Below are 86,425 nucleotides of genomic sequence, written 5' to 3'. Positions count from 1 at the left end.
GAGAAGTCGCTGATGGTTTCAAGGAAAATCTACCTATCATTTTTGATGAATATCTTCCTAAATGGAATTATAGAGCTATTCCTCAAAATAACTGAAATGCATAAGTTATTTATTTTTCATTCCTTAGTGTCATCCGTCTCTGGGAGCAGTCCACTGAGATCTTTCAGCAATATCAAGGACTCTTACCGCTAGCAGTTTTGACCAAAACGATCAATCCAGAAGCAACATTGCGAGACATTGCCAAACTCATTGACAAGATTGAGGATCAAAAAGTAAAAAGTGATGTCGCTGCGGCTACGTCAATTATTTCTGGGTTAGCATTAAACAAGGAAATCATTCAAAGAGTACTTAGGAGTGAAATCATGAAAGAATCTGTAATTTATCAGGAAATATTATTAGAGGGTTTAGCCGAAGGCAAAGCTCAAGGCAAAGCTCAGGGTTTAACTCAGGGTGAGGCTAAAGCAACTAATCGGATTGCTTTGAATATGCTGCGTTCCAATATTTCTATAGATATAATTTCCCAAGTCACGGGACTAACCCTAAAACAGATCGAAAAACTCCAAAAAACTGCTGCAAAGCGATCGCAATCAACAAAAGCTCCTCGTCGCAAGCGCACGTTAAAACCCTAATTGCTGATACTGTAAATCCGCCATGCCCTTAAAAGCGTCAGTTCAAGGCTTAGAAAAAATCCATGAGGCGAGACTTAGAAGGCGCTGGAAGCGACAGGATACGCGCTGGTGTCAGACTGCCATCGTCTCTGTTTCTGGACTCAAGCGCTTTCTGGCGGGTGAAGATATCGGTGATGACTCGTTTATCAGGATTTGCCAAGCTGTCGGGATTGAAAACTGGCGAGATATTGCAGAGAGTAGCGAAGTATCTAACCTGACTCAAAAGACTTCTCGGAAACGCGATCGCCTAAACACTTCAACTAAATCAAAAAACAAAATCGATCGCATAGATCGCACTGCCTTACTTTGTCTTTCAAAACAGCGATTACCTCCCCAAACCAATGAATTTCTAGGGCGCAAAAGTGACCTAGAAAAGTTGTTGCGTTTTATGTCCCTTGACTACCGATCGCCAATTATCACCATTAGTGGTATGGGCGGAGTTGGTAAAACTGCTCTTGTCTTGCAAGCCGCTTATCTATGTTTAGAATATCGGTATTTACGGGAAAATAGAGGTGATTTAAAGTTACTGAGTACCCCAGATTTAGAAGTTTTACCACCGCAATTTGAGGCGATTATTTTTGTCTCCGCAAAAGAGAGTAATCTATTGCCTACAGGAATTACAGCAAAGCTCAAACGTCAGGTTAGTTTACTCGATATCTTCCAAGCGATCGCCACGACTCTTGATGCTCCAGCAATTACCCAAGCAATTAATCCTGATGAACAATTTCAAAAAGTAAGAGAATCTCTGAATAATCAATCCACACTTTTAATCATTGATAATCTAGAGACTATCGAAGATAAAGACAAAATTATTAGCTTTCTCAATGATTTACCGAATACGACTAAAGCAATCATCACTAGTCGCGAACAGCAAGTTATTTATGCACCACTGCGTTTAGAAGCTTTATTGGAAACAGATAGCTTACAGTTAATTTCACAACAAGCCCATGAGAAAGGAGTCAATCTCAGTAACGAAGAAATATTCCAGCTATATCAACGTTTTGGTGGCGTTCCCGTAGCCCTAATTTATGCGATCGGGCAACTGGCTAATGGATTCCCTTTTGCTAGGCTAATTGATCCTTCTATCCAATTGTTTGCAGATATTGGGAGGTTCTGTTTTGAAACTTCAGTTCAATCGATTTCCCAAAGACCAGCCTATCAGTTGTTATTGGCGATCGCCCTATTTCACCAAAGCCCCAGACGTGAGGCTTTAATTGCTGTAGCAGGTTTAGATGCAAATGATGTAATTGCCAGTGAAAGTATAACCAAATTGCAGAGACTATCTTTGATTTTTCAAGAGGGAGAGCGCTATGGAATGTCATCCCTTACCCGTGAATATGCTTTACAAGAATTAGCAAAGCAAAGTGAAAGAGAATTAGAAATACGCGATCGCTGGATTAATTGGCATTTAGAATTCTCGAAAAAATATGGCGGCAAGGATTGGGGAGATTGGCACTCACACTATGACTATCTAGAAGCAGAATGGGAAAATCTTGCCTCTGTTCTTGATTGGTGCGCGATTCGCGATCGCTATGCTGATGGACGCGATATTGGTGTTAGTCTTGCTTATTACCTCTATTTGTATGGTCACTGGGATCGTGGCATGGCAATTTTAGGCTGGGTAGTCGAATCAGGAGAACGGCGCGAAGACTGGCTCACGGTTGTCCAGCTAAGGGCGATGAGTGGTTGGATTATGCTCATGATGGGGCAGCTTGACTATGCTGAACACCATTTGTCCTATGGATGGAAACTCAGTAATGACTATGGCACGATGTTTACTCGCTGTGAAATTGCCGATAATCTCGCAATTCTACATATTCGCAAAGGAGATTACACAACGGCTCGTCAATGGAGTGAAACTTGCGATCAACTCACATTAGAACTTGAAGACCCAGATCGTACACGCTTTCAGATTTATGGACTATGCACTAAAGCCGATATTTTCTATCAAGAGCAAAATCATGTTAAAGCAAAGGAACTCTATCAAGCTGCCCTAGATTTAGCCTTAGAAATCCAGTGGCAACGCTACACCAACTACACAAGAGGATGGCTCGCCGATATTGCGATCATCGAAGGCGATTTCACAAAAGCTGAAAAATTATTAATGACTGGATTTATTGCCGCTGAACGTAATCATGATCGTCAAAGAATTGCCTTTTTTGAGCGTTGCTATGCTCGACTCGAATTTGCGAAAGGAAATCTTGAGCGATCGCAGGAATGTGGTATGAAAGCAAAAGAAAGTTTCTATCGATTAGGAATGAAATTAGAAATGGCTCAAATGGAAGACTTTTTGATAAATCTGCCCTACCCAAATCCATAAGTATCTAAACCAAAATCTGTACCGCCCGCAAAGCGGGTGGTACAGATTTTGGTTTTATTTTTTGTGTGCAAAAACGCTATATTGATCATGTTTAACCATCTTCGTGCGCTAAGCTCATGTCAGAACCTATTTGGTCTTATGTCACCCCCGGTATACCTGACGAATTATTCGATCGCTTACCAGGAATACCGATGAGCAAATGCGAGACGAGGCTATTAATTATCGGTCAGTTGCGTCTCAAAGCAGCCTCGATACTTTGGGATATTGGAGCAGGTACTGGGACAATCCCCATTGAGACTGGGTTGCTCTGTCCTAAAGGGAAAATTGTCGCGATCGAACGCGATGAAGATGTGGCGGGATTGATTGCCAAAAATTGCCAAAAATTTGGCGTAAATAATGTTGAGATTAAAATTGGCAGTGCTCCAGAATGCCTTACAAGTCTGTCAACAGATCCTGATCGCATTTGCATTGAAGGTGGGAGATCGGTATCAGAAATTTTGGAATATTGTTGGGAGCGTTTGCAAATGGGAGGCAGGGCGATCGCAACTACAAATAGTCTGGAAGGTTTATATGCAATTTCTGAAAGCTTTGCCAAACTCCAATCGCGAAATGTGGAAGTTGTGCAATCATCAGTAAACCGTTTAGAGACTCGTGGCAACCGTCAAGTCTTCGCGGCAGTTAGCCCCATGTTCATTATTAGCGGCGAAAAACTGTAAACCCCTTTAATTCCCCCTTGCAAAGGGGGAAAACTAGAAATTTTGTTCCCTCCCCTTTGCAAGGGGAGGGTGAGGGAGGGGTTAAGAGATTTCGCGAATCTGGGGCTTTCCGTCTTTAAATTCACCAACTAAAATCAGATCGGTAACACCAACAAATAGACCATTCTCGACCACACCAGGAATATTATTCAAGGTTTTCTCAAGTTCGGCAGCATCAGCGATCGCATCAAATGTGACATCTAAAACCATGTTGCCTTGATCGGTAATCACGGGGCCATCTTTCTTCACACCCATCCGCAGGTCAGGTTTGCCACCTAGCTTTTCTACAGCTCTGGTTACAGGGGAAACTGCCATTGGCAATACTTCGATTGGCACGGCAAAGGTCGAGCCGAGCTTATCGACTAATTTCGACTCATCGACAACAACGATAAACAATGCTGCAAGTGAATCGACAACTTTCTCGCGGGTATGCGCTGCACCACCACCTTTAATCAAAGTTTTATTGGGGTCAACCTCATCAGCACCATCGATCGCTACATCAACGCGATCAACGTCATCAAGACTCCGAATCGGGATACCATATTTTTTACCCAAGACTGAAGCTTGGAAAGAAGTGGGGATGCCGACAATATCGGTTAGTTCACCTGCGGCAATACGTCGTCCTAGCTCCTCGATCGCAAAGGCAGTAGTTGAGCCAGTACCTAAGCCAACCACCATGCCCGACTTCACCCGTTGCGCCGCTGCAATGCCAACTTCTTGTTTTAACTTTTTAATATCTTCAGCAGAAATACTCATGGGAAATACTTATTTATAAACTTAAAAGTAGTAATTTTAATCCTATCGCAACCTGTGAGCAGCAACTGAGAATCCACTTAAACAAAATGTGCTGTATGATACATTTGTATAGCGTGATGATCCAAAAACTGTTACGCTGTATGGCTGATTACACTGCTGTCATTATTTAAGTTACAAGTAAAGTGGGCGGGCTTAAAGATTAACTTTTTATCTAATTTCACAGAGATTGAATTCTTTTGTTATTTAAAATATCGCAATTTTATGAAAAGGCTGACCTATATTAGTAAGTTCGCGCGATCGCTTACCAAAAAGGAAATTGATAGCATTGGAAATATTTCGCAAACCAACAACTCTAGAGAAGGTATTACAGGAGTTTTGCTTTGCTGTAATGGCATATTTTTTCAGATTTTAGAAGGGGAAGAAGATAGAATTGACAGCCTTTACAAAAGAATTTTAGAAGATGATCGTCACAATCAAATTTTGTGTCTAAAATCAGAGCTAAACGTTGCACAGCGAAGATTTCCAGATTGGTCAATGGAAGTAATCGTCCTTGATGAAAATAACGATATTTTGTTGCAGCCGATCAAGATTTTGTTGCAAACTTTAGCAGACTCACAAACTATCCTCGCAAGCTATACCCAGTCAGGAGTTCTACAGGCTATAGCGAACGGAATTAATCCACTGACGCTAGTTCCCCGCTATACGGAAAAGATAATTTTCTTTGCCGATATTATTAGTTTTACGAGCATCACCGAAAAACTAGAAGTAGCAGCGGTTGTTGATTTGCTCAATCAATTTTTTACAATTTGTACAAGAGCCATCGCATCTAGAGGTGGTGAAGTCACTAAATTTATTGGTGATTGTGTGATGGCATATTTTGACGGTGATCGAGCTGATGAATCGCTACAAGCGAGTTTAGACATTCTTGCAGAATTAGAAATTCTCCGCAATCAAGCTCCAACGAATAGTCCGCTACGGGTTCTCTATATTGGAATTGGGCTGTCAAAAGGAATAGTGTTAGAGGGGAATATCGGTTCTCAGACTAAAAAAGAATATACTGTCATCGGTGATGCGGTAAACGTTGCCTCAAGGATTGAAGCATTGACTAGACAGTTAAATCGATTTTTGGTATTTTCGGCAGCCGTAAGTCAAGGTTTAAGCGATCGCTGGCGACCTGTAAGACTAGGTGATTTTAAGGCAAAAGGAAAAGATGCGATCGTGGAAGTTTATTCGATTGATGATATTTTAACTTTCCAAAAGTCAGATTTTCAGAAGCTAAAGCTAGAAATTCAGCAACATCTTGAATTAATTAGCAGTCCAACACCAGAGTTGGTGTAGTAAAACCCAAAGCGACATAGCGCCTGCGTAGCAGGCGCTATGTCGCTTTGGGTTTTGGGTTGCATTAAAAAAATATTGGGGTTTACTGAAGTGCAAAGCGCTGGATGCTGTACGATCGCTATTAGCGATGAAGAATATAACTACATGATGTCAAACCTTTTAGATAACCGCTATCGCGTCACTAGCGTCTTAGGCAGTGGCGGCTTTGGGGAAACCTATTTGGCTGAAGACACTAAAATGCCTTCTAACCGTCGGTGCGTGATTAAGCAACTTAAACCTGTTGCTGATAATCCGCAGATGTATGAATTATTACAGCAAAGATTTCACCGTGAGGCAGCAGTCTTAGAAACGTTGGGCGAAGAAAGCCGCTACATTCCCAAACTCTATGCAAACTTCACGGAAAATGGATTATTCTATTTAGTCCAAGAATGGATTGATGGTTTAACACTTACTGAAACGATTGAACGTAACGGTAAATGGAATGAGGATGCTGTTCGACAATTGATGACTAGCATTCTCCAAACCCTTATCTATGTTCACGATCGCGGTATTATTCATCGTGATATTAAGCCTGATAATATTATCTTGCGTGCTGGAGAGCCAGTATTAATTGATTTTGGAGCTGTTAAAGAAACTCTCAATGTCAGCTCGATTCGTAGCTCGTCTCAACAGGCGCATTCGATTGTGATTGGTACACCAGGGTTTATGGCTTCAGAGCAGGCTGCTGGCAGACCATTTTTTGCAAGCGATCTTTACAGTCTTGCTCTGACCGCTATCTTTGCCCTTACTGGTAAGTATCCGCAGGAGCTAGGCACTGATCCGCAAACAGGAGAAGTACTCTGGCAGCCTCAAGTTACGGCAATTAGCGCGTATTTAAAAGCGGTATTTACTATAACTCTCCAATTTGATCCACGCGATCGCTATAGCTCTGCGAGAGAAATGCTCGAAGCATTGCAACCAAATCAAACTAATTCTGGTAAATTAGTTCCTATTCCGCCAGCCATGTCGAATATGCAGACGGTTGCAGTCACGCCTAGAGGCTATACACCGCCTACTATTCCTGATCAATCTGTTTATGTATATCAGCCTCAAAAAGATCCTAAAAAGAAGATCTTTGGTCAATTATTTGTAACAGTAATTGTCGGTGGAGCTGTTGGAGCTGCGATCGCGTTAGGTGTAGTCATCTCTCAAAATGGCGGCATCGTTGCATTCTGGAACAAGTTCTCCCCATTTAATAAAGCTGTCGCTAAAGTTCCATTTTATTTTCTGGCTGATTCTGCTTTTGAAGATATTGTAAAAGCAAATCTCAGAGTGGAAAAATTGAAATCTCTAGGATATAAAGAAGCAGGAGTGTTTTGGATACCTGACTATCCCAATTTAGGAAGCAATAAATTTCAACAGGTATATACCAGCCAATTCAAAGATATTGAAAGTTGTAAGTCTAAGCTAAAGGAGCATCTCAAATTTGTAGAAGATGCGTATTGCGCTCTGGCGAGTCCTAACGAAAAAGATCCAGTACAAAGAATTTCTGGGAGCGATATCCAACAACCTACAGCTTCACCTTCGCCTTTGCCTACAGCAACACCCTCAAAAACACCAACCGCAACTCCATCACCTGCAAGACCATCTCCAGAACAAGCAGTTCGAGACTATTACAGCCTCATCAACGATCGCCAATTTCAAAACGCATGGCAAAATCTCACACCCAAATTTCAACGCGATCGAGCTGGCGGATATAAAACTTTTACTGATTGGTGGCAAACTGTAAGTCAAGTCTCAATCAATGGGGCGCGTATTGTTGAATCTAAAGAGAATTCGGCAATCATCGATATTGACCTTACTTATCGCAAAGATAAAGCTATTTTTCCCGAAACTTTGCGGATGAGTCTAGTTTGGAATGAATCCTCCAAACAATGGCAAATCAATGAAACTCAAAGACAGTAATCTAAAATTTGCCAAACAGGCAAACATAGAGTTTAATTTATAGTAGATAGCTAAACCATTAGATCTATAAATGAAAATCTTTGTTTATCACACGCCTGAGTTAGTGCCTGCTGAAGGAAATCCAGATTGCGCGATCGCTGTTGATATTTTGCGAGCAACTACCACGATCGCCACAGCCCTAGCTGCGGGAGCAGAGGGAGTGCAAGTATTTTCCGATCTTGATGAGTTAATGCGCGTCAGCGAAGCACACCCACCAGAGTTACGGATTCGCGTTGGTGAGCGTGGGGGAAAGACTGTAGAAGGTTGTGATTTAGGAAATTCGCCCTTTGACTTTACTCCCGAAGTAGTGAAGGGCAAGCGAATTTTTATGAGTACTACTAATGGCACGCGATCGCTACAAAAAATCGCCAATGCTAAGAATGTTCTTGCTTGCGCGATGATTAATCTTGGCTCAGTATTGAGGTATCTCCGCGAAACTAAGCCTGAAACTGTGTGGATCGTTGGCTCTGGCTGGGAAGGTAGCTATTCGCTTGAAGATACAACCTGTGCGGGTGCGATCGCCTTCAATCTTGAAGATGAGGCTGATTTTGGTAATGATGAAGCAGTAGCCGCCGCAACCCTATACAAAGCGTGGAAAGGTGAGGTTGAAGACTTATTTTATCAAGCGAGTCACGGCAAACGCTTGCTCAACCTTAATGGCGCGGAAGATATAGCCTACTGTGCCAAGCTTGATGTTGTCGATGTGCTGCCAAAACAATCCAGTGCAGGCTTGCTAGTTGCCGCCTAGCTAGAATATTTAACTTACTCAGATGTTAATGGCTTAAATTTGTGTTATCTCTGAGTAAGTTCCATTATCCAATTTATCCAACCAAAAACAGTAGATAATCGCCGTTCAATAGTTGTTTTGTTAAGCCCAAGTTTTTCCTTTGCCATTATTTCACGAATTAGATGCCGATTTAGTTTTCCTCCTTCATTTAGATAAATTTCTAAAGTGTTATTAAAAATTTTTTTCTCGATAATGCATTTAGCTAAAGCTAGATTCCTATTCCTAGGAGTTTTTGCCATGATAACATGACCTTTTTCTGTCATCGAATAGAATACTCCTTGCTCTTTATCACGACTTTTCTTTAAAAGACCAAGGTATCTAGCTGCGTCAGCATAATATCCAGCTTGCCTGATATTAAAAGCGTAATTAATAGTTATCTCCTCTTTTGATATTGTAGGACTAACGCCATGGACTTGCATAAGTAGGTCTACAACTCTAGTAAAAACATTAGCTTGAGGGAATGGTATTCCAGTTGGGTCAGATGTGATTTTAATCTTTGCAAGTATATCGGTAATATCATCTAACTCAATATCATTTGAGCCTATTTGATACCTTTTTTGTTCTACTAATTCAATTGAATTATAGTTATTATCATTTTTGAATTTATATACATAAAAAGAAAATATGTCATTAGAATAGGAAAGAAAAATTGGAATAACTTTTTTTGTGGTTTTGCTACTCCAAAGTCTATATGGATAATAAAGCTGACGAATTAAAAAATCATCTACATCTTGAAGTTTTGCTTCGATAATTGCAAAAATATCACCTCCTTCAAAACCTGCGTCAATTTCACATTGCGAATTCTCTACGTTAATTTCAAAGTCAGTATTTTGTTGCGAGTTGTTTATAAAATAGCTGAACTTCCCTGTTGACATTCTTCCTAAAACAGTAAACGAAACTTCCTGTCCAAGAAGGTCACTTATAATTCCACTATTATAGGCACAGAGAATAGAAGCAGCTTCTGAATATATATTTGTTGGATTAAGAGTTTCAATATATTCAGGAAAAGCAAATTCTTGGATATTTATAGATGAGTTATTAGGAATCTTTTCATAGCTTTGAAACTGTCCAATAACATAAGTTCCTCGAGAATCAGGCTGAATGGTCAGATGATTTTGAGTGAAAATTTTTGGGAGCTGAATATGATGATCGAATTTCGTCATTAACCTCGCTTCACGCTCTGCATTTATCACTTGTGCGGAGATTTTATATACCCCATTTTTATTAATTTCATCTAGAATATGATGTGTTTTAAATAAAATTTCCCAAGCAATATCATTTTTTGATTTGTCTGAATTATTTGACATCATATTTACTAAAAATTAGTACTTCATTAATTTTCCCCCTTGATGTTCCTACAGCATTAATGCTTCGAGTTGCTGCAACTTCAATTATTGAATAATATTCTTCATTGCTATAAAGCTCCTTAATAAAATCTGTTGCAGAGTTACTAAGCAATACTTTACATCCACGCTTTACTAAGCTATCACATACATTCTGTAGACGGCGTTGTTCGTCCTTGCCAAATCCACTTAGATCGTAACCTGTAAAGGATGACGAATCAGAGATAGGATCATATGGTGGATCGAAATATATAAAATTACCTTTTTTAGCATTAGAAACTGATTCTTGAAAATCTTGGTTTGTAATTTGAATATTATTTTCATTCAAATATTTGCTTATAGCACCAATAACAACTTCATCAGCAACTATTGGGTTTTTATTATCTCCATAAGGCACATTAAATTGACCTTGACTGTTGACGCGAAATAAACCATTAAAACATGTTTTATTTAAATAAATAATCCTAGCCGCTCTTTGCACGTCAGAAAGCTCATTAAAGTCTGATTTTCGATCTAATTCGCGTAATTGGTAATAACGTTCTCTTGAGATATTTTTTTGATATTCCCTAGTTAACTCTAGAAGTTCATTGGGCTTGTCTTTGATTGTCTGATAACAGTTAATTAGCTCTTTGTTAGCATCATTAATAAATGCTTTTTTAGGTTGTAAGTCAAAAAGAAAAGCACCAGCTCCTACAAATGGTTCAAAGTAAGTAGTTGAACTAAAGTTTTTAGGAATATATTTTCTCAAAGTTGGGAGAAGCTGCCTCTTTCCACCCGCCCATTTTAGGAACGGACGCAAAATACGATTTTTGTCTCTATGCCGAGATGTTACTTTTTCAGGCTGATAAATTTCAGTCATCGCAGTTCTTGATGTACTCACAGAAATTCTCGCACAGGTTTAAAAGCAAAGGAGTATTATCTTACAACAAAACCAGCATTAACCTGTGAATATCGTACGTTATTCTTTTGATTGATTGTTGCTGTGCTATTAATCCTTTGGTGGCGAAGGTTGGACTCTTCGTGATTTCTACATCTCAGGTGATTTGTAGCAATATATTCCCTAAGGCGATCGCGTAGAGATTGTCACTCTTGAAAGATTTATTATGAAAGCAAATATGGCAAAGCTTTAAGGATATTTTTCTAGATCAAAAAAATCTGATCAGTTTTTTATGTCAAATAAAATTCTCACAATAAATCCACAAACTTGTCCACTGTCAAGCCTGAATCACGAATGATTGTTCTCAAAGTCCCTTTGGCTATAGTTTTATGATTGGGAACAGTTAACTGAGTTGATGGTTCTTGTCGAACTAATGTAATGTGGCTACCACGTTGACGATTGACAACAAAGCCAACTTTTTCTAATGCTTTTATGCACTCCGCACCCGAAATTACAGGGAGTTTACTCATATCAAAATAGCCTTTAACGTTATTATTCGCAAAATAAAGCAAACATGTTTTTTTGGCAATAAAGTTTACTTATAGCGAAATGACTTCGATATTGTCATTGGGAATAGGCTCACCCCGATCTTGTAAAACTTCGATATGCAAAGCGATCGCTTCTTGGATATTGGCTAGAGCTTCTTCTCTAGTTTCACCTTGACTGACACAACCAGCTAAACTGGGAACTTCCACAATAAAATAGCCATCTTCATCGCGATAGAGAAGAACAGTCCTTTTGAGCAAGTTTGGATATGTTGCGACGGTCATAATTAGTCTCCAAAATTTTCCAAAGAATCTTCAAGTAGATCAGCTATAAGTATATGTGATTATTTTTGATCAGCAAGAATTACTGCAATTTTATTAATCGCAATGCTATACCATTTTTGCATTCTGAGAAGTTCTCCATCAAGAGGTAATGTCGGTGGGAAATCGCAGATGTAATTTAATTCGCGCAAAGCCGAAACGATCGCACTCGGAGCAACCCACCATTGTTGGGCAAGATCTAAGAGATTAAGAATCTTGATATTCTCTAAATCAAGAGATTGAACTTGGGCAAGAAATTGATCAATAGAAGGGAGTGAAGGAATATGGGAACCGAGATAGATATAATCGGGTTTGGCGATCGCAATTAGCCATTGGAGATGCGTGAAAGATGGCGGCATAGACCAAAGCACGATCGCTTGATAATCTCGACCTCGTTGAGGGCGATCGCAATCGACATCACCTTGAAATTTATCAGCAGGGCGATTGCAGCCATATAACAATAATGGACGAGGCAAAGGTCTTGGCGCTTCACTCAGTTTCTGCCATTGAGGAAATTTCGTAATTATTGGAGCAGGGTTGTATTGCAACTGCAATTGCTTAGGCAAATTTTGAGAACTTTTCATCACTGTACCTGTTGCTTCGCGAATACCGACTACTTCTAATTCTACTGAAGTTGTATCTTGCCATTGATTAGCCCGTAACTTATAGGCAATATCCACATAATCTGGCACAGGACAATATTCTCCCCATCGCCATGCGATCGCCTTCAGCTTTTCGCTATTGCCCGTATCGAGTGTAAGTGAAAGATGTTTGACTTTATCTTTACCGCGAGTCTGTTGAGCAAGTACTCGCACATTTTCGCTATAAAAGACTGGATCGGGATTACCAAGACCACAAGGTTGCAGGCGATCGCATTCTTGCAGCAGAGTCATGGAAACATCGCTGAGGTCAATACGCACATCAATATTAATCAAAGGGCTGATGTGACTAGGAAGAATATTTTCGCGATCGGCAAATTCCCGCAGACCTTGCCGCAATTGTTCTAGATTTGCCGCAGGCAGGGTAAAACCACCCGCCGCCTTATGTCCACCACCTTTATTGCGAATACTTTTAATTGGTTCATATTCAAGGGAATGGAAAACATGAAATTCAGGAATCCCCCGTACCGAAAAGCGGACAGTGGCAGTTTGTTCCGCATCATGGGCATCTTCGTAACTACCAATAAATACAGGTGCACCATAACGTTCTACTAGCCGAGAGGCAACAATACCAATCACGCCATGATGCCATCCCTTTCTCTTACTCTTCTCTACTTTCTTTTGGGGAGAGATAGGGATATTTGGGGCAGCAATTGGTGGTAGCTCAGGGATATCCTCAGGTGTTTCGGGATTTACGATTGGTGGGTTTTCAGCGATTGTCTTTGCTGGTTTTCGTTTTGGTTTGATCACCCTCTTTTTTCGTTTCTTGCCTACTGCGGCGACGAGTGCTTGCAGCCTCTCGATTTCAGCTTTCATTACATCGATGACATCAATCTTGTCTACTTGTGTTTCATCAATGAGTGCTTGCAGTTCCGCGATTTTGGCTCTCAATTCGGCAGTGGCATCGATGGGCGCAACAGGCGGTACGAATGGCGATGGTCTAAAATTCCTGTCATTACCAAATTCGTGATGAAACCAGTTGCCTAACTCATGCGCATTTTTGAGGAGGGCGAGGGCTTCGCGTCTGTCATCTTTGACTGTATGAGCGGCATTGTTGCCTCCTTTACGAATGTTATGGAAAAGTTTAGCGACTTCACGAGAAATGACACCTTCTGCTTCAAGTCGTCTTAGCAAATCTATCTGCGCTTCATCTTCTGCTTGATAATGCTCTGTCTGGTCGGCGATATGCTGGGCAAGACGCTCGGCAAATTGTCGAAGTTTGATGATGCAGGTATTGCTGTCGCTATGGCAATACTGTTCAGCGCGGGCAGCAAGATTTACCAATAGTGGATCATGCTCGCGCAAAAAACTAAAATTCGCTGACTGTATTTCCATTTGCTTCTAACTTAAGTTGCATATTTCTAAACTGACAAACTTCTCAATCTATATCGCTTGTTATCTCTCGTTAGAATTGCTTCATTAGCCATGCGGTGACGGTTGATTGATTTTCTTGGCGACTGCGTTCGAGAACTTGTTCTAAGATTTCAAGTTTGAGTCCAGATAGCACTAAAGATTGACGAATATGATGGCTGCTGCCATCTGGGGCGATCGCAAAGGCGTAGATTTTCATAGTTTGAACATTGACAATCCAATATTCTTTGATGCCTAGTTCTTCGTATTGCAGGCGTTTTGTGCCGAGGTCATCGTTGAAGGTGGTGTCAGATATTTCGATGACGAGATCGGGTAAGGGATATTGATCGAGGTCAATGATGCGCGTTCCCCAAGCGATCGCATCGGCATTGTCACCAATGTAATAGGAGACATCGGGCTGGAATTCAGTTTTTCCGCTTTGACGATAGGAACAGCCATCTTTGGCAGTCATGGGAATTTGCTTTGTGGCGGCATAAAAGGAGAGGGCAAATAAAATTAATGCGTGATCGTTGGCATGATCGGAACCTGTGGACATATCCTCAAATCTCATCTGTTGTTTGTAATAGTAGCTTTTGCGTTTGTCGCTATCGGTTGCATCGGCGATCGCTACAAATTCTGACCAAGGTGCGCTAATCCATGTGTTTAGTTGGTTTGAGGCTGGTTTGAGTAATGTGTTCATAATGACTTTACCTAACTTAAACTTTATAATACCAATTCACAAAAGTGTGACTACAATGTTTGTGAATTGAGAACTAAACCCAGTAAGGGGTTTCAAATAAAGAAATGGCTACGACATCTCTCTATTTCCCTTGGAATAGGGATAGAGAGTATCCTGCACTTCCCGATCAACTATTACTAAAACTCGTTCTTGGGTAATATCAAAACCCTCTGATTTGAGCATAGTCATATAGGCGATCGCCTCTTGTTCGATCTCTTTACAAAGATCTTGCCGCTTGCGATTAGTTGCCTCACATTCTTGAGCTAAAGCGATCGCTTGCCCCATTTCTTCACAAGTTAACAGGTCAATAATTACTTGCGGATTGCCGATTCGCCCGATCGCATTAATGCGAGGACCTAGCCCAAACCCGATCGCTTCAGGTTTCAATCCAGTTTGTTTATCCTTGGCAATTCCTGTCTCATTAATCAGCGCAATAATACCAATCACTTTAGATTGAGAAAGCAACCGCAAACCCTTTTTCACTAATCGACGATTAATACCAGTTAACGAGGCAAGATCAGCGATCGTGCCAAGGGTGAATAATTCTAATAAAGGATTTTCTAATTCAGCACGTTTGCCAAAGCGATCGCTTAATTCCAATGCCAACACATAGGCAACCCCAACACCAGCGATCGCTGCGTAGGGTGAATTTGGATCAACTTGATATTTAGGATTGAGGATCGCCGTTGCAGGTGGAATTTTGGTTGGGTCTTCGGGGACTTCGTGGTGATCGGTGACAATTACAGAAATATTTAAGGATTCAGCAAGAGCGATCGCCTCGTAAGCAGCGATGCCATTGTCCACCGTAATAATTAATTTGACATCGCGATCGTAACAATCTTGCACGATACGTTGGTTAATCCCATATCCTTCGGTCATTCGACTAGGAATTTCATATTCCACAATCGCGCCCAATAATCGCAAAGTGCGAATCAACAAAGCAGTGCTGGTCATGCCGTCAACATCATAGTCACCGCAGATCGTAATGCGATCGCCATTTTTAATGGCAATCTCAATACGGTCAATACTCTTAATTAAATCTGGAAATTCTTGTTTTGGGTCTGGTAAATCTTCCAGTTCGGGATCGAGAAAGACCCTAGCAGATTCGGGAGTATTAATACCGCGATTTAGCAAAACTTGCGCGATTATAGGTGAAAGTCCCGTAGAATCAGCGATCTCTTGTGACAAATCTGGCTGTGGTGAGAAAATCTGCCATCGCTGTTGAGGTAAAAGCATGAGAACAATAATATAATTATTAAGAATGTCTTAAAAAATCCGTTGCGAGTCCGAAAAGTAATGAGGACTATTCCAACATTACCTGAATCAACCCTACAACTCTTACTATTTATTGACGATCGCCCCAAGGCAAAAGATTTAGTCAAGGATGTGGAGGAATTCTTGCAACGAGAAAATGATTGCAAATCTGAACTCCAAATAATTAATGTGGCAAGTCAGCCACAACTTGCCGAACTATTTAAAGTGGTCATGTCGCCAGCCTTGCTCAAATTATCGCCTTTGCCAAGGCAGACGATCGCGGGGAAAAATATACTCAAACAGCTAGAAAATAGCTTGGATACTTGGAAACAGCAGGTATTAGACAAAACAAATAACCATCCGCCCGAACTTGCTCAGAATATTGACTATATGAATGAAGTTGCACGTCTTGCTGATGACGTGTTTAGACTGTCACAAGAAAAATCTGAAATTGAGGAGCAAATTCGTTTTAAGGATCGCGTCTTAGGAATGCTAGCCCATGATCTGCGAAATCCCTTAACCGCAATTTTATTAGCGATCGATACGATCGAAAAAAGCGGAGACAAAATTGATCCACAAACGGTGTCTCGCTTACTCAAACATGCTCGCAACAAAGCGCGTGATGCTGACAGCATGATCACCGACATTCTTGAAGCAGGACGAGGTGCTAATGCCCAATTTCGTACGCAACGCCAAAAAATCCAATTTGATCAGCTATGTCATAGCGTAGTGAGTGATTTTTATTTCAGTAAATGTCTTGAGGGGAAGCACCAAAAATTAGTCAAGGACATTCCTAACGATTTGCCGCCTGTGTATGTAGATCAAGAAAAAATGCGTCAAGTTTTAATCAATCTTTTAGGCAACGCTACTAAATACACCCCCGATGGCGGCAAAATCGAGCTTACAGTCATGCATCGAACTGCCCAAAAGATCGAAGTTAGCATTACTGACAACGGTCCTGGGATTCCTGCAGAAATGCGCGATCGCGTATTTGAGGAGCGTTATCGCCTAGAACGCGATGGCGATGCCGATGGCTATGGTATTGGGTTATCACTATGCCGCCGCATTATTACCGCCCACTATGGTCACATCTGGGTTGATGACGCGATCGGCAAAAAAGGCAGTTGCTTCCGATTTACGCTGCCAGTTTATTGATCAAAAAAAGAGGATATTCTGCATCCTCTTTTTTGATTTGAATTTTTTACCAATTTACATTTGCAGACGCAATAATTGCGATCGGGTGTAGCCATCTAAATAAAACAATTGTGATGGCAACTCCGATATAAGCAGGGCGCACAAATTCTTTTAAAACTAATTGCTGACGACCTTGAGCGATCGCTACAAATGGCATTATCGAAGTTCGCTCCTTCACAGCCAAGAAAGCATCTCCATAACGCTTAAACAAACGCTGATCACCATGCCACACAGCGAATAAATGGTAAACAACCAACGCGATCGCCGTTACCAATGTAAAAGATGTTCCTAACCATAGGGCATGAGCTATACCCCATAGACATTGACCAATCATTTGTGGATGACGACAAATACGAATGATCCCCGTTTCAAATAAATGTACCTCTGGCTTTTTGATCGCGGCTACTTCAGTTAAGTTAAACGTAGCTGGATAGAGAAAGAGGAAGGAAATTGCTGAAAGAATTAAGACAAACTCACTTACGCCTGTAACTCCTTGCACATTCCACAACTGCACTCCGTCATAGCGATGGTTGAAGAAATAAATCAGTAATACTACGGCAAGGGGAATGCTAACTAGTGCAAAAATCACCCGATATAACCTTGCGCCAATCCGCTCCTCAGCCCACATCCGTAATTCAGCAAGCCCACTATGGGCGATCGCAAAGGTCAAAATCAGACCCAACATTACAAAATGGGTGAAATAAGTCGAAAAGAAGGAGCTAAGAGAGGTCATATTAAAACTATTAACTTTAGTGAGGGTGGTGCTTTGCACCACTCTCACTAGTTTATCCATATTTAAGTTTAAAGCGTAAAATCAGTAGGTTCAAAATCAAGGTAATGCCATTAGCAAGGTAGATCGGTGCAGCATTAACCAATAAGCCGTAAATTAGCCAGAGTGTTATCCCTCCAATAAAAGTAACCAACATAGGCAAAGAGATATCCTTAGTTGAGTGCGATCGCCAAACCTTAATTACTTGGGGCAAAAAGGCAATAGTTGTTAGAGATGCAGCCGTAAATCCAAGAATATTGGTGAAATCCATGAGTTCAATAAATAGGATAATTTGGGGTGCTCTGCGGAGCAGAGCATCCCAAATTAGAATTAAAACACATGAATCAGCGCATCATCGGCATCACAGGAGGCATTGCCACAGGTAAAACCACTGTCTCTGATTATTTACATCAGACCTATGGACTGCCAATTCTTGACGCTGACTTATATGCTAGACAAGCCTTAACAGGCGATCGCCTTGCAAAACTCCGCGGTCGCTATGGCAAATTAATATTTGATGATCAAGGAAACCTTGATCGCCGCAAGTTGGGCGCGATCGTATTTGAGAGTGAACTTGAGCGTCAATGGCTGGAAGGACTAATCCATCCCTATGTCCAAGAATGCTTAATTGCTGAAGCAAGACATTTAGAGCCATCAACGGTGGTAATGGTAATTCCCTTGCTGTTTGAGGCAAAAATGCAGGATTTAGTAACCGAGACATGGGCGATCGCTTGCGATCCCCAACAACAGTTACAAAGACTAATAAACCGCAATCATCTTTCCGAATCCGAAGCGTTACAGAGAATCTCTAGTCAAATGTCTCAATCTGAAAAAATTGAATTGGCTGACGTAGTAATAGTCAACTCAGACAATACCAAGGAGCTATTCTTTCAAGTTGATAATGCGCTACTTAACTCATCACTCGGTATATTTTTAAACGTGATTTGATATCGCCCATTCACGTACTTGCCGAATCAAAGCATTTTCTTTGAGAGTACTTTTGAGTTCCAAAAAATTCTGGAGATCATTTGTTCTTAGTAAAGGAAAAGCAATGCTGCGATCGCTTAAAACATAGCAATCATCAACAAGGTGATGAATCGTAATTAAATGTCCGTCATATCGCCAAACTTCAGGTACGCCCACTTGGGCATAGATGGCAAATCGATTCAGCGAACTACTCGTAATATCAATTTTGATCGCTAAATCTGGTGGCGGATCGATTTGTAAATCAATCTTATCTTTACCCCAAACAAGCGCCTCATTTTGGATGTAATAGCATTGATCGGGTTCGAGCCCTTTTGCCAAATCTTCGCGATCGCAAGTCATCGAGCCTAAACTGAGAATTTCCATCTCTAGTGTCTCAGTCAGTGCCTCAACAATGCGACCCAAAATCTTTTTATAGTTTTCGTGCAGGTCAGACGGCATCCGAATCTCTAGAAATCCCTTGTCATAGGTGAGTCGCTTACTGGGCTGAGCTTCTAAATCTTGAGCGATCGCACGATATGTCTCCCATCTGATCGATGGCAGCAATATATGACTACTTGCGCGATCGCTAGATTTAGACAGAATTCCAGTCATGTTATTGCAGAGGTCTTTCTGGAGTTGCTGCTGGAGTTGGTGCAGGTAAATTTAAGGGGATTGGTTGCGCATTTGGTGCAGACTGAGTTGCAGGAGCAACCTGTGCTGGAATCGGAGTCGTTCCCGTTGATTTAGTAAGCCAACCACCACTAAGCATTACTGTTAATCCCAAAAAAGCTGCGGTTAAGAACCAAGTGACTCGATTCAGTGCTGTTTCAGCACTTTTCGTACTTGAGAACAATTGAGCTTGACCACTAAATCCACCCAAACCATCACTTTTAGGACTATGTAATAGGATTAAGACCACTAAGCAAATAGCGACAATAGACCAGACTATTTTTAAAGTTTCGTACATTTTTAGATATTTTTCTTTATATGGTTTTCTATAAACAGCTTAACGCATCTACTAATACCAAAGCATAAAATGGCTACGCCATTTTATGCTTTTAAAACCCTTACAGGGTTTGATTTTTAATTCACAGAAGTGTTACCACACTTTTGTGAATTGGTATAAATAGCTAAGCAAAATTAAATTTAAAATCCCAAAATCTGTACCGCCTGCGTAGCAGGCGGTACAGATTTTGACCTTGTTTTTTTAATTATGCTGAGTTGCTTAAAGAAATTAGATGTGTTGCTAAGCAACGCATCTAATTTCTTTAAGCAAATTGCTGACCTAACTCAATTGGGTTATGTACTGTAATCTTTTTCTTTGAAATCGCGATCATCTTTTGCTTTCGCAAATCGCCAAGCAATCGAGTTACCGTTACTCGCGTAGAGCCGATCGCTTCTGCGATCGCCTGATGTGATAGCTTCAAATCAATCGTCACACCATCAGTTGAAGGCGAGCCAAAGTCACGACAAAGAATCAGCAAAAAACTGACTAGCCGCGATCCCATGTCTCGATGGGCAAGAGTCTCAATCATCATCTCAGTTTGTAAAATCCGCGATGACAATCCACGCAATAACACCATTGGCAATTCAGGATCTTCCTTCAAAGCCTTTTCAACTTGATCAATCGGCACAGAAAGCAGCTCAACAGGTGTAAATGCGACTGCGTGATAAAAGCGGTCAGAGCGATTGCCTGTAATCAAAGACAAAACCCCAAACACACTATTTTCGCGTAATAGGGCTACAGTAATTTCTTCACCTGCTTCGTAAACTCTAGAAAGTTTTACAGCGCCTTTAACTAAAAAGTAAAAACGTTCAGCAGGATCACCTGGGAAAAAAATCGTCTTACCGCGTTCAAACGTTTCCGTCATGGGTGGGAACATTCCCCCATTCATTTCGCGAAAGACTTCAACAAGAGCACGGTCAGCCAATCTTATATATCCTCTTTAACCAAAAATAAAACAATATATAAAGCATCATTTATACCAATTCTAAAAATGACAACGTCATTTTTAGAATCCAAAAACCTTGATGGGTTTTACTTTTAATTCATGGAATGGTTGCATTACTTTCATGAATTGGTATTAGAGCTTATTCAGACTAGAAAACAGATAAAGCATCAAAAGTTGCAATCAATTGTGAGCGCTAATCTTCAACAAAGTATTAGCAACTTTAATGAAGCCAGTTTTAGGATTTTTAGCAGCGCTGGTGCCGAAAATCCTAAAATTAGTTCTGATGACAATTGCTAGGAAAGTATGCCACCACACAATCAAGTTTAGTTACACATGTTATTTTTCATCTTATGTAAAGAGTAAAGATACACGTAGTCTCACAGTACATTGCCCTATAAGTAGTCACTTTAGAAAGCAGTGAAAATTCATTTGATTCGCCGAAATAGGTCAAAATTTAGAGAGTTTATTTGGGATATAGATATAAGTATTCTCACTTAAACTTACTACATAATTACAATTTGTATCATACTGTACATTTTCTTGAATTAAGTATGATTGTGAAAATAATTACGAAATAAAAACTGACCTTTTTGGAGTATGAAAAGCGATCTCTACCTAAACATGCTGCTTACCGAAGTATCTTCGTGAACTCGCCAGATTGTTTCCCCCAAGAGGTCGGCAACTGATAGTACCCGCAATTGGGGAAAGTAGTTCTCCTGCCTCACGGGGGTCGAGTTAGTCACGATTACTTCTTCAAACACGCCACTTGATAGTCGATCAATCGCTGGTGGCGAAAAAATAGCATGGGTTGCACAAGCGTAAACCTGTCGTGCCCCCTCTTTTCTCAAGAGCTTAGCCGCTTCATAAATAGTTCCAGCCGTATCAATCATGTCATCGACAAGAACTGCAGTTTTACCCGACACATCCCCAATCACATTCATCACCTCAGCCACATTATGACTTTGGCGACGTTTATCAATGATTGCTAAAGGAGCATCATCAAGTTTTTTGGCAAAAGCACGAGCACGAGCTACTCCCCCTACATCTGGTGAAACCACTACTAGATCAGGCAGCTTCTTTTCATTGAGATAGTCAAATAAAACTGGAGAGCCATAAACATGATCGCAAGGAATATCAAAATATCCCTGAATCTGTGCTGAGTGCAAGTCCATCGCAATTACGCGATCAGCTCCAGACTGCACGATTAAGTTAGCAACTAATTTCGCAGTAATAGACTCACGTCCTGCGGTTTTGCGATCGGCTCGTGCATAGCCATAGTAAGGCATCACTGCGGTGATCTGTCTTGCTGATGCGCGACGGCAGGCATCAATCATAATCAATAATTCGGTTAAATGGTCGTTAACAGGGCGACAGGTGGGTTGGATCAGATAAACATCACAACCCCGAATCGATTCCTGTACTTGCACATAGACTTCCCCGTCAGCGAAATTTTTTCGCACCATAGGCCCTAGTTCGATACCTAAATAACGGGAAATCTCTTGGGCAAGTGGCAAGTTTGCTGAGCCAGCAAACAGCCTAAGTCGGTCTTCACCACTATTTAAAGAAGGTAGTCGATGAAGTCCATGCCTAGTAGTCGTCGTTAAGTGTGTCACTGCAATTTATCAGGAGGTAACATAGCCATCTTTCTATTGTCAGGCTTAATCCGCTATTCGCACTATCTGTTTATGATTAAATTAGATATTTTTTCAGCCACTTTTTATCCAGCAGGAAATAAAAGCCATAAGTTAGAAGCATAGCCTCTAAATTTATGGCTTTTATTTAGGTGGGCGGCGACGTTGTAAAAAATCGGGAATATCTAGTCCTGGCTTACTAAGCTTAATTTCGGGCTGAGATGTACTCGGCATTGAAGAAGTTGACGTTCTTGTTTGTGCGCTAGGAGGTAGAGGTTGAACTTTTTTAGAAATTTGTGGTGGTATCGCTGGATGTGATTTGGGAGCAAAGCCAGTCGCAATTACCGTAATCCGAATCTCTCCATCCATCTTGGGATCGATCACTGCCCCAAAGATAATATTTGCGTTTTGATCAACAACCTCATAAATCGTTTCTGCGGCTGCGTTGACTTCATGCAATGTCATGTCTTCGCCACCTGTGATGTTAAAGACAACTCCACTTGCCCCTTCGACTGAAGTTTCTAGTAAAGGTGAAGAAATAGCAGTCATAGCCGCTTCTCTGGCTCTAGACTTGCCTGAGCCGATGCCAATGCCCATCATTGCTGATCCTGCATCCGCCATAATTGCGCGAATATCTGCAAAGTCAACATTAACCAGTCCAGGAATCATAATAATGTCAGATATACCCTGTACTCCCTGACGCAGGATGTCATCAGCAACCCTAAACGCCTCTTGGACTGGTGTTTGCTCAGAAATCACCGAGAGTAACTTATCGTTGGGGATCACTATCAGGGTGTCAACGCGGCTCTGTAAACCTGCAATTCCTTCTTCAGCTTGCTGTCCACGCCTTCTACCTTCAAAGGTAAAGGGACGGGTGACTATACCAACCGTCAATGCCCCAGCTTCTTTGGCTACCTCAGCTATAATTGGTGCGGCTCCAGTGCCAGTGCCACCACCCATACCTGCGGTAATAAATACTAAGTCGGCTCCTTCGACGGCTGCCGCGATGTCATCACGTGACTCCTCGGCGGCTTTCTGCCCGATCGCAGGATTACCGCCAGCACCTAAACCTCTGGTCAGTTTTTGACCCATCTGAAAGCGTTTAGAGGCGGATGATTGGAGCAATGCTTGAGCGTCGGTATTAAACGACCAGAACTCTACACCAACCACATCGCTTGCAATCATGCGATTTACAGCGTTGCCGCCGCCGCCGCCAACACCAATTACCTTAATTTTTGCAACACTGCCCAACATGATATTATCCGCTTTTGCATCAACGCCTAACTGCTGCTTCATACGATTGTGAGAGTGACTTAGGTGTAGTCTAGAGTTATTTGAAAACTCAGAAAGTTCATCCATTTGCACGTCTACTTCTCCGTTTGCCGAACCATTTGAGTCCAAATTTGACCAGTCATTTTGAGATGTCATTTATCGAGGGATGTCATAAATAGAATCGTTTTACTGATACTCTCTAGATTTTGCTAAGCTTAAACCCCATTCGAGTCAAAAGTTCGAGTAACAGTTTAAACCTACCAGAAAAAAATAATAATAGCCTTAAAACGACAGTTTAGGATTTTGTTTCTGAAGATTTATCTTTTGGTGATACATTCATTTCCAAAATTGGATTATTGGGTTGACTGATATCAATGTAGTTAAAACTTTTTGATTTCAGTCTTTCGGGCAATGTTCTCAGACGATCAAGTGTCTCTAACTGTGTAGTAAAAAGCGATGGCTTGTATGTGCCAAAATATACCAGACCGAGCTCTGTATTCAAAATAAGATTTGATTCATCTCTAGCATCTACTTGCGAAATTTTGACCTGACTTTGGCTAACTTGGCGATAAAGGGTTGACCATTGACTGATTGCTCGATTACTTGGCTCTAGAACTACGAGATTTGGTTTATTAATATTTGACGGATAAGCTTTAGCAGATACCCATATGCCTTCAGCATCGAGAAATCCTTGCTGACCCTTGCGTGTAGACTTAGCGATCGGCAAACGTTCTTGGACTTGAATGGTCAACTTTGACGGAAAAATTGTGCGCGAAACTAAAACCTTGGAAACTGGGGCATTTGCCTCCAATTGGGTCGCGATCAATTGCGGTTGAATTTGAAAAATCGACTGAGGATATTGAATTGCTAGAGATTTTTTGATGGTTTCTTTGGAAAGGAGATTGTTACCCTCAATCTCAATTTGGTTAGCACTACGAAGTTGCCATTCTGGGAGCATAGCTACCCAGAGCATGGCTCCCGTAAGTCCTGTGATGAATGTTAATTGCCAAATACCTTGAAAGATGCGAAGGCGGCGTTGTTTTCGCAGTTGTTTGCGGCGAGCCACATAGTCTGCCTCTCCAGTGGAGATAGGGAATTCAACCGTCATCTTTACTCCTACTAGTTCATAGTGCTAGGAGTCAGATGATGGGCTACTAGCAAATTGCCGTTCCAGCATAGCAATGATTTCTTCTCGTCGGGAAGAAATAGCTAAGGGATCATTAGATTTAGGGCGCAAAAACATTACTTGTTTTGTAAGTTTGTAATTTGATGGTTGTTTTCTGTCCATTAAAGAATGGATAGCTTTAACAAAAAATATACCTGCACTTATTACTAAAAGTACAGACACTGAGATGTAGATAACTGCTGCGATCGCCATATCTGTAATGGTTGATTCAAAAGTGCTGGTATCACAATAGATGAGCAAATCTGGTTTTTCAACTAGAGTTACAAAAATGTATAGATTTGCTTTGCAAACCTTCACAAAGTCAAGATTAGCTGCGGGGCTTTTCCTAATATGCACCGACTGCTGCGCGGGCTGCATATTTTTTGGTTCTATGTTTAATTGTGCTTCGCTACTTAATTAATAAACCCAAAACTATAAGATGTGGTGCAAAGTGCCACTTCTTAAGTTTTGGGTTTGTAGGTACGGAGAACGCGACAAGCTACAGGGCTTTGATATTGCTATTGGTTCGTTATAATCAGGCTTGGTTAAGACTTAGAAACATTTAGTAATACATTTAGTAATAATTAGGAGCTTTGCGCGATATGCAAGAGCAGGGAACGATCAGCATTCATACCGAGAATATCTTTCCCATTATCAAGAAGGCTTTATATTCAGAGCGAGATATCTTCTTGCGGGAATTGATCTCTAATGCCGTAGATGCCATTAGCAAACTTAAGATGGTTTCCTACGCTGGTGAAACAAACCACTCTGCCGATCCTGAAATTGTGGTGACGATTGATAAGGAGAAAAAAACTCTAGCGATCATCGATACTGGCATCGGCATGACAGCTGATGAAGTAAAGAAATACATAAACCAAGTTGCATTTTCTAGTGCCCAAGAATTTGCTACTAAATATGCGAGTAGTGGCACTGGCGATCAACAAATCATCGGGAACTTTGGTTTAGGCTTTTATTCGTCATTTATGGTGGCGAGCAATGTTGAGATCGATACCTTGTCATACAAAGAAGGATCTGAAGCAGTTCATTGGACTTGTGATGGCTCAACGACATTTACACTTGATGGCAGCGATCGCACCAATGTTGGTACGACGATCACCTTGACATTGCAAGAGGATGCTGAAGAATATCTAGAAGAAGCATCGATCAAGCGGATGATTCGCAACTATTGCGACTTCATGCCTGTACCAATCAAGCTTAATGACGAAGTCATTAACAAACAAACTGCATTATGGGACAAATCTCCTAAATCAGTTACTAACGACGAATATTTAGAGTTTTATCGTTATCTCTATCCTTACCAAGATGATCCTCTGTTTTGGATTCATCTGAACACAGATTATCCATTTGTGATTAAGGGGATTCTTTATTTTCCCAAGATGAAGGCGGATATTGACCCAAATCGCGGACAGATCAAACTTTTCTGCAATCACGTTTTTGTCAGCGACAATTGCGATGATGTGATCCCTAAGTTCTTGATGCCTTTACGTGGGGCGATCGACAGCACCGATATTCCTTTAAACGTCTCACGTAGCTTCTTGCAAGGCGATCCCAAGGTTCGGAAGATTCAAGATTTTATTGCTAAGAAAGTAGGCGATCGCCTAACCGCTCTTTACAGCGACTCCCGTGAAGAATTTCTGAAATGCTGGCAAGATATCAGCATATTTATGAAGTTTGGCTCTATGAACAGCGATAAGTTTTATCAGCAAGTCAAGGAAATTTTGGTCTATTCCACCACTAATGAATCTGATGAGGTCAAGAGTGAAAGCGGCAATTACACCACTTTACAAGCCTATCTGGAGCGCAACAAAGCTGAGCATGAAAACCAAGTGTTCTACACTTCTGATCCGATCGCTCAAGGTACTTATGTGGAATTGCATAAAAACCAAGGCTTAGAAGTGCTCACCTTTGATGCGTTTATTGATAGTCACTTCATTAATTTCCTTGAGCGAGAATTTAAAGATATTAAATTCTCCCGTGTTGATGCCGAAATTGACGATCGCCTAGTTGATAAGGGAGCGAACACAGAAATTGTCGATCCCAAAACTAATAAAACCAAGAGCGATCATCTCCAAGATATTTTCCGTGCAGCGCTGAATAAGCCCAAATTGGTAATTCGCACTGAGGCGATTAAAACTGAAGATGTGTCTTCTGCCCCACCTGCAATCATTCTGCTGCCCGAATCAGCGCGACGGATGCAAGAAATGATGGCATTGATGCAGCAAGGTACGGTGAGCTTCCCTGAAGATCATGTGTTACTTGTAAATACGACGCACCCGCTCATGGAGAAGTTGATTGAGCTTGATAGTAGTCAAATTTTGGCTGGTGGCAAATCAGAATCATTGGATCTTGCCAACTTGATTTGTACGCATGTCTATGACTTGGCACTGATGGCACAGAAGAGCTTTGATGCTGATAGCATGAAGGGCTTCTTGCAGCGTTCTAATCAATTGCTAACTAAGTTGACTAGCAAAATTTAAACTATAAATTGCGGCGCGGAACGCCGCAATTTATATAAAAAAGAGGGCGCATTGCGCCCTCTTTTTTTAATTTATGGGATTTAAAACAACAATTGGTTGTAACCCAGCTTCAATAACTTCGCTAACGCCTAAAAACTTTTGATCGCGATCGCACATTCTTACGTACTGTGAAAGGATATTCTCACCTTCGGTAAGAACATTCTCACCTTCGGTAAGAACATTCTCACCTTCGGTAAGAACATCCTTTATTGCAATCACCTGTCCCATACACCAACGTTTTGTCGCATCTTCATCAAGAGACATCATTGGCAAGAAATGCAAACCATGATCGGGAGCAAGAACTTCAAAACTCCGCGATCGCAACAGATCCGCAATTTGCTCAAAAGTCAAACTCGAATTTAAATCAAACCCATTACTATAAGTACGTCTAAGTCCTGACAACGTCGCGCCACATCCCAGCTTTTCCCCTAAATCTCTGGCGATCGACCGAATATATGTACCTGAACCACAGGCGATCGCCACATCTAATTCTGGATATTCCCCCGTATTCCAATTTAAAACCCGAATTTCGGTAATTTCCACAGAGCGGATCGGAATATCAGATTCGACAATCTCGCCCCTACGAGCAAGATCGTAAAGACGTTTACCATTAACTTGAATAGCACTAAAAGCTGGCGGACGTTGAGTAATCTTGCCTTGAAATAAAGGTAATAATTTCTCAATGTCCTCAAGTTTTAAATCTGGGCAAGGGCGATCGCTTAAAATTTCACCAGTAATATCATCAGTATTCGCCACCACCCCAAACTTAATCTTTGCCTCGTAAGCTTTACCTTCTGGTAAAAATCTTAAAAGTCTTGTGGCATAGCCAACTGCGATCGGTAAAACCCCTGTAGCCATTGGATCAAGTGTACCGCCATGACCAATTTTCTTTTGCTTAAGCAGTTTTCGTAATTTACTTATGCAGTCATGAGCCGTAATAAATGGCGGCTTATCGATACTAATAAATCCATTGATCATAAAAATTACAAAAAACATGGCGTTTTTTAATTAAACCTTAGAAAGCGAAGATAGGAAGGCATATCGTTCATACTGTCTATGGTTTATGTACTAAATATTAAAACCAATTTTGGGCTTTCTAGCGCTACAGGTACTGGAAAACCCCAAATTGGTTTCATAATGAAATTGCTGGATTATTACTGATATTGGAACAACTCAATCCAAAATCATGATACTTTGGAAGTTTTATGATCTCCGCAGGAGACTAAATGGAACGTAAGCAAGGAAAATCTGTCATAAAATGTTGATAGTAGATAAAAGAAAAGTTTCTTCTAAAGTTGTATGAGTCTTAAAAAATACTCTAGACTTATGTACCTCGTTCATGCCTATCGTTAGCTTTCAATACTTTATGTTTTTGCCTTCACCATTTGTGATATGGGGTGAGATAAGTTGGCTCGATTAGTATTCGGAGATATTCATGGTCAGTTTGATGGCTTAATGAAGTTAATTGACTTCATTAAGTGTAGTCCTAGTGACAAATTGTTTTTTTTGGGCGACTTGATCGATCGCGGCGAGCGTAGTTCTGACGTTGTGAAATGGGTAATTGACAATGGTCATACTTGCCTAAAGGGAAATCATGAGCAAATGTGTCTTGATGCTTTTAGCAGTAATGAAGCATCATTAATCTGGAAAGGTTGGTTGCTGAATGGTGGTGCTAACACCTTGGCAAGCTATGGAGAAGGACGTTTACCAGAAGCTCATTTAGAGTGGATGAAGCAATTACCGCTTTATATGGATTTAGGTGATGTATGGCTAGTCCATGCAGGCTTAAATCCTAATTTACCGCTTGAATTACAGGGCGCTGCTGAATTTTGTTGGATTCGCGAAGAATTTCATAGTGCTACTGAGCCTTTCTTTGAAGACAAAATTATTATTACTGGACATACAATCACTTTTGTTTTCCCTGGGGTAAAGCCAGGAAATTTAGTATTGGGTAAGGGCTGGCTTGATATTGATACTGGGGGATACCATCCAAAGAGTGGTTGGTTATCGGCATTGGATATCGATTCGGCAACAGTTTATCAGTGCAATACTTTTACCAATGAGTTAAGGGTAAATTCACTCTCAGATATTACAACTGTGATTGAGCCAATGCCGACGCGATCTCAAAGACTAGAAATTGGCAAGACAAATGCCCCCAAACGACGATGGTCTTGGGTATAACAAATGCGCGGCTGCCCTTCGGGCAGCCGCGCATTTGTTATGGAGACAATAAAACTTGATACAAATCAGGGCGGCGATCGCGAAAAAATCCAAATGAGGCACGATTAAGTCGTACTTGATCGAGATCAAAACTGGCTAAAATCACGCCTTCTTCGGTGTCATTCAACTCTGCGACCTTATCGCCGCGATGGTTAGCAATAAAGGAATGACCATAAAAAGTTTGATTTCCCTCTAAGCCGATCCGATTTGCAGCCGCCACAGGGATCACATTACTAACGGCATGACCAATCATGGCGCGTTGCCAAGGATCTTTGGTATTTAGATTTGGCTCCTCTGGCTCTGAGCCGATCGCAGTTGGGTATAGCAAAATCTCTGCACCCATCAATACCATTGCTCTGGCGCATTCAGGAAACCACTGATCCCAACAGATGCCTACGCCAATTTTGCCAAAAGCTGTGTCCCAAACTTTGAAGCCTGTATCGCCACCACGGAAATAAAACTTTTCTTCATAACCAGGCCCGTCGGGAATATGGCTTTTGCGATAGACTCCCAGCAATGAGCCGTCTGCACCAACCATGGCAAGACTGTTGTAATAGACCTGTCCTGATTTCTCAAAAAATGAAACAGGAATTACCACATTTAGTTCTTGAGCCAGCTTTTGAAAATGAGCAATCGTCGGATGATTTTCTACAGGTTGCGCCCAGTCAAAAAAGCGATCGCGCTCCTCTCGACAAAAATAAGGGCTTTCAAATAATTCTGGTGGCAAAATCACCTGTGCACCTTGATGGGCTGCTTTGCTCACTAAGTCGGAGATTTTAGCAACATTAGTAGCTATATCAGCATTTAGGGATGCCTGAATAACAGCGATCGTGACAGTTTTAGAGGATGACATCAGGATATTTAGGATAGAAACGTTAAAATGGAGTTACATAACTGTTGCGCTAGCTTGAGGCGGCGCTACGCGCCCGACTCAAGCTTCTTTGGGGTTGGGTGGCGACAGCTTTATCAATAGCCTAGCGCAGTCACGAAAACATTCATGAAACAACTTGTTATTTTATTGATTCAGTTTTATCGATTATTTATTTCACCATTATTTCCACCGAGGTGTCGGTTTCAACCTACTTGCTCGCAATATGCTTTGACAGCGATTGATCGCTATGGTTTATTCAAAGGAGGGAAGCTAGCTGTTAAACGAGTTTGTAGTTGCCATCCTTGGAATATTGGTGGGTACGATCCTGTGCCAGAACTACTAGTTCATCAAGATGAGCCAACATCATTGCCTTGATGCAGATTGACATAACAATAAATCTTGCACAATCGCCACAACATTATGCAGAGTAATGTCGTTACGTCTTAAATAAGTGCGTAAATCTAAAATTGCATGTTCATATTCCTGAGTAAAGCGATAGGCTGCGATCGGTTGCAACTCTGTATGAGGAATCTTTAGGACTTTCATGATGCCAGTCCGCACATTGCCAATTAGTTCGCGAGAAAGCTCAGAAACAGCTTTTTGTCTTAAGTGGCGGAACCCACGCACACTCGTAGCATACATTGCTGGCAACCGATTGAGTGCGTAGGCAACCACCTCGCCTTTATTAAATTGTTGACTTATTTCGGGTGTCGCTTTCTCGATTATTTGAAACACAAGATGTTCTAGTACATTTACTATTCCTAATTCAGCCCCCAACGTATAGGATTCTAAAGCTCTATATTCCATTTCTAAGGCATCCTTAGCCCGTTTATCACTAGACCATGAACCTTCAGAGGTTTTTAGATGAGAATCCCAAGCTTTTTCCAATTCTAGTCGAAAGGCTTCTTGCTGCTTTTGAACTAGCTGCTTTTGCATAAACCTTTTTGAACTGGAAAGAACTGCTCGGTGCTGATGATTTAAATGATTAACATCTTGTAATCGAGTTTCTTCAATACCTTGAATTACTGTTTGATCCTGTGAATTATTGAATTGGCTAAAGTGCGAACATTGATCAGACAGTTCCCTAACAATGATGGGGACATCTCGCCATCGTAAATATTTGCGCTTAAGTAGTTGGTTGAGTTGGTGTAATACCCCTGCATTATTTAGAAATAAGTGCTTAGGTAAAGGCGTAGTGTCATGCAACAGGTCGCCAAATAAAATAGCTTTAATACCATGATTGACTGTTTGAGAAATTTGTGGATATAGTTCATTTAAAGAATAGTCATATTGATATTTCCAACCAATCATTGACGTGGCAAATAAAGGTGGTAGTCGATTAAGTGCATAGCCTACAGCTTCGGCAACTTTAACTTTTGGTTGTATCTTTGGACGTAGTTCTTCGATTTGAATTCTAACTTCTTTAACAATTATCTCTTCTAAGACATTGATAAATATATGCATAACTTTCTACTTGCTTAGAATTCATACTAATTAGGGTCTTAGCACTGAGTAAACAATAAAGTTTTTAATTTAATTTTCTGGATTAATTGATATGATTATCGCCAAAAGAATCGATTGCCATATTAATGATATTTTTTGGTATTCCCCTCAGCTATAAAATATTATATATTTTGGAAAATTTACTGATTATACTTCATTGTTAAAGTTTAATTTATCAAATAACTATCGATAAACTAACCGTACAAATCGCTTAACTTGTTCAGTAGAATAAGAGATTGAAAAATCAGAAAAGCCACAAAAAAGCAGAAAAATTATAAATATTTTGTATTTAATTAGTTAGAAAATCAAACAGCAAAAAGAGAAAGGCGGTGCATTGCGCCGCCACTCGTTTTTTAGGTTTTATATCCTACGGCTATTACTAATCAAACACAAACCAAACAACGCTTTAAAAGCGTTGCTTGGTTTGTGTTTGAGCGAAAAATGCTTTAACAAAGACTGGCGACAACTATAAAATATAAGGAAGGGAGTCTTCGACTCCCTTCCTTATATTTAACCTAAACGATAGCCGAAGCCTCTGACAGTAACAATATGCTTAGGATCACTAGGATCAACTTCGATTTTTTCGCGTAGCCAACGAATATGTACATCAACAGTTTTGCTATCACCCACAAAGTCCACTCCCCAGACTTTCTCTAGTAGCTGCTCTCGTGACCATACCCGACGCGGATGACTCATAAATAGATCGAGCAACCGAAATTCTTTGGGGGAAAGATTGATTTCTGCTTCATTTATCGTTACACGGCATTCGTCAGGATACATTGTGATATCACCAAACTTATATACCGTTGCATTTGTAGGTACAAAATCTCGACGGCTGCGGCGTAGCAATGCTCGACAACGAGCCACTAGTTCCTTCATCCCAAAGGGTTTACTGAGATAATCATCAGCTCCAACCTCTAAGCCGATAATCCGATCGGATTCATTACCTCTAGCACTAATCATCAATACAGGGACATTATTACCTTCGTGACGCAAAATACGGCAAAAATCTAGTCCATTTATTGATGGCAACATTACATCTAAAATTACTAAATCTAGCCTTGGCGCGGTTTTAGCAATTTGTAGAGCACTATAGCCATCTTCTGCCAGTAAAATACTGTAACCTTCTTCACGCAAAGATAGCGCGATCGCCTCTTGAATAATCGCTTCATCCTCCACTACTAAGACAAAACCGACAGTGTTTTTAGCAGTTGAGGGAGCTTGTTCTGTTAAGAGCATAAAAAAGTTTTATTAGGTTAGTCTAACCGTATCCAATTTTACATTGATTGCTGACGAATTATGAATTAGCGTTAAAAGTTTGTCACCAAAGGTGTAACAAACTGCAAACTAATTATGGCAGCGAGAAATTAGGGATCAAGGATTTTGCTATATTTCTTAGGGTTTGATTAAGCGATCGCGCAATCTGGATATGAGGCTCATCAGATTCAATCGGCAAAATCTGAGTCATGTTTCCCTGACTAAATTGTTGCATGACGAGATTTGCTGCTTCTAACCCTGTGACATAAGCTTTTTCCTGTGACCATGAGCCATGATTGGTAATCACCCAGTCTCCACTCATATATAAATTTGGGAAACTGGTGATTGCTCTAAGCAAATGTTGATAACTTCCAGGGGCAAAATGAGTAACTGCACGAGGCAACCGAATGATGCTGCTGTCAACAACCTTAGCTGTTTCAAACTCTGGTAAACAGGAAGCAAGATATCTCTGGACGATCGCAACAATTTCCTGATTATCAAGGGGCAGAAATTGATTCGCATGATAAAAATCGACTTCTATCACTGAGCCTGTCTCATCAGCATATTCATCATGTAGCGCATTGAGATCAAAAAATGTCCAGCCTGTAGTTACATCAAAACCAAAGCAGGCATTGGATGGACGAGGAATATTGATTTTGCGATCGAACCATAGTCGCACTGCCAACACATCGATCGCACCCAAGTTCATCAAGTTACGAAATTCGCTGCGCTTTTGTAAAGTAGGACTGTTTGACACAATTTTCTGCATTCCTGAAATGCCAACGGAGAAGATTACTGCATCAGCATCAAAGCTTTCATCTCCACAAATTACCGCCGTAATTTTGCCAGAATCATCAACGCGAACATCACTAACACGACGATCAGTGAGAATTTTGCCCCCGAGTTCTTTAATGCGATCGCACCAAGGTTTAAAGATTTTTTCGCCAACTGTACCGCGACACCAGACCACATCAAAATCTGCTTGATGCGCCAAGATGAAGTAATACAGCATTCCCAAAGCCGCCGCCGCCGAACATTGTTCCCCAGGGGCAAAGAGCCCGACTAGCAGCATTGGCTCAAAGGATTCGCGGTATAGCCTTTCTGAAACGCCATATTGGCGAAATAGTTCGCGTGCGGTCATGCCGTCATAACGTTTCCATGCATCATCGGAATTATCAAAATCGACGACTGCATACATCAGCGGTAATGCTGAGATGCGATCGCTTAAGGGCAATCTTTTAAATTGTGTATAGGCAAATGTCCCAAGAGGGGAAGGCAAGCGTGGTAAGTCTTGAAAAATCGGTGACTCAACTTCTAAGCCTGCGGGAGAATATTGCGCTGATCGAGTCCAAGCCGTAAATGGATCTAGATCCAATTCTTTAACTAAGGAAAAAATATTGCAGTAGGGATACCAAAAGCCATGAATACCAGCTTCAACGGATTTGCCCCCTTGTGTTTTCCATCCTGCAACTAGTCCACCTGCTTGCGCTCCTGCTTCTAGCAAGGTTATGTCATAGCCTTGTTTTGTGAGTTGATAAGTTGCACCTAGCCCCGCCCAACCTGCACCAACGACGATTACTTTTGGTTTTTCTGTCATTTTGTTTAATAACGATAATTCTGATTGTTTTCTTTTCAAGTCCCTAGTAGAAATAAACCTCCAAAATATGTCCCGACCGCTCAGCGGGCGGGACATATTTTGGGTTCTATTTCTACTAGGCAACCCTTCTAACACATAAAAAGCCTTGCTAAGCAAGGCTTTTTATTTAAAGTCTTTTACTAATTTTAAACCCGTGGGAGTCTGTCCCGCAGGTATGCATTAATCCATATGCTTCCGCAAGTATCCTAATTTCTTCGGTTTGGCGTGGACTGGGCTTCCAAGGATCGCTATTGTCATAGCCGTAGTAGGTTTCAATGCCATCAATCCCTAAAGCGGCGGCGGCGGGGATCAGGTCTTCAGGCGATCGCCTATATCTCGCTGGATGAGCAAGTACGGCTAAGCCACCAGCCAAATGCATCGCCTTAATCACACTAATTGCTTGATAATCTAGTCCTGCGGTAGTTTTACCTTGCAAATAAGGATGCATCGCCTCATGTTGGGGATCAAATCCGTATCCAAGAATATGCACTTCCGTAAAAATCAAACTGGCATTAACTTCGATCCCTGACCAGAGAGTTGGCAAAGTGTGGGGATCATTGGCTTGACTCTTTGATTGCTCAAGATATTGCTTAGCTATGTAATAGCCTGCGATCGCATGGTGATCGGTGATAGCAAGATCGGATAGACGCAATGAGATCGCCTGTTGGATTAAATCCACAGGCTGCATTTTGCCGTCTGAATAAACCGTATGCAAATGGAAATTTAGCCTATGCGGACAACTCACAGCATCGACGGACGCAAAAATATTTCGGAGCCTGCTGGTTGCACTCGATTCTGATATCAATAATGGAGTTTGAGTTACCATGGCATATCTCTACATAAGCAAATCTTTAACAATTCTTAATTTCTTAATCACAATTTTACCCAGATAAGGGCAGGCATCTTAACTTTTATCAAAATAGATTCTCAAACTTAGCCCACTGGCAAGCAAATCATATTTACCTAAATAATTGCTTAAATCATCGCTAAATACCTTAGAACAATTAAAAACTCAGGAATAAAATCTCTACCGCCCGCGCCTCGGGCGGTAAAGATTTTGAGGTTTTAGATTTAATTGTGCTTAGCTACTTACCAAGCAAAGATAGCAATGCTCAAACAGCCAGTAAATGAAATAAGTCTTAGAAAATACTAGGTTTGTTAATAAGACCTAAATAGCAAACGTATCTATAGAAACTTAGGTTTATTGATCGAACTGAACTTGCTCCATCACATTACAGTCAAGATTTTGTTCAGATGTCTCGTAATAATTAGGTAATAATTGGCGAGTTTCGACTTTCCCTAAATTCGACTCTATTTCGGCAGTGATTGACACGCATTCGCTGCCAGATATATCAATCGCTCGTTCAACGATTTTTCCATCTTTCCCGATTAAGTACTCGATACGTTGATACTGCGACATAATGTATGAATTTTTCTCAACAATAACAATTACTAATATTCTAGCGTCTCTATATCCAAAATTGCACATCATGAAATTTAGAGAAGACCATAAAAAAAGAAGGTGCTTTGCACCTCCTCTGCTTTTAGTTTTTTGGTGAAATCAGCTTTTACTTTCCAGCAATACGTTTTTCAGTATTTTGGATAGCTTTGGTGGCATACACATTTTTGGGGCGAAGGGATAACGCATTTTGAAAGTTAGTTAAGGCAGTCTTGTAATCCTTTTTGTTATATGCGCTATATCCAGCTTTCATGAAGGCATCAAATTTGTTTGCAGTAGGACTTTTGGCGATTAAAGTATTGCTGTTTTGCTGAGCTGTATTCGACTGTCTCGTTTGTGCGGCAAGAGATATGTCACAAAGCAAAACTGAACTTGCAAGTGTAAGAAGGAGTAATTTTTTCATGCTCTAATTTTTAAATTGCAGTAAATATTTATAAAAGTAGTCGTCTCTGGTTGCTCTACGATCATACCCACTTTGATAAGTAGCTAAGCACAATTAAATATAAAACCCCAAAATCTTCACTGTCCGCGCAGCGGGCAGTGAAGATTTTGGTTCTGTTTTTTTAATTGTGATGAGCTGATTAATACTTATTTGTCAAGTTCTAAAGCCTTAGCAACGGATATGCCATCTACCGCAGTGCCAAAATACCAAAGCGAAGCGGCTCCCTCGGCACGGGTGACGGGCTTTTGTGGTTGCAATAATGTCGTAAATCCAAAGCTGCGACGAATGTTAGAAATATCGCGCAGTTGAGCATCAGCAAAGATTGCACTTAGAGCTTTTTCACTAATGCGATCGCTATCTTTAAATCCCCATGATTGACTAATAGTCTCTACTGTGGCAGTGGGCAAAGGTTGTCTGAGATCAAGTGGAATCTTCCACTGTACAAGTTCTTCACGCAATAGGGGATCATTGGGACGAAAGGGATCGCCTGTGCCACCGATTAGTCCTGCATTAGCTAAACCCTGAATAACTGCAAAATCAGGATGGCTTGGGGGAATATCAGGGAAGCTGGCGCTATCGGTTGGTTGAGCAAGTCGAATTTGGCGGCTAGGTTGATTTTTATAAAGTCGATTATTGGTTTCTAATAGCCATCGCGCATATTCGCGACGTGCAACTAATATATTTGGTCTAAACTCTTGCCCTATTTTCGGAGTGATCGTTCCTAATCTGTTTAAGTCCTTAATCCAGGCTTTGAGAGGAGCAGGTGCTGTTTCTAGATCATTAAATTCACCAATTTGAGGCTGAGAATTCGTAAAGTTTATAGAGAAAAGTTCTTTGAGTGATTTTTTCTCTGAGGTTGACTCCTTGGGCAAGGACTGTAGAGCGATCGCTTTCATTTGCGTAGATAAGAGATCGCTATTAACAGAATTAACGGAACTAGTAGGAAAATTAGTTGGTTTGGGTTCAGGGTTTGAAACTGGGCTTGAGCTGATAGGAGTTGTGGCAAGTGGGGTCGGTTGATTTGGCTTTTCTGCGATCGCATCAGAAGAAGATGGACTAGCGGGAGCGATCGCATTTTCCAATGAGCTGCCAATATTTGAACCTTGGCAAGCCGTGAGGAAATAAGTGGTAAGACCGAGCAGCAAAAAATTGAAAGTTTTAGCAATTAACCGAGATTTGAACTTCATCAAAATTCCACACCAATATCATCAGGAAAACTCAAGTCAAGCAACTGCTCAAGGCTATAAGGACATTCATTGGGCAAGATACTTTTCTTGATTGGGGTTTCCGCTAAAATTAGCGCTAATCCTAAGCGATATCCCTTAAGCAGGGCTTTTTCTAAGTAAGATTTTAAGCTAGGGTTATCTGCTAACAGATCTAGAATTTCTTCTCTTTGCAACTGAATTGTGACCTGCCAGTTGCGAGATCGCTTTGTGGGTTGATACTGCCATTTCAAAAGATGTCCAATCAATACACCCAATCGATTCGATAATTCTTGCTGCTTTTGCTTACCCAAAGCCCCTATTTCCTCAACCAAATTCAACAAATCCAAGCTATCTAAATGTCCTAAGGACAGAAGCTTGGACTGCTCCAATGTCCAGCCATAAAAATCTGTCTCGTATAGTCCTGTGTTCATAGCATTTCTTTATTTGTGTTTTTTAGCTGTTAGTTCAGGAAGCATTGCCATCAATCTCAACAAGATTGGTGGTAGGAGGCAACAACGGCACAACCACAGGCAATACACAGGCAATTTCAGGGCGGAAATTAGCATAACGGCTACTTCGCACAGCAATAATTTCTGCCTGAATATCTTGAGTGCTTTCGCCCAGACATAGCAGTAAATGTGTAGTTAGCTCTAAGCTTGCCTCAAAGGTAGGATGAACAACTTCCTTGGCTCCAAGTTGGTATAGCGTATCGATATCAGCATCTTTTTCCGCTCTGACGACAATATCAATTACTGGAGAAATTGATATTGCTCTCTGCACTGCCAATCTAGTGGCGATCGGGTCAGAGATGGCAATTAACATCGATCGCGCATGGTCTATTTCTGCTTTTTCAAGCACAAAAGGGCTGGAGCAATTGCCGTATAAATATGGGATATTTTGCGATCGCAGAATTTCTATCTTAGACTCGGCATCCTCAATTACCAATACAGGATATCCCTTGGACTGCAACAAAGTCACAATCCCTTGCCCAATCCGACCATAACCGCAGACCACCACATGATCCTTAATTTCGGCATTGGCGGAAAGCTCTTGGGGCATATCGAGCTTGTTCATCCAAGCTTTCAGGAATGGCACTTTTTCGAGTAATTCTAAAATCTGTGGTGTTGCCTTCAGCAAGAACGGTGTAATCACCAGCGTTACCGCAGTTGTCCCCAAAATCAGTAAGTACACTCGACGCGAAACCAAACCTAGCTTCTGTCCTTCACTAGCGAGTACAAACGAAAATTCTCCAATCTGGGCTAAACCTAGTCCCGCAAAAATAGCAACGCGCAAGGGATATCGAAAAATACTGACTAAAGGCACAACGATTAAAAATTTACCGATCATCACGATCGCAACCAGACTGAGAATTAATTCCCAATTCTGAATCAGAAATACAGGATCGATGAGCATCCCGATCGCGGCAAAAAACAAAGTGGCAAATACATCCCGCAAAGGTTCGACATAGGTGAGCGCTTGATCGGCGTACTCCACCTCAGAAATCATCAAACCTGCGACGAATGCGCCCATTTCAATCGATAAGCCTAAAGACTCAGTTAGGAGCGCAATCCCTAAACACAGCACAATCACACTTAACAAAAATAATTCGCGACTCTCGGTACTCGCTACCCATCTCAAAAACGGCGGAATCACCCAGATTCCTGCGGCGATCGCGCCACCAGCAAATAAAGCAGTCACTGACAATGCTTTGATCACTTCGATGCCCACTGACTCAGGATGATCTAGCGCAGGCAAGACCGCCAACATCAATCCCAATGCGAGATCTTGGATGATCAACATACCCAGCGTCACTTGTCCCTGTGCGGACTCAGTAGCATTGGTTTCCATCAAGCTGCGCAGCACTACTGCCGTTGATGATAGTGACAAAATCCCGCCTAAGAAGATTCCTTGGGTTGGTGTCTCGACCCATCCTACAAATACTGATACAGCTGTGGTAAGGGCGATCGTTAGCAAGACTTGTAAAGTGCCACCGCCAAGGGCGATCGCTCTCACTTTATTTAATTGCTTGAGGGAAAACTCAACACCGAGGGCAAACAGCAAAAAAGCAACCCCAAACTGAGCGAGGGTTTCTACCTGTATCAATTCTTTGATCAGCCCTAAACCTGTGGGACCAACGACGATGCCGCCAAAGATGTAACCCAACAAAACTGGTAATCGCAGCGCCGCCGCCAGTAATCCGCCAAAGGAAGCAGCCGCAAGAACAGTTACTAAATCGACAATTAACCGAAAATCTTCTTGCACAGAAACCAACTAAAGAACGTTGCCACTTATACTTTAGCTTGGATTCAGTTGATCAGTAATGCTTGGCTTTAGAGCTTTTTCAATGTGCTCATCGCCGAACTTTGTGGTTTGGGGCGATAGGCTCCAAGGTTTACGCAAGGTGATCTTTACAATTATGTTATTTATACGATATCGATAGATTTTTTCAAACAAAAACTACTCAATAAAGCGATATTTGTCATGGAAGATCAAGATAGTCAGAGCCAAAATGATTTAAGACAGTTGATCAAGTCGGTACAAGCTAGTCATGGGAAATTAAACTTGTTAGTGGCTATCTGTGATAATCAGATTTCTCGTAATGAAATAATCTTTAATTATGAGACGGAATTGAGTGCTAAGGGTGTAAGTTGTCATCGCGTCAGTGTCACGAGTCAGCAACCTAGCCTGAGTAAGTGCTTGCTAGATTTAGTAGAGAGAGAATCAGGGCTAAATTCGTTAAATGCTCCTGTGTTGGTTACAGTGATAGGGGCAGATACACTATCAAATATTCCCTTGTATGAGCAAAAATCCACTGAAGAAAAATTCTTTTCATCTTTGCAAGGGACTTTGAAATCATGGCAAGAATTTACGTTTTCTATTTTGATCTGGCTAACTCCAGCGATCGCTAATTCTCTAGCAAAACAAGCTCCCGATTTTTGGAGTTGGCGGAATGGTGTATTTGACTTCTCCCAGCCGAGAACTTTGCTCATGAAGCGGCGTAAACCACTGCCAACGCCAACTCCATTTGTAATTCCTGTTGAACTGCAAAAACGAATGGATGAATTGAACGCTCAAGACCCTGAATCGCCTCTTCGAGACAATCTTATGCGCGATATAGACAGAGCCCAAAGAGAATTATTAGGTGTAAATTCATTTTCATATTCTAAAATTGAAAAACTTCATCAAAAAGATTTGGAGCTTTTCGAGCGGCAGATAGGCACACACCATGCCATTCTCGCCTCCAGTCTCAACAAGCTCGCAGAACTTTATCGTGCGCAAGGTAAATACCGTGAAGCTGAACCTCTCTATCTGCGATTGCTCGAAATCGCTGAACAGCGAATAGATTCATACCCACACTCTATTGTCGAGAGACTCAGTAATCTCGCATTAATTTACTATTCTCAAGGGAAGTACAGCAATGCCGAACCTCTCTATTTGCGATGGCTCGAAATCTGGGAGCAAGTTTATGGTGCAGATCATGAATTTGTTTCTCGAATCCTCAATACTCTTGCAGGAATTTACCTAGTGCAAGGGAAGTATAGTGAAGCTGAACCGCTCTACCTGCGATCGCTCGAAATTAGAGGGAAGCAACATTCCGCTAACGGACTGAATAATCTCGCAGAATGTTACCGATCACAAGGGAAGTACAGCGAAGCAGAACCGCTCTATCTGCGATCGCTTGAAATCAGAGAACAACAGCTAGAAGTACATCCTGACCCAGTCGTCTGGAGTCTCAACAATCTTGCCGCCCTTTATAAATCTCAGGGAAAGTTTAGCGAAGCCGAACTCCTCTATCTGCGATCCCTCGAAATCAGAGGGCAGCAACTAAAATCTGATGGATCATACACAATTATTTTCTGTCCCTCTTTTACCATAAGCCTTTACAATCTCGCAGAATTTTACCGTTCGCAAGGGATTTATTGCGAAGCAGAATCTCTCAGCATTCGATTGTTTGAAATCATAGAAGAACAGGGCATAGCCCCTCCCCATGTACATATAATCCTCAACAATCTCGCAGAACTTTACGAATCGCAAGGGAAGTACAGCGAAGCCGAACCTTTCTATCTGCGATCGCTCGAAATCAAAGAACGCCAACTAGGAGCAGACCATCCAGATGTCGCCCAAAGACTCAACAATCTCGCAGAACTTTACCGAGCACAAGGGAAGTATAGCGAAGCCGAACCTCTCTATCTGCGATCGCTCGAAATCAGGGAACGTCAACTAGGAGTAGATCATCCCGATATCGCCATCAGTTTCAACAATCTCGCAGAACTTTACCGAGCGCAAGGGAATTACAGCGAAGCCGAACCTCTCTATCTGCGAGCTATCCAAATTCTTGAAAAAGCCCTCGGTTCTGAGCATCCCAATACAGTCACAGTCCGCCAAAATTATGAGATTATGTTCAAAGACACGAAAGCGATATAAATGGGAAAACACGAAAAATTTAGACAAAAACTGCTTGATGGTGGCAGCGACAACAGTATTGATTTTGACACCCTCTGTCAATTTTTAAAGCGGTTGGGCTTTAGTGAAAGAATCAACGGTAGCCATCATATTTTCTCCAAAGACGACATTCCCGAAATTCTCAATATACAATCTAAGCAAGGTAAAGCCAAAGCCTACCAAGTCAAACAAATCAGAAATGCTATCCTCAGATATAAACTCAAAGAAAATGACACCAATTAAATACGAATTAATTGTTTATTGGAGTGAAGCAGATGAAGCCTTCATCGTTGAAGTTCCTGAACTTGCAGGTTGTATGGCAGATGGACAGAGCTATGCCGAAGCAGTAGCCAATGCCGAAATCATCATTCAAGAATGGATAGAAACTGCAAAAGTGCTAGGTAGAGTCATTCCCACACCCAAAGGACGGTTGATGTACGCCTGAGATCAAGAAAAAAGGAAAAGGGTAAAAGGAAAATACGCTAAAGCAAATCTTGATGAACTATGCGGCATCTAGACACCTAGCAAATTATTCACAGACATGATAAAGCCTTCAAGCACTGTAGATGCGATCGCCTCATCTGCAACATAGATTTTGCGTGAGTCTTGAGTAAAAACCACAATATTTCTGACGGTGAGGCGATCGCCCATTCCTCAAGAGAGATTTTTTGAGGGATTGATGGATCTGCGATCGCTATGCTAACCATAATTTTCAGCAGGCTAAGTTGATTTGATTATACTTAACCCAGATCATGAAAGCGGCGTTTTCATTATTTGCAAAAAGAAAATTTATTTTTTGCTTGTCAAGATTGCACACTGTGTTATCATTAGATTCGCGAGTTAAGGGCTTGTAGCTCAGTGGACTAGAGCACGTGGCTACGGACCACGGTGTCGGGGGTTCGAATCCCTCCTGGCCCGTTCTAAAGAACAAAAAAGCAGCGCTAGGCGCTGCTTTTTTTATTGAGGCTTTTGTTTGGTGGTAAATTTATCTGCGATCGCCTGATCGACATCTTCAGGAGTCACAATCCAATAACTAAAGCGAAACTCATTTGGCTCACTGGGTCTACCTTTCAGACTAGTGGCTTGGATTTGGTCAGGTTTTAAAGTCATACTAAATGTTGCGATCGCCATCATCTCGTCAAAGCTGAGATTAGAGTCCACATGTTTTTGCATGACGTTAATCAGATTAGGAAGATTCAGCACCACCGAAGGATTAGCAATTTTCGCCTTCACAGCCTTCAAGACAATCTGTTGTCGCTTAATCCGCCCGATATCTCCCTCTTCATCATGGCGAAATCTAGAGAATCCTTCAGCCTGTTCCCCATTTAACGTCTGCACACCTGCATAAAGATCGATATTGAGCTTTTGAGTATTGTCCTTGTACTTCATTCGCTTTGGTACATTCACCTCAATGCCGCCTAGGGCATCCACTAAAGCTGATAGCCCAGAGGTATCTACACGCACATAGCGATCAATTTCAACACCATTAAGTTTCTCAGAAACTACCTCTTGCGCTAGCGAAGAGCCACCATAGACATTCGCTGCATTAATTTTGGTCACCCCATAGCCTGGAATTGGCACTTGCGTATCGCGCGGGATGGATAGCATCTGCACAGAGCGATCGATGGGATCGAGACGAATTAGCAACATACTATCGCTACGACCATTAAAGGATGCTGGAGAGCCGAGGGGAGCATCAAGCACTCGATCTACACCCATAACCAAAATCTGATAGGGACGGTCTAACTTGCGCCCTAACCCCTCCATCAAGACCTCTTCAGGTTTGCGTCCTGACAACAGACCACCCCAATCTAAAGCATTGATCGGGATGATCCGACCTAAAAGAGTACCAGCGCCAATAGAAACTAATAGGGATAAGGTAAACCCAATTTTTGCAAAGGGGATGCGCTTAATATTTGTAATAGTTTTAGTAATAGTTGTGGGAACTGCATCGATTTGCACTGGTTCTAGTAAATTAATAGGCAAATCAGCCCGATTGGTGGTATCGGCTGACCGAATTTTGGATGCAGTTATCGGTCTATTACTCACACACCACTCCATAACTTCTATAATGCTCAACAAACAACATATACCGCAAGTCAACAACTCTATGCAAGCTGTAATTATTGCTGGTGGAAAAGGAACACGCCTCCGACCCTTGACCTATGGATGTCCTAAGCCAATGCTACCTCTAGTTGATCGCCCATTTTTAGAGTGGATGATCAATCGTTGTCGTGAAGCTAGTGTCTGCGACATTTTGCTAAACGTGCAGTATCAAGCGCGACAAGTAATCGATTATTTTGGGGACGGCGATCGCTTTGGGGTGAAAATTCGCTATATCGAAGAGTCAACCCCTCTCGATACCGCAGGCGCTATTAAGCTAGCAGAGCCATATTTCACAGGTGAGTCATTGATCGTGTTCAATGCCGATATTCTTACTAATTTAGACTTGACGGCGCTAATAAAGTTTCATAAGGAAACTCAAGCTGATGCAACTTTGACCTTGACAAGAGTTCCTGACATTACGCCTTTTGGCTTAGTAGAAATTAATGAGCAAAGTCAGGTACAAGCTTTTCGTGAAAAACCGAATGCAGAGCAAGCGGTAGAATTTCTTGCTCAAGGTATCGATACAATTAACGCAGGAACCTATGTTCTTGAACCAAAGATTTTCGACATCTATCCGACGGGTGAGCCTCTAAGCTTTGAAAGGAGAGTTTTCCCCAATGTTTTGGAACGAGGATTAAAGATGATGGGATTTGTATGGGATGGCTATTGGATGGATATGGGAACACCTGAGAAGTATTTTCAAGCGCAAGTTGATGTTTTGGAAGGTCAGGTTGCCTATGATTTTGACGATCGCGTTGAGCAGAGAAGTGAAGGTATTTGGATCGCGAAAACGGCTAAGATATCTGAGGGAGCAGTTTTGAATGCGCCTTGTTATGTGGGAGAAGATGCTTCTATTGGTAAAGATGCTCAAATTCCATCGCAAACTTTAATTGGCGCAAATTCGTTAGTTAATCGGGCGATCGCTTCAGGCATATATGCCGCAGGTTCAATGTTAATTTAAACAAAAAAACTCTCCCAAAGGGAGAGTTGAAAAATAAATTAAAAAGCAAAAAAGATTCACTTAGTGAATCTTTTTTGCTTTTTAGTCGTTCCGTTTGAATGATTCTAGCCATTCACGCAATTGTTGAGAAGCAATATCTTTGCCACCTAAACCAAAGGCAACTGCGATCGCAACTGCAATTGCGCCAGTTAATAAGCCAAAGGCGAGATCGACAATATTACTAGCGATACCCATCTGTTTGAGAGCCATTGCTGTAATCAGAGCAACAATCGAAATCCGAGCCGCATGACCGAGGATTCGGGATTGACGGCCGCCAGTACTCGTAATCAAGTTAAACGCAAGATTAGCAAGGTATAAGCCGATCGCAAAAATAACTACGCCGCTTAAAACTTGACCTGCTACTAGCAGCACTCCAAAGACAATACGGGTGAGCGCATTAATCTGTAAAACATCGGTGGCTGTAGCGATCGCCACTAGCATAATTGCTAGAAAAATGATGATGCCAACGATTTGCGAAGGTGTTTGTGGTGGAAGTGAAGTGATGGAGCTATTGTCATCATCTACATTTACACGTGATTCCGTTGGTGCTGATGCGATCGCCGAGAATCCTAACCATTGCAAGATATTGTTAAAGCCCAGGCCCGTCAAAATTCCAGAAATAATGTCTCTAGCAAATTGACCAAGGAAATAGGCAACCGTGAGAATCGCACTAGCAACAAAAACTTGAGGTAAGAAGCGCAATACTTGATCAAGCATTGCTGTGGCAGGGCGAGAGATTGCACCAACTTCTAATGCTTCTAATGTAGATATAGCTGTGGGGATCAGAATCAATACATAGATGAAGTTCCCTACAACTTGAGACAGAGTATATTCAGTTTGACTGGGAGTCCAACGCTGAAGAAACCGATCTGCACCACTAGTAGCTAAGAGATTCGTGACAATTCGCTTTACTACTTGCGCAATCAACCAGCCGATTCCACCAATCATCAACGCCTTGAGGATTTTTGGTAGAGCGCTCAAGACCTGATTGACCAGATTTTGAATGGGCTGAAGTGCTTGAACCAAGCCAAGGGTATCAAGAATTAGAGGTAAAAAGAGTAGCAGGATAAACCAATATAAAGCCGAGGATAGAGTCTCACTAAGAGGCATCACTTCAGTATTTGATTCACCAACACTCTCATTTACCTTGGTATCAACTTGAGCCGATCGCAAATAACGTCCGACAATGACTTTACTGATGGTTGCTAAGACCCATGCGATGCCTGCGATAATCGCGGCTCCGCCAAGTTTCGGCAAGAATGAAGCAATTTGCGCTAGCAAACTATTTAGTGGAGTCGCAACTGCATCTAATCTCAGAAATTGGAAAAATCCTACCAAAGTGAACAGGATGATGATCCAAAAAACTGTAATACCTGCCCATTTCTCAATTGGCAGACTAGTACTACGAGAACCTGTTAACCAATTCGACAGTTTGTTATCAACATCTGTCCTTTTCAGTAATCCTTCCGTCATAGAAGAGAAAAATATGGCAATTACCCAACCACCCACTAAGATAGCGATCGCAAAGACAAGCTGGAATACGATTCCATCAGGTTTAAGTAAATCTTCGACCGCAAAACTCTTCGTCGTCGAGGCTTGTGCCAAGACGAAAGAAGTCAACTCGCGCATACTGCAACCTCAATGTAAAGAACTAAGGATTAAGTATCTAAGCATAATTAAATATAAAACCCTAAAAACTTTACCGCCTGCTGCGCGGGCGATAAAGTTTTTGGCTCTAGGTTTTTAATTATGCTGAGGTACTTATCCTTAACACCGTATATTAAACGCAGTCATTAATATGAAATAGCTATCAATAGTTAAGATTTCCCTTGTATTTTCTATAGAAAACTTTACTAATTATCAAACCGAAAAGAGATTAGCGGCGCAAAGCGCCGCTAATCTCTTTTCGGTTTTTATTTTTTAGATTTCTTTTTACCTTTATTTGCTGTCAATATCTCTGACTGGGCAATTTCGGCATCAAGAATAGTTTGCCCCGTAGCCGCTAGAAATACATCGTCAAGACTAGGACGTGACTGGGACAAACTAAATACCTCAATATCAACCGCAGCCAACATATTTTGAATTTCGCTAATTGCATTAGCATCAGGGGTCACAAATAAATTAACCGCATTACCTTGAGCTGAATTAATTGTGATGCTTTGCACAATTGGTAACTGCTGCAAAATCCTTTTAGCCTGTTCCGCATCTTGACGATCCGCAAACTCACGAATTCTTACCGTAATGCGATCGCCTCCCACTTTAGTCTTTAGTTCATCAGTCGTGCCTTCGGCAATAATTTTGCCCCTATCAATAATTGCTACGCGATCGGCAAGGGCATCAATTTCTTCAAGGTAATGACTTGAAATTAATACTGTTACGCCTGACGCTCGGAGCTTGCGTAGAAACTCCCAAATCGCGAATCGACTTTGAATATCTAAGCCTACCGTTGGCTCATCAAGAATTAGAACTGAAGGTTGATGTAATAAACCCGCAGCTAAATCTAAACGCTTTTTTAAACCACCTGAATATGTCCCCGAAAGTTTATCGGCGTAAGGCTCTAGTTGCAATAAATCTAAGACATTGTCAATGCGATCGGCGATTTGTTTTGGGGAAATGTGATACAAAGCGGCTTGAAACTGTAATAATTCTCGCCCTGTCAAAACTTTGTCTAATGCTACTTCTTGAGCAACATAGCCTAGGCGATTGCGAATAGCCCTTACATCCTTTGCCCCAGCTACCTCGATCAAACCAGAGTCAGGCGTAGTCAGCGTGCAAATGCAACGCATTGTCGTAGTTTTGCCTGCCCCATTTGGACCTAATAATCCATAGATTTGTCCCTGAATAACATTTAGAGAAATTCCATCAACGGCAACGGTCTCGCCATAAGTTTTCCTGAGATTTTCAATTCTTACTGCCGATTGCATGGAGTTATCTAAATATTACGTTCTATTAATCAACTATTTTAACCGTGTAGTTCTTCAAACTGCAATAAAATCTCAATCTCTCCTACGAGCTTCACAAAAGCCAGTCATGGTTAGATCATGAAAAATTGATTGTCAAGGCAAAGTTACTCAATCAATTTTTCAGTGTTTTATTTTATTAACAAAGTTGTCTGAAGCTACTCTCTTACCACCCAAGAATTAGTGGTGTGGAGCGAAGCTCCACACCACTAATTCTTGGGTGGTACTGCCTATTTTTAGACTGGGGAGCCAGTATAAATGTCAAAATATATTACTTACATTAACATTGATTTCATTCTTGAAATTTATGTGGATATAGTTATAAGATTTTAAAAATTTACGGAGTGTTTTTTGACAGGAATTTTTTAAGCTAAAATTCAGTAAAAAGATCAAATTTATTGTGAGTAGTAATTACAAAAATCATGTTAACAATTAACAGCACCTTAGATAAGAAAAGTGGGGATATTGATCGGGCATATCTTAGCGATGAAGATCTATTAAATGTAGAAAAGTTTGTTAGTGGTTTTCCAGTGAGAGTGAAAACTTATAGTTTATTGCGCGATCAATCAGAAGAACTGGTCATGCGATCAATAAGTCTTCTAGCTCAGCAATATCCAGAACTTGTTCAAAAAAGTTCGCGTGTTTGCAAATACGATATGTCTATTAATCTTCGATATGTAGCACTTTCTATATTGCGAGATGACGAAACGTTTTTTCGCGAAAGCTTGACTGACTGGCACGCTAACATTATCCATTCCTATGGCATTTCCAAAGAGGTTTCCGTAGCCTATTGTTTGTTACGTGATCTAACAAAAAAGATTGCTCCTCCAGAGTGTTTTAATTTAATCAACCCATATTTTGAAGTTACTATATCTGCATTTCAGAAGGGTTCGTAGACCGATTGGGAAATGGTTGTTATACAAATTCTCGCAATAGGTTAGTATAGATATGTAAGTTTTAAAACCCAAAAGATGAGAGACGGCGCGACGCGCCATCTCTCATCTTTTGGGTTTTAATTTGCTCTAGCTATCTCTTACATTGCTATATTATGAGAATGTAAAATTATTACTTGATGTGTAATTCTAATTCTCGAAGGTATAACTTAACTTTCGAGAATTAGAATTACAAAGATTCTCGCAGAGACTTTTATGGCAGCTTACTAGCAAGAATTTTATTAGCAAGGCGGCTAAATTGAATGGTTACACCAAGAGTTGCACCTAAACCAACAATTTTAATAGCCCATTGAGCTATTTGAGTTTGTGGATTACTAGCTATGCTAGTCGTTTGAATTCCCAATAAAGCCACATCTCCAATGAGAGAACCTAGGTAAACATACATAATTGTGGCGGGAATCATGCCGATTGAGCCTAGGATATAATCCTTTAAATCCACACGGGTAACACCAAAAATATAATTAAGCATATTGAAAGGAAAAATTGGTGATAGCCTTGTCAGCAAAACAATTTTGAATCCATCGATCGCTACAGCCGCATCGATCGCTCGAAAAGTTTTATTGTTGCGAAGCTTTTCACTAACCCAGCCTCGCGCAAAATATCTACCAATTAAAAAAGCAAAAATCGCACCCAAAGTTGCGGCAACAAATACATAAATTGATCCCCATATCACTCCATATATCGCTCCACCGCCTAAGGTTAGAATTGATGCTGGCACAAATAAAATCGTTGCGAGATTATAAATAACAATGAATGCGATCGCGCCCATTACCCCAAGCATCTTGACCCAAAGCAAAGTACTTTGAAGCAGATTACTGACTGTAACGTTGATGTTAAGTTTCTGGAAAACTGCTATCAATATAAGAACTGAAGCTATAAGAAATATAACTTTCAGCCAAAATCTTAACGTATTAAATCGCGATCGCTTCATAAATACTTCTGGTAGCTTTCCAAGTTAAATTATTGCTTCACAACTCAACTCTATACAAAGCTCTATGTCTGTATTTTAGCCAATGTTATACCAATTCACGAAAGTGTAACAACACTTTTGTGAATTAAAAACTAAACCCAGTAAGGGTTTTAAAATAAAGAAATGGCGTAGCCATTTCTTTATTTGGTATACTTTCTAGCCTGATGAAATTGCTATTTATTTGTGGAAAAAATAGATTACGTAGCCCCACAGCGGAAAAGGTGTTTGCTGATTATGAAGGCTTAGAGGTGGATTCAGCTGGAATAGATCGAGAAGCCGACACACCTTTAAGTAGAGAAGCAATTATCTGGGCTGATTTAGTCTTTGTAATGGAGAAATCTCATCGCAGGAAGATTTCTGCGAACTTTCCGTCTTGGATTAAAAATAAACGAGTAATTTGCCTAGATATTCCTGATAAGTACGATTATATGGAACCCGCTTTAGTAGAGTTACTGAAAAAGAAGGTATTACCATTGCTTGGAACTTTTTAGATGGATTTATCGCTCACAAAGATGAAAGGCGGAGCTTCGTGCTACCTTTCATCTTTGGGGCTTTGGTTTTAATGCCAAAAAGTTTAGTCGCGCTACTAGTTAGTATGGATTTGCGTACATTTATGCTGTAATGGCAGGTGAAGCTTGCGCTCTGCGCATCAAGCTGTCATTAAATTCTTTAGGCGCAAAGCGCTACATCGCAATCAAACATGGTGATTTCATCTCCTACGCCGACTTTCTTGGAAGGATATTGGCAAGACGGCTTTAGATTAGAGCAGCACTTGCAAGAGTTCTTAAAACTAGATGCAGCAACGATTACCGAGAAACTGCAAAATTGCCGTTACGATTTAGAAAATTTAGGAAATACCGACTTTGACTGGGATGAGGCAACAGCTTTTTACAAGGACAAAGTTGGCGAGATGTATCTATTTAAATTAGGTACATGGCATCTTGAGAGCAAGGACTATATTGGCGGCACGATCAAACTAATTGCCGATCAAGCTAAGGGAAGAGTGCTTGATTTTGGTGGAGGTATTGGTACTCATGCGATCGCTGCCGCCATGTGTCCAAATGTCGATTCGGTGATCTATTGCGATATTAATCCGATTAATCGAGGTTTTGTAGAGCATCGAGTAGCGCAGTTAGGACTAAGCCACAAAATATCTTTTCGTTCCGAAATTCCATTAGAAGAAGCTTTGGAAGGATATTTTGATACGGTCTTGTGCTTTGACGTTTTGGAGCATTTACCCGATCCTAGTGGTCAGTTAATGCAGTTTCACAAGATGCTTTCACCGCAAGGAAAAATTATTGTTAATTGGTATTTCTTTAAAGGCTTTGAAAATGAGCATCCCATTCATTTAGATGATCCTGAAACAGTAGATACTTTTTTCCGCACCTTACAAGCTAATTTTCTTGAGGTGTTTCAGCCTCATTTAATTACTGCTAGATGTTATCGCAAATTTAACTAAAGCCCAAAAAAGGTAAGGGTGCGCGTAGCGCACCCTTACCTTTTTTGGGCTTTAATAAGGTATGACTCAGGTAGGTGGAAAAATGACCCTTACTATTAATCCAAAAGCTTATGGTGATTTGCTAGCCGAGATTCAGCCTCATGTAATTACTAATGATGCTGAAAATGAAATTGCATTGCAAAATATGGAAAGATTGCTAGCAATTCCCCAACCAACTGCTGAAGAAGAGAGGATTTTGCAACTGCTGCTAACATTGATTGAAAAATATGAAGATGAGCATTATCCAATGGATGATGCTTCACCTCTTGATGTTCTCTTACATTTAATGGAAGCTAATGATTTAAAACAAGCCGATCTAGTTAATGTGATTGGCTCAAGTGGCGTTGTCTCAGAAGTTGTGAACGGCAAGCGTCAAATCAGCAAAAATCAAGCACAAGCGCTTGGCAAATTCTTTCATGTCGATCCTAAATTGTTTTTGTAGCAAAATTGGTGCAAAGTGCCAATTTTGCTTACTTATCGAGGCGGACTACATACCATTGCCATGTGCCGCGATCGCCACAATCTAGATTGCAAGCAGTTTTAATCAGACGCTGAACTTGCTCGCTAATTGCAAGATTTTGTAAATCGTAGGGCAGTGCATCTTGGATATCGATTAACAGATCATGTAAAATCTGCTCTAACTCTGGCTGAGTGACAAATTGCTCTTGCATATCTGGGGGCAGAACCACATAAGTGTCTTCGTAGTACATCATGCTGCTTGGCATATGGGTTCTCAGCTAATACAATTTTTTTGTTTGATTTATGGATAAAAGCATTGTATTGCAATGCCTTCACTCAGTTAAAATCTTAGCATGACGAATGAATTGCCTTTAGAACAAACTGTAGAGCCAATTGAACTAGTTCTTGAAGGGGCTGTCGAGCCCAAAGAACCAGTGGAGCATCTTGAGATTCTTGAAGAATCTATCGAGATGGATGAGTCAATGGGTGAGTCAGATGAGTATGTTGAGCCAGCGCTTGAAGAGTCTGTCGAGATTGAAGAGGGAGTTCAGATTGAGCTATTAGAGCCATTGTCTTTGTCAATGGATGGTTTTGAGCAGCCAGAACTGCCGATCGCAAATAACCTCAAGCAAAAAGTAGAGGCTGTGTTGTACCTGAAGGGGCAACCAATGAATTTGGCTGCGATCGCTGAGGCTTTGGGTTGCGAGATCGAAGATGCAGAAATGGGACTGATTGACTTAATTACTGAATATGCCCATCGAGACAGTGCTTTGGAAATTATGGAAACCGATGTGGGGTTTTCGCTCAGACTGCGATCGGAGTTTGAGGATTTAGTACATAAACTTATTCCTGTCGATTTGGGGCGTGGTGTTTTGCGGACTTTAGCGGCGATCGCCCTCAAAAAAAATATTGTGCAATCAGAGTTGATCGAGTTACGCGGCGCTGGGGCTTATCAGCATGTACAGGAATTAGTCGAGCAAGGTTTTGTGAGAAAGAAAAGGCAAGCAGACGGAGGGCGATCGTCGGTTTTGCAAGTAACCACAAAATTTCATCAATATTTTGAAATAGATGATTTAACTAAGCTGATTTAGATTACTTACAAGCATTTTCTCTATAAGAAAATGCTTGTAAGTAGCTAGTCATAATTAATTACAAAGCTAAACCCGTAAAGTTTCGCCCCGCATGGGCGAAACTTTACGGGTTTAGCTAATTTATTTTGCATAAGTACTTAATAAATCTAATTGATGGCGCTGGACGGCTACAACGTGATCAATGTATTGACATCTACATCTTTTTTGTCCCTATGAAATGGACGTTTCAGTACCCATCACTCATTAACTGTCCAGTGCCCTCAAGCTAGTTGGCTGTCCCCAAATAATCTTTTCATGGGTATAGACAACCATCCCTGGTTTTGCTCCTTTAGGCTTAAAGACATATTTAGGAATAGTACAGACCACAGGAACTTGATCGCTTTGCCTAGCGCGACTGTAGTAGGCGGCATAATTTGCCGCGACTTGAAGATCTTGATCGTCTGCGATCGCACCCGCAGGTAGACGTAGCAATACATGACTGCCAGAGATTTCTTGAGCATGAAGCCAAATATCATATTCTCCAGCGATACGAAAGGAAATTAAATCATTTTGGTAGTTGTTTCTCCCGACCCAAACTTCAAATCCATTAGGAGTCGTGAAGCGATGGCAGTCGGGAATCTCTTCTTGCTTGGTTCTATTGCTCTTATTTTTGCCGCCTTTGGTGTTAGTCTTAGTGCGCGGTGCATATTCAGCGGTGACTTTGAGATAACTCTGCTGAGCCAATTCTGCCCTAATTTCTCGTAAAGCAGGAAGTTCACTTTGCTCTAATAAACTAACAGCGGTAGAAACTTGTTCAAGATAGGCGATTTCCTGTTGAACAGATTCTAATAATGGCGCGATCGCAAGAGCCGCTCGTTTTTGTTTTTGATGTTTTTTATAAAAGGATTGAGCGTTCTGAGCAGCATTGAGAGTGGGATCTAGAGGAATAATCACTGATGCTTCTGAATGAAAATCAATTAGTTTAATCTCTTTCATGCCAATTTCCCAGAGATGCAAATGTGCCATTAACAAATCGGCTTTATCTTTAAAATCATCGGCTTGAGTCGAGAGTTTGAGCCGATCAAGAAATTCTGTTTCTTTAATATTTAATTTGGCTAACTGATTTTGAATTGCTTGGCTAATTTGTTGATGCAATTGCTGAAAGGCGACTTGTCCTGTTTGTTGGGAATAGTAGCGATCGCAAAAGTCGTTAACTGATAGCAAGAGTTTTAGATCCCCCCCAGCCCCCCTTAAAAAGGTGGGAGAATTATCTTCTTTCCCCTTTTTAAGGGGGATTGAGGGCGATCTGTCGTGACTTAGGCTAGGGGTGAGGGAATATCCCTTGCCTTCTAAGTGTGGATAGAACTGCTTTTGCTCAATAGAAGACAGCCATATTTGCCAAGCTTGATATAGTGCCTCCCATTCAGAACGAGTTAAATCAGCAACGTTTTTATCGCCATCTAAATCTGCGATCGCTATTAGCGATCGCACTAGCGAAGAACTAACACCGCGATAATTACTTAATAAATTGCGTTTAATTTCTTTAGGAATCAAGATTAAGCGATCGCGCCATGAGTCAAAGGATTCACTCAAACTAGGAATAGCTTCAAGTAATGCTGGTGGTAATTCATAGCGATCGCCTGTTTGGATCGGGCGAACTCGCGATTGTTTCTGGCTAACTTGATGTGCAGCAGTGACAATTTCACCATTGGCATTCACTAAAATTGCATTGCTATATTTGCCCATTACCTCTAAATACAGATGCCATTGCACCTCATCATCGGGACGTTTAGCAAATTGCAAATCAATTACACGCTCCCAAGGGCTAGTAAGGTTTACTGAGACAAGGGCAAATCCTGCAACTTGATGCAAAATTTGTTGGCTAAAGGTAAAAGTGTCAGGTTGTTTCGGTGGTGGCGCACTGAGATGCAATCTAGCAGCTTGCGGATGCCAAGATAACAAGAGCCATTGTTTCTTTTCTAAAGTTCGTAATTGTAAATGAATCGTGTGGCGATCGCTCTGATGTACCTGCTCTAACCTCGCAGGCACACAAGCTGTGTTTAGCTCATGAGTCAAAGCTACAAGTGTTGTTAAGTCAGCAGGTTGCATCGTTGTAATCTCATGTATCCATAAAAAAGAGTGGGCGCTTTGCGTCCACTCTTTGCTCATAACAAAGGGGGCGCTTTGCGTCCCTTCTGTTGATTTGATTATTTGTCAGGATCAATGCGGGGGCGGATTTGTTCGGCTTCAGGGCAATCATCGGACACAGGAATATCGTGGGATGACATTCCTGTTTTGGTAAACGAAGATAGTCTTTGTGTCACAGCACCAATGCTCTCTAATCTGACCATTTCTTCCCAAGAGCAGACCTCGTCTTCATCCTCTGTCTCGTAACGAATTGTTACCACGTCACCTTCAATATCCAATATCTTGGCTCTTTCTAGCCAACGTCCCTGATCCCTCAGGTAAATCCAAACATCGCTCTTGGCTTCACAAAGTTGATATATTTTGCGATGTAGCATTCGCTTATGTCCTCAGGGTTACATAATTTTTAAGGCTAGAGCATACCTCAATAAGGTAAAAACTAACCATTATCATTGTAAACGACTATACAAGCATTTGAATTTTTTTAAACTTCAATTACTCCCTTTCCACTGACAGAATAGGTGTTTTAAAGTGAATAATTAGTGGTAAGTGGCTTTGCTGCTTACCACTAATTATTTACTGAGAAGGGAGTATGAATAAAAATTTAGTTAAACTCAGCAAATTTGTTAGCCTTGTCTTACGACATCAGCCTGAGGTAATTGGTTTAAAACTTGATGAAAATGGCTGGGCGGAGGTCGATCGCTTGATCGAGTTGGCAAAACTAAATGGCATAGATATCTCTAAAATTATTTTAGAGGAAATAGTTGAAACAAATAACAAACAACGATTTTCGTTTAATCTTGAAAAGTCTAAAATTCGAGCTAATCAAGGCCATTCTATTGATATTGAGTTAGGTTTAACGCCAAAGCAACCGCCTGACAGGCTATTTCACGGTACGGCAGTAAGATTTCTTGAGTCAATTCGTCAACAAGGATTGATTGCAGGAAACCGACAGCATGTGCATATGTCAAGTGATGAAACTACTGCTATTAATGTCGGTCAGAGACATGGAAAGCCAGTAGTTTTAAAAATTGATACATTGGCAATGCATCAAGATGGATTTGTATTCTTTTGCTCAGAAAATTTAGTATGGCTAACGGATTTTGTCCCACCACAATATCTTGAATTTCCCGTTGAATAATTGTAGTGAGAGGCTTTGCCTCTCACTACAATTATTGTTTAACGCTGCTCTTTGAATTGAATTACTACACGACGATTAAACGCATTATCCTTCGCCGTAATTTCTTTACGCAGAGGTTGCAACCACGATAAAGCTTCAAATGTGACTTTGTAATTACCATCCAAGCCGCGATCGCGCAATAATTTCACTACCTCATTTGCTCTTGCTTGTGAGAGGTCAAGATTATAGTCATAGTCTCCCATCCTGTCGGTGTGACCACTAACTTGAATGATTCCGCGTTTCCCTTGGATTTTTGTCCAGAAATCCTCAATTTTGGTTTCTTCATTAGATATAAGTCGTGATTCATCAGAGGGAAAGAAAACTACTACTTCTACATCTGGATTAGTAATTGGCAAAATTGATTTATTAATACTGCGATCGCTATTTTTATTCTGGGCTGTAGAATTTGGATCGTTTGTAAGCGCAATTTTGCGATCAGATTTAGCAGCGTTTTTGGAATTAATTAAATCATCAGCACCAGAATTTTTAGGGGTATTATCCTTATTCGTTTTTGTAGAGGTGTTGCTAGGGCTATAGTCTTGCTCAGGTGTCTGAGGGATAGCAGAGGGTTGCACACTTGATTTTGGTTTTGGAACAATACCATACTTCACTAGAGTTGCAAGAGCTCCATCTCCAGTTTGTTTCTTTTGAGGGACAATAGAGGATTGGACACCCAATTTGGGCTTGGGAACAATACCATACTTCACTAAAGTGGCAAGAGCCATATCTCCAGTTAGTTTTTGCGGATTAGCGATCGCAATTAGGTTGGATTTATTGGTAGAAGCATTGCTGGAAATATCTCCAGCTAATTTCTTGGGATTATCGCCAACAACTTTGCCAGTATTATTCTCATTATTCTGAGAATTGTTGCTAGATGACTTATCTAGTGATTTGTCAGGACTGTTGACTGATGACTTGTCAGCAATATCATTCAGCTTATTGTTAGTTTCTTTTTTGGTTGCTGGATTGTTTTTGAGATTGGTTGCTGGATTGCTCGTTTCTCGGGAATTCTGGGGATTCGATTTAGTGGAGCTATCTAGTAAGTTATTGTTGGCTTTATTTGTCTCATCTGTCTTCGACTCAAGCGAGGAGTCTTCGCTCTCCCTAGTTAATGCTTGATTTTGCAATTTACTACGATCCGATCGCTGGATTAAAATGGCAAAGGCGATCGCCGTCCCAATAAAAGCAGCACCAATTAACAAAGCTGCCAATATTTTCCATAAGCTTCTAGGTGTGGTGATCTGATTACTTGCGATTTCCTGCTCGTGATGATCATCCACTAGAGCATCAGGCTTCTCACTTTCCTGCACCTGCGTCTCAAAATCGAATAGTTTTTTCTTGGCTAAAGGGGCGATCGCCATAGCCGTACTCAAAACTACAGCTTGGCGAATGCGTTTATCTCCTACTTCTAACTCAAACCATTGCGAATCATCGCGCATCAAAAAATCAACTTTGGCTGGCAATCCATTGGGGTAAGATTTGATGCAATTCCCCTGATCGTCGTAAATGGAGCCGCTATCAGCAATAACTTGATGTTCATTGACCACTTCCGCAAAAATTTGCGAGAGACTAGTCATTTCACTGGCTATTTTATAATCCCAAATATCAATATCTAAGCCAGTCTCAAAATCATCTAGCTCCTGCAACTGATAGCGATCAACATCATTACCAATCCCAATCAAAACCAATTTCAAATAGTTTCTTTTACCGACTGCAATCTCTAACGCTAGCTCTCTGGTATAGCTCTTGACCTGAGCTAAGTCATCAATTCTGCCATCGGTCAAAAATATATAAATTCCTTGTGGAGCTTGACTATATTGGTTTACGAAATAGGCGATCGCAGGTAATAGCTTGGTTGTTTTACCGAGTTGGAAAGTTGCAGGCCCTGCGATCGCTAGCTGTTGACAACTAACATGATCAAATTCACCCAATACTTGAATCTCATCGCCATTACCACAGCCCCAATAAATTAACGAGGTCTTGCCAGTACCGTCTAAACTGCCAGCTAGATAAGCTGTAAAATCTTGAACTAATGGCTGCAAGATGTTTGCAGTATAGTTAATCTCATAGCCGCGCTCTTGGATTTCCGCAAACGCCGCCCGTTCAATCTTCCGAATCGGTTCTCCGTCCTCTAAATAAGAACGTAATCGACCTTGCTTAATATAATCAACCAACAGTTTGGGATCGACCCTTGCCTCTACTTTGCGCCCATAGGATCGTTTCATCGAGGCGCTAGCATCTAGGGCAATCCCAGTCCGCCAACCTTCAGCAAATTTCCCTTGAGGCTCCATTGCGATTGAGAATTCCACTCGACACTTGGCAATTCCAGAATTTATCCCTGACATATTCCGCCAAACATTCACCTCGCCAAACTCTGCTACCACCAGATTAGCTGGCATTTGGTAGCTTTTTGATGCAAGTTCTAATTCGTTCTTACCTTCATTTTTTATTTTATTTTTTATTTCACCATTGTCTGCACGTTCTAATTCAATAGGCTCGGAATTATTTTCATGTAGCATGGCATTCTATTTCTATTGCTGTTTAATTACCAATTCTCTCAACCCAAATAATAGTTGTCAAACCTTGCTTTGTAAGGTTTGACAACTATTATTTGGGATTCACTTATTTATACGAAGTCTATAACATCTTTCCATTGTTCAGATTCCGTAATCAGAGGTGCATCTAATGGGGTGGGCAAAGCTTCCGAAATGTCTTGCGTCACGTTGCCACCCGAAAACTCTAGGGTAAAAGCTGTTGAACCCGCAGGTAACTTAAAACGCATTAGGGCAGGGACACCGAAGTTATACTCTTCACAAACTGTTCCCGACTGATTGAGAATGCGTCCATAATGCGTCACAATCGTTTCTGCTGACACAAATTCTTTGAAAATCTGTTCCAAGATCTGAATATCGTCAGCCACTTGATAATCCCATAGGTCAATCTCACGACCTGCGGCATCTTTCACAAAGCTGCCTTCAAACATATTGTCTAGTTCTTCGAGTTGTTTCTCATCAATCTCTTTGCCAACGCCGATTAGCAGAAATTTGATAAATGGTTTGGTTTGATCAGCGATCTCTAGAGCATATTTAAAGCAATATTCCTTTACATCTTCGAGATCTTCGATAATACCATCGGTGATGATCAAGCAAATTGCCGCAGGTTGCTTCACCCCGATCGCAGGTGCATCTTGATATTTATCAATGAAATATCGTAAAGGTGGTAATAGTTTTGTCCCAGTTCCCCAAGGGATTTTTGGACCTTTAATTGCAATTTGCTCGATCTCTTCACCGCTATAGCTGCCCAAACCTTCGATCAGTTCACCTGCTGCACCACAGGCCCAATTGATTAAGTCAACTTTACCTGTCGCTGCAAAATTGGCGAGATACTTGACCATTACCCTTGTTACTGGCTCAACGACGTTGTGTGTAACAGCGGCACTGGCAAAAAAGCTGCTGACGACACCACTGATGCCATACATTTTTTTCATCGAGGCAGAGCCATCTAGGGCTAAGCCAACTCTTGCGCCTTCAATGTCTGGAACCATCAGAATAGTTGCAACGATGTCAATATCTCCGTTGTTTTGGGGATACACATTGACTTCACCAAAGGGCTGAACGACACTTTTTAACTGCATACTCGGACTCTCTGATATTTCACATCAAAATAGTAGCGTATATGGCTTTAACTAAGTAGGTAGACACAATTAAATATAAAATCTTAAAGCTTGTGCTGCCCGCGCAGCGGTTGGCAAGGGATAGAAATCTGAATTTTAATTGCGCCGAGCCACTTAGTGACGATTTTTATACAGCAATCCTAAATAGTTTGCAAGAGAGTGACCACTCTCTTGCAAACTATTTAGGATTGCTACAGTTGGTTTTCAGGTAAGGTTGAACCAAACTGTTGAGGATTGGTGACAATGTTTTGTTGGGTAGAGGAGGTTTATGTCTTTGCGAAAAGGTTTTGGAATAGTTGCGCTGGTAACTTTATTATCTTGGGGTTCAATGCAGGGGATGTTTTGTGAGTTGGGCTGGACGCAGGCGGAAATAGATCGCAAGTCTCAGGCTGATGGATTGAATCAATTAGGCATCTTCCTATATCAACAAAAGCAGTTAAAAGAAGCATTATCCGTATTTCAGCAAGTTCTAGCAATTCGTCAACAAATTAAAGATCGCGCAGGAGCAGCAACTGTACTCAGCAGTATCGGCACAGTTTATCTCAATCTTGGACAATATCCAGAAGCTTTAGATTACTATCAGCAATATCTTGCGTCCAGAGTAAGAAGCAGCGATCGCAGTGAAGAAGGGACAATCCTCAACAATATTGGGTTAGTTTACGATAACCTTGGACAATATTCTAAAGCTCTAGAATATTATCAACAAGCTCTTGCGATCAGTAAAGAAGTTAAAAATCGTGCTGAAGAATTCGTAACACTCAACAATATTGGCACAGCTTATCTTAGTCGTGGAGAGTACTCAAAAGCTCTAAAGTATTACCAACAGTCGCTCACAATTAAAAAATCTGGAGATGATCTTTCGTTAGAAAGAGTGACCTTTAATAATATTGGGTTGGTTTTTCGTAGTCTCAAACAATATCCTCAGGCTTTAGATTATTACCAAAAAGCTCTTGCTATTAGTAAAGAACTCAATGATCGCTCTGGCGAAGCGACAGTTCACAATAATCTTGGCGTTGTTTACGATGAACTTGGACAATATGCCAAAGCCTTGGTTTATTATCAACAAGCTCTTGAGATCGTCAAAGCAACAGGCGATCGCACTGGCGAAGCAAAAACGCTCAACAATATCGGCATTGCTCTTGACTCCCAATTGCAACCCGAAATGGCGATTCTTTTTTTTAAACAATCTGTTATTGTCCGCGAATCCATTCGCAAAGACCTCAAGAAACTTAGTCGAGAAGAACAGCAGATCTATACTCTCACCGTAGCTGATACTTATAGGGTTCTTACGGATTTATTACTCCGACAAGGGCGAGTTACTGAAGCTTTACAAGTTCTCGACTTACTTAAAATTCAAGAACTTGAAGACTATCTCAAAAATGTAAATGGGAGTGATCGCACCTCCCAAAGTATCCGACTTTTAGAGCCAGAAAGAGCGATTAATGCTCAGCTGATCGCCTTCGATCATAAAAAATTACCTGATCTCAATCAGAAACTTGCAAAGCAAATTCGACAATTGCCCGAAGCTGAGATCAATGAAATTCCTGAATACCTACGAAAGATTCCTAAAGGTGCAGTTTTAATCTATCCTCTAATACTCAATGACCGTCTGGAACTAATTATCTTCTCAGCAAACTCATTCCCGATTAACCACAGCATTTCCATCAAAAAAGAGGAGCTTAAAGTACTTGTCACCGACTTTCGCGCCGATCTGCAAGATCATAGTTCTGAAGATGTAAAAATGTCTAGCAAAAAACTTTATGATGTTCTAATTAAACCAATTGAATTAGAACTCAATCAAGCAAATGCTAACACTATCCTTTATGCTCCTGATGATTTGTTCCGCTATATTCCCCTTGCTGCACTCTATGACGGTAGACAATATTTAGTTGAGAAATATCGCATCAATAACTTAATTGCTTATAGTCTTTTTGATAGCGATAAAAAATTACTTTTAAACCCTCGTATTTTTGCAGGTGCGTTTGGAGGTAGGGATAAAGAGACAAAATTTGGTCAAAATGCTCTACCTGCGTCCATTTATGAAGTCGAACATATTGCTAATATTTTCCCAAATACTAACAAATACATTGAGCAGAACTTCACGTCAACAGTAGCTAAAGAAAAAGTAGCAGGCAATTCCATTGTTCATTTTGCCACCCATGCCGAATTTAAGTCTGGTAGTCCTCTAGACTCCTATGTGTTGTTTGGCGATGGCAGCAAAATAACCCTTGCTGAAATTAGCGATTTACCGCTCAAGGATACTGAGTTAGTGGTATTAAGTGCCTGCCAGACTGGACTTAGCAGCATTTTAGGGACAGGTGCAGAAATTTTAGGATTTGGCTATCAAGTCCAACGTGCAGGTACAAAAGCTTCGATCGCATCCCTCTGGTCAGTATCCGATGGCGGCACACAGTTGTTGATGCAAGAGTTTTATCAAAAGCTGCAAAAGGGTAATATCGCCCCTTCAACAGCATTACGAGAAGCACAATTAAGCATGATTCATAGACACATCAAAGATGGTAAAACAAATTACAATCATCCTTTCTTCTGGTCTGCTTTTGTCGTAATTGGCAACGGCTTATAGTCGTTGTCAATATGCTTGACCATCAAGTGCCGTTTTTCGCGACGGAAGCCTAGTTTGGTGTAGAGGGCTTCGGCTGGCTCATTCCAGAAGTCTACAACTAGAGACAGCGATCGCATATTTTGGTTTTGGAGATATTCCTCGATTAGCTTAAATATTTTTTTGCCAATACCGCGACCGCGATAATCTTCACGGATATATAACTCATCAACAAGCCCACAGCGTCCATGATATTCCATACTAAAAAAGAAGGTCAGCGCCACATATCCAATTGGGCGATCGCGATCGCAAATTAGCCATATCAGCCCATATTGTTCATCACTGAGCAAAGCAATAAATGCTTTGACCACACCTTCATCAAAAGCGATACCATCAAATTGATAGAACTCCTGCACAAGTTCCATCAGTGGATCGATATCAATAAATTGTGCAAGGCGAAAATCAAGATCAAGTTCAATCATAAACTAGACATTTACCTTATAGTTTAAGCTCAACTCATCCCCAGCCATGCCGCGAATGCCCCAGTTGTGGCTTGGTGTCTCGATTAAAATAATTTCAACATCTAATGGAGCGATATCCAATTTTTCTTTTAGCCGCTCAAATAATAAGCGATAGAGATTTTTCTTTGCTTCTACAGTACGTCCCGCAAACAACAAGATTTCGATGATGATATATTTTTCACTGCGATCGCTAGGATACTCAAAGTCTTCAGCTTGCAATGGGAAGAATCTCTGAAACTTCTTTTCTGGAGGATAGTTGAGCGCATCAACTACACAGGAATGAATGGTAGTCGATAGAACTTCTCGATTTTGCTGAATAAAATCAGCGTTTCCGTGGATTTTGGTTTGAGGCATAACTTATTAAACTAATATTAATTACAAAAAAAGAGGGAGCGCATTGCGCTCCCTCTTTTTTAAGAAAGCTTATGTTCCTTCTGTCCAAGAATTGAGGTAATGCACTTGCTCAGGAGTTAGAGTGTCAATGGTGATGCCCATTGCTTGTAACTTCAAGCGAGCGATTTCTTGATCGATATCCTTAGGAATGGGCACAACACCCGCAGGTAAATTGCCCTTGTTCTTAACTAAGAATTCGCAAGCAAGAGCTTGGTTAGCGAAACTCATATCCATAACGCTAGCAGGATGCCCTTCAGCAGCAGCAAGGTTCACTAGGCGACCTTCACCGATGACGATGATCGATTTGCCAGTCTTGAGTTGATACTCTTGGGTAAAGTTGCGAACAAAGCTAGCAGATTCGCTGAGATCATTGAGAGAAACAAGGTCAATTTCCAAATCGAAGTGACCAGAGTTAGCGACGATCGCACCATCTTTCATGGTCTCAAAATGTTCGCGACGGATGACGTGCTTGTTGCCAGTAACTGTGATAAAGATATCGCCGATTTTAGCTGCTTCATCCATAGTCATGACTCTAAAGCCATCCATAGCTGCTTCGATTGCCGCAACAGGATTGATTTCAGTAACAACTACATTTGCGCCCATGCCGCGTGCACGTAGAGCTACACCCTTACCACACCAGCCATAGCCAGCTACAACGATGACTTTGCCAGCCAACAAGATATTGGTAGCGCGGATGATGCCGTCAAGGGTAGATTGACCAGTACCATAGCGGTTATCAAAGAAATGCTTGGTTTCTGCGTCGTTAACTGCGATCGCAGGGAAAGTCAGTTTGCCATCACGGAACATGGCATTGAGGCGAACTAGTCCTGTGGTGGTTTCTTCGGTAGTTCCAATGATTTCAGGAATTTGATCAGCGTGGTGTAATACCAAGGTGGTGGTTACGTCGCTACCGTCATCAACGATGATATGGGGACGGTGAGCAAGAGCCATTTCGACGTGGCGATGGTATGTAGCGTTATCTTCGCCTTTGATTGCAAATACTGAAATCCCGTGATCATAGACCAAGGATGCGGCAACATCGTCTTGGGTTGAGAGTGGGTTACTGGCGATCAAAACTGCATCTGCTCCAGCAGCTTTGAGGGCGATCGCGAGGTTAGCAGTTTCAGTGGTTACGTGGCAGCAAGCAGCGATGCGGATACCTGCAAGTGGCTTCTCAGCAGCAAAGCGATCACGAATTTGACGCAATACGGGCATTTCGCGGCTAGCCCATTCGATGCGTTGTTTGCCTAGAGGTGCAAGAGTAATATCCTTAATCTCGTGCTTAACAGTCACGGTTTCGGGCGCAATGGTAGTGGTCATGTATAGAGTTAAATTTTTACAAAATTTAACCTCATTATATGTCAAGCAAACTAATTATTTATCTTTATAGGTTTAGTCACTTGCATTAGGACAAATCAAAACCCAAAAAGTATGAGGCGGCGCGGAGCGCCGCCTCATACTTTTTGGGTTTTATGCCTAACAAAAATGGCAACAGCTATAAATAGAGAACAAGGCGCTTAAGCGCCTTGTCTGTCAAGATTTGAGATTAGCATTTTAAAGCAAAAATCCTGTTGATGACATCTTCGACAACGCGATCGGGGGTTGATGCACCTGACGTTATGCCGACTTTGATTTTGCCTGTGGGTAACCAATTTGTAGCTTGCTCGATCGCCTTACCCAGAGGCTTATGTTCGATCGCCTCTGCCGAGAGAATGCGATGCACATCATCAATGTGATAAGACGGCAGATTGCGCTCGATCGCAATTTCTTGCAAATGGGTTGTATTCGATGAATTGTAGCCACCAATGACAACCATTAAATCGAGATCCTCTTCTACAATCTCAAACATCGCATCTTGGCGTTCTTGAGTCGCATCGCAAATTGTATTAAAAGCAAGAAAATGCTCATTGAGATTTTCTACGCCATATTTTTGCATCATTGTCTTTTCAAACAATTTGCCAATCGCTTCGGTCTCTCCCTTGAGCATGGTGGTTTGATTGGCAACGCCAATTCTGACTAGATCGAGGTCTGGATCGAAGCCTTCTGACATTGCCTTACTAAACTTAGCCAAGAACTCTTGACGATCACCACCATTGAGCATGTAATTAGCCACATACTCAGCTTCTTTCATGTTCAATACGACTAGATATCGTTTGGCATAGGAACTGGTCGCGATCGTCTCTTCATGGTTGTACTTACCATGAACAATGGAAGTAAAGTCTGCTTTTTTATGCTTCTCAACCCGATTCCATACTTTGGATACCCAAGGACAAGTTGTATCAACAATCTTGCTGCCAAGGCGATCAAACAACTGGGTTTCTTGAACACTCGCTCCAAAGGCTGGCAAAATTACTACATCACCCTGACCAATCCCTGAAAAATCCTTAGTCCCGTCTTCTGAGACTGGCACAAATTGAACTTCCATTTCCTTCAGCTTAGCGTTAACAGAAGGATTGTGAATGATTTCATTAGTAATCCAAATTTTCTCAGTGGGAAACTGCGTGCGCGTTTCGTATGCCATCGCTACTGCTCTTTCTACACCCCAACAAAATCCAAATGATTTTGCCAAATAGATCGTAACATCGCCTTGCGTATAAATATAATCATGCTCGCGAATAGTTTGGATCAAATCACTATGATATTGCGATCGCATGGTTGATTCGGCTTCTTCACCATGTCCAAAGCTTTGCCGAAAATAATTAGGGGACTTGTGCAAAGCCCTCCGCATCGCTTGAGTGTCGAGGGTGTTGTCCATGCGCGTAGAAAACCTAGGTAATTGTGCTGAAAGTATTATATAGTAAGCGCTACCCAGTTTTGATTAGCTCTTGCACCCAAAACACCGCCGTGGCGCTGAGAATTGCGATTGTCCATTCAACCGCATTTAAAGGAACTGTTGCCATCAGATCGCCAAACCAAGGGACTTGCACAAAGGCAATTTGACAGATTGTGACGAAAAATATACTGAGCATCAAAGGAAAGTTGTTTAATATGCTGTGGCGAGCGATCGCACAAGCGTGGAAAATTTGACTAAACCCAAGGGTAACAAATGCCATTGATCGCGCTTGGGAGAACATCGAGACTTGACCTTGATATTTCAGCCAGAAAACTACGGCAATAGCCGTGATTGTCGTAGTAACAGTTAGCAAAATACGAAGGTAATTACTAGAACGCAACATGGTTTGAAAACGGTGTGCTGGTTGATTTAAGAGGCTCTCATGAGTTGGTTCTAGAACTAGAGGAAAAGCCACAATAGGTGTGGCGATCGCGCCTACCCAAATTATCTGCAACGGAGGCATTGAGAATCCTGCGGCGGTATCCATAAGGGCTAGTACCGCTAAGGTAAAAGCACTAGTGGCAGTGAGCAGTGCAGTACGTTGTAACCGATCAAATGTGGCTCTTCCTTCGAGTATGGCGGTCGGTAAATAATGGAAATCTTCTTTAGGTAAAATTATTCCTGCACTATCTTGCAATTCTTTGCGACAGGTGCGATCGCAGATTCCAACATCGGCGGCTCTCAACAAGAAAATATCTTCAATATCATTCCCTATTACCGCAACAGCATTTAAAGATTTTCGGTTAGATTTTTGGCGACCATCTTGCCATTGACGAATCTTCTCTTGAGGAGCATCAAAGTAGCTATGGGTTTCAATGCCAATTACTTCACTAAATGCAGTAGCATCATCTTCTGAAGCTCTGATTAATCCCTGCCATTCAATACCAGCCTGACTCAAATTATCAAAGCTCAATACTACATCCGATTCGACAATTGGCACAATTGTTGTCACTCTAGCGATCGCATCTAAGATAGAAGGAAATCTTGCCCATATTCGCTGTTTAGCAAGATCGCGCATTCCAAACAACTGAACCTGAGTCGCAATCCGCAACAAATTTTGAGGATAGGTGCTAACAATGAGGGCAGCCGCAGTCATCGCATTGATCGTAATTCCACGTTGCCAGGCAAAGCCGACCGCTGTAGTCGTCACGAGCAGCAGCAGCCCAATCCAGACCTGACGCAGCTGATGCAACTCGGCATGGATAACTGAAAATGGCTTTTCCTTTACCAGAGCCGATTGTTCTTGGGTGAAACGACTTGTGGCAATCACAAGCCCCTTAACGCTTCCTGCGGAAATTTCTGTCCCCGCATAGATCATGTTGCTGCATTCAAGGGGGGGCGTGTTCTCCTCAAAGGTAAGATCGGCTCGCTTAGCACAAATTGCTTCACCTCCCAAATTGGTTTGATTTACCAGTAAGTCGTCTGATGTCTCCATTACTCGCAAATCGACATTAGGGCGATCGCCTTCTCGCAACACCACCACATCACCTAACACTAAATCTCGCGATGGTACTTCCATTTCTTCGCGATCGCGTAGTACCATTACCGAATTAGAAGGTTCATTTTGGCGGCGTTGAGGGCGATCTCGACTGACTTTTGCCTTGGTTTTAATTGACCATATTGAAATGCCAATTCCGATCGCACCATGTAGTACGCCCACAGAAATTAGCGCCCATCCTTCTGCTCCATTCCATTGCAAATAAATTGCTGACCCTAATAATAGATAAGTTAAAGGATTAATTAAAGGTTGTATGAGAACTTTGCTGATTGGACGCGATCGCGGTAATTTATTGGCTCCCAAATGTCGTAATCTTTGTCTCGCATTCACATAGGATAGACCTTCTATCGAAGATTCTAAAGCTGCCAACACCTGATCTACATCCATGTAGTGCCAAGGTTTTTGAGTGTCCGATAGAAAGTCAAATTTGGTCATCGTTTTATCCGTGAATAAAAAGACATAGCACTTTGCGCTATATGTCTTTTACTGATTATTTTGCCTGTTGTAATAATCTCAATTGATCCTGAACTTCGAGTTGCACTTTTTTCGCTTGCAAATAGACCGTAGTTCCATTTTTGATTTTCTCTAGCTCATTGTTCACAGCCGAGAAATTGCCGATCGCTTGATTGCGATTTAGCTCTTTGCCATCTTTAGGCAAACTTGCCCATAGAGTTGCCAAATTCCGATTTGCCTGATCCAAAGCTCGCACAGCTTCCTGTTCATTCTGTAATCTTACTCGCACTTCCGACAGACTAGATCGATATTCTGCTAGCTGTCTTTGGGCTTCAGCATAACCCTGCACATCACTAGCAGGAATGCTTTCTAAGCGTTTAATCGCCTCTTGCCACATTGTGGCAATTTCAGCCCAACGAGCGCTTGGATGCGGCGGATTACGACCAGATTCAGCGGCTTTTTTGGCAAATCCTTCAGCAGCACTAATCAATGACAAGGATTGCTCATTTCCTGCGGCAAGCCCACCCACTTCCTTTAAATCCCTAGTCGAAGTGCCGATCAATTGCTGCGCCCTGCGTCCTGCCATCGTTTGTGGTGGAATCTGTGCCAAGCGATCGATAGCTGCTTGCCAGTTTTGGATCGCGATTTTCTTATCTGTCGGTTTCGCGGCTTGCTGAAATACAGTCTTTGCCATCGTTATTTCTTGCTCAGCACCAGTCAACGCAATCTGAGCATTTTTCTCTTGAAATACTTTTGCCTCTAGCTGTCCCGCCTTAATTCGCGCCGCTTGCAATCCCGCAGGTGTAAATCGCCAATCATAGCCCCAACCATAATATCCTCGCGAATAGTCCGCCCAATCAGCGATATACCACAAAGGAATTGCATCTAGAGCCGTTTTACCTTCCTTAAGCTTGATTTCACCTCGATCTAGATCAGCTGGACTAGTGGGAACTTCGATTAATTGTCTTGCTTGCTCAACGCTTGATTGTCCTTGTTTAAAATTGGTATCGATCGCCATGTTACTTGGTAATAGCAAAAGCGGAGCTACCTTTGCCACAGGCTGTCGAATCATAGGATAGGGCAGATTCACTACATAAATAATTCCTACAGGAATCCCCACCAAAACACCGATCCAAATTAGCCTTTGACCAAATTCCTTAAATCCCCCAGATTTTTGTGGATTATCAATAGTTTTAGTTTGTAGAGGCTGATGCGATCGCGTTAATTCCGCTTCTAACTCTGTATATCTTTGCATTGCCGAATTTGGCTGTGGTGAAGATGGCGTTTGGGCTGGGCTAGAAGTTTGAATGGTCTGCACATTTGGATCATTCCCCATCCCCTGTTGAGGAGTTTTCCATTTTGCAAACATTGAGTTAAGAATGCCCATGACTATTCCCTAATACAGATGTGATTATTATAGGGAACAGCAAGACAACATGCGATAAATTTGTTAGCGATCTCAGACAACTAAAAACCAATTTTTTGTGGAGTGACAAAGCCGCTCCACAAAAAATTGTTTTTTTAGTAAATATTGTGTCCCGCCGAAAGCAGGACGCAATATTTACTAAATTGGATTTGATACAATCCTGTTATGCGTAATAGAGGATCTGAAATTATGACTTTAGCTATAGCTAGCCCCTCTAAACTGATGACCATAGAAGAGTATCTCAGTTATGACGATGGTACAGACGATCGCTATGAGCTTGTAAACGGAGAATTAGTCAAAGTGCCAACTGAATCTTTTGGGAATATCAGTATTGCTAAGTTTTTACTTTTTGAGTTTGCTAGGCATATCCCACTTGCTTTAATTCTTTACAACACTGAGATTGAGGTTTCAGGGAGAAGAGTAACTTGTCGCATTCCCGATCTCATCATAGTTACGGAAGAATCAAAAGAATATTTACAAGCCTCATCGCGTAACTTTGTTTCAATGGCGATGCCATCGCCTATTTTGGTAGTTGAAGTTGTCTCTCCTGGGCAAGAAAATCGAGATCGCGACTATCGCTATAAACGCACAGAGTATGCAGCTAGAGGTATTAATGAATATTGGATTGTCGATCCAGAAATGCGACAAATAACCATATGTCTATGGGTGGAGGGGCAGTATGAGGACAAGATTTTTACGGGTGATATGCCAATTGTATCGACGGTAGTTGATGGCTTTGCCCTTACGGTTGAGCAAGTTTTAGCATTTGGGCAATAAAAAAGCGACGCACCGCGTCGCTTTTGAGTGGCTTATTTAGCGGGTAAACAAGCGCAGATACTATTTGAGAATATTCTTCAAAGTACCAACGACTCGCTCTTGCTGCTCTTCGCTGAGTTCTGGGAACATTGGCAAAGATAAAACGCGATCGCAAATATCTTCAGTAACAGGAAAATCGCCCTTTTTATAGCCAAGGTTGCTATATACCGATTGCAAATGCAAGGGCAAAGGATAGTAAATCATCGTAATAATATTTTGCTCGCGCAATTGAGCTTGGACATAATCGCGTTTACCATCACCAATGCAAACTGTATACTGATTCCAAACACTGCCAGAACAATGGTGCGGTGATACAAGATGGGGAATATTTGCATCCTTCAGAAGATGCGTGTAGCGATCGCTAATTTCGCGTCGTTGAGCATTCCACTTGTCGAGGTAAGGCAATTTGACTTGCAATAGAGCTGCTTGCAACGCATCAAGACGCGAATTCATACCGATATATTCGTGGTAATAGCGCTTGGGGCTTCCATGTTCACGCAAAATCCGCAATTTATCAGCAACTTCAGCGTTTTTAGTGGTCATCATTCCACCATCGCCACAGCCGCCCAGATTTTTGGTTGGATAAAAGCTAAAACAGCCCACATCGCCAATATTTCCCACCTTCTGTCCATCAAAAGTTGCACCTGTCGCTTGAGCGCAGTCTTCGATTACATTGAGATTATGCTTTTGCGCGATCGCCATCAAACTAGTCATATCAGCTGAGCGTCCAAACAAATGCACGGGCATGATTGCCTTAGTCCGATTGGTGATAGCAGCTTCGATTAGTTCGATATTCATATTGAAACTATGCGCTTCAATATCGACAAATACGGGTTTAGCCCCCGTCATGCTAATCGTTTCCGCACTAGCAAAAAATGTAAATGGTGAAGTAATGACTTCATCCCCCTCCCCAATATCTAAAGCTCGCATAGCTAGATACAGAGCGTCAGTACCTGAGTTGCAAGCAATACCAAAGTTAGAGTCAATAGCTGAGCCAATATAATTTGCAAACTCAGTCTCAAACTGGCTTACAGTCTGTCCACCAATATATTGCCCCGATGCTAGTACGTCTAATGCAGCTTTATTGAGGCGATCGCCAATTTGTTGATATTGCTGCGATGCATCAAAGGGAGGAATTTTATTCACGTTGAAACGATTCTAGATTGCCTCAACTATTTTAAACGCGATCGTCATTGCTTGTTATCTAAAAAACAAGGTACATATTATGCACCTTGTTTTTTAGCAATTTCCGATCTAATGAACTATAAAATAAACTTAAAAAATGCTGCAAAGCAGCATTTTTTAAGTTTTTTGGGTTTGGTATTAAGCGCAAAGCGCTGTAATTATTTTTTTTCGTGACGCGCATAGTCATCTTGGAAGCGGATAATGTCATCTTCGCCCAAATACTCACCATTCTGAACTTCGATCAAAATCAATGGAATTACCCCAGGATTTTCTAGTCGGTGCGCTGTGCATTTAGGCACATAGGTGGATTGATTAGTACTAATCATTGTTTCTTTGTCACCACAGGTCACCTTGGCAGTTCCCGAAACCACAATCCAATGTTCACTGCGATGGTGGTGCATTTGCAGGCTAAGGCGATGTCCTGAGTTGACTTCAATGCGCTTGATTTTATAACCGCGACCTTCTTCGAGAGTAGTGAATGATCCCCAAGGACGCTCTACAGTCGGCCCATGAGTATTTAATGATTCTCCACTTAGATTTGCAATGCTAGCGAGTGCCGAAGGAGCTTCTTTTACTGGTGACATAACTGCAATTTAGAAAGCTGATTGATTCTTAGAATAGCATCTTAAAATCTAAAACCCAAAAAGCGTTAGGCGGCACGAAGTGCCGCCTAACGCTTTTTGGTAAAATTACTAAGAGGGCGCACAGCACTCAATAACTTTAATTTGGTTGAACTGGCTATGGCGGAATTCTTAAGGGTTGGCAATCCTGCTCCAGACTTTGAAGCTGATGCTGTAGTTGATCAGGAATTTACAAAAATTAAGCTTTCTAGTTATCAAAAAAACAAATATGTTGTTCTGTTTTTTTATCCACTTGACTTTACTTTTGTTTGTCCCACTGAAGTGATTGCTTTCAGCGATCGCTATGATGAATTTTCTAAATTAAATACTGAAGTAATTGGTATTTCTGTAGATAGTAAATATGCTCATCTAGCTTGGATTCAAACCTCGCTTGCTGATGGAGGACTCGGTGGTGATATTAAATGTCCACTAGTTTCTGATCTAACCAAAGCGATCGCTACAGTTTTTAATGTTCTTGATCCTTTTCTAGGCATCGCCTTGCGTGGTTTGTTTATTATTGACAAAGAAGGTATTGTCCAACATGCCACCATTAATAATCTTGCCTTTGGTCGGAGCATTGACGAGACTATACGCACTCTTAAAGCTATCCAACATACCCAGATCCATGAGAATGAAGTTTGTCCTGCGGATTGGCAACAAGGTATGGCAACCATCAAAATATAAGAATAGAGATAGCGCTCTGCGCCGTCTCTATTCTTATATTTTGGTTAATTAGGGTACAAAATGAACGCACTAAATCGGTTAGCCTAGTGTCTTAATCAAAACTTAAAGTTAACGACTCATCTTGATGGGGGAGCCAGATAAAGCAATGGCTGAAACAAAAAAAGCTGTCCTAATGATGCACACTGACCAAGCACAAGGTGAATTGTGGCATACGGCTTTGGCAACTCAGCAATTGGATGTGATTTGGGAGAATATTTCTTTAGATTTAGTGCAGTATCTAGAAAAATGCGATCGCCACGAGCTACCTGATTTGTTAATCATGGATATGGCGATCAAAAGTCCTAGCTCAGAGACGTTACAGTCATCATCGGTTTGTCAATGGCTAATCAAGCAAAAAGCTCCCACAAAAGTCGTCTTATTTAACCCTAGACAGGAAAAAATCAAAGATATTGAGCATAGCTGGGCAATTAGGCGTGGAGCCTCTGATGTCCTGCCGCGCTTATCACCCGAAAATTTAATGGCTGAAGTTGCCAGAGTTACAGCGTTAATTGGTTGTTCGTTAATTTCGCAACCGTTGGAAAAAATAGCTAGAAGTTTTGGTACAAGTACAAGCACTGGTCAAGTTAGAGAAAGTGAGTTAATAGCTACGCTAGATATCAAAGAACCTAAAGCTATTTCAAAAGCTGAACTCAAAAATAACTCTAAACCCAACCAGAAATCTGATGGTGGTGAGGTAGTTACGTATCGGGGTGTAAGGATTAGGCGATAATTGCTGCAAGAAAAAAGACGGTGCAACGCACCGTCTTTTTTCTTGCTATAACTTGAGTAGCGATCGCTATAGCTCTCAAAAAATGTCCAATAATTCTCAACCGCAAGAAGAACAAGCTTTTATATTGTTTGCACAGCATGGCTGGGCGGATACTTTCCACGATATTGCTCAATTAGCCAAATCGCTAGCCTCCTCAAATACAATCATCTATACCCCAGATTTAGGTTGGCTGAATACATGGCTGGAGATCGCCCCTTTAATATGTAAAGTCGAAAATATTGCGACCGAGGCGATCTCCAAATATCCAGATTTACCATGGCGAATTGTCGCTCATTCAATGGGGGCTTTAATCTGGTTAGAAGTTTTAGAGCGTCATCCTGAATGGCTACCTAAAATTCATAGTTTTGCTTTAGTTGCTTCACCTGTTGGTGGTTCTGACTTAGGCAGACTATTCGATCCGTTTCGATGGTTCCCCTTAATGGCTCGTGATTTAGGCAAAAATCGCCGCGCTATTGCCGAAGCGATCGCTTCAAAAATCCCAGTACTTTCAGTAGTTGGTGATATTGGCAACAATACCGATGGCACAGTGCCAGTGGGATGTTCGCAGTTTGCCAGAGCCACTTTTGTGCGCCTAGATGGTATCCGTCATGCTCCGCTCAAAAATCATCCTAGAGTTGCTGCCGTCGTGCGTCAGTTTTGGGAAAAGCCTGTAATTGCGCCTATTCAAACTGATTCTGCCGCGCTGCTAATCGCTAAACTACGATCGCTTGACTTCACCGAAACCGATAATCAAAATTTTGAAAAGGCTAAATTAATCCATACTGCTTCAGATGACACAAAGATCTGGGTTTGGACAAATGCCTTGCAAGTTATACATGTGTTTGTAAGTGTAGGCGATCGCTGCGTTTATAGTGCCTATGCAGGTTGGCGAGATCAACGTAAATTAGCGACGATACTCAAAAGAATCAGTCCGACTACTACATGATCAGACTGATTTTTCGTTATTTCATTTCCTCGATTAATTGCAGGATGATACGACCGTCATCGGCATAGGGAGCCTGTTGTAAATAGTTTTCTAAATCTATTCTTGCTTCGGTATGGCGATCGAGTTGATAGCAAATTAAACCGCGATCGCGCCATTGGGTTGGCACATCAGGGTTTAGCATTAGCGATCGCTCGATGGCAGCTAAAGCTTTAGTAGGCTCACGGCGACGCAGATAGATCAGTTTGAGATTATTGAGCAATCGATCTAAAATGCGGCGAATGCTAACGGGTTCGAGATATTCGGGCTGAAGAGGGATGTTGTAGCCATATAGTTGGGTCAACTTTGCCGCGCAATCTTCGGGAAATAAAATTTCGCCTTTATTATAGGGATCAATGAAAATCTCTAGATCAGGATGGCGAGGGCGAATAATAAAATGGGCTGGGAAACTAATCCCGTCCATCGGAAAACCAAGGCGATCGCAAATCACCATATAAACCAGTGATAGCGATAGAGGAATCCCCAAGCGCCTTTCTAGCACATCATTGATGAAGCTATTCAGAGGATCATAATAATCGTGATCATTGCCACAAAACCCTTGCTCTGCAAACAGATACTGATTTATCTCTTTTACTACCTTGAGTGGGTAATGAATCTGGTCTAGCCTTGGCTGTAATTCCTCGACCATGCGATCAAAAATCGCCCGATAATGCCCAAGATCCATGCGCGGATATTCTTCCCATGAGATCGCCAAAGCACCTTCGAGCAGATGATCAATGGACATTTCATTGTCTGACATATGGGCAATTTGCCAAAACTTTTGCCGCGCTGGAGAAAGCGTTAACACAATATTCGCCTTTTTACTTTTGCCTTTTACTCTATTGGTAATGATGCATCGCGCAAAGCGGGGTGCATCATTACATTTTTTTTAATTTAATGTATAAACCTGTCCACTAAACAAAATACGAGTGATCCCCTTTTGGACAAGTTTGGGACGAGTAATATGGATTAAATCGCTAGGAAACTTAATCACACGCTGATTATGATGAGAAAAACGCCTTGCCACACGATGATTATCAAAAATTGGAATTGTTTTTGACAGCGCCTCTTCGGCAGGAATTTCCCCAAGATCCTTAAAATCTTTAAGGGGACGAGTAATAATCTCCGCAATGCGATCGACGACGATATAGCAAATTAGTGGCAAGTCAGCCTTGTCTAGGGGCATAATCTCAAGGCGATCGCTTGTGCTATGACTACCTCGCAGATTCTCAAACATCGACAAGCCAGATTCATCAGCATCTTCGTCAGTATCTTCATCATCTAGCTCATTTTCATCAAGATCTAGATTATCCTCATCAACGAGATCATCTTCGTCATCTTCGTCTAGTTCATCGTCATCGATTTCACCATCCGCTATATTTTGAGTTTCATCTATGTCATCCATCGTGATCGCCGTTTCATCACCTTGATCAGTTTCATCATCTTGAGCATAAATATAGTTGCTGGGATCGTTTGCCAGTGACAAATCATCAGGAATTAACGCAAGCTGATTTACCTGAAAACCACCAATGTCATAATTTATCCGCGATCCTCTCTTCCCATCAGCCTTTTTTTGACCTACCAATTGTCGATACTCCTCAGCAGGAATTAGCTCTTGTAGCAGTCGCAGGACTGTACTCGTACTAATGCCAAACTGCTTCGCCAACTGAGTCGTGGTCGCATCAGACTCACGATAGAGGCGAAGTATTTCTTGTTTATCATCCAGCGCAAGTTTAACAGCCATTGATTTGGGATACCCCGAAACCGCATCTACGAACCAATCAATATCTTAACGCTTGAGCGTATGGGTTAGAGTTTTAATAAATAACTATTTGTAAAACTATTGGTGAAGTATGGCTTTCACAAATTACAAAATACAGAGGAGCTTATGGGAGCTTTAAATTTTATATTTGCTGAAAGTGTAACGCAACTCTAATTATTTATACTAACATCGACAAAGTTTTAGAACTTCATGCAAATTGATCAAACAAGTTCAATCTTGGTAACTGGCGGTACGGGATCTTTTGGGAAAAAGTTTGTAGAATTGATTCTGCAAAAGCTTCCGACCATCCATCGACTAGTAATTTATTCACGCGATGAATTGAAACAGTTTGAAATGGCGCAGCAATTTTCCGATCGCCAATATCCCGGATTACGTTATTTTATTGGTGATATTCGCGATGTGCGACGGCTAACTCGGGCTTGTGAAGGCATTGATATCGTTGTTCATGCCGCAGCTTTAAAGCAAGTTCCTGCCGCAGAGTACAATCCCATTGAGTTTATTCGTACCAATGTTTTGGGCTCAGAAAACGTTATTGAAGCTGCTTTAGATAGCGGTGTAAAGAGGGTTGTGGCTCTATCTACCGATAAGGCGGCGGCTCCGATTAACTTGTATGGTGCGACGAAACTATGTGCTGACAAGCTATTTGTTGCAGCCAATAACATTAAGGGATCGCGAGATTTATATTTTAGTGTGGTGCGTTATGGCAATGTCATGGGCTCACGAGGTTCAGTGATTCCTTTTTTCTTGCAGAAGCGTCATGAAGGTGTTTTACCAATTACCGATCCGCTAATGACTCGATTTAATATCACTTTAGATGAAGGGGTAAAAATGGTGATGTGGGCGATCGAGAATGCTTGGGGCGGTGAGATTTTTGTGCCAAGGATTCCGTCCTATCGGATTACTGATGTTGCTACAGCGATCGCACCTGAATGCGAACAGCGGATTGTGGGGATTCGGGCAGGGGAAAAAGTGCATGAAGAAATGATTACAACTTCAGATGCTTTTACTACGGTTGACTGTGGTGAATATTATGCGATCTTGCCAGTACATGGTGATCATATAGAGCGATATCTTGAGATGGGGGCGAAAATGGTAGAGACTGGCTTTAGCTATAATTCTGGTCAAAACAAGCATTTTTTGACTGTCGATGAGTTGCGTATGTTGATTCAGACTCATGTTGATCCGAGTTTTGCGATATGACAGCATATATTCCCTATGGGCGACAGGATATTGATGCTTCCGACATTCAAAGTGTGATTGAAGTTTTGCAGTCAGACTGGTTAACTCAAGGTTCTGCTACTTCCCGATTTGAGCATGCTGTGGCTGAATATTGCGGAGCTAAGTATGCGATCGCTGTTTCTAATGCTACGGCTGCCTTACATATTGCTTGTTTAGCAATTGGCTTAGGTAAGCAGGATTATCTCTGGACTTCACCAAATACTTTTGTGGCTTCGGCGAATTGCGGCTTGTATTGTGGAGCTAAGGTCGATTTTGTGGATATTAATTCACAAACTTATAATTTAAGTGTCGATGAATTAGAGCAAAAGCTGGTTAGAGCGGCTCAATTAGGATGCTTGCCAAAAGTTTTAGTACCCGTGCATTTTGCGGGGCAATCCTGCGAGATGGAGAAGATTGCGATTCTATCTCAGCAGTATGGATTTAAGGTAATCGAAGACGCTTCCCATGCGATCGGTGGTAAATATCGGAACAAAGCGATTGGCAGTTGTGAGTTTTCCGACTTAGCTGTGTTTAGCTTTCATCCAGTGAAGATTATCACTACAGGTGAAGGAGGAATGGTGTTAACTAATCGCGAGGATTTGTATGAAAAGTTGAGCCGTTTGCGATCGCATGGCATTACGCGCAATCCAGATTTAATGCAAGGTGAAGTTCATGGTGGTTGGTATTACCAGCAATTAGAACTGGGGTTTAATTACCGCATGACTGATATTCAAGCGGCTTTGGGTGTAAGTCAAATCCAACGTTTGGATAAATTTGTAACTAGGCGGAGATTTTTAGCTCAACGGTATAATCATTTATTGCAGGATCTGCCTATTACTTTGCCCTACCAGCATTTTGATACAGAATCTAGTTGGCATCTATATGTAATTCGTTTAAATCTTGACAAAATTAGCAAAACCCATTGTCAAGTATTCGAGCAACTCCGCCAAGCAGGTATTGGGGTAAATCTGCATTATATTCCCGTACATACCCATCCCTATTATCAAAATCTAGGTTTTTGCCATGGTGATTTCCAAAAATCAGAAATGTATTATAAAAGTGCAATTAGTATCCCTTTGTATTATGGATTGACAGAGACAGATCAAGATCGGGTTGTCGCAAGTCTGCAAGAAATTTTGCACTAATGGAGATCACAGCGATCGCCTATTCAACAAAAATCAAAATAATGCGATCGCCCTATCTTTCAAATCATCTAACAGCGATCGCCTATTCATCAGGAATTAAAGTACAGCGATCACCTATCCATCAAATTATTCAGCACAACTTTATGCGGACTGTTGAGTTTTACTGTTTTCTATATATTGGCGTAACACGCTGTTAATCAGAGTTTTATAATGATCTCCTTGATTCTGAAACCATTGTTTTACATCAGGATCTAGTTGAACTAAGTTTTGAGCTTGCTCCACGGGAATGCGTAAAGTTGCACGTTCAAAAAACTCATCTGTTAGCGGTGGGATATCTGAGTAATCAATATCCTGATCTGACACTGCTTCCAATGCTGCCCAGTTAGTACGAGAGGTACTGTTCAAATTTTCTCTGTTCATGACGGTTGGCTCTTCTTGCAGAAATGATTCGGATGATGTTGTTTTTACGTTCTGTCCAGACTACTACCGCTATTCTAAGACCGAGAAAACCGATCCCAAACAGCGATCTTCGCCATAATCAAAGCGATCATCTAGCTCTATCAGCATTTCACCATCAAACATTGAGGGAACATCTGCAAAGTCAATTTCATGCTTGCGAATATTTTCAAGATTTTTTGTTTCATCCCACTCAAACTGCATGAAGGTAATGGCTAATTAAACTAATTGCTTTCATTATCGCCTATTCATAAAAAATCAAAATAATGCGATCACCCTATCATTCAAATCATCTAACAGCGATCGCCTATTCACCAAAAAATAAAAATAATGCGATCACCCCATCATTCAAATTACTAACCAGTGATCGCCTATTCCAAAAAATAAAAAACAAAGCGATCGCCCCATCATTCAAATCACCAAACAGCGATCGCCTATTCATCAAAAACAATGCGATCGCTACATCAGTAAAGTTTTTCAACAATCTCGTACATATTACATGGGAATAGTAGAAATCCCCTTGTATTGCTTCCAAATTTCATTCCTTAAATCCCCGTGTAATTTTAACTTTTTTAGTTTTCCCAACACTTGTTGTTAAAAAAATATTGAATGTGCTTATTCTATAAAAGGCTATAAACGCATTCTCTGCAAATAAGAAGTCAGCACTTTTATCCATACTTTTAAAGAAATCTATAGGATGAAATACATGACCTTGTTCTCCATCGGTTAGCTTAGCTGGAAATTTTGTACATAAGAGAGAAAACTTTTGATCCATATGAGGAAATGTCATTTTTCTTTGAAGTCTTCCAAATGGATGTGATTTGTGATGCCACTCAAAATAAGTAATAGTTACGGGTCTTGCTCCTATATTTATAAAACTAATCTGATAAGCCCAGCGATTAAGTGTTGTCGGAGCATTCCCTGCGAGTTGAGCAATACTTATTCTAGAATCTACACGAATGACTTTGTTTCTTAACAGATAACCAAAATGTAAGTACAGAGATAGATGTACCCAATAATGCAGCTATCCAAGGAGCAAAGCTATTTACACATTGCCAAGTGTTACAACTTTCCATATTCATTCAATATTTATTAAAGTCTTATTCCCATATTACAGAACTTTCTTATGAGTGAGCCATTTTAAAAACAACATCTATAATGTTTATACTAGTGTTTAAACATTTGAAATATTACTATGGCTGAAGCAATACTCGATATCAAAACATGGGGCAATAACTTAGGTGTTCGGTTACCAGCAGCGATCGCCCGTGCTGCCCATCTCCATGTAAATCAAAGAGTAAAACTATCCGTTGTTGATGGTGTAGTTATTATTGCCCCTATTCTCAATGAGCCATTAACCCTTGAAGAACGCCTAGCCAAATTTGATCCAGCCCGACATGGTGGCGAAGTTATGACAACATCCAAAAGGCTCGGCGCAGAACAATGGTAAAAAGCCTATGGATACCCGATCGCCAAGACATTATTTGGATCGATTGCAATCCACAGGTTGGGCAGGAAATGAAAGACGTTCATCCTTTCTTGGTATTATCACCACAAACTTTTAACGAAAAAACGGCGATCGTGATTGGCTTACCGATGACAACAGCCGCATATAATGCCGACAACCCTTTTGCGATCGCAGTGGGTAAAGCTTCAGGGCGTAAAGCTGATAAAACCAGTTATGTTCTCTGTCATCAGCCAAAATCCTTTGATTGGCGATTACGTGGCGCAAAACCACATTCTTTGGGAAGGTTGAATAATGATTTGTTTGCTCAAGTATGCGATCGCCTGAATCAAATCATTCAGCTATAAATCGGTCTCAAAATTCCAATAAAAAAGAGGGCATATGCCCTCTTTTTTATTAGCTTGATTTATGAATTACACAGAAGCCAAGAAGGTCTTCTTGTATTCAACAAGTGCTTCCTTTAAGATTTTTTCTGCTTCGTCAGAGAGCTTCTTCTCGGACTTGATGATTTCGCCGTACTTAGGCTTACTGGTTGCCAAGTAGTTACGCAGACCCTTGTTGAATGCGCCAACTTGCTCAACTTCTAATTCATCAAGGTAGCCATTAATTGCGGTATAGATAATCGCAACTTGATCGCCTACGGGCAATGGCGAATATTGAGGCTGCTTAAGAATTTCGCGCAGACGAACACCACGAGCTAGTTGAGCTTGAGTGGTTTTGTCCAAATCAGAAGCGAACTGAGCGAATGCTACGAGGTCATCATACTGAGCCAATTCCAACTTAATCTTACCTGCCACCTGTTTCATCGCCTTGATTTGTGCAGCAGAGCCAACACGGGATACCGAGATACCAGGGTTGATCGCAGGACGAATACCAGCGTTGAAGAGGTCAGAAGACAAGAAGATTTGACCGTCGGTAATCGAAATTACGTTGGTAGGAATGTAAGCCGATACGTCACCAGCTTGGGTTTCGATGATAGGCAATGCGGTCATTGAACCACCGCCGAGTTCATCACTCAACTTCGCTGCACGTTCGAGCAAGCGAGAGTGTAAGTAGAATACGTCTCCAGGATAAGCTTCACGACCTGGTGGACGACGGAGCAAGAGAGCCATTTGGCGATAAGCTTGGGCTTGCTTGGACAAATCATCATATACAATCAAAGTACCTTGACCTTTGTACATAAAGTACTCAGCCAATGCTGCGCCTGTATAAGGAGCGAGGTATTGCAAGGTAGCAGGATCGTTGGCACTTGCCATAACGACGATCGTGTATTCCATTGCGCCACTTTCACGGAGCTTGTTAACAACGTTCGCAACGGTAGAAGCTTTTTGCCCGATCGCTACATATACGCAAACGCAATCCAAACCTTTTTGGTTGATGATTGTGTCTACAGCAACGGAAGTCTTACCTGTTTGGCGATCGCCAATGATCAATTCGCGTTGACCACGACCAACAGGAATCATCGCGTCAATTGCAGTGATACCAGTTTGCAGAGGTTCAAATACGGATTTACGAGCAATAATTCCAGGTGCAGGAGATTCAATTAAGCGAGATTCAGATGCTTTGATTTCGCCTTTGCCATCGATGGGTTGAGCCAAACCATCAACAACGCGACCAATGAAAGCCTCACCTACGGGAACTTGAGCAATACGTCCAGTTGCTTTAACCGAGCTACCTTCAGCGATTTTGCGACCTTCACCCATCAACACAACACCAACGTTGTCTTCTTCAAGGTTCAGCGCAATGCCGACAGTACCATCTTCAAATTCCAGCAACTCGCCAGCCATGCACTGTTCCAAGCCGTAGACACGAGCGATACCGTCACCGACTTGCAGGACAGTACCAACGTTGGAAACTTGCAGCTCTTGGTTATAATTAGCAATTTGCTGCTTGATAATATTGCTTATTTCGTCAGGTCTGATGCTAACCATAGTTGTGTTTTACCAGTTATCAGCGATCGATTTGTTTTTAATATTTGGGGATTTGGCTATTAGCAGTTAGCTATTAGCTTTTTGATGATTGGTTCGTAATTCGTAATTCGTAATTACTTTGACCTTCTAAACGCCTGCAGTTAAGCTTGTCTTAAGACGACGTAGTTGTCCACGAATGCTGGCATCTACTACCTGAGAGCCAACTTTGATGATTACACCACCGATCAAATCAGGATTGATGGTTATATCAAGTTGAACACTCTTAGATTTAGTCATTGCTTTGACGCGATCGCGAAGGCTATCTTCTTGAGATCTGCTCAATTTCAAAGCAGATGTGATTTCTGCAAGAGCTACTCCATCAATCACACGCAATAAAGCTTGAAACTGACTAATGATTTCGCTCAAGAAGGCAATACGTTTGCGGTCTACTAATAGAAGTAAAAAGCTTTTGGTCAAAACGTTAACCGAAGGACCAAATGCACTTTCAATTACACCTTTTTTGACATCTGCACCAACGAGAGGACTTGCGAAAAGTTGAGTTAACTCAACAGAATCAGCAAGAGTTTCGCTAATTAAACGTACATCTTTGGCGATCTCATCTAAATGATTTTGCTCTTGAGCCAAGGCCATCAAAGCGTCAGCATACGGAGCAACGACGGATTGACTAACAGAACTAGATTTCATGTTTTCTCCTAGTCAGAACTCAAAAGGGCAATGCTACGGTCAATTAACTCGATCTGAGTGGATTCACTCAAACCGCGATCAAAGTAAGCTTGCACATTAGCAAGAGCTTTATCGGCAACTTGCTGACGCAATTGCACGATTACCCGTTCCTGTTCCGTTGCAATCTCTTGATCGGCAGATTCTCTCAAACGAGCAATATCTGCATCTACCGTTGCCAAAATTAAATCAGCTGCGCTTTTAGCATCAGTTTCAGCTTGTTTACGCAAGTTATCAGCTTCAGTTTTTGCCTGAGCCAATTTCCCTTGCTGAACTGCTAGCTTATCTGTTGCTTCTTTTTGACGTTTCTCTGCATCACTGATCGCCGACTGGATGGACTCCAATCTAGCTGAAAGGATTTTGCCTAGAAACCCGCGCCCTGCATACACTAGAAAAGCTACGACAATTACTAAGTTAATTACATTAGTTTCAAGAATATCGGTATTAAAACCAATTCCTGAAGACTCGCCTGCTTCGCTAGCAAGTAAAACGAAATTGCTAATCATAAAATATTTCTATTACTCAATATCAGCCACAAGCCAGACAGAAGCTATCAAGGATTATGAAGACTAGGATCTTACTAAGTTACCCAAAAGCTTTTCTAGAACTTGGCGACTGAGTGATTCCACTTCCGTATCCAAAGATGATGTTGCATCTTGCTTTTGTTTCTCGATTTCAGCCTTTGCAGTCGCAACTTTTGCTTTTGCTTCTGCCATGGCTGCATCAATACGTTCGTTGCGAATCTTATTTGCGCCCGCTTGAGCTGTAGCTAAAACATTTTGCGTGGCTTTACGAGCAGTAGCAAGTTCTTGCTCATATTGCTTCACAACTAACTCAGCTTTCTCTAAACGTTCCTTCGCTTCAATAATCTGCGATCTAACATAATCATCACGATCATCGATCGCTTTGCTTAGAGGTTTGAAGAAAATAACGTTGAGAAGTGCCACAAAAACAATGAACTGCACCGCCATAATGGGGAGAGTGGCATTAACATCAAATAATCCACCCTTCTGCTCGACAGCTTCCGCAGCAAGCAGAACAGTTGAGACAAGGTTCAAAAGTATCATAGTTATTTTGCCAAAAGATTCATTTGCTAGAGTCACGAAGAAGCTAAGAGCAAACACTCATAGCTTCTTTTTGATTAACTCTTAAGCAAAAGGATTGGCAAATAATAGGATCAGAGCAATAACCAGACCATAAATCGTTAGAGCTTCCATGAACGCAAAGCTCAAAAGAAGTGTGCCACGGATTTTGCCTTCTGCTTCAGGCTGACGTGCAATACCTTCAACGGCACGGCTAGCGGCAGTACCTTGTCCGATACCAGGTCCAACTGCACCAAGACCAACAGCGATGCTAGCGGCGATTACTGAAGCTGAGGCTACTAATGGATCAATCATTTTTTCTTACTTTTTTAGTTAATTTGCTGGAGAGAAGAATTTACAGAATACAAGAGCGAAATACAGGATAAAAAACAATTGTGAAATTATAGAAATGAAAAGTCAAATGCTATCTAATGCTCGTGACCTTCATCTCCATGACCTTCCATTGCTTCACCAATGTAAGACGCGGCAAGTGTTGAGAAAATCAAGGCTTGGATTGCGCTGGTAAAAAGTCCTAAAACCATTAATGGTAAAGGAACAAACAAAGGCACTAGGAGAACCATAACACCAACTACTAGCTCATCCGCTAGAATGTTTCCGAAAAGACGGAAGCTCAGGGAGAGTGGTTTAGTAAAGTCTTCTAGAACCCATAAAGGAAGGAGAAAAGGTGAAGCTTGAACATATCTGGTAAAAAATTCCAGTCCACGCTTCTTCAATCCCCCATAGAAATAGGCCAGAGAGACCAATAAAGCCAAAGCGACAGTGGTGTTAATGTCACCAGTAGGTGCTCCAAGTTCGCCTTCAGGTAGTTTAATTAGTTTCCAAGGAACAAGTGCTCCAGCCCAATTTGATACGAAGATAAACAAGAACAGACTACCAACAAATGGTACCCATTCTCTATAATGCTTCTCGCCAATTTGGTCTTTGGCAATGCTCTGAACGTATTCCAGAGCATATTCCATGAAATTTTGAAAACCTGCGGGAACACGTTGGTCAGCTTTGGCGGTGCTAGATCCGATGATTGCAGCAACAAGTACTACGCCCATTACAATCCAGCTAACGATTAATACTTGACCATGTACCGCTAGGTTACCGAACTGCCAATAAAAGTGTTTGCCCACTTCTAGTGCGGCAAAACTGTTTTGATGGCTAAAAATTACTGGATCGATCATGTTCGATATGTTACAACCTGTAAGAGGTCAAATCAGCGAGAATTAGACACACCTGTCAAATCTTGAGCAAGAATCGCTAAAACAGCAAGTTTGTAGGTCATAAAGCCAAAAAATGCTGGCAAAACCTGCAATTGTTCTGACTTGGCGGTGATCGCTATTAGAATGACGAATACGCCAAAGCGAGCATAACCGAGCCGTTTGGACTGTTTACCCAAACGATCTACTCCTTTGGCTAGCATCCTAAGATAGACAGCACCGACCACTGCACCGACAAAATAGCTGAGTGCAATGTTCCATCCATACACGCACAACACAACTAGACCAATAACTAGTCCAGAAATGAGGGTTAGCATTAGCAGCTTGAGTTTAAGACGGTTGTATTCATCCATTCCACCAGAATCTGATGGAGACGAGATATCTACAAT

The 86,425-nt window shown here is 41.4% G+C and carries 88 protein-coding genes, 1 tRNA gene and 1 pseudogene (1 of these 90 running past the window's edge); 32 read left to right on the top strand and 58 right to left on the bottom strand.

Annotated features, from left to right (window positions below; translation table 11 throughout):
• Nucleotides 1-197 precede the first annotated feature (197 nt).
• The 3 genes from PseudUWO311_RS09670 (at nt 198) to cbiT (ending at nt 3,704) form a co-directional block, all read left to right on the top strand.
• Nucleotides 198-629, top strand: a complete 432-nt coding sequence (locus PseudUWO311_RS09670; protein WP_142655038.1) for a hypothetical protein — start codon at nt 198-200, stop codon at nt 627-629.
• Between the two features lie 22 nt (nt 630-651).
• Nucleotides 652-2,988 carry an NB-ARC domain-containing protein gene (locus PseudUWO311_RS09665; RefSeq protein ID WP_142655037.1) on the top strand — a complete coding sequence of 779 codons (2,337 nt, stop codon included), beginning with the start codon at nt 652-654 and terminating at the stop codon, nt 2,986-2,988.
• Nucleotides 2,989-3,104: 116 nt separating this feature from the next.
• Nucleotides 3,105-3,704: a precorrin-6Y C5,15-methyltransferase subunit CbiT gene (gene cbiT, locus PseudUWO311_RS09660; RefSeq protein WP_142655036.1), complete on the top strand. Its 600-nt coding sequence runs from the start codon at nt 3,105-3,107 to the stop codon at nt 3,702-3,704.
• 81 nt (nt 3,705-3,785) lie between these two features.
• Here cbiT and rpiA read toward each other — a convergent pair whose 3' ends face one another.
• Nucleotides 3,786-4,499: a ribose-5-phosphate isomerase RpiA gene (gene rpiA, locus PseudUWO311_RS09655; protein WP_181016272.1), complete on the bottom strand. Its 714-nt coding sequence runs from the start codon at nt 4,497-4,499 to the stop codon at nt 3,786-3,788.
• A gap of 261 nt (nt 4,500-4,760) precedes the next feature.
• On the opposite strand from rpiA, the gene PseudUWO311_RS09650 reads away from it, so the two are divergent.
• The 3 genes from PseudUWO311_RS09650 (at nt 4,761) to PseudUWO311_RS09640 (ending at nt 8,568) form a co-directional block, all read left to right on the top strand.
• Nucleotides 4,761-5,837 carry a BLUF domain-containing protein gene (locus tag PseudUWO311_RS09650; RefSeq protein WP_142655035.1) on the top strand — a complete coding sequence of 359 codons (1,077 nt, stop codon included), beginning with the start codon at nt 4,761-4,763 and terminating at the stop codon, nt 5,835-5,837.
• 39 nt (nt 5,838-5,876) lie between these two features.
• Entirely contained in the window at nt 5,877-7,781 is a 1,905-nt protein-coding gene (locus PseudUWO311_RS09645) for a serine/threonine protein kinase (protein WP_223807519.1), read from the top strand.
• Nucleotides 7,782-7,851: 70 nt separating this feature from the next.
• On the top strand, nt 7,852-8,568 hold the full coding sequence (locus PseudUWO311_RS09640; protein WP_142655034.1) for a 2-phosphosulfolactate phosphatase family protein: 717 nt from the start codon (nt 7,852-7,854) through the stop codon (nt 8,566-8,568).
• A 44-nt stretch (nt 8,569-8,612) separates the two neighbouring features.
• Here the strand turns inward: PseudUWO311_RS09640 and PseudUWO311_RS09635 are convergent, their stop codons facing one another.
• The 7 genes from PseudUWO311_RS09635 to PseudUWO311_RS09605 all read right to left on the bottom strand — a co-directional run bounded on the left by PseudUWO311_RS09635 (nt 8,613) and on the right by PseudUWO311_RS09605 (nt 15,677).
• A complete protein-coding gene (locus tag PseudUWO311_RS09635) occupies nt 8,613-9,917 on the bottom strand; it encodes a type II restriction enzyme (protein ID WP_223807518.1) in 1,305 nt (434 codons plus the stop codon).
• A complete protein-coding gene (locus PseudUWO311_RS09630; RefSeq protein ID WP_142655033.1) occupies nt 9,904-10,809 on the bottom strand; it encodes a DNA adenine methylase in 906 nt (301 codons plus the stop codon). The genes PseudUWO311_RS09635 and PseudUWO311_RS09630 overlap by 14 nt, the downstream gene beginning before the upstream one ends.
• A 326-nt stretch (nt 10,810-11,135) precedes the next feature.
• A complete protein-coding gene (locus PseudUWO311_RS09625) occupies nt 11,136-11,357 on the bottom strand; it encodes a type II toxin-antitoxin system HicA family toxin (protein WP_142655032.1) in 222 nt (73 codons plus the stop codon).
• 69 nt (nt 11,358-11,426) lie between these two features.
• On the bottom strand, nt 11,427-11,657 hold the full coding sequence (locus PseudUWO311_RS09620; protein ID WP_142655031.1) for a type II toxin-antitoxin system HicB family antitoxin: 231 nt from the start codon (nt 11,655-11,657) through the stop codon (nt 11,427-11,429).
• Between the two features lie 59 nt (nt 11,658-11,716).
• Nucleotides 11,717-13,687, bottom strand: coding sequence for a DHHA1 domain-containing protein (locus tag PseudUWO311_RS09615; RefSeq protein ID WP_142655030.1), 1,971 nt, complete (start codon nt 13,685-13,687; stop codon nt 11,717-11,719).
• A 70-nt stretch (nt 13,688-13,757) separates the two neighbouring features.
• Nucleotides 13,758-14,402 carry a Uma2 family endonuclease gene (locus PseudUWO311_RS09610; RefSeq protein WP_142655029.1) on the bottom strand — a complete coding sequence of 215 codons (645 nt, stop codon included), beginning with the start codon at nt 14,400-14,402 and terminating at the stop codon, nt 13,758-13,760.
• 108 nt (nt 14,403-14,510) lie between these two features.
• Nucleotides 14,511-15,677, bottom strand: coding sequence for a single-stranded-DNA-specific exonuclease RecJ (locus PseudUWO311_RS09605; RefSeq protein ID WP_223807516.1), 1,167 nt, complete (start codon nt 15,675-15,677; stop codon nt 14,511-14,513).
• Nucleotides 15,678-15,737: 60 nt separating this feature from the next.
• Between PseudUWO311_RS09605 and PseudUWO311_RS09600 the strand changes: the two genes are divergently transcribed.
• The gene (locus PseudUWO311_RS09600; RefSeq protein WP_142655028.1) at nt 15,738-16,850 is read left to right on the top strand and encodes a histidine kinase; all 1,113 of its coding nucleotides are present in this window, start codon (nt 15,738-15,740) and stop codon (nt 16,848-16,850) included.
• 46 nt (nt 16,851-16,896) lie between these two features.
• On the opposite strand, the gene PseudUWO311_RS09595 is transcribed toward PseudUWO311_RS09600, so the two are convergent.
• Complete coding sequence (locus tag PseudUWO311_RS09595) at nt 16,897-17,622, bottom strand: NnrU family protein (RefSeq protein ID WP_263402924.1); 726 nt, start codon at nt 17,620-17,622, stop codon at nt 16,897-16,899.
• Nucleotides 17,623-17,674: 52 nt separating this feature from the next.
• Nucleotides 17,675-17,929: a SemiSWEET transporter gene (locus PseudUWO311_RS09590; protein WP_142655027.1), complete on the bottom strand. Its 255-nt coding sequence runs from the start codon at nt 17,927-17,929 to the stop codon at nt 17,675-17,677.
• A gap of 68 nt (nt 17,930-17,997) precedes the next feature.
• Between PseudUWO311_RS09590 and coaE the strand changes: the two genes are divergently transcribed.
• On the top strand, nt 17,998-18,606 hold the full coding sequence (gene coaE / locus PseudUWO311_RS09585; protein WP_142655026.1) for a dephospho-CoA kinase: 609 nt from the start codon (nt 17,998-18,000) through the stop codon (nt 18,604-18,606).
• Here the strand turns inward: coaE and PseudUWO311_RS09580 are convergent.
• The 7 genes from PseudUWO311_RS09580 to PseudUWO311_RS09550 form a co-directional block, all read right to left on the bottom strand.
• On the bottom strand, nt 18,592-19,236 hold the full coding sequence (locus PseudUWO311_RS09580; RefSeq protein WP_142655025.1) for a Uma2 family endonuclease: 645 nt from the start codon (nt 19,234-19,236) through the stop codon (nt 18,592-18,594). The two genes, coaE and PseudUWO311_RS09580, sit on opposite strands and share 15 nt — an antisense overlap.
• A 1-nt stretch (nt 19,237) precedes the next feature.
• Nucleotides 19,238-19,591, bottom strand: a complete 354-nt coding sequence (gene secG, locus PseudUWO311_RS09575; protein WP_142655024.1) for a preprotein translocase subunit SecG — start codon at nt 19,589-19,591, stop codon at nt 19,238-19,240.
• A gap of 301 nt (nt 19,592-19,892) precedes the next feature.
• Nucleotides 19,893-20,519, bottom strand: coding sequence for a global nitrogen regulator NtcA (ntcA, locus tag PseudUWO311_RS09570; RefSeq protein WP_142655045.1), 627 nt, complete (start codon nt 20,517-20,519; stop codon nt 19,893-19,895).
• A 668-nt stretch (nt 20,520-21,187) separates the two neighbouring features.
• Complete coding sequence (locus PseudUWO311_RS09565; RefSeq protein ID WP_142655023.1) at nt 21,188-22,189, bottom strand: ribose-phosphate pyrophosphokinase; 1,002 nt, start codon at nt 22,187-22,189, stop codon at nt 21,188-21,190.
• A 162-nt stretch (nt 22,190-22,351) separates the two neighbouring features.
• Nucleotides 22,352-23,635, bottom strand: a complete 1,284-nt coding sequence (ftsZ, locus tag PseudUWO311_RS09560; RefSeq protein WP_142655022.1) for a cell division protein FtsZ — start codon at nt 23,633-23,635, stop codon at nt 22,352-22,354.
• A 139-nt stretch (nt 23,636-23,774) separates the two neighbouring features.
• Entirely contained in the window at nt 23,775-24,587 is an 813-nt protein-coding gene (locus tag PseudUWO311_RS09555) for a cell division protein FtsQ/DivIB (protein WP_142655021.1), read from the bottom strand.
• A gap of 24 nt (nt 24,588-24,611) precedes the next feature.
• Nucleotides 24,612-25,022 carry a hypothetical protein gene (locus PseudUWO311_RS09550; protein WP_142655020.1) on the bottom strand — a complete coding sequence of 137 codons (411 nt, stop codon included), beginning with the start codon at nt 25,020-25,022 and terminating at the stop codon, nt 24,612-24,614.
• Between the two features lie 224 nt (nt 25,023-25,246).
• Here PseudUWO311_RS09550 and htpG point away from each other — a divergent pair, with 224 nt between their 5' ends.
• Nucleotides 25,247-27,142 (top strand): molecular chaperone HtpG, encoded by a 1,896-nt coding sequence (gene htpG, locus PseudUWO311_RS09545; RefSeq protein ID WP_142655019.1) that lies wholly within the window; start codon nt 25,247-25,249, stop codon nt 27,140-27,142.
• 66 nt (nt 27,143-27,208) lie between these two features.
• Here the strand turns inward: htpG and truB are convergent, their stop codons facing one another.
• Nucleotides 27,209-28,177, bottom strand: coding sequence for a tRNA pseudouridine(55) synthase TruB (truB, locus tag PseudUWO311_RS09540; RefSeq protein ID WP_223807515.1), 969 nt, complete (start codon nt 28,175-28,177; stop codon nt 27,209-27,211).
• Between the two features lie 411 nt (nt 28,178-28,588).
• Between truB and PseudUWO311_RS09535 the strand changes: the two genes are divergently transcribed.
• Nucleotides 28,589-29,362: a metallophosphoesterase family protein gene (locus tag PseudUWO311_RS09535; protein WP_142655018.1), complete on the top strand. Its 774-nt coding sequence runs from the start codon at nt 28,589-28,591 to the stop codon at nt 29,360-29,362.
• Nucleotides 29,363-29,399: 37 nt separating this feature from the next.
• Here PseudUWO311_RS09535 and aguB read toward each other — a convergent pair whose 3' ends face one another.
• Nucleotides 29,400-30,254, bottom strand: coding sequence for an N-carbamoylputrescine amidase (aguB, locus tag PseudUWO311_RS09530; RefSeq protein ID WP_142655017.1), 855 nt, complete (start codon nt 30,252-30,254; stop codon nt 29,400-29,402).
• Between the two features lie 144 nt (nt 30,255-30,398).
• Here aguB and yidD point away from each other — a divergent pair, with 144 nt between their 5' ends.
• Nucleotides 30,399-30,647: a membrane protein insertion efficiency factor YidD gene (gene yidD / locus PseudUWO311_RS09525; protein ID WP_142655016.1), complete on the top strand. Its 249-nt coding sequence runs from the start codon at nt 30,399-30,401 to the stop codon at nt 30,645-30,647.
• On the opposite strand, the gene PseudUWO311_RS09520 is transcribed toward yidD, so the two are convergent.
• The 9 genes from PseudUWO311_RS09520 to PseudUWO311_RS09480 form a co-directional block, all read right to left on the bottom strand.
• Nucleotides 30,636-31,736, bottom strand: a complete 1,101-nt coding sequence (locus PseudUWO311_RS09520) for a late competence development ComFB family protein (protein ID WP_142655015.1) — start codon at nt 31,734-31,736, stop codon at nt 30,636-30,638. The genes yidD and PseudUWO311_RS09520 overlap by 12 nt on opposite strands.
• A gap of 549 nt (nt 31,737-32,285) precedes the next feature.
• Nucleotides 32,286-33,014: a winged helix-turn-helix domain-containing protein gene (locus PseudUWO311_RS09515; protein ID WP_142655014.1), complete on the bottom strand. Its 729-nt coding sequence runs from the start codon at nt 33,012-33,014 to the stop codon at nt 32,286-32,288.
• A 112-nt stretch (nt 33,015-33,126) separates the two neighbouring features.
• The gene (locus PseudUWO311_RS09510; RefSeq protein ID WP_142655013.1) at nt 33,127-34,629 is read right to left on the bottom strand and encodes an FAD-dependent oxidoreductase; all 1,503 of its coding nucleotides are present in this window, start codon (nt 34,627-34,629) and stop codon (nt 33,127-33,129) included.
• A 166-nt stretch (nt 34,630-34,795) separates the two neighbouring features.
• The gene (locus PseudUWO311_RS09505) at nt 34,796-35,494 is read right to left on the bottom strand and encodes a PHP domain-containing protein (RefSeq protein WP_142655012.1); all 699 of its coding nucleotides are present in this window, start codon (nt 35,492-35,494) and stop codon (nt 34,796-34,798) included.
• Nucleotides 35,495-35,869: 375 nt separating this feature from the next.
• Entirely contained in the window at nt 35,870-36,088 is a 219-nt protein-coding gene (locus PseudUWO311_RS09500; protein ID WP_142655011.1) for a DUF2997 domain-containing protein, read from the bottom strand.
• 148 nt (nt 36,089-36,236) lie between these two features.
• A complete protein-coding gene (locus PseudUWO311_RS09495; protein ID WP_142655010.1) occupies nt 36,237-36,530 on the bottom strand; it encodes a hypothetical protein in 294 nt (97 codons plus the stop codon).
• Nucleotides 36,531-36,715: 185 nt separating this feature from the next.
• A complete protein-coding gene (locus PseudUWO311_RS09490; RefSeq protein WP_142655009.1) occupies nt 36,716-37,756 on the bottom strand; it encodes an S-layer homology domain-containing protein in 1,041 nt (346 codons plus the stop codon).
• Nucleotides 37,756-38,205, bottom strand: coding sequence for a DUF29 domain-containing protein (locus PseudUWO311_RS09485; RefSeq protein WP_142655008.1), 450 nt, complete (start codon nt 38,203-38,205; stop codon nt 37,756-37,758). Before PseudUWO311_RS09485 ends, PseudUWO311_RS09490 begins: the two co-directional genes overlap by 1 nt.
• Nucleotides 38,206-38,239: 34 nt before the next feature.
• Nucleotides 38,240-40,036 (bottom strand): cation:proton antiporter, encoded by a 1,797-nt coding sequence (locus tag PseudUWO311_RS09480; protein ID WP_142655007.1) that lies wholly within the window; start codon nt 40,034-40,036, stop codon nt 38,240-38,242.
• A 219-nt stretch (nt 40,037-40,255) separates the two neighbouring features.
• Here PseudUWO311_RS09480 and PseudUWO311_RS09475 point away from each other — a divergent pair, with 219 nt between their 5' ends.
• From PseudUWO311_RS09475 to PseudUWO311_RS09465, 3 genes are read left to right on the top strand one after another with little or no spacing between them, the layout of a single operon-like run.
• The gene (locus PseudUWO311_RS09475; protein WP_142655006.1) at nt 40,256-42,199 is read left to right on the top strand and encodes a tetratricopeptide repeat protein; all 1,944 of its coding nucleotides are present in this window, start codon (nt 40,256-40,258) and stop codon (nt 42,197-42,199) included.
• Nucleotides 42,200-42,460 carry a type II toxin-antitoxin system HicA family toxin gene (locus PseudUWO311_RS09470; protein ID WP_142655005.1) on the top strand — a complete coding sequence of 87 codons (261 nt, stop codon included), beginning with the start codon at nt 42,200-42,202 and terminating at the stop codon, nt 42,458-42,460. It abuts the gene before it with no gap.
• Entirely contained in the window at nt 42,447-42,662 is a 216-nt protein-coding gene (locus PseudUWO311_RS09465) for a type II toxin-antitoxin system HicB family antitoxin (protein ID WP_142655004.1), read from the top strand. The genes PseudUWO311_RS09470 and PseudUWO311_RS09465 overlap by 14 nt, the downstream gene beginning before the upstream one ends.
• Nucleotides 42,663-42,730: 68 nt before the next feature.
• Here the strand turns inward: PseudUWO311_RS09465 and PseudUWO311_RS23985 are convergent, their stop codons facing one another.
• Nucleotides 42,731-42,868 (bottom strand): hypothetical protein, encoded by a 138-nt coding sequence (locus tag PseudUWO311_RS23985; RefSeq protein ID WP_190303447.1) that lies wholly within the window; start codon nt 42,866-42,868, stop codon nt 42,731-42,733.
• A 193-nt stretch (nt 42,869-43,061) separates the two neighbouring features.
• Between PseudUWO311_RS23985 and PseudUWO311_RS09460 the strand changes: the two genes are divergently transcribed.
• Nucleotides 43,062-43,135, top strand: a tRNA-Arg gene (locus PseudUWO311_RS09460).
• 39 nt (nt 43,136-43,174) lie between these two features.
• Here PseudUWO311_RS09460 and PseudUWO311_RS09455 read toward each other — a convergent pair.
• Nucleotides 43,175-44,266 carry an LCP family protein gene (locus PseudUWO311_RS09455; RefSeq protein WP_223807514.1) on the bottom strand — a complete coding sequence of 364 codons (1,092 nt, stop codon included), beginning with the start codon at nt 44,264-44,266 and terminating at the stop codon, nt 43,175-43,177.
• Nucleotides 44,267-44,327: 61 nt separating this feature from the next.
• Here PseudUWO311_RS09455 and PseudUWO311_RS09450 point away from each other — a divergent pair, with 61 nt between their 5' ends.
• Nucleotides 44,328-45,284, top strand: coding sequence for a sugar phosphate nucleotidyltransferase (locus PseudUWO311_RS09450; protein ID WP_142655003.1), 957 nt, complete (start codon nt 44,328-44,330; stop codon nt 45,282-45,284).
• 81 nt (nt 45,285-45,365) lie between these two features.
• Here PseudUWO311_RS09450 and PseudUWO311_RS09445 read toward each other — a convergent pair whose 3' ends face one another.
• Together PseudUWO311_RS09445 and PseudUWO311_RS09440 are read right to left on the bottom strand one after the other, a co-directional pair.
• Entirely contained in the window at nt 45,366-46,952 is a 1,587-nt protein-coding gene (locus tag PseudUWO311_RS09445) for a mechanosensitive ion channel (protein WP_142655002.1), read from the bottom strand.
• 284 nt (nt 46,953-47,236) lie between these two features.
• Nucleotides 47,237-48,247, bottom strand: coding sequence for an ATP-binding cassette domain-containing protein (locus tag PseudUWO311_RS09440; RefSeq protein WP_142655001.1), 1,011 nt, complete (start codon nt 48,245-48,247; stop codon nt 47,237-47,239).
• Nucleotides 48,248-48,705: 458 nt separating this feature from the next.
• Between PseudUWO311_RS09440 and PseudUWO311_RS09435 the strand changes: the two genes are divergently transcribed.
• Nucleotides 48,706-49,179, top strand: coding sequence for a phycocyanin (locus PseudUWO311_RS09435; protein WP_142655000.1), 474 nt, complete (start codon nt 48,706-48,708; stop codon nt 49,177-49,179).
• A gap of 250 nt (nt 49,180-49,429) precedes the next feature.
• Here PseudUWO311_RS09435 and PseudUWO311_RS09430 read toward each other — a convergent pair whose 3' ends face one another.
• Entirely contained in the window at nt 49,430-50,167 is a 738-nt protein-coding gene (locus tag PseudUWO311_RS09430; protein ID WP_142654999.1) for a TVP38/TMEM64 family protein, read from the bottom strand.
• 200 nt (nt 50,168-50,367) lie between these two features.
• Between PseudUWO311_RS09430 and PseudUWO311_RS09425 the strand changes: the two genes are divergently transcribed.
• From PseudUWO311_RS09425 to PseudUWO311_RS09415, 3 genes are all read left to right on the top strand, one after another.
• A complete protein-coding gene (locus PseudUWO311_RS09425; RefSeq protein ID WP_142654998.1) occupies nt 50,368-50,697 on the top strand; it encodes a low molecular weight protein tyrosine phosphatase family protein in 330 nt (109 codons plus the stop codon).
• A 212-nt stretch (nt 50,698-50,909) separates the two neighbouring features.
• Complete coding sequence (locus tag PseudUWO311_RS09420; protein ID WP_411729648.1) at nt 50,910-51,665, top strand: methyltransferase domain-containing protein; 756 nt, start codon at nt 50,910-50,912, stop codon at nt 51,663-51,665.
• 82 nt (nt 51,666-51,747) lie between these two features.
• Nucleotides 51,748-52,146 (top strand): type II toxin-antitoxin system HigA family antitoxin, encoded by a 399-nt coding sequence (locus tag PseudUWO311_RS09415; RefSeq protein WP_142654996.1) that lies wholly within the window; start codon nt 51,748-51,750, stop codon nt 52,144-52,146.
• A gap of 28 nt (nt 52,147-52,174) precedes the next feature.
• On the opposite strand, the gene PseudUWO311_RS09410 is transcribed toward PseudUWO311_RS09415, so the two are convergent.
• Nucleotides 52,175-52,429: a chlororespiratory reduction protein 7 gene (locus tag PseudUWO311_RS09410; RefSeq protein ID WP_190303446.1), complete on the bottom strand. Its 255-nt coding sequence runs from the start codon at nt 52,427-52,429 to the stop codon at nt 52,175-52,177.
• 87 nt (nt 52,430-52,516) lie between these two features.
• Here PseudUWO311_RS09410 and scpB point away from each other — a divergent pair, with 87 nt between their 5' ends.
• On the top strand, nt 52,517-53,254 hold the full coding sequence (scpB, locus tag PseudUWO311_RS09405) for an SMC-Scp complex subunit ScpB (RefSeq protein ID WP_142654995.1): 738 nt from the start codon (nt 52,517-52,519) through the stop codon (nt 53,252-53,254).
• A gap of 243 nt (nt 53,255-53,497) precedes the next feature.
• Here the strand turns inward: scpB and PseudUWO311_RS09400 are convergent, their stop codons facing one another.
• Together PseudUWO311_RS09400 and PseudUWO311_RS09395 are read right to left on the bottom strand one after the other, a co-directional pair.
• The gene (locus PseudUWO311_RS09400; protein WP_142654994.1) at nt 53,498-55,342 is read right to left on the bottom strand and encodes an NFACT family protein; all 1,845 of its coding nucleotides are present in this window, start codon (nt 55,340-55,342) and stop codon (nt 53,498-53,500) included.
• Between the two features lie 98 nt (nt 55,343-55,440).
• Nucleotides 55,441-55,755: a DUF6679 family protein gene (locus PseudUWO311_RS09395; protein ID WP_142654993.1), complete on the bottom strand. Its 315-nt coding sequence runs from the start codon at nt 55,753-55,755 to the stop codon at nt 55,441-55,443.
• Between the two features lie 215 nt (nt 55,756-55,970).
• Here PseudUWO311_RS09395 and PseudUWO311_RS09390 point away from each other — a divergent pair, with 215 nt between their 5' ends.
• Nucleotides 55,971-56,519, top strand: coding sequence for an RNA 2'-phosphotransferase (locus PseudUWO311_RS09390; protein WP_142654992.1), 549 nt, complete (start codon nt 55,971-55,973; stop codon nt 56,517-56,519).
• 38 nt (nt 56,520-56,557) lie between these two features.
• On the opposite strand, the gene PseudUWO311_RS09385 is transcribed toward PseudUWO311_RS09390, so the two are convergent.
• Together PseudUWO311_RS09385 and PseudUWO311_RS09380 are read right to left on the bottom strand one after the other, a co-directional pair.
• Nucleotides 56,558-59,077, bottom strand: a complete 2,520-nt coding sequence (locus PseudUWO311_RS09385) for an OmpA family protein (RefSeq protein WP_142654991.1) — start codon at nt 59,075-59,077, stop codon at nt 56,558-56,560.
• A 107-nt stretch (nt 59,078-59,184) separates the two neighbouring features.
• Complete coding sequence (locus PseudUWO311_RS09380; RefSeq protein ID WP_142654990.1) at nt 59,185-60,192, bottom strand: VWA domain-containing protein; 1,008 nt, start codon at nt 60,190-60,192, stop codon at nt 59,185-59,187.
• Nucleotides 60,193-60,499: 307 nt separating this feature from the next.
• On the opposite strand from PseudUWO311_RS09380, the gene PseudUWO311_RS09375 reads away from it, so the two are divergent.
• On the top strand, nt 60,500-62,815 hold the full coding sequence (locus tag PseudUWO311_RS09375; RefSeq protein WP_142654989.1) for a CHAT domain-containing protein: 2,316 nt from the start codon (nt 60,500-60,502) through the stop codon (nt 62,813-62,815).
• Here the strand turns inward: PseudUWO311_RS09375 and PseudUWO311_RS09370 are convergent.
• From PseudUWO311_RS09370 to PseudUWO311_RS09345, 6 genes are all read right to left on the bottom strand, one after another.
• A complete protein-coding gene (locus PseudUWO311_RS09370; RefSeq protein WP_142654988.1) occupies nt 62,767-63,273 on the bottom strand; it encodes a GNAT family N-acetyltransferase in 507 nt (168 codons plus the stop codon). The genes PseudUWO311_RS09375 and PseudUWO311_RS09370 overlap by 49 nt on opposite strands.
• 3 nt (nt 63,274-63,276) lie before the next feature.
• On the bottom strand, nt 63,277-63,666 hold the full coding sequence (locus tag PseudUWO311_RS09365; RefSeq protein ID WP_142654987.1) for a tautomerase family protein: 390 nt from the start codon (nt 63,664-63,666) through the stop codon (nt 63,277-63,279).
• Between the two features lie 69 nt (nt 63,667-63,735).
• Nucleotides 63,736-65,025, bottom strand: coding sequence for an adenosylhomocysteinase (gene ahcY / locus PseudUWO311_RS09360; protein WP_142654986.1), 1,290 nt, complete (start codon nt 65,023-65,025; stop codon nt 63,736-63,738).
• A gap of 226 nt (nt 65,026-65,251) precedes the next feature.
• A complete protein-coding gene (locus tag PseudUWO311_RS09355) occupies nt 65,252-66,460 on the bottom strand; it encodes a 4-hydroxy-3-methylbut-2-enyl diphosphate reductase (protein ID WP_142654985.1) in 1,209 nt (402 codons plus the stop codon).
• Nucleotides 66,461-66,509: 49 nt separating this feature from the next.
• A complete protein-coding gene (locus PseudUWO311_RS09350; protein ID WP_142654984.1) occupies nt 66,510-68,471 on the bottom strand; it encodes a cation transporting ATPase C-terminal domain-containing protein in 1,962 nt (653 codons plus the stop codon).
• Between the two features lie 55 nt (nt 68,472-68,526).
• Complete coding sequence (locus PseudUWO311_RS09345) at nt 68,527-69,876, bottom strand: hypothetical protein (RefSeq protein ID WP_142654983.1); 1,350 nt, start codon at nt 69,874-69,876, stop codon at nt 68,527-68,529.
• A gap of 228 nt (nt 69,877-70,104) precedes the next feature.
• On the opposite strand from PseudUWO311_RS09345, the gene PseudUWO311_RS09340 reads away from it, so the two are divergent.
• Nucleotides 70,105-70,692, top strand: a complete 588-nt coding sequence (locus tag PseudUWO311_RS09340; protein WP_142654982.1) for a Uma2 family endonuclease — start codon at nt 70,105-70,107, stop codon at nt 70,690-70,692.
• A 60-nt stretch (nt 70,693-70,752) separates the two neighbouring features.
• Here PseudUWO311_RS09340 and PseudUWO311_RS09335 read toward each other — a convergent pair whose 3' ends face one another.
• Together PseudUWO311_RS09335 and PseudUWO311_RS09330 are read right to left on the bottom strand one after the other, a co-directional pair.
• Complete coding sequence (locus PseudUWO311_RS09335; protein ID WP_142654981.1) at nt 70,753-71,877, bottom strand: DegT/DnrJ/EryC1/StrS family aminotransferase; 1,125 nt, start codon at nt 71,875-71,877, stop codon at nt 70,753-70,755.
• A 197-nt stretch (nt 71,878-72,074) separates the two neighbouring features.
• Nucleotides 72,075-72,500 carry a phosphomannose isomerase type II C-terminal cupin domain gene (locus PseudUWO311_RS09330; protein ID WP_190303445.1) on the bottom strand — a complete coding sequence of 142 codons (426 nt, stop codon included), beginning with the start codon at nt 72,498-72,500 and terminating at the stop codon, nt 72,075-72,077.
• A 156-nt stretch (nt 72,501-72,656) separates the two neighbouring features.
• Between PseudUWO311_RS09330 and PseudUWO311_RS09325 the strand changes: the two genes are divergently transcribed.
• The 3 genes from PseudUWO311_RS09325 (at nt 72,657) to PseudUWO311_RS09315 (ending at nt 74,974) form a co-directional block, all read left to right on the top strand.
• A complete protein-coding gene (locus tag PseudUWO311_RS09325; protein ID WP_142654980.1) occupies nt 72,657-73,220 on the top strand; it encodes a peroxiredoxin in 564 nt (187 codons plus the stop codon).
• A gap of 145 nt (nt 73,221-73,365) precedes the next feature.
• Nucleotides 73,366-73,989, top strand: a complete 624-nt coding sequence (locus PseudUWO311_RS09320) for a hypothetical protein (protein ID WP_142654979.1) — start codon at nt 73,366-73,368, stop codon at nt 73,987-73,989.
• An 82-nt stretch (nt 73,990-74,071) separates the two neighbouring features.
• Nucleotides 74,072-74,974, top strand: a complete 903-nt coding sequence (locus PseudUWO311_RS09315; RefSeq protein WP_142654978.1) for an alpha/beta fold hydrolase — start codon at nt 74,072-74,074, stop codon at nt 74,972-74,974.
• A 16-nt stretch (nt 74,975-74,990) separates the two neighbouring features.
• Here PseudUWO311_RS09315 and PseudUWO311_RS09310 read toward each other — a convergent pair whose 3' ends face one another.
• Nucleotides 74,991-75,770: a SirB1 family protein gene (locus PseudUWO311_RS09310; protein WP_142654977.1), complete on the bottom strand. Its 780-nt coding sequence runs from the start codon at nt 75,768-75,770 to the stop codon at nt 74,991-74,993.
• Nucleotides 75,771-75,899: 129 nt separating this feature from the next.
• The gene (locus PseudUWO311_RS23980) at nt 75,900-76,754 is read right to left on the bottom strand and encodes a helix-turn-helix domain-containing protein (RefSeq protein WP_190303444.1); all 855 of its coding nucleotides are present in this window, start codon (nt 76,752-76,754) and stop codon (nt 75,900-75,902) included.
• 228 nt (nt 76,755-76,982) lie between these two features.
• On the opposite strand from PseudUWO311_RS23980, the gene pseB reads away from it, so the two are divergent.
• Nucleotides 76,983-77,993 (top strand): UDP-N-acetylglucosamine 4,6-dehydratase (inverting), encoded by a 1,011-nt coding sequence (gene pseB, locus PseudUWO311_RS09300; protein ID WP_142654976.1) that lies wholly within the window; start codon nt 76,983-76,985, stop codon nt 77,991-77,993.
• Complete coding sequence (gene pseC, locus PseudUWO311_RS09295) at nt 77,990-79,156, top strand: UDP-4-amino-4,6-dideoxy-N-acetyl-beta-L-altrosamine transaminase (protein WP_142654975.1); 1,167 nt, start codon at nt 77,990-77,992, stop codon at nt 79,154-79,156. The genes pseB and pseC overlap by 4 nt, the downstream gene beginning before the upstream one ends.
• A gap of 141 nt (nt 79,157-79,297) precedes the next feature.
• Here the strand turns inward: pseC and PseudUWO311_RS09290 are convergent, their stop codons facing one another.
• Together PseudUWO311_RS09290 and PseudUWO311_RS24845 are read right to left on the bottom strand one after the other, a co-directional pair.
• The gene (locus tag PseudUWO311_RS09290; RefSeq protein WP_142654974.1) at nt 79,298-79,576 is read right to left on the bottom strand and encodes a BrnA antitoxin family protein; all 279 of its coding nucleotides are present in this window, start codon (nt 79,574-79,576) and stop codon (nt 79,298-79,300) included.
• A pseudogene (locus PseudUWO311_RS24845) lies at nt 79,539-79,816 on the bottom strand (BrnT family toxin). Before PseudUWO311_RS24845 ends, PseudUWO311_RS09290 begins: the two are co-directional and overlap by 38 nt.
• Nucleotides 79,817-79,878: 62 nt before the next feature.
• Between PseudUWO311_RS24845 and PseudUWO311_RS09280 the strand changes: the two are divergent.
• Nucleotides 79,879-80,121, top strand: coding sequence for a hypothetical protein (locus PseudUWO311_RS09280; protein ID WP_142654973.1), 243 nt, complete (start codon nt 79,879-79,881; stop codon nt 80,119-80,121).
• 29 nt (nt 80,122-80,150) lie between these two features.
• Here PseudUWO311_RS09280 and PseudUWO311_RS09275 read toward each other — a convergent pair whose 3' ends face one another.
• A complete protein-coding gene (locus tag PseudUWO311_RS09275; protein WP_142654972.1) occupies nt 80,151-80,402 on the bottom strand; it encodes a hypothetical protein in 252 nt (83 codons plus the stop codon).
• A 405-nt stretch (nt 80,403-80,807) separates the two neighbouring features.
• On the opposite strand from PseudUWO311_RS09275, the gene PseudUWO311_RS09270 reads away from it, so the two are divergent.
• Together PseudUWO311_RS09270 and PseudUWO311_RS09265 are read left to right on the top strand one after the other, a co-directional pair.
• Nucleotides 80,808-81,062, top strand: coding sequence for an AbrB/MazE/SpoVT family DNA-binding domain-containing protein (locus PseudUWO311_RS09270; protein WP_142654971.1), 255 nt, complete (start codon nt 80,808-80,810; stop codon nt 81,060-81,062).
• Nucleotides 81,056-81,424, top strand: a complete 369-nt coding sequence (locus PseudUWO311_RS09265; protein ID WP_142654970.1) for a type II toxin-antitoxin system PemK/MazF family toxin — start codon at nt 81,056-81,058, stop codon at nt 81,422-81,424. Before PseudUWO311_RS09270 ends, PseudUWO311_RS09265 begins: the two co-directional genes overlap by 7 nt.
• Nucleotides 81,425-81,490: 66 nt before the next feature.
• Here the strand turns inward: PseudUWO311_RS09265 and atpA are convergent, their stop codons facing one another.
• From atpA to PseudUWO311_RS09230, 7 genes are all read right to left on the bottom strand, one after another.
• A complete protein-coding gene (atpA, locus tag PseudUWO311_RS09260) occupies nt 81,491-83,008 on the bottom strand; it encodes a F0F1 ATP synthase subunit alpha (protein ID WP_142654969.1) in 1,518 nt (505 codons plus the stop codon).
• Nucleotides 83,009-83,134: 126 nt separating this feature from the next.
• Nucleotides 83,135-83,692: an ATP synthase F1 subunit delta gene (gene atpH, locus PseudUWO311_RS09255; RefSeq protein WP_142654968.1), complete on the bottom strand. Its 558-nt coding sequence runs from the start codon at nt 83,690-83,692 to the stop codon at nt 83,135-83,137.
• Nucleotides 83,693-83,700: 8 nt separating this feature from the next.
• Complete coding sequence (locus PseudUWO311_RS09250; protein ID WP_142654967.1) at nt 83,701-84,234, bottom strand: F0F1 ATP synthase subunit B; 534 nt, start codon at nt 84,232-84,234, stop codon at nt 83,701-83,703.
• Nucleotides 84,235-84,297: 63 nt separating this feature from the next.
• On the bottom strand, nt 84,298-84,795 hold the full coding sequence (locus PseudUWO311_RS09245; protein WP_142654966.1) for a F0F1 ATP synthase subunit B': 498 nt from the start codon (nt 84,793-84,795) through the stop codon (nt 84,298-84,300).
• Between the two features lie 81 nt (nt 84,796-84,876).
• Nucleotides 84,877-85,122: an ATP synthase F0 subunit C gene (atpE, locus tag PseudUWO311_RS09240; protein ID WP_103670523.1), complete on the bottom strand. Its 246-nt coding sequence runs from the start codon at nt 85,120-85,122 to the stop codon at nt 84,877-84,879.
• Between the two features lie 116 nt (nt 85,123-85,238).
• Nucleotides 85,239-86,000 (bottom strand): F0F1 ATP synthase subunit A, encoded by a 762-nt coding sequence (atpB, locus tag PseudUWO311_RS09235; protein WP_142654965.1) that lies wholly within the window; start codon nt 85,998-86,000, stop codon nt 85,239-85,241.
• 32 nt (nt 86,001-86,032) lie between these two features.
• A protein-coding gene (locus tag PseudUWO311_RS09230) for an ATP synthase subunit I (protein ID WP_142654964.1) crosses the window boundary here: on the bottom strand, nt 86,033-86,425 show its 3' portion. 42 nt of this gene lie beyond the right edge of the window; 393 of the gene's 435 nt are visible here — the last part of the coding sequence; its start codon lies off the right edge, out of view — the gene reads right to left on this strand; the stop codon is at nt 86,033-86,035.

Source organism: Pseudanabaena sp. UWO311, assembly GCF_006937785.1.
In the GTDB taxonomy this organism is placed as follows: Bacteria; Cyanobacteriota; Cyanobacteriia; order Pseudanabaenales; family Pseudanabaenaceae; genus Pseudanabaena.
The sequence above is the reverse complement of the archived record's forward strand: the minus strand, read 5'-3'. Positions and strand labels throughout refer to the sequence as shown.

What these genes read in the sequence shown, in the direction of transcription:
- PseudUWO311_RS09625 (WP_142655032.1), bottom strand. Translation starts at nt 11,357, where the DNA reads ATGAGTAAACTCCCTGTAATTTCGGGTGCGGAGTGCATAAAAGCATTA.
- PseudUWO311_RS09355 (WP_142654985.1), bottom strand. Translation starts at nt 66,460, where the DNA reads ATGGACAACACCCTCGACACTCAAGCGATGCGGAGGGCTTTGCACAAG.
- htpG (WP_142655019.1), top strand. Translation starts at nt 25,247, where the DNA reads ATGCAAGAGCAGGGAACGATCAGCATTCATACCGAGAATATCTTTCCC.
- PseudUWO311_RS09515 (WP_142655014.1), bottom strand. Translation starts at nt 33,014, where the DNA reads ATGCTCTTAACAGAACAAGCTCCCTCAACTGCTAAAAACACTGTCGGT.
- PseudUWO311_RS09495 (WP_142655010.1), bottom strand. Translation starts at nt 36,530, where the DNA reads ATGAAAAAATTACTCCTTCTTACACTTGCAAGTTCAGTTTTGCTTTGT.
- PseudUWO311_RS09555 (WP_142655021.1), bottom strand. Translation starts at nt 24,587, where the DNA reads ATGACGGTTGAATTCCCTATCTCCACTGGAGAGGCAGACTATGTGGCT.
- PseudUWO311_RS09345 (WP_142654983.1), bottom strand. Translation starts at nt 69,876, where the DNA reads ATGGGCATTCTTAACTCAATGTTTGCAAAATGGAAAACTCCTCAACAG.
- PseudUWO311_RS09615 (WP_142655030.1), bottom strand. Translation starts at nt 13,687, where the DNA reads ATGGAAATACAGTCAGCGAATTTTAGTTTTTTGCGCGAGCATGATCCA.
- PseudUWO311_RS09635 (WP_223807518.1), bottom strand. Translation starts at nt 9,917, where the DNA reads ATGATGTCAAATAATTCAGACAAATCAAAAAATGATATTGCTTGGGAA.
- PseudUWO311_RS09370 (WP_142654988.1), bottom strand. Translation starts at nt 63,273, where the DNA reads ATGATTGAACTTGATCTTGATTTTCGCCTTGCACAATTTATTGATATC.
- PseudUWO311_RS09485 (WP_142655008.1), bottom strand. Translation starts at nt 38,205, where the DNA reads ATGAACACAGGACTATACGAGACAGATTTTTATGGCTGGACATTGGAG.
- PseudUWO311_RS09375 (WP_142654989.1), top strand. Translation starts at nt 60,500, where the DNA reads ATGTCTTTGCGAAAAGGTTTTGGAATAGTTGCGCTGGTAACTTTATTA.
- PseudUWO311_RS09415 (WP_142654996.1), top strand. Translation starts at nt 51,748, where the DNA reads ATGACCCTTACTATTAATCCAAAAGCTTATGGTGATTTGCTAGCCGAG.
- PseudUWO311_RS09590 (WP_142655027.1), bottom strand. Translation starts at nt 17,929, where the DNA reads ATGGATTTCACCAATATTCTTGGATTTACGGCTGCATCTCTAACAACT.
- PseudUWO311_RS09310 (WP_142654977.1), bottom strand. Translation starts at nt 75,770, where the DNA reads ATGTCAGACAATGAAATGTCCATTGATCATCTGCTCGAAGGTGCTTTG.
- PseudUWO311_RS09500 (WP_142655011.1), bottom strand. Translation starts at nt 36,088, where the DNA reads ATGTCGCAGTATCAACGTATCGAGTACTTAATCGGGAAAGATGGAAAA.
- pseB (WP_142654976.1), top strand. Translation starts at nt 76,983, where the DNA reads ATGCAAATTGATCAAACAAGTTCAATCTTGGTAACTGGCGGTACGGGA.
- atpH (WP_142654968.1), bottom strand. Translation starts at nt 83,692, where the DNA reads ATGAAATCTAGTTCTGTTAGTCAATCCGTCGTTGCTCCGTATGCTGAC.
- PseudUWO311_RS09645 (WP_223807519.1), top strand. Translation starts at nt 5,877, where the DNA reads ATGTCGCTTTGGGTTTTGGGTTGCATTAAAAAAATATTGGGGTTTACT.
- PseudUWO311_RS09600 (WP_142655028.1), top strand. Translation starts at nt 15,738, where the DNA reads ATGAGGACTATTCCAACATTACCTGAATCAACCCTACAACTCTTACTA.
- PseudUWO311_RS09340 (WP_142654982.1), top strand. Translation starts at nt 70,105, where the DNA reads ATGACTTTAGCTATAGCTAGCCCCTCTAAACTGATGACCATAGAAGAG.
- PseudUWO311_RS09505 (WP_142655012.1), bottom strand. Translation starts at nt 35,494, where the DNA reads ATGGTAACTCAAACTCCATTATTGATATCAGAATCGAGTGCAACCAGC.
- PseudUWO311_RS09465 (WP_142655004.1), top strand. Translation starts at nt 42,447, where the DNA reads ATGACACCAATTAAATACGAATTAATTGTTTATTGGAGTGAAGCAGAT.
- PseudUWO311_RS09350 (WP_142654984.1), bottom strand. Translation starts at nt 68,471, where the DNA reads ATGACCAAATTTGACTTTCTATCGGACACTCAAAAACCTTGGCACTAC.
- PseudUWO311_RS09270 (WP_142654971.1), top strand. Translation starts at nt 80,808, where the DNA reads ATGGCTGAAGCAATACTCGATATCAAAACATGGGGCAATAACTTAGGT.
- PseudUWO311_RS09470 (WP_142655005.1), top strand. Translation starts at nt 42,200, where the DNA reads ATGGGAAAACACGAAAAATTTAGACAAAAACTGCTTGATGGTGGCAGC.
- PseudUWO311_RS09450 (WP_142655003.1), top strand. Translation starts at nt 44,328, where the DNA reads ATGCAAGCTGTAATTATTGCTGGTGGAAAAGGAACACGCCTCCGACCC.
- PseudUWO311_RS09640 (WP_142655034.1), top strand. Translation starts at nt 7,852, where the DNA reads ATGAAAATCTTTGTTTATCACACGCCTGAGTTAGTGCCTGCTGAAGGA.
- PseudUWO311_RS09490 (WP_142655009.1), bottom strand. Translation starts at nt 37,756, where the DNA reads ATGAAGTTCAAATCTCGGTTAATTGCTAAAACTTTCAATTTTTTGCTG.
- ntcA (WP_142655045.1), bottom strand. Translation starts at nt 20,519, where the DNA reads ATGAATGGGGGAATGTTCCCACCCATGACGGAAACGTTTGAACGCGGT.
- PseudUWO311_RS09330 (WP_190303445.1), bottom strand. Translation starts at nt 72,500, where the DNA reads ATGTCACCAGTAAAAGAAGCTCCTTCGGCACTCGCTAGCATTGCAAAT.
- PseudUWO311_RS09265 (WP_142654970.1), top strand. Translation starts at nt 81,056, where the DNA reads ATGGTAAAAAGCCTATGGATACCCGATCGCCAAGACATTATTTGGATC.
- PseudUWO311_RS09320 (WP_142654979.1), top strand. Translation starts at nt 73,366, where the DNA reads ATGGCTGAAACAAAAAAAGCTGTCCTAATGATGCACACTGACCAAGCA.
- PseudUWO311_RS09275 (WP_142654972.1), bottom strand. Translation starts at nt 80,402, where the DNA reads ATGACATTTCCTCATATGGATCAAAAGTTTTCTCTCTTATGTACAAAA.
- PseudUWO311_RS09385 (WP_142654991.1), bottom strand. Translation starts at nt 59,077, where the DNA reads ATGCTACATGAAAATAATTCCGAGCCTATTGAATTAGAACGTGCAGAC.
- truB (WP_223807515.1), bottom strand. Translation starts at nt 28,177, where the DNA reads ATGTTTTTTGTAATTTTTATGATCAATGGATTTATTAGTATCGATAAG.
- PseudUWO311_RS09280 (WP_142654973.1), top strand. Translation starts at nt 79,879, where the DNA reads ATGCGATCACCCTATCATTCAAATCATCTAACAGCGATCGCCTATTCA.
- PseudUWO311_RS09630 (WP_142655033.1), bottom strand. Translation starts at nt 10,809, where the DNA reads ATGACTGAAATTTATCAGCCTGAAAAAGTAACATCTCGGCATAGAGAC.
- rpiA (WP_181016272.1), bottom strand. Translation starts at nt 4,499, where the DNA reads ATGAGTATTTCTGCTGAAGATATTAAAAAGTTAAAACAAGAAGTTGGC.
- PseudUWO311_RS09445 (WP_142655002.1), bottom strand. Translation starts at nt 46,952, where the DNA reads ATGCGCGAGTTGACTTCTTTCGTCTTGGCACAAGCCTCGACGACGAAG.
- atpA (WP_142654969.1), bottom strand. Translation starts at nt 83,008, where the DNA reads ATGGTTAGCATCAGACCTGACGAAATAAGCAATATTATCAAGCAGCAA.
- aguB (WP_142655017.1), bottom strand. Translation starts at nt 30,254, where the DNA reads ATGTCATCCTCTAAAACTGTCACGATCGCTGTTATTCAGGCATCCCTA.
- atpB (WP_142654965.1), bottom strand. Translation starts at nt 86,000, where the DNA reads ATGATCGATCCAGTAATTTTTAGCCATCAAAACAGTTTTGCCGCACTA.
- scpB (WP_142654995.1), top strand. Translation starts at nt 52,517, where the DNA reads ATGACGAATGAATTGCCTTTAGAACAAACTGTAGAGCCAATTGAACTA.
- PseudUWO311_RS09430 (WP_142654999.1), bottom strand. Translation starts at nt 50,167, where the DNA reads ATGAAGCGATCGCGATTTAATACGTTAAGATTTTGGCTGAAAGTTATA.
- PseudUWO311_RS09365 (WP_142654987.1), bottom strand. Translation starts at nt 63,666, where the DNA reads ATGCCTCAAACCAAAATCCACGGAAACGCTGATTTTATTCAGCAAAAT.
- PseudUWO311_RS09520 (WP_142655015.1), bottom strand. Translation starts at nt 31,736, where the DNA reads ATGCATATATTTATCAATGTCTTAGAAGAGATAATTGTTAAAGAAGTT.
- coaE (WP_142655026.1), top strand. Translation starts at nt 17,998, where the DNA reads ATGAATCAGCGCATCATCGGCATCACAGGAGGCATTGCCACAGGTAAA.
- PseudUWO311_RS09410 (WP_190303446.1), bottom strand. Translation starts at nt 52,429, where the DNA reads ATGCCAAGCAGCATGATGTACTACGAAGACACTTATGTGGTTCTGCCC.
- PseudUWO311_RS09580 (WP_142655025.1), bottom strand. Translation starts at nt 19,236, where the DNA reads ATGACTGGAATTCTGTCTAAATCTAGCGATCGCGCAAGTAGTCATATA.
- PseudUWO311_RS09250 (WP_142654967.1), bottom strand. Translation starts at nt 84,234, where the DNA reads ATGATTAGCAATTTCGTTTTACTTGCTAGCGAAGCAGGCGAGTCTTCA.
- PseudUWO311_RS09475 (WP_142655006.1), top strand. Translation starts at nt 40,256, where the DNA reads ATGGAAGATCAAGATAGTCAGAGCCAAAATGATTTAAGACAGTTGATC.
- PseudUWO311_RS09245 (WP_142654966.1), bottom strand. Translation starts at nt 84,795, where the DNA reads ATGATACTTTTGAACCTTGTCTCAACTGTTCTGCTTGCTGCGGAAGCT.
- PseudUWO311_RS09440 (WP_142655001.1), bottom strand. Translation starts at nt 48,247, where the DNA reads ATGCAATCGGCAGTAAGAATTGAAAATCTCAGGAAAACTTATGGCGAG.
- PseudUWO311_RS09380 (WP_142654990.1), bottom strand. Translation starts at nt 60,192, where the DNA reads ATGCAGTTAAAAAGTGTCGTTCAGCCCTTTGGTGAAGTCAATGTGTAT.
- PseudUWO311_RS09290 (WP_142654974.1), bottom strand. Translation starts at nt 79,576, where the DNA reads ATGAACAGAGAAAATTTGAACAGTACCTCTCGTACTAACTGGGCAGCA.
- PseudUWO311_RS09620 (WP_142655031.1), bottom strand. Translation starts at nt 11,657, where the DNA reads ATGACCGTCGCAACATATCCAAACTTGCTCAAAAGGACTGTTCTTCTC.
- PseudUWO311_RS09395 (WP_142654993.1), bottom strand. Translation starts at nt 55,755, where the DNA reads ATGCTACATCGCAAAATATATCAACTTTGTGAAGCCAAGAGCGATGTT.
- ahcY (WP_142654986.1), bottom strand. Translation starts at nt 65,025, where the DNA reads ATGACCACTACCATTGCGCCCGAAACCGTGACTGTTAAGCACGAGATT.
- PseudUWO311_RS09595 (WP_263402924.1), bottom strand. Translation starts at nt 17,622, where the DNA reads ATGACCTCTCTTAGCTCCTTCTTTTCGACTTATTTCACCCATTTTGTA.
- PseudUWO311_RS09605 (WP_223807516.1), bottom strand. Translation starts at nt 15,677, where the DNA reads ATGCTTTTACCTCAACAGCGATGGCAGATTTTCTCACCACAGCCAGAT.
- PseudUWO311_RS09400 (WP_142654994.1), bottom strand. Translation starts at nt 55,342, where the DNA reads ATGCAACCTGCTGACTTAACAACACTTGTAGCTTTGACTCATGAGCTA.
- PseudUWO311_RS09325 (WP_142654980.1), top strand. Translation starts at nt 72,657, where the DNA reads ATGGCGGAATTCTTAAGGGTTGGCAATCCTGCTCCAGACTTTGAAGCT.
- PseudUWO311_RS09550 (WP_142655020.1), bottom strand. Translation starts at nt 25,022, where the DNA reads ATGCAGCCCGCGCAGCAGTCGGTGCATATTAGGAAAAGCCCCGCAGCT.
- PseudUWO311_RS09435 (WP_142655000.1), top strand. Translation starts at nt 48,706, where the DNA reads ATGTTAACAATTAACAGCACCTTAGATAAGAAAAGTGGGGATATTGAT.
- PseudUWO311_RS09390 (WP_142654992.1), top strand. Translation starts at nt 55,971, where the DNA reads ATGAATAAAAATTTAGTTAAACTCAGCAAATTTGTTAGCCTTGTCTTA.
- PseudUWO311_RS09510 (WP_142655013.1), bottom strand. Translation starts at nt 34,629, where the DNA reads ATGACAGAAAAACCAAAAGTAATCGTCGTTGGTGCAGGTTGGGCGGGG.
- cbiT (WP_142655036.1), top strand. Translation starts at nt 3,105, where the DNA reads ATGTCAGAACCTATTTGGTCTTATGTCACCCCCGGTATACCTGACGAA.
- yidD (WP_142655016.1), top strand. Translation starts at nt 30,399, where the DNA reads ATGAAACAACTTGTTATTTTATTGATTCAGTTTTATCGATTATTTATT.
- ftsZ (WP_142655022.1), bottom strand. Translation starts at nt 23,635, where the DNA reads ATGACATCTCAAAATGACTGGTCAAATTTGGACTCAAATGGTTCGGCA.
- PseudUWO311_RS23980 (WP_190303444.1), bottom strand. Translation starts at nt 76,754, where the DNA reads ATGGCTGTTAAACTTGCGCTGGATGATAAACAAGAAATACTTCGCCTC.
- pseC (WP_142654975.1), top strand. Translation starts at nt 77,990, where the DNA reads ATGACAGCATATATTCCCTATGGGCGACAGGATATTGATGCTTCCGAC.
- PseudUWO311_RS23985 (WP_190303447.1), bottom strand. Translation starts at nt 42,868, where the DNA reads ATGGGCGATCGCCTCACCGTCAGAAATATTGTGGTTTTTACTCAAGAC.
- PseudUWO311_RS09610 (WP_142655029.1), bottom strand. Translation starts at nt 14,402, where the DNA reads ATGAACACATTACTCAAACCAGCCTCAAACCAACTAAACACATGGATT.
- PseudUWO311_RS09650 (WP_142655035.1), top strand. Translation starts at nt 4,761, where the DNA reads ATGAAAAGGCTGACCTATATTAGTAAGTTCGCGCGATCGCTTACCAAA.
- PseudUWO311_RS09315 (WP_142654978.1), top strand. Translation starts at nt 74,072, where the DNA reads ATGTCCAATAATTCTCAACCGCAAGAAGAACAAGCTTTTATATTGTTT.
- secG (WP_142655024.1), bottom strand. Translation starts at nt 19,591, where the DNA reads ATGTACGAAACTTTAAAAATAGTCTGGTCTATTGTCGCTATTTGCTTA.
- PseudUWO311_RS09665 (WP_142655037.1), top strand. Translation starts at nt 652, where the DNA reads ATGCCCTTAAAAGCGTCAGTTCAAGGCTTAGAAAAAATCCATGAGGCG.